113 protein-coding genes, 2 tRNA genes and 2 pseudogenes (1 of these 117 only partly in view) are annotated in these 112,905 nt (G+C 59.3%); 75 read left to right on the top strand and 42 right to left on the bottom strand.

Features of this window, described 5'->3' with window-relative positions:
- From pgsA to QD336_RS15765, 3 genes are all read right to left on the bottom strand, one after another.
- On the bottom strand, positions 1–2 hold a 2-nt sliver of the coding sequence (pgsA, locus tag QD336_RS15775; protein ID WP_059752461.1) for a CDP-diacylglycerol--glycerol-3-phosphate 3-phosphatidyltransferase. It extends 586 nt beyond the left edge of the window; just 2 of its 588 coding nucleotides fall inside the window; only part of the start codon is in view: it crosses the left edge, with 2 bases visible at positions 1–2; its stop codon lies off the left edge, out of view.
- A 103-nt stretch (positions 3–105) separates the two neighbouring features.
- A complete protein-coding gene (gene uvrC / locus QD336_RS15770) occupies positions 106–2,151 on the bottom strand; it encodes an excinuclease ABC subunit UvrC (RefSeq protein ID WP_269344002.1) in 2,046 nt (681 codons plus the stop codon).
- Positions 2,148–2,936, bottom strand: a complete 789-nt coding sequence (locus tag QD336_RS15765) for an SDR family oxidoreductase (protein WP_499171315.1) — start codon at positions 2,934–2,936, stop codon at positions 2,148–2,150. Before QD336_RS15765 ends, uvrC begins: the two co-directional genes overlap by 4 nt.
- A 348-nt stretch (positions 2,937–3,284) precedes the next feature.
- Here QD336_RS15765 and QD336_RS15760 point away from each other — a divergent pair, with 348 nt between their 5' ends.
- Positions 3,285–3,941: an outer membrane protein gene (locus tag QD336_RS15760; protein WP_269343998.1), complete on the top strand. Its 657-nt coding sequence runs from the start codon at positions 3,285–3,287 to the stop codon at positions 3,939–3,941.
- Between the two features lie 114 nt (positions 3,942–4,055).
- On the opposite strand, the pseudogene QD336_RS15755 reads toward QD336_RS15760, so the two are convergent.
- Positions 4,056–4,651 (bottom strand): annotated as a pseudogene (locus QD336_RS15755) (glutathione S-transferase).
- 31 nt (positions 4,652–4,682) lie between these two features.
- The gene (locus tag QD336_RS15750; protein ID WP_499171314.1) at positions 4,683–5,441 is read right to left on the bottom strand and encodes a ribonuclease T2 family protein; all 759 of its coding nucleotides are present in this window, start codon (positions 5,439–5,441) and stop codon (positions 4,683–4,685) included.
- A 198-nt stretch (positions 5,442–5,639) separates the two neighbouring features.
- On the opposite strand from QD336_RS15750, the gene QD336_RS15745 reads away from it, so the two are divergent.
- Positions 5,640–6,587, top strand: a complete 948-nt coding sequence (locus QD336_RS15745; protein ID WP_269343993.1) for a lysylphosphatidylglycerol synthase domain-containing protein — start codon at positions 5,640–5,642, stop codon at positions 6,585–6,587.
- A 4-nt stretch (positions 6,588–6,591) separates the two neighbouring features.
- Here the strand turns inward: QD336_RS15745 and QD336_RS15740 are convergent, their stop codons facing one another.
- Complete coding sequence (locus tag QD336_RS15740) at positions 6,592–7,455, bottom strand: 23S rRNA (adenine(2030)-N(6))-methyltransferase RlmJ (RefSeq protein WP_269343991.1); 864 nt, start codon at positions 7,453–7,455, stop codon at positions 6,592–6,594.
- 41 nt (positions 7,456–7,496) lie between these two features.
- On the opposite strand from QD336_RS15740, the gene QD336_RS15735 reads away from it, so the two are divergent.
- Entirely contained in the window at positions 7,497–9,719 is a 2,223-nt protein-coding gene (locus QD336_RS15735; protein WP_499171313.1) for a molybdopterin-containing oxidoreductase family protein, read from the top strand.
- A gap of 58 nt (positions 9,720–9,777) precedes the next feature.
- Positions 9,778–10,404: an NUDIX domain-containing protein gene (locus QD336_RS15730; protein ID WP_499171312.1), complete on the top strand. Its 627-nt coding sequence runs from the start codon at positions 9,778–9,780 to the stop codon at positions 10,402–10,404.
- A gap of 118 nt (positions 10,405–10,522) precedes the next feature.
- Here the strand turns inward: QD336_RS15730 and QD336_RS15725 are convergent, their stop codons facing one another.
- The 5 genes from QD336_RS15725 to QD336_RS15705 all read right to left on the bottom strand — a co-directional run bounded on the left by QD336_RS15725 (position 10,523) and on the right by QD336_RS15705 (position 14,471).
- On the bottom strand, positions 10,523–11,458 hold the full coding sequence (locus QD336_RS15725; protein WP_269343988.1) for an omptin family outer membrane protease: 936 nt from the start codon (positions 11,456–11,458) through the stop codon (positions 10,523–10,525).
- A 134-nt stretch (positions 11,459–11,592) separates the two neighbouring features.
- Positions 11,593–12,267: a phosphoribosylglycinamide formyltransferase gene (purN, locus tag QD336_RS15720; RefSeq protein WP_499171311.1), complete on the bottom strand. Its 675-nt coding sequence runs from the start codon at positions 12,265–12,267 to the stop codon at positions 11,593–11,595.
- Positions 12,264–13,337, bottom strand: a complete 1,074-nt coding sequence (gene purM, locus QD336_RS15715) for a phosphoribosylformylglycinamidine cyclo-ligase (protein WP_499171310.1) — start codon at positions 13,335–13,337, stop codon at positions 12,264–12,266. The genes purN and purM overlap by 4 nt, the downstream gene beginning before the upstream one ends.
- A 123-nt stretch (positions 13,338–13,460) precedes the next feature.
- Positions 13,461–14,255, bottom strand: a complete 795-nt coding sequence (locus QD336_RS15710) for a class I SAM-dependent DNA methyltransferase (protein ID WP_499171309.1) — start codon at positions 14,253–14,255, stop codon at positions 13,461–13,463.
- A gap of 63 nt (positions 14,256–14,318) precedes the next feature.
- Positions 14,319–14,471: a hypothetical protein gene (locus QD336_RS15705; RefSeq protein WP_499171308.1), complete on the bottom strand. Its 153-nt coding sequence runs from the start codon at positions 14,469–14,471 to the stop codon at positions 14,319–14,321.
- A gap of 57 nt (positions 14,472–14,528) precedes the next feature.
- Here QD336_RS15705 and QD336_RS15700 point away from each other — a divergent pair, with 57 nt between their 5' ends.
- From QD336_RS15700 to ppx, 4 genes are all read left to right on the top strand, one after another.
- Positions 14,529–15,695: an AI-2E family transporter gene (locus tag QD336_RS15700; RefSeq protein ID WP_499171307.1), complete on the top strand. Its 1,167-nt coding sequence runs from the start codon at positions 14,529–14,531 to the stop codon at positions 15,693–15,695.
- The gene (gene hdaA / locus QD336_RS15695; RefSeq protein ID WP_269343977.1) at positions 15,688–16,416 is read left to right on the top strand and encodes a DnaA regulatory inactivator HdaA; all 729 of its coding nucleotides are present in this window, start codon (positions 15,688–15,690) and stop codon (positions 16,414–16,416) included. Before QD336_RS15700 ends, hdaA begins: the two co-directional genes overlap by 8 nt.
- A 101-nt stretch (positions 16,417–16,517) precedes the next feature.
- Positions 16,518–18,716 (top strand): RNA degradosome polyphosphate kinase, encoded by a 2,199-nt coding sequence (locus tag QD336_RS15690; RefSeq protein ID WP_442864918.1) that lies wholly within the window; start codon positions 16,518–16,520, stop codon positions 18,714–18,716.
- Entirely contained in the window at positions 18,713–20,236 is a 1,524-nt protein-coding gene (gene ppx, locus QD336_RS15685) for an exopolyphosphatase (RefSeq protein ID WP_269343975.1), read from the top strand. Before QD336_RS15690 ends, ppx begins: the two co-directional genes overlap by 4 nt.
- A 30-nt stretch (positions 20,237–20,266) precedes the next feature.
- On the opposite strand, the gene QD336_RS15680 is transcribed toward ppx, so the two are convergent.
- The 8 genes from QD336_RS15680 to QD336_RS15645 form a co-directional block, all read right to left on the bottom strand.
- Entirely contained in the window at positions 20,267–20,899 is a 633-nt protein-coding gene (locus QD336_RS15680) for a DapH/DapD/GlmU-related protein (RefSeq protein ID WP_269343974.1), read from the bottom strand.
- Between the two features lie 153 nt (positions 20,900–21,052).
- Positions 21,053–21,400: a hypothetical protein gene (locus QD336_RS15675; RefSeq protein ID WP_499171390.1), complete on the bottom strand. Its 348-nt coding sequence runs from the start codon at positions 21,398–21,400 to the stop codon at positions 21,053–21,055.
- Positions 21,401–21,569: 169 nt separating this feature from the next.
- Positions 21,570–21,917: a YunG family protein gene (locus QD336_RS15670; RefSeq protein WP_499171306.1), complete on the bottom strand. Its 348-nt coding sequence runs from the start codon at positions 21,915–21,917 to the stop codon at positions 21,570–21,572.
- Positions 21,918–22,156: 239 nt separating this feature from the next.
- Positions 22,157–23,515, bottom strand: coding sequence for an esterase-like activity of phytase family protein (locus QD336_RS15665; RefSeq protein WP_499171305.1), 1,359 nt, complete (start codon positions 23,513–23,515; stop codon positions 22,157–22,159).
- A 143-nt stretch (positions 23,516–23,658) separates the two neighbouring features.
- Positions 23,659–24,687: an adenylate/guanylate cyclase domain-containing protein gene (locus tag QD336_RS15660; protein ID WP_269343968.1), complete on the bottom strand. Its 1,029-nt coding sequence runs from the start codon at positions 24,685–24,687 to the stop codon at positions 23,659–23,661.
- Between the two features lie 245 nt (positions 24,688–24,932).
- The gene (locus QD336_RS15655; RefSeq protein WP_499171304.1) at positions 24,933–25,538 is read right to left on the bottom strand and encodes a hypothetical protein; all 606 of its coding nucleotides are present in this window, start codon (positions 25,536–25,538) and stop codon (positions 24,933–24,935) included.
- A gap of 83 nt (positions 25,539–25,621) precedes the next feature.
- Positions 25,622–26,782, bottom strand: a complete 1,161-nt coding sequence (gene rnd / locus QD336_RS15650) for a ribonuclease D (RefSeq protein WP_269343965.1) — start codon at positions 26,780–26,782, stop codon at positions 25,622–25,624.
- 82 nt (positions 26,783–26,864) lie between these two features.
- The gene (locus QD336_RS15645) at positions 26,865–28,136 is read right to left on the bottom strand and encodes an MFS transporter (RefSeq protein ID WP_499171303.1); all 1,272 of its coding nucleotides are present in this window, start codon (positions 28,134–28,136) and stop codon (positions 26,865–26,867) included.
- A 191-nt stretch (positions 28,137–28,327) separates the two neighbouring features.
- Between QD336_RS15645 and aspS the strand changes: the two genes are divergently transcribed.
- From aspS to QD336_RS15630, 3 genes are all read left to right on the top strand, one after another.
- Complete coding sequence (aspS, locus tag QD336_RS15640) at positions 28,328–30,115, top strand: aspartate--tRNA ligase (RefSeq protein WP_499171302.1); 1,788 nt, start codon at positions 28,328–28,330, stop codon at positions 30,113–30,115.
- A gap of 249 nt (positions 30,116–30,364) precedes the next feature.
- Positions 30,365–31,810: a cell envelope integrity protein CreD gene (creD, locus tag QD336_RS15635; RefSeq protein ID WP_499171301.1), complete on the top strand. Its 1,446-nt coding sequence runs from the start codon at positions 30,365–30,367 to the stop codon at positions 31,808–31,810.
- Between the two features lie 245 nt (positions 31,811–32,055).
- Positions 32,056–34,161 carry a methyl-accepting chemotaxis protein gene (locus QD336_RS15630; protein WP_499171300.1) on the top strand — a complete coding sequence of 702 codons (2,106 nt, stop codon included), beginning with the start codon at positions 32,056–32,058 and terminating at the stop codon, positions 34,159–34,161.
- Positions 34,162–34,222: 61 nt separating this feature from the next.
- Here the strand turns inward: QD336_RS15630 and QD336_RS15625 are convergent, their stop codons facing one another.
- Complete coding sequence (locus tag QD336_RS15625) at positions 34,223–35,413, bottom strand: aq_1923 C-terminal domain (RefSeq protein WP_499171299.1); 1,191 nt, start codon at positions 35,411–35,413, stop codon at positions 34,223–34,225.
- A gap of 229 nt (positions 35,414–35,642) precedes the next feature.
- Here QD336_RS15625 and parC point away from each other — a divergent pair, with 229 nt between their 5' ends.
- Positions 35,643–37,895 (top strand): DNA topoisomerase IV subunit A, encoded by a 2,253-nt coding sequence (gene parC / locus QD336_RS15620; RefSeq protein ID WP_499171298.1) that lies wholly within the window; start codon positions 35,643–35,645, stop codon positions 37,893–37,895.
- A gap of 91 nt (positions 37,896–37,986) precedes the next feature.
- Here the strand turns inward: parC and QD336_RS15615 are convergent, their stop codons facing one another.
- The 3 genes from QD336_RS15615 to hemB all read right to left on the bottom strand — a co-directional run bounded on the left by QD336_RS15615 (position 37,987) and on the right by hemB (position 40,491).
- A complete protein-coding gene (locus QD336_RS15615) occupies positions 37,987–38,745 on the bottom strand; it encodes an arginyltransferase (RefSeq protein WP_269343953.1) in 759 nt (252 codons plus the stop codon).
- 176 nt (positions 38,746–38,921) lie between these two features.
- On the bottom strand, positions 38,922–39,380 hold the full coding sequence (locus tag QD336_RS15610; RefSeq protein WP_499171297.1) for an RDD family protein: 459 nt from the start codon (positions 39,378–39,380) through the stop codon (positions 38,922–38,924).
- 97 nt (positions 39,381–39,477) lie between these two features.
- Positions 39,478–40,491 (bottom strand): porphobilinogen synthase, encoded by a 1,014-nt coding sequence (gene hemB / locus QD336_RS15605; protein WP_499171296.1) that lies wholly within the window; start codon positions 40,489–40,491, stop codon positions 39,478–39,480.
- Positions 40,492–40,665: 174 nt separating this feature from the next.
- Here hemB and QD336_RS15600 point away from each other — a divergent pair, with 174 nt between their 5' ends.
- The 12 genes from QD336_RS15600 (at position 40,666) to QD336_RS15545 (ending at position 53,027) form a co-directional block, all read left to right on the top strand.
- Complete coding sequence (locus tag QD336_RS15600) at positions 40,666–41,103, top strand: DUF6163 family protein (protein WP_003502204.1); 438 nt, start codon at positions 40,666–40,668, stop codon at positions 41,101–41,103.
- 234 nt (positions 41,104–41,337) lie between these two features.
- Positions 41,338–41,847 carry a transcriptional regulator LdtR gene (gene ldtR, locus QD336_RS15595; RefSeq protein WP_026363448.1) on the top strand — a complete coding sequence of 170 codons (510 nt, stop codon included), beginning with the start codon at positions 41,338–41,340 and terminating at the stop codon, positions 41,845–41,847.
- A gap of 372 nt (positions 41,848–42,219) precedes the next feature.
- Complete coding sequence (locus QD336_RS15590; RefSeq protein ID WP_269343949.1) at positions 42,220–43,551, top strand: L,D-transpeptidase family protein; 1,332 nt, start codon at positions 42,220–42,222, stop codon at positions 43,549–43,551.
- 192 nt (positions 43,552–43,743) lie between these two features.
- Positions 43,744–45,033 carry a serine hydroxymethyltransferase gene (gene glyA, locus QD336_RS15585; protein ID WP_499171295.1) on the top strand — a complete coding sequence of 430 codons (1,290 nt, stop codon included), beginning with the start codon at positions 43,744–43,746 and terminating at the stop codon, positions 45,031–45,033.
- A gap of 13 nt (positions 45,034–45,046) precedes the next feature.
- Positions 45,047–45,526 carry a transcriptional regulator NrdR gene (nrdR, locus tag QD336_RS15580; RefSeq protein ID WP_003502218.1) on the top strand — a complete coding sequence of 160 codons (480 nt, stop codon included), beginning with the start codon at positions 45,047–45,049 and terminating at the stop codon, positions 45,524–45,526.
- Positions 45,527–45,528: 2 nt separating this feature from the next.
- The gene (ribD, locus tag QD336_RS15575; protein ID WP_499171294.1) at positions 45,529–46,773 is read left to right on the top strand and encodes a bifunctional diaminohydroxyphosphoribosylaminopyrimidine deaminase/5-amino-6-(5-phosphoribosylamino)uracil reductase RibD; all 1,245 of its coding nucleotides are present in this window, start codon (positions 45,529–45,531) and stop codon (positions 46,771–46,773) included.
- Positions 46,773–47,384 carry a riboflavin synthase gene (locus QD336_RS15570; protein WP_499171293.1) on the top strand — a complete coding sequence of 204 codons (612 nt, stop codon included), beginning with the start codon at positions 46,773–46,775 and terminating at the stop codon, positions 47,382–47,384. The genes ribD and QD336_RS15570 overlap by 1 nt, the downstream gene beginning before the upstream one ends.
- A 285-nt stretch (positions 47,385–47,669) precedes the next feature.
- On the top strand, positions 47,670–48,302 hold the full coding sequence (locus tag QD336_RS15565) for a LysE family translocator (RefSeq protein WP_269343942.1): 633 nt from the start codon (positions 47,670–47,672) through the stop codon (positions 48,300–48,302).
- A gap of 175 nt (positions 48,303–48,477) precedes the next feature.
- Positions 48,478–48,924: a 6,7-dimethyl-8-ribityllumazine synthase gene (locus QD336_RS15560; protein ID WP_269343941.1), complete on the top strand. Its 447-nt coding sequence runs from the start codon at positions 48,478–48,480 to the stop codon at positions 48,922–48,924.
- 4 nt (positions 48,925–48,928) lie between these two features.
- Entirely contained in the window at positions 48,929–49,426 is a 498-nt protein-coding gene (nusB, locus tag QD336_RS15555; protein ID WP_010971444.1) for a transcription antitermination factor NusB, read from the top strand.
- Between the two features lie 21 nt (positions 49,427–49,447).
- A complete protein-coding gene (locus tag QD336_RS15550) occupies positions 49,448–50,671 on the top strand; it encodes an MFS transporter (RefSeq protein WP_499171292.1) in 1,224 nt (407 codons plus the stop codon).
- A 217-nt stretch (positions 50,672–50,888) separates the two neighbouring features.
- Positions 50,889–53,027 carry a sodium-translocating pyrophosphatase gene (locus QD336_RS15545; protein WP_269343936.1) on the top strand — a complete coding sequence of 713 codons (2,139 nt, stop codon included), beginning with the start codon at positions 50,889–50,891 and terminating at the stop codon, positions 53,025–53,027.
- 75 nt (positions 53,028–53,102) lie between these two features.
- On the opposite strand, the gene QD336_RS15540 is transcribed toward QD336_RS15545, so the two are convergent.
- Entirely contained in the window at positions 53,103–53,633 is a 531-nt protein-coding gene (locus tag QD336_RS15540; protein WP_269343934.1) for an outer membrane protein assembly factor BamE, read from the bottom strand.
- A gap of 269 nt (positions 53,634–53,902) precedes the next feature.
- On the opposite strand from QD336_RS15540, the gene QD336_RS15535 reads away from it, so the two are divergent.
- The 10 genes from QD336_RS15535 to QD336_RS15490 all read left to right on the top strand — a co-directional run bounded on the left by QD336_RS15535 (position 53,903) and on the right by QD336_RS15490 (position 62,222).
- Positions 53,903–54,442, top strand: a complete 540-nt coding sequence (locus QD336_RS15535) for a ubiquinol-cytochrome C chaperone family protein (protein WP_269343932.1) — start codon at positions 53,903–53,905, stop codon at positions 54,440–54,442.
- Positions 54,443–54,450: 8 nt separating this feature from the next.
- Complete coding sequence (locus QD336_RS15530) at positions 54,451–55,014, top strand: YceD family protein (RefSeq protein WP_269343930.1); 564 nt, start codon at positions 54,451–54,453, stop codon at positions 55,012–55,014.
- Positions 55,015–55,113: 99 nt separating this feature from the next.
- A complete protein-coding gene (gene plsX / locus QD336_RS15525; RefSeq protein ID WP_309590083.1) occupies positions 55,114–56,175 on the top strand; it encodes a phosphate acyltransferase PlsX in 1,062 nt (353 codons plus the stop codon).
- A 4-nt stretch (positions 56,176–56,179) separates the two neighbouring features.
- Positions 56,180–57,151 (top strand): beta-ketoacyl-ACP synthase III, encoded by a 972-nt coding sequence (locus QD336_RS15520; protein ID WP_499171291.1) that lies wholly within the window; start codon positions 56,180–56,182, stop codon positions 57,149–57,151.
- A 244-nt stretch (positions 57,152–57,395) separates the two neighbouring features.
- Complete coding sequence (locus QD336_RS15515) at positions 57,396–57,734, top strand: integration host factor subunit alpha (RefSeq protein WP_003502236.1); 339 nt, start codon at positions 57,396–57,398, stop codon at positions 57,732–57,734.
- A 274-nt stretch (positions 57,735–58,008) separates the two neighbouring features.
- Positions 58,009–58,542: a MerR family transcriptional regulator gene (locus tag QD336_RS15510; protein ID WP_003502237.1), complete on the top strand. Its 534-nt coding sequence runs from the start codon at positions 58,009–58,011 to the stop codon at positions 58,540–58,542.
- Between the two features lie 85 nt (positions 58,543–58,627).
- Positions 58,628–59,356: a nuclease gene (locus tag QD336_RS15505; protein ID WP_269343926.1), complete on the top strand. Its 729-nt coding sequence runs from the start codon at positions 58,628–58,630 to the stop codon at positions 59,354–59,356.
- 134 nt (positions 59,357–59,490) lie between these two features.
- A tRNA-Leu gene (locus QD336_RS15500) sits at positions 59,491–59,576 on the top strand.
- A 520-nt stretch (positions 59,577–60,096) separates the two neighbouring features.
- Positions 60,097–60,918, top strand: coding sequence for a class I SAM-dependent methyltransferase (locus QD336_RS15495; protein WP_499171290.1), 822 nt, complete (start codon positions 60,097–60,099; stop codon positions 60,916–60,918).
- A gap of 80 nt (positions 60,919–60,998) precedes the next feature.
- The gene (locus QD336_RS15490) at positions 60,999–62,222 is read left to right on the top strand and encodes an acyltransferase family protein (protein WP_499171389.1); all 1,224 of its coding nucleotides are present in this window, start codon (positions 60,999–61,001) and stop codon (positions 62,220–62,222) included.
- An 80-nt stretch (positions 62,223–62,302) separates the two neighbouring features.
- On the opposite strand, the pseudogene QD336_RS15485 reads toward QD336_RS15490, so the two are convergent.
- Positions 62,303–62,543: pseudogene (locus tag QD336_RS15485) on the bottom strand (integrase); the annotation flags it as partial.
- Between the two features lie 151 nt (positions 62,544–62,694).
- Between QD336_RS15485 and QD336_RS15480 the strand changes: the two are divergent.
- From QD336_RS15480 to QD336_RS15445, 8 genes are all read left to right on the top strand, one after another.
- Positions 62,695–65,199: a heavy metal translocating P-type ATPase gene (locus QD336_RS15480; protein WP_499171289.1), complete on the top strand. Its 2,505-nt coding sequence runs from the start codon at positions 62,695–62,697 to the stop codon at positions 65,197–65,199.
- A gap of 9 nt (positions 65,200–65,208) precedes the next feature.
- Positions 65,209–66,222, top strand: a complete 1,014-nt coding sequence (locus tag QD336_RS15475) for a 2Fe-2S iron-sulfur cluster-binding protein (protein ID WP_499171288.1) — start codon at positions 65,209–65,211, stop codon at positions 66,220–66,222.
- An 11-nt stretch (positions 66,223–66,233) separates the two neighbouring features.
- A complete protein-coding gene (cueR, locus tag QD336_RS15470) occupies positions 66,234–66,722 on the top strand; it encodes a Cu(I)-responsive transcriptional regulator (protein WP_269343870.1) in 489 nt (162 codons plus the stop codon).
- 64 nt (positions 66,723–66,786) lie between these two features.
- The gene (locus QD336_RS15465; RefSeq protein ID WP_269343868.1) at positions 66,787–67,731 is read left to right on the top strand and encodes an ABC transporter permease; all 945 of its coding nucleotides are present in this window, start codon (positions 66,787–66,789) and stop codon (positions 67,729–67,731) included.
- Positions 67,721–68,626: an ABC transporter permease gene (locus tag QD336_RS15460; protein WP_499171287.1), complete on the top strand. Its 906-nt coding sequence runs from the start codon at positions 67,721–67,723 to the stop codon at positions 68,624–68,626. Before QD336_RS15465 ends, QD336_RS15460 begins: the two co-directional genes overlap by 11 nt.
- Positions 68,627–68,765: 139 nt before the next feature.
- Positions 68,766–69,833: an ABC transporter ATP-binding protein gene (locus tag QD336_RS15455; RefSeq protein ID WP_499171286.1), complete on the top strand. Its 1,068-nt coding sequence runs from the start codon at positions 68,766–68,768 to the stop codon at positions 69,831–69,833.
- 11 nt (positions 69,834–69,844) lie between these two features.
- Positions 69,845–70,855 carry an ABC transporter ATP-binding protein gene (locus tag QD336_RS15450; RefSeq protein WP_269343863.1) on the top strand — a complete coding sequence of 337 codons (1,011 nt, stop codon included), beginning with the start codon at positions 69,845–69,847 and terminating at the stop codon, positions 70,853–70,855.
- A gap of 239 nt (positions 70,856–71,094) precedes the next feature.
- Positions 71,095–72,588 carry an ABC transporter substrate-binding protein gene (locus QD336_RS15445; protein ID WP_499171285.1) on the top strand — a complete coding sequence of 498 codons (1,494 nt, stop codon included), beginning with the start codon at positions 71,095–71,097 and terminating at the stop codon, positions 72,586–72,588.
- Positions 72,589–72,964: 376 nt separating this feature from the next.
- Here the strand turns inward: QD336_RS15445 and QD336_RS15440 are convergent, their stop codons facing one another.
- Together QD336_RS15440 and QD336_RS15435 are read right to left on the bottom strand one after the other, a co-directional pair.
- Positions 72,965–73,219, bottom strand: coding sequence for a heavy-metal-associated domain-containing protein (locus tag QD336_RS15440; protein ID WP_499171284.1), 255 nt, complete (start codon positions 73,217–73,219; stop codon positions 72,965–72,967).
- Positions 73,220–73,326: 107 nt separating this feature from the next.
- A complete protein-coding gene (locus tag QD336_RS15435) occupies positions 73,327–74,784 on the bottom strand; it encodes a TrkH family potassium uptake protein (RefSeq protein ID WP_269343856.1) in 1,458 nt (485 codons plus the stop codon).
- A gap of 80 nt (positions 74,785–74,864) precedes the next feature.
- Here QD336_RS15435 and ilvA point away from each other — a divergent pair, with 80 nt between their 5' ends.
- From ilvA to QD336_RS15420, 3 genes are all read left to right on the top strand, one after another.
- Entirely contained in the window at positions 74,865–76,139 is a 1,275-nt protein-coding gene (ilvA, locus tag QD336_RS15430) for a threonine ammonia-lyase (RefSeq protein WP_269343854.1), read from the top strand.
- Between the two features lie 73 nt (positions 76,140–76,212).
- On the top strand, positions 76,213–76,524 hold the full coding sequence (locus tag QD336_RS15425) for an HlyU family transcriptional regulator (RefSeq protein WP_065654027.1): 312 nt from the start codon (positions 76,213–76,215) through the stop codon (positions 76,522–76,524).
- A gap of 117 nt (positions 76,525–76,641) precedes the next feature.
- Positions 76,642–77,907, top strand: a complete 1,266-nt coding sequence (locus QD336_RS15420) for a GGDEF domain-containing protein (protein ID WP_499171283.1) — start codon at positions 76,642–76,644, stop codon at positions 77,905–77,907.
- A gap of 40 nt (positions 77,908–77,947) precedes the next feature.
- Here QD336_RS15420 and QD336_RS15415 read toward each other — a convergent pair whose 3' ends face one another.
- Positions 77,948–78,565 (bottom strand): FMN-dependent NADH-azoreductase, encoded by a 618-nt coding sequence (locus QD336_RS15415; protein WP_269343849.1) that lies wholly within the window; start codon positions 78,563–78,565, stop codon positions 77,948–77,950.
- 149 nt (positions 78,566–78,714) lie between these two features.
- On the opposite strand from QD336_RS15415, the gene QD336_RS15410 reads away from it, so the two are divergent.
- Both QD336_RS15410 and QD336_RS15405 read left to right on the top strand, forming a co-directional pair.
- Positions 78,715–79,683, top strand: coding sequence for a LysR family transcriptional regulator (locus QD336_RS15410; protein WP_499171282.1), 969 nt, complete (start codon positions 78,715–78,717; stop codon positions 79,681–79,683).
- A 369-nt stretch (positions 79,684–80,052) separates the two neighbouring features.
- Positions 80,053–80,595, top strand: a complete 543-nt coding sequence (locus tag QD336_RS15405) for a DUF2087 domain-containing protein (protein WP_499171281.1) — start codon at positions 80,053–80,055, stop codon at positions 80,593–80,595.
- Positions 80,596–80,713: 118 nt separating this feature from the next.
- Here QD336_RS15405 and QD336_RS15400 read toward each other — a convergent pair whose 3' ends face one another.
- The 3 genes from QD336_RS15400 to QD336_RS15390 all read right to left on the bottom strand — a co-directional run bounded on the left by QD336_RS15400 (position 80,714) and on the right by QD336_RS15390 (position 83,818).
- Positions 80,714–82,702, bottom strand: coding sequence for a bifunctional 2',3'-cyclic-nucleotide 2'-phosphodiesterase/3'-nucleotidase (locus tag QD336_RS15400; protein WP_499171280.1), 1,989 nt, complete (start codon positions 82,700–82,702; stop codon positions 80,714–80,716).
- A gap of 214 nt (positions 82,703–82,916) precedes the next feature.
- Positions 82,917–83,252 (bottom strand): PilZ domain-containing protein, encoded by a 336-nt coding sequence (locus QD336_RS15395; protein ID WP_269343841.1) that lies wholly within the window; start codon positions 83,250–83,252, stop codon positions 82,917–82,919.
- Positions 83,253–83,350: 98 nt separating this feature from the next.
- A complete protein-coding gene (locus QD336_RS15390; protein WP_269343839.1) occupies positions 83,351–83,818 on the bottom strand; it encodes a DUF1203 domain-containing protein in 468 nt (155 codons plus the stop codon).
- 164 nt (positions 83,819–83,982) lie between these two features.
- On the opposite strand from QD336_RS15390, the gene QD336_RS15385 reads away from it, so the two are divergent.
- Entirely contained in the window at positions 83,983–84,867 is an 885-nt protein-coding gene (locus tag QD336_RS15385) for a DUF4344 domain-containing metallopeptidase (RefSeq protein ID WP_499171279.1), read from the top strand.
- Positions 84,868–84,918: 51 nt separating this feature from the next.
- Positions 84,919–85,563, top strand: coding sequence for a dihydrofolate reductase family protein (locus QD336_RS15380; protein ID WP_499171278.1), 645 nt, complete (start codon positions 84,919–84,921; stop codon positions 85,561–85,563).
- A 106-nt stretch (positions 85,564–85,669) separates the two neighbouring features.
- Here QD336_RS15380 and sseA read toward each other — a convergent pair whose 3' ends face one another.
- The 4 genes from sseA to QD336_RS15360 all read right to left on the bottom strand — a co-directional run bounded on the left by sseA (position 85,670) and on the right by QD336_RS15360 (position 90,457).
- On the bottom strand, positions 85,670–87,091 hold the full coding sequence (gene sseA, locus QD336_RS15375) for a 3-mercaptopyruvate sulfurtransferase (RefSeq protein WP_499171277.1): 1,422 nt from the start codon (positions 87,089–87,091) through the stop codon (positions 85,670–85,672).
- A 16-nt stretch (positions 87,092–87,107) separates the two neighbouring features.
- Positions 87,108–87,845: an alanyl-tRNA editing protein gene (locus tag QD336_RS15370; RefSeq protein ID WP_499171276.1), complete on the bottom strand. Its 738-nt coding sequence runs from the start codon at positions 87,843–87,845 to the stop codon at positions 87,108–87,110.
- A gap of 12 nt (positions 87,846–87,857) precedes the next feature.
- Positions 87,858–88,895 carry a cysteine synthase A gene (locus QD336_RS15365; RefSeq protein ID WP_269343832.1) on the bottom strand — a complete coding sequence of 346 codons (1,038 nt, stop codon included), beginning with the start codon at positions 88,893–88,895 and terminating at the stop codon, positions 87,858–87,860.
- A 122-nt stretch (positions 88,896–89,017) separates the two neighbouring features.
- A complete protein-coding gene (locus QD336_RS15360; RefSeq protein WP_499171275.1) occupies positions 89,018–90,457 on the bottom strand; it encodes a cryptochrome/photolyase family protein in 1,440 nt (479 codons plus the stop codon).
- Positions 90,458–90,645: 188 nt separating this feature from the next.
- Here QD336_RS15360 and QD336_RS15355 point away from each other — a divergent pair, with 188 nt between their 5' ends.
- The 3 genes from QD336_RS15355 to QD336_RS15345 all read left to right on the top strand — a co-directional run bounded on the left by QD336_RS15355 (position 90,646) and on the right by QD336_RS15345 (position 92,178).
- Complete coding sequence (locus tag QD336_RS15355) at positions 90,646–90,927, top strand: DUF982 domain-containing protein (protein ID WP_269343829.1); 282 nt, start codon at positions 90,646–90,648, stop codon at positions 90,925–90,927.
- 136 nt (positions 90,928–91,063) lie between these two features.
- Positions 91,064–91,621 (top strand): methylated-DNA--[protein]-cysteine S-methyltransferase, encoded by a 558-nt coding sequence (locus QD336_RS15350; RefSeq protein WP_499171388.1) that lies wholly within the window; start codon positions 91,064–91,066, stop codon positions 91,619–91,621.
- Between the two features lie 113 nt (positions 91,622–91,734).
- Positions 91,735–92,178 carry a TIGR02594 family protein gene (locus tag QD336_RS15345; protein WP_499171274.1) on the top strand — a complete coding sequence of 148 codons (444 nt, stop codon included), beginning with the start codon at positions 91,735–91,737 and terminating at the stop codon, positions 92,176–92,178.
- Between the two features lie 66 nt (positions 92,179–92,244).
- On the opposite strand, the gene QD336_RS15340 is transcribed toward QD336_RS15345, so the two are convergent.
- Positions 92,245–92,484 (bottom strand): hypothetical protein, encoded by a 240-nt coding sequence (locus tag QD336_RS15340; protein WP_499171273.1) that lies wholly within the window; start codon positions 92,482–92,484, stop codon positions 92,245–92,247.
- A 172-nt stretch (positions 92,485–92,656) separates the two neighbouring features.
- On the opposite strand from QD336_RS15340, the gene QD336_RS15335 reads away from it, so the two are divergent.
- Positions 92,657–93,091 (top strand): DUF2934 domain-containing protein, encoded by a 435-nt coding sequence (locus QD336_RS15335; RefSeq protein WP_499171272.1) that lies wholly within the window; start codon positions 92,657–92,659, stop codon positions 93,089–93,091.
- 103 nt (positions 93,092–93,194) lie between these two features.
- Here the strand turns inward: QD336_RS15335 and QD336_RS15330 are convergent.
- Positions 93,195–93,269 (bottom strand) — tRNA-Asn (locus QD336_RS15330).
- A gap of 177 nt (positions 93,270–93,446) precedes the next feature.
- Here QD336_RS15330 and QD336_RS15325 point away from each other — a divergent pair.
- Positions 93,447–93,731 carry a hypothetical protein gene (locus QD336_RS15325; protein WP_269343824.1) on the top strand — a complete coding sequence of 95 codons (285 nt, stop codon included), beginning with the start codon at positions 93,447–93,449 and terminating at the stop codon, positions 93,729–93,731.
- On the opposite strand, the gene QD336_RS15320 is transcribed toward QD336_RS15325, so the two are convergent.
- On the bottom strand, positions 93,728–94,372 hold the full coding sequence (locus tag QD336_RS15320) for an exopolysaccharide biosynthesis protein (RefSeq protein WP_499171271.1): 645 nt from the start codon (positions 94,370–94,372) through the stop codon (positions 93,728–93,730). The two genes, QD336_RS15325 and QD336_RS15320, sit on opposite strands and share 4 nt — an antisense overlap.
- A 512-nt stretch (positions 94,373–94,884) precedes the next feature.
- Between QD336_RS15320 and QD336_RS15315 the strand changes: the two genes are divergently transcribed.
- Together QD336_RS15315 and QD336_RS15310 are read left to right on the top strand one after the other, a co-directional pair.
- Positions 94,885–95,472, top strand: coding sequence for a YqaA family protein (locus tag QD336_RS15315; protein ID WP_269343820.1), 588 nt, complete (start codon positions 94,885–94,887; stop codon positions 95,470–95,472).
- 248 nt (positions 95,473–95,720) lie between these two features.
- The gene (locus QD336_RS15310; protein ID WP_269343819.1) at positions 95,721–96,275 is read left to right on the top strand and encodes a dual specificity protein phosphatase family protein; all 555 of its coding nucleotides are present in this window, start codon (positions 95,721–95,723) and stop codon (positions 96,273–96,275) included.
- Positions 96,276–96,466: 191 nt separating this feature from the next.
- Here QD336_RS15310 and QD336_RS15305 read toward each other — a convergent pair whose 3' ends face one another.
- Together QD336_RS15305 and QD336_RS15300 are read right to left on the bottom strand one after the other, a co-directional pair.
- Complete coding sequence (locus QD336_RS15305; RefSeq protein ID WP_269343817.1) at positions 96,467–96,670, bottom strand: hypothetical protein; 204 nt, start codon at positions 96,668–96,670, stop codon at positions 96,467–96,469.
- Positions 96,671–96,865: 195 nt separating this feature from the next.
- Entirely contained in the window at positions 96,866–97,126 is a 261-nt protein-coding gene (locus tag QD336_RS15300; RefSeq protein WP_020012294.1) for a hypothetical protein, read from the bottom strand.
- A gap of 350 nt (positions 97,127–97,476) precedes the next feature.
- Between QD336_RS15300 and QD336_RS15295 the strand changes: the two genes are divergently transcribed.
- From QD336_RS15295 to QD336_RS15280, 4 genes are all read left to right on the top strand, one after another.
- Complete coding sequence (locus QD336_RS15295; protein WP_499171270.1) at positions 97,477–98,892, top strand: tyrosine-type recombinase/integrase; 1,416 nt, start codon at positions 97,477–97,479, stop codon at positions 98,890–98,892.
- 187 nt (positions 98,893–99,079) lie between these two features.
- A complete protein-coding gene (locus QD336_RS15290; protein WP_499171269.1) occupies positions 99,080–99,295 on the top strand; it encodes a helix-turn-helix transcriptional regulator in 216 nt (71 codons plus the stop codon).
- The gene (locus tag QD336_RS15285; protein ID WP_499171268.1) at positions 99,292–100,143 is read left to right on the top strand and encodes a hypothetical protein; all 852 of its coding nucleotides are present in this window, start codon (positions 99,292–99,294) and stop codon (positions 100,141–100,143) included. The genes QD336_RS15290 and QD336_RS15285 overlap by 4 nt, the downstream gene beginning before the upstream one ends.
- The gene (locus tag QD336_RS15280; RefSeq protein WP_499171267.1) at positions 100,130–100,369 is read left to right on the top strand and encodes a hypothetical protein; all 240 of its coding nucleotides are present in this window, start codon (positions 100,130–100,132) and stop codon (positions 100,367–100,369) included. Before QD336_RS15285 ends, QD336_RS15280 begins: the two co-directional genes overlap by 14 nt.
- A 218-nt stretch (positions 100,370–100,587) precedes the next feature.
- On the opposite strand, the gene QD336_RS15275 is transcribed toward QD336_RS15280, so the two are convergent.
- The gene (locus QD336_RS15275) at positions 100,588–100,959 is read right to left on the bottom strand and encodes a hypothetical protein (protein WP_499171266.1); all 372 of its coding nucleotides are present in this window, start codon (positions 100,957–100,959) and stop codon (positions 100,588–100,590) included.
- A 164-nt stretch (positions 100,960–101,123) separates the two neighbouring features.
- Here QD336_RS15275 and QD336_RS15270 point away from each other — a divergent pair, with 164 nt between their 5' ends.
- The 15 genes from QD336_RS15270 to QD336_RS15200 all read left to right on the top strand — a co-directional run bounded on the left by QD336_RS15270 (position 101,124) and on the right by QD336_RS15200 (position 112,661).
- On the top strand, positions 101,124–102,365 hold the full coding sequence (locus tag QD336_RS15270) for a phage portal protein (RefSeq protein WP_499171265.1): 1,242 nt from the start codon (positions 101,124–101,126) through the stop codon (positions 102,363–102,365).
- Positions 102,355–102,750 carry a hypothetical protein gene (locus QD336_RS15265; protein WP_499171264.1) on the top strand — a complete coding sequence of 132 codons (396 nt, stop codon included), beginning with the start codon at positions 102,355–102,357 and terminating at the stop codon, positions 102,748–102,750. The genes QD336_RS15270 and QD336_RS15265 overlap by 11 nt, the downstream gene beginning before the upstream one ends.
- A 70-nt stretch (positions 102,751–102,820) precedes the next feature.
- Positions 102,821–103,366 carry an HK97 family phage prohead protease gene (locus tag QD336_RS15260; RefSeq protein ID WP_499171263.1) on the top strand — a complete coding sequence of 182 codons (546 nt, stop codon included), beginning with the start codon at positions 102,821–102,823 and terminating at the stop codon, positions 103,364–103,366.
- Between the two features lie 2 nt (positions 103,367–103,368).
- Positions 103,369–104,511, top strand: coding sequence for a phage major capsid protein (locus QD336_RS15255; protein WP_499171262.1), 1,143 nt, complete (start codon positions 103,369–103,371; stop codon positions 104,509–104,511).
- 26 nt (positions 104,512–104,537) lie between these two features.
- Positions 104,538–104,918, top strand: a complete 381-nt coding sequence (locus QD336_RS15250) for a hypothetical protein (RefSeq protein ID WP_499171261.1) — start codon at positions 104,538–104,540, stop codon at positions 104,916–104,918.
- A 355-nt stretch (positions 104,919–105,273) separates the two neighbouring features.
- A complete protein-coding gene (locus QD336_RS15245) occupies positions 105,274–105,762 on the top strand; it encodes a hypothetical protein (protein WP_499171260.1) in 489 nt (162 codons plus the stop codon).
- A gap of 118 nt (positions 105,763–105,880) precedes the next feature.
- Positions 105,881–106,198, top strand: a complete 318-nt coding sequence (locus QD336_RS15240; RefSeq protein WP_499171259.1) for a head-tail connector protein — start codon at positions 105,881–105,883, stop codon at positions 106,196–106,198.
- Positions 106,191–106,610 (top strand): HK97-gp10 family putative phage morphogenesis protein, encoded by a 420-nt coding sequence (locus QD336_RS15235; RefSeq protein WP_499171258.1) that lies wholly within the window; start codon positions 106,191–106,193, stop codon positions 106,608–106,610. Before QD336_RS15240 ends, QD336_RS15235 begins: the two co-directional genes overlap by 8 nt.
- Positions 106,607–107,020, top strand: a complete 414-nt coding sequence (locus QD336_RS15230) for a DUF3168 domain-containing protein (protein WP_499171257.1) — start codon at positions 106,607–106,609, stop codon at positions 107,018–107,020. The genes QD336_RS15235 and QD336_RS15230 overlap by 4 nt, the downstream gene beginning before the upstream one ends.
- Positions 107,017–107,334, top strand: coding sequence for a phage head closure protein (locus tag QD336_RS15225; RefSeq protein WP_499171256.1), 318 nt, complete (start codon positions 107,017–107,019; stop codon positions 107,332–107,334). The genes QD336_RS15230 and QD336_RS15225 overlap by 4 nt, the downstream gene beginning before the upstream one ends.
- Entirely contained in the window at positions 107,331–107,747 is a 417-nt protein-coding gene (locus QD336_RS15220) for a phage terminase small subunit P27 family (protein ID WP_499171255.1), read from the top strand. Before QD336_RS15225 ends, QD336_RS15220 begins: the two co-directional genes overlap by 4 nt.
- Entirely contained in the window at positions 107,731–109,359 is a 1,629-nt protein-coding gene (locus QD336_RS15215) for a terminase large subunit (RefSeq protein ID WP_499171254.1), read from the top strand. The genes QD336_RS15220 and QD336_RS15215 overlap by 17 nt, the downstream gene beginning before the upstream one ends.
- A gap of 11 nt (positions 109,360–109,370) precedes the next feature.
- Complete coding sequence (locus QD336_RS15210; protein WP_499171253.1) at positions 109,371–111,386, top strand: phage tail tape measure protein; 2,016 nt, start codon at positions 109,371–109,373, stop codon at positions 111,384–111,386.
- The gene (locus QD336_RS15205) at positions 111,383–111,751 is read left to right on the top strand and encodes a phage tail assembly chaperone (RefSeq protein WP_499171252.1); all 369 of its coding nucleotides are present in this window, start codon (positions 111,383–111,385) and stop codon (positions 111,749–111,751) included. Before QD336_RS15210 ends, QD336_RS15205 begins: the two co-directional genes overlap by 4 nt.
- Positions 111,752–111,755: 4 nt before the next feature.
- Positions 111,756–112,661: a hypothetical protein gene (locus tag QD336_RS15200; protein WP_499171251.1), complete on the top strand. Its 906-nt coding sequence runs from the start codon at positions 111,756–111,758 to the stop codon at positions 112,659–112,661.
- A 34-nt stretch (positions 112,662–112,695) separates the two neighbouring features.
- Here the strand turns inward: QD336_RS15200 and QD336_RS15195 are convergent.
- Positions 112,696–112,905 (bottom strand): integrase core domain-containing protein (locus QD336_RS15195; RefSeq protein WP_499171250.1); only part of this gene is annotated, 210 nt, incomplete at its 5' end.

Raw genomic sequence — 112,905 nt, 5'->3', positions numbered from 1 at the left:
ATGGGAAACCTGTCAGTCAAAGATCAGCTGCCTTGATGCCGCCGCTAGGGCATAGCGTCAACACGTCATTATGTTTTTTTAGCAGTTCGGTCCCACCGTTCTGCGTCAATCGCTGCCGCTCTCGTGGAAGTGATTGTAGATTTGCCGCGCAACCGTCTCGGAAATGCCGCTGACGGCCATCAGATCGTTGAGGCCGGCGCGGGAAACCGCCTTGGCCGTACCGAAATGCTGCAGCAGGGAGCGTTTGCGTCCCGGCCCGATTCCCGAGATTTCATCGAGCGGATTGCGCACCATTTCTTTCTTACGCCGCGCCCGGTGTGAGCCGATGGCGAAGCGGTGCGCCTCGTCGCGCATGCGCTGGATGAAATAAAGCACGGGATCGCGCGGCGGCAGGGAAAAATCGCTGCGCCCATCCGCAAAAAAGCGCTCGCGACCCGCCTCGCGGTCGACACCTTTCGCCACGCCGATGGCCGTCACACAGTCGCGAATGCCGAGTTCATCGAGGATAGCCCGCACCGCCGTCATCTGGCCCTGGCCGCCATCGATCAGGATCACATCCGGCCAGGCGGGGAAGGGCATGTCGGCCGCTTCTTCCGGTGTCGGCACCCGTTCGCGATCGGGCTTGCCTTCTTCCTTCAAGAGGCGCGAGAAACGACGGGTCATCACCTCGCGCATCATGCCGAAATCGTCGCCGGGGGTGATGTCGGTCGATTTGATGTTGAACTTGCGATACTGGTTCTTCACGAAACCTTCCGGCCCCGCCACCACCATGCCGCCCACGGCATTGGTGCCCATGATGTGCGAGTTATCGTAAATCTCAATCCGGCGCGGCACGGTGGAAAGACCGAAGGTCTCCGCAAAACCCTTCAGCAGCCGCGCCTGAGACGAGGTTTCCGCCAGCTTGCGGCCATGCGCTTCGCGGGCATTGGCAAGCACATGGTCGGTAATGTCTTTCTTCTCGCCGCGCTGCGGCACGCTGATGGTCACCTTGTGCCCGGCCTTTTCACCGAGTGCGGCGGCCAGCAGTTCCTGTTCCTCCACGGTTTCGGAAAGCAGGATTTGCTTCGGCACCGGCTTGTCGTCGTAAAACTGTGCGAGAAACGCATTGAGGATTTCCGAGCCGGGCAGGGAGGGATCGGCTTTCGGGAAATAGGCGCGGTTGCCCCAGTTCTGGCCGGTGCGGAAAAAGAACACCTGAATGCAGGAAATGCCGCCTTCGTGGTGAATGGCGAAGACATCCGCTTCCTCGATGCCGGCGGGATTGATGCCCTGATGGCTCTGGACGTGGGAAAGCGCCGCCAGCCGGTCGCGATAGACCGCGGCGCGCTCGAAATCGAGATCTTCGGCCGCCTCGTTCATCTGCTGCGCAATCGCGGTCTTGACGCTCTGGCTCTTACCGGACAGGAAATCCTTGGCTTCCTTGACGAGTTCCGCATAGCCCTGATCGCTGATCTCATGCGTGCAGGGCCCGGAACAGCGCTTGATCTGGTAGAGCAGACAGGGACGCGTGCGGGTCTCGAACACGCTGTCGGTGCAGGTACGGATCAGGAAGGCGCGCTGCAGCGAATTGATCGTGCGGCCAACGGCACCGGCCGACGCAAAGGGTCCGAAATAGTCGCCCTTGCGCGCCCGGGCGCCGCGATGCTTGAAGATCGCCGGCGCGCGATTGTCGGCGGTGATGAGAATATAGGGAAAGGACTTGTCGTCGCGCAAAAGCACATTAAAGCGCGGCCGCAAGCGCTTGATGAGATTCGCTTCCAGCAGAAGCGCTTCGGTCTCTGTGCGGGTGGTGACGAACTCCATATGGGTGGTGAAACGCACCATCTGGGCAATGCGGTTGGAATGAACACGACCCTGCGCATAGTTGCCGACACGCTTCTTCAGCGAGCGCGCCTTGCCGACATAGAGCACGTCGCCAGCCTCGTTGAACATGCGGTAGACACCCGGCGAATTCGGCAGGTGTTTGACGAATTCGCCGATGAGGTCCATGCCCTTCAGGCCGGATTCATTCTTCCAGCCCGCATTCCAGTCCACGCCGGCAACGTCGCGCGGCGCCTCAGCCGCTTCCGTCGCGGCAAGGCTGGCATCGTCGTCTTCGTCGTCGGTTTCATCGAAGAGAATACCGCCATCAGGCAGCTTCTTTCCGTTCATTCATTTATCTCCGCCACGTCAGGGGTTTCCCAGCCAAGGTGCTGGCCGCCGTCGAGCGCGATCATTTGTCCGGTGACCGACGGCGTGTCGAAAAGAAAGCGAATCGTCCGCCCGAACTCATCCGGTGCGGGACCACGCTTTAATATAAGGCCGTCAATCTGCGCCTGAAAGTCCTCGGGCGCCTGTCTTTCGCTTTTGAAGGTGGGACCCGGCCCGATGGCATTGACCCGCACACGCGGCGCGAAGCTTTGCGCCATCGTTCGGGTGGCGGTCCACAGCGCCGATTTCGAAAGCGTATAGGAGTAAAAACGCGGTGTGAGCGCAAGCACACGCTGGTCGATGATATTGACGATCAGCCCGGATTTGTCCGCAGGCAATTGCTCGACGAAGGCGGCGGCGATGAGGGAAGGGGCGCGCACATGCACCGCGAAATGCGCATCGAAGACCGCCGGATCGGGCGTTTCCGCCGAATCGTCGAGAAAAACCGACGCATTGTTGACGACGACGCCGATCGGCCCGAGTGCGGAGGCGGCCTTTTCGACAAGCGCGATGGTGGGCGCAGATTGTGTCAGGTCTGCCTGAACGGCCGCGGCCTTGCCACCGTTTTGCCTTATTTCGTTAGCGAATTCCTCGGCCTGGGCCATCGATTCATTGGCATGGACGGCAATCGCGAAGCCATGGGCGGCCAGATCGGTGGCGATTGCCCGACCAAGCCGGCGGGCGGCCCCCGTTATCAAGACTGTCTTCGGTATATGTTCTTTCACGGCGGACCTGCATTTGCTCATACACGCCCTATTTGCTGGATATAAATGCAAATCGCAAGCTGTCACTCAGCCCCAAAAGAATTGGGCGATTTTTTATTCGCAATGAAAGTTCGGTTTAATTTGAATATAACTAAGTTTAAAAGCGATCTATTGCTGGTTAGGCTTCTGTTAGGGTTAATAAAACCCTTGTGGCAATTAGGCAACGTCTAATTCTAGTCACGTCTCTGCCCCAAACAATTCACATTTTGGCTCTTTGATCTCCGCATTCTCCCATCAAATTCGGTTTCCAGAGGGGCGATTAACCCGACGAATTATGCCGCGTCTGAAAACGATGTTTTGAGTACAGAGCGGTCCTGAAAGGAGAATAGCATGCGTATTTTCGTAGCAACCCTTATGGCTTCGACCATGGCAGCCGCCGGCTTTTCGGCTGCGCACGCCGCTGACGCCGTAAATGAAGTGCCGCAGGCACCGGTATCCTACGACCAGCCCGCACCGGTCAAGGATTGGTCCGGCGCCTACCTCGGTGGTACGGTCAATTATGACTGGGGCCGTTTCAGCTCCAGCAATGACGGTCGTGACGCCAAGGGCTTCGGTGGCGGCCTCTACGGTGGTTACAACATGCAGAGCGGCCAGATCGTTTACGGTGCTGAAGCAGACGTGAACCTGGGCGACGAGAAGGGCTCCGCCGGTACGGTTGCCGGCAACGCCGTCGAAGGCAAGCAGGGCGTCAACGGCTCGCTGCGTGGCCGCGTCGGTTACGACATGAATCCGTTCCTGCTTTATGGTACGGCCGGTCTTGCTGTCTCCGACAACAAGGTCCGTGACGCGACCTCCAAGGACAGCGCCACCGCCCTCGGTTACACCGTTGGTGCCGGTGTTGAAGCCATGGTGACCGACAACATCACCGCTCGTCTGGAATATCGCTACAGCGACTACCAGAAGAAGGACTACAGCCTTGACTCCGGCGCGTTCTCGCGTGGTTACGACGATCATTCCGTCAAGGCCGGTATCGGCGTCAAGTTCTGATCCTTCGCGGATCGGTTAAAGAAAAGCCGGGGTTTTCGCCCCGGCTTTTTTGTTTTGTGGTATGCGGCCGGAGCGATGCCCGGCGATCAGGCCGGGCATCACTCCGATATATGGTCAGGCGGCGGCCTTCATTTCCGCATAGGCATCGAACGCTTGCTGAAGGTTTCCGGCCAGCCTGCCAGCGCCTCGCGTCCCTCGGCCCACTCACCGGCGAAACGCAGGTCGAGATAACCGATCATCGCGGCAAGGGCGAAATGGCCGCCATTGAGCTTCTTGCCGGTTTTCGGCAGGTTGGCGTTGAGATGGTCGAGACCCTTCACCACCTTTTTCCACTGCTTGTCGATCCACGGCTGGTGGATCTTGTCTTCCGGGCGGAAACGCCGCTCGTAAACGATGGCCAGCAGGCAATCCATGATGCCGTCGCATAGAGCTTCCAGAATTTCCGCTTCGGTGCGCTTGCCGTTCTTCTTTGGGTAGAGCTTGCCGCCCGAAAGACGGTCGAGATAATGCATGATTGTCACGCTGTCATAGACCGAGCCGCCTTCGTCCAGCAGCAGGACCGGGATTTTACCGAGCGGATTATTGTCCATCAGCGTTGCAGGCTCGGCATTGGTGTCGACGCGCACGGAGGTGACATCGATGCCGAGATGACGGGCAGCCATGCGCACCTTGGCGGAATAGGGGGAGGCGGGCGAATAAAGCAGTTCCATGGTCGGGTCCTATGGGGTTGATATGGGGTAATCAGCGTATGGGTATGATCTCGGTCGCGCTGGCGCGGCAACCCTTGCGATCCAGTTCAGGGCAATCGCGAAATGTCAGGTCCCTGTTGAGGCAGATGCGTACTTCCTCAAGGCGCCTGCCATCGCAGCTGATCGAAACACCGCGTTTCGACAGGCCGGGATTGGCATCGGTGAAGGCGGTTTCGATGGCTTCGGCGGAAAGGGTGGTGGCACCGGCACCCGAGGCGATCGTTCCGGGCAGCCTGATCGCCTCGAAGGCGGCCCGTGTCGCCGCGAAATAATCCTTCTGCGACAGGCCGGAGCAGGAACCGTGTTTGCGCCACTGGTGGCCGATCAGGCCCATCGACGGCATGATATCGAACAGGCTGCGACCGATGGCGTCCGGAACCCGGTCCGGCTCGCTGCTTCGACAGAATTCGGGATAGCCGTTCTCGTTCTGTGGCCAGAGCCCGTGCACGACGAAACCGTAACGCCTGTCGCTGCCACATTGCTGGCGATTGCCGGAACCTTCGGAGCTGGCGCAGAAGGCCGGCGACCAGGACAGGGACAGTACGTAAAAATCAAAGCCGGCACCGCGTGGGACTGATCTGCCGCCCTCATCGCGCCGGGCATTGTCCGACGGAGGGCTTCCGGCCGGCGCTGTCGGCGGATACATGGTCCAGTCATTCGAGGGGCGGCTCGGGGCGGGTTTTTCCTGCGCGAACCAAAGCGCTGCAAGCGACAGAAGACCCAAGGCGATGAAACCCGCATAACGTTTCATTCCGTGCACGTTCCCCGGAAAGTGGACCACCTCATATCGCACTTGGGCGACGATCCGGTCTTACATAAATTTGTGAACGAGGCAAACGGGCAAAAAGGTTGAAAGCTTCGCCGCATAACGAATAGAGTCGAACGAATCTTCCGCGAAAGACGGAAACAGGGCTGGGGCGATGTTGGGGGAAATAGGCGGCATGACCGCATGAAATTCAAAAAATACATCTGGCCCGTCGTTGGTTTCGCGACGATCGGTTTTTCCGCCTGGCTGCTTTTTCACGAACTGCGTGGCCTGTCGCTCGATGATCTCTGGGACAGTCTGAAAGCCATTCGCGTGCGGGACTGGCTGTGTTCCGGCCTTGCAACCCTGCTGGCCTACGCCGCGCTTGCCGGTTACGACCGCATCGCGCTGCAACATCTTGGCCGCAAGGTGAACTGGTTCTTCATCACGCTCACCTCTTTCACCACCTATGCGCTGTCCCACAATGTCGGGGCATCCGTATTCTCGGGCGCCGTGGTGCGATACCGGGCCTATACGTCCAAAGGATTGAGTGTGGCGGAAGTGGGCGTCCTTGTCGGCCTCTGCTCCTTCACCTTCCTCATCGGCACCATCATGCTCATCGGTCTGGTACTGTTATATGAGCCTGACATCACCGAACGGTTCACCGGCATCCTGCCCGTTGAAGCCTCGACCACTACCGGCGTTCTGCTGCTCCTCGTCGTCAGCCTTTATGTTCTCGGCAGCCTGCTCAGGCTGAAGCCCCTGAAAATCGGCTCCTTCGTGCTGCCTTACCCCGCGCCGAAACTGGTGGCGCAACAGCTCGTCATTGGCCCGATCGAGCTGATCGGCGCAGCTGGCATCATCTATTTCGCCCTGCCGGAGGCCGGAAATCCCGGTTACATGGTCATTCTCGGCATATTTCTGGTGTCTTTTTCCGCCGCGCTCATCTCGCATGCGCCCGGCGGGCTCGGTGTGCTGGAACTGGTCTTCGTCACCGGCCTGCCGGATATGAACCCCGCGGATGTAATCGCGGCACTCCTGGTCTTCCGCCTGTTCTACCTCATCATCCCCTTCATCATGGCGCTGTTCGTGATCCTGTTTTTCGAACGATCACAGCTTGCAGCGGCGCAGAAAAGGGAAGGGCTGAGATAGCCCTTCAATTCTCTTCCGGCTTGTCCTCGCCACGCAGCCAGAAGGCGCGTTGCGAGGCGAACCTGTCCTGCGCCAGCGCCGTCTTGAGATAGGGCAGCAGCACATGCAGCTCGTCCTTCAGCGTATAGGGCGGGTTGACGATGATGAGGCCGGAGCCGCTCAGGCCATCCAGCCGGTCGCTTCTGACGGAAAGTTCCGCGCACAGCATCTTCGGAATCTCGAAGGATTGCAGCCGCTCGTGGAAATCCTTGATCGGCGCGCCCTTCTTCAACGGATACCACAGGCAATAGGTGCCGGTGGAAAAACGCCGATAGGCCTTGTTCAGGCCATCGGCCAGCCGCTGATATTCGTTTTCCAGCTCGAAGGGCGGATCGACGAGGACGAGGCCGCGCTTTTCCTTGGGCGGCAGATGCGCGCCGAGCGACAGCCAGCCATCCAGTTCGGTGACGCGCACCTGATAGTCGCCCTCGAACAGCCGTGCCAGCGCGCGGCTGTCATCTGGGTGCAGTTCCATGGCCGAAAGCCGGTCCTGCGGGCGAAACAGCATGCGGGCGAGTTTCGGCGAACCGGGATAGAATTTTACACCGCCTTCCGGATTGAGTTCCTTCACGGCGGCAAGATAAGGTTCCAGCAATTCGGCGATGGGCGCGGGCAGATCGTCCTCCATCAGCTTGCCGATGCCGGTCTGCCATTCGCCTGTTTTCTGCGCCTCTTCCGACGTGAGGTCGTAAAGCCCGATGCCGGCATGGGTGTCCAGCACACGAAAGGCCTTGTCTTTGTTCTGGAGATAACGCACGAGGCGGGCGAGAACGGCATGTTTGAGGACATCCGCGAAATTGCCGGCGTGGTAGATGTGGCGGTAGTTCATGGATATGTCTCGCTTGCCGTGTATCGGGATGAATGGTCAGGATGAATATTCTTGATGGACGTCACTTCGGCCTTTTTGCCGCATCGTTGATGCAATATACAAAAGACATGAACGTTGCGACCCCGATTTCCGCTGAAAAAGCCACCGCCAAGGCCGAAGTCCGTATCGGACACACGGTTTGCCCGCATGACTGTCCGAGCGCCTGCGCGCTGGAGGTCGACATCAATGCCGATGGCCGCATCGGCCGTGTGCGCGGCGCCAATGCCAATACATATACCGCCGGCGTGATCTGCGCCAAGGTGGCGCGTTATTCCGAGCGCATCTACCATCCCGGTCGTCTGCTGACGCCGAAGCGCCGCAAGGGCGCAAAAGGTGCCGGTGACTGGCAGGAGATTTCCTGGGAAGCGGCGCTGGACGAGGTGGCCAACGCTTTCGTCAAGGCGGAAGCCCGGCATGGTGCCGAGGCCATCTGGCCCTATTTTTACGCTGGCACGATGGGGCAGGTGCAGCGCGATTCCATCGAGCGGCTGCGCCATGCCAAGAAATATTCCGGCTTCTTTGGCTCGATCTGCACCAACATGGCCTGGACCGGTTATGTGATGGGTACGGGCGCCTTGCGCGGCCCCGATCCGCGCGAGATCGGCAAGGCCGATGTCGTCGTCATCTGGGGCACCAATGCGGTGGCCACCCAGGTCAACGTCATGACTCATGCGGTCAAGGCCCGCAAGGAACGCGGCGCGAAGATCGTCGTTGTCGATATCTACGACAATCCAACCATGAAACAGGCGGATATGCGCCTCGTCGTCCGGCCCGGAACGGATGCCGCACTGGCCTGCGCCGTCATGCATATCGCCTTCCGCGACGGTTACGCCGACCGCGATTACATGGCGCGTTTCGCCGACGATCCGGCGGGGCTCGAAGCGCATCTGAAGTCGAAGACGCCGCAATGGGCATCCGAAATCACCGGTCTTTCGGTGGAGGAGATCGAGGCTTTCGCGCGACTCGTCGGCACGACGAAAAAGACCTTCTTCCGGCTGGGTTACGGTTTTGCCCGTCAGCGCAATGGCGCGGTCGCCATGCATGCGGCGCTTTCCATCGCCACGGTTCTCGGCTCCTGGCAATATGAGGGTGGCGGCGCGTTCCACAATAATGGTGAGATCTTCCGGCTCAACAAGGCGGAGCTGATGGGCACGGCCTATGCTGACCCCGAAGTGCGCCAGCTCGACCAGTCGCAGATCGGCCGCGTGCTGACGGGGGACGCGGAGGCGCTGCGCCATGGCGGCCCGGTGACGGCGCTGCTGATCCAGAACACCAATCCCGTCAATGTCGCGCCCGAACAGCGGCTGGTGAAACAGGGTTTCCTGCGCGACGATCTTTTCGTGGCCGTGCACGAGCAGTTCATGACTGAGACGGCCGATGTGGCCGATATCGTGCTGCCGGCCACCATGTTCCTCGAACATGACGACATTTACCGCGCCGGCGGCCAGAACCATATTCTGCTCGGCCCGAAACTGGTGGAGCCGCCGGAGACGGTGCGCACCAACCTCTTCGTCATCGAGGAACTGGCAAAGCGCCTCGGTATAGACCACATGCCGGGCTTCGGCCTTTCTGCCCGCGAGCATGTCAACCGTATGCTGAAAGTCAGCGGCTGGGGCGATTTCGACAGTTTGGCCGAAGAGAAGTGGATCGACGCGCAGCCGCCTTTCGAGGTGGCGCATTATCTCGAGGGCTTTGGTTATGGCGATGGAAAATTCCGTTTCAGCCCCGACTGGGCAACCGGACCTTCTCCGAACAAGCCGCCGAAGAATATCGGTGTCATGGGGCCTGTCTCCGAGTTTCCGAAATTCCCGGATCAGGTCGACGTCATCGAGGTTGCGGATGCGGACCATCCCTTCCGGCTGGCGACATCACCGGCGCGCAATTTCCTGAACTCCACCTTCGCGGAAACCAAGACTTCCGTGCAGAAAGAAGGCCGTCCGGAGTTGATGGTCTGTCCCGAGGATGCCGCCGATCAGGGTATCGCCGATGGCGACATCGTCCGTATCGGCAATGAACGCGGCGAAGTGCGCCTCCATGCGAAGATCGTGGAGGGGGCAAGGCCCGGCGTGCTGATTGCCGAGGGCCTGTGGCCGAACAAGGCGCATCTGGACGGCGAGGGCATCAATGTTCTGACCGGTGCCGATGCCGTCGCCCCCTATGGCGGCGCGGCGTTTCACGACAACAAGGTGTGGCTCCGCCGAAACGACGAGGCCGGCGAGGCTTGATATTGCACCGCAACACAGGCAGTCTGAAACAATCCCACGACAGGCAAGGACATATCCGGTGACACAGACGCAGGCGAAAAACCTTTCGGCCGACATGGATGCCGGCAGAATCCGGCTGGTGGAAAAGGAAACGGTCTGGAAGGGCTTCGTGCACATGCAGAAGCTCATTTTCGACCAGCGCATGCCGGATGGCAGGACAATGCGCATCGTGCGGGAAGTGCACGACCATGGCGTCGCTGCCGCCATTCTTCTTTATGACGTGAAACGCGACAGCGTGGTGATGGTGCGCCAGTTCCGTCCCGCCGCTTTCGTGAACGGCGATCCGAGCTTCATGATCGAGGTGCCGGCCGGGCTGCTCGATGAGGACGATGCCGCCGATGCCATTCGCCGCGAGGCAATGGAGGAATCCGGTTATGCGGTCGAAAAGGTCGAATATCTCTTCGACATGTATGCCAGCCCCGGCACGCTGACGGAAAAGGTCAGTCTCTTCGTCGCGCGCATCGATCTCGACGTGCAGGCCGGCAGCGGCGGCGGGCTGGAGAGCGAAGGCGAGGATCTGGAGGTTCTGACCTATGGCCTCGACGAGGCCTTCGCCATGATCGCATCAGGCGAAATCACCGATTCCAAGACGATCATTCTGCTGCAATGGGCAATGTTGAACCGTGCGGTTTTGAGAAAACCCTAAACGAAGGATACGTTCTTCAGCTTGGCAACTACGGCAAGCTCCTTGTCATGGGGTGCGAGGACCGTGTTATTGGCCAAGGGGAGCGAAACTCACTCTTCTTTGGTGCTCGGCCCTTTAGTCAAAACCGTCCTTTGACGCCCATTCCCACGAAAATCGACTGCAGGTCACCACCGCCGGCATTTTTCTCTGACGCGAGATTTCCCGCACCTGCGCCGCTGTAATGGGTGTCGCCGCGCCCCAGGCTGGTATAGTCATAGGCGCCGTCGAGATAGATCGAGGCATTCTCGGTCAGGTCATAGGCAATGCCTGCCTTTACCCCGAACATGCCGGCAACATCGAATTTGTCGGTGAAGCGCATGTCGCGCAGGTGATGGTCGTCCGTTGCCTTGCCATAGACCATCGCGCCGCCTTCGACGCCGGCATTCAGCGACCAGTTGCCGAACCTCTGGCCGCCCGTCAGGTTGCCGTAGAAAACCGGGATTTGCTGACGGTAGGTGATGCCTTTGACGTCATCATTGAATCTTACGCTCAGGTCCCTTGGCGAGAAAAGGCTGTAGACGCCCTTGCCGCCATAGGCAGACCATTGCACATCCGTATAACGGAAGCCGACGCCGGCGCTGAGATATTGCTGGGGATCTTCCAGCAACATGCGATTGAGTTCGAGGCTTCCCGAAAAATAATGGTCGAGCCGCGTATCGTCATGCTGGGAGCGATGGCTCCAATTCTCTTTGGAGCTATCTCTGGAAAAAGGCCATATCCAGTCATAATCGGTCATGTAGCCGTCGCCTTCGAAGCCGACGCGGCCTTCCGCCTTGACGCGCCAGCCAGGCGCCAGCTCAAGCCCGAGCGAGCCGCGCAACGCCACGGCGTTTTTGGTTTCCCATTCGAGTTCACTCACCTTGCGTCCGCCCAGATGAACGGTCTCCGTAGCACGGAGATTGAGAACACCCGCATCCAGCGAGGCTGTAACGCCGCCTTGTTCGGCCATGACCGGCAGGCTGGCGCCCATCAGCAGAAGAGCCGAAAGCGGCAGTGAGAATCTCGAAAATGGCATGATCACTCCTGAATGACCGGAGGGCCTGAAATAGGGGCCGTTGCGGGCATTAAGAGTGATTATGGTAAATGATCGGTTTATTTTTCCGAAAAATACCACTTCTGATTTATTTTTGTACTTTAGAAATTTATTTATCAGAAAGCGGAAATCAGGATTGAATACTCTGATTTACTGTCATTGTCCGTGGAGACAGCTTTGCCGCCTTCCATCCGTACCTTGCCTTCCGCCAGCCGCTTCAACGTGAGCGGGTAAAGCTGGTGCTCGACGGTCAGGATGCGCGCTGCAAGCGTATCGGCGGTGTCCCCGGAAAGCACCGGGACGGCACCCTGCGCGATGGTCGGGCCTTCATCCATGCCTTCGGTAACGAAATGCACAGTGCAGCCGGAAATCTTCATGCCGCTGTCGATGGCGCGCTGATGGGTGTGCAAACCGGGAAAGAGCGGCAGCAGGGAAGGGTGGATATTGATGATCCGGCCTTCATAGGGCGCAATGAATTCCCCCGAAATCAACCGCATGTAACCGGCAAGGCAGATGATATCGGGCGCGATCTCGCCAAGTGCGGCCAGAATGGCGCCTTCATGTTCGGCCTTGCTGGCATAGGTTTTACGCTCGAAGACCAGCGTCGGAATGCCGAGAGCGCGGGCCTTTTCCAGCCCGCCCGCAGAGGCCTTGTCCGAAATCACGCAGACGATTTCCGCCGGAAAATCCGTCGCCTGGCAGGCCTTGGCCAGCGACACCATGTTGGAGCCGCTGCCGGAGATGAAAACGACGACGCGCTTGCGGCCGGACGAGAAGGCGGCGCGCATCATAGGCCGAGGGTGCCCTTGTAGATCGTGCCGTGTTCACCCTCTTGCCGCGCAACCATGCGGCCGAGCGGGAAGACGGTTTCGCCTTCCGCCGTCAGAACCTCTGTAACCTTCTGGGCGTTCTCAGCCGAAACAACGACGATCATGCCAACGCCACAATTGAAGGTGCGCAGCATTTCCTTCGCTTCGACGCCACCGGTCTTGGCAAGCCAGGAGAAGACGGCCGGAACCTCGATCGCGGCAAGATCGATTTCGGCGGCGAGGTGCTTCGGCAGAACGCGCGGAATATTCTCCGGGAAACCGCCGCCGGTAATATGCGCCAGCGCCTTCAGCGCGCCGGTCTCGCGGATCGCCTTCAGAAGCGGCTTCACATAGATGCGGGTCGGCGTCAGCAGGGCTTCGCCGAGCTTCTTGCCATTGGCGAAGGGGGCCGGGGCGTCCCAGCCAAGGCCGGAGGTCGATACGATCTTGCGCACCAGCGAAAAGCCGTTGGAGTGAACGCCGGAGGAGGAGAGGCCGAGAATGACGTCGCCTTCGGAAATATCGCCGGCCGGCAGAAGCTGGCCGCGTTCGGCAGCACCCACGGCAAAGCCTGCGAGATCGTAGTCGCCATCGGAATACATGCCGGGCATTTCGGCGGTTTCACCGCCGATCAGTGCACAGCCGGATTCGCGGCAGCCGGCGGCGATGCCGGAAACAATCGCCGCACCCTGATCCGGGTCAAGCTTGCCGGTGGCGAAATAATCGAGGAAGAACAGCGGTTCTGCGCCCTGAACGACGAGATCGTTGACGCACATGGCGACGAGGTCGATGCCGACAGTGTCGTGATAGTCCGCGTCGATGGCGATCTTCAGCTTGGTGCCGACGCCGTCATTGGCAGCCACCAGAACCGGATCGGTGAAACCTGCCGCCTTCAGATCGAACAGGCCGCCGAAGCCGCCAATTTCGCCGTCCGCGCCGGGACGCCGCGTGGAGCGCACCGCCGGTTTGATCTTTTCGACCATCAGGTTGCCGGCGTCGATATCCACACCCGCATCACTATAGGTAAGACCGTTCTTGCCCGACTGGCTCATGGCTCTCGTCTCCGCTGGTTCCTTTGGCGTCGCCATTCGCACGGGACGGGGCCTGATGCAAGGGTTTGAGTGGCAAAAGCTCCGGTTTTTAACGGCTTTGGCGGGGCTTGCCGTATCGGGGGCTCAGGATGACTGCGGCGCGGCGCGACAGACGAGATTAAGCAGGCCGTCATTGGACGTATCGGAACTTTCCTCGATCCGCCGTCCGTTCTCGCCGTAACGGGCAACCACCTCAAGGCCCGCATCCTGCAGCTGGCGGGTCTGGGCGGCAAGGTCGATGAAATAAAACAGGCCGCTCCAGCGGTGCGCCTGATCCGCGAGAATGGCATATTCCGGTGTTTGCCGCGTGGCGGATTGCAGCCGCAGATAATTGATCCAGCTTTGCGGATGCAGCGAATTCACCACCTCACGCGGATGCCAGGAGCGTCGATGCAGCGGCATGCCGCCGGCCCGCTTCCACTGCCGGTTATGAAACGAGAAGATGAAGTACCCGTCTGGTGACAGGATGCTGCGGACGGCACGAATGATGGCAAGCCGGTCCTCATGGTCGAAGGCGCTCAGGATGGCGAGTGCGCCGAGCACGCAATCGAAGCGCTCCGCCCCGAACTGGCCGATCGCCCGCACATCCATGTCAAGAAAGGTGGCCTCGGGAAAATTGCGCCGCGCAAGCGAAAGCATGGGCTGCGAAAGGTCGATGCCGATATATTCGCCCACCAGCGGCAGAAGCGGTTTTGTCGTCCGGCCGGTGCCGACCCCGAGGTCCAGCAGCCGCTTGCCGGCATAGGCATGGCGGAAGTCTTCAAGAATGATGCGTTCGGCGGGGTAAAGCTGCTGGTTGTCATACCATGCGGCCACTTCGGGGTTATCGAAGAGACCCGCATTATATTCCGCGATGCCATTTTCACTGGTGCTCTGCATCGTGCCTCCGGCCACCGGGCATGAAGAGCGCTGCTGGCCCGCCCGGCGATATTTGATCGTTATCTAATATTTGTCGCGGGTCAACCTGCCGTTGCGGCGGGTTGGCTGGAAATGGGCGATTTTACCAGCATGCGGGGTTTGCGCGAAGGACCCGGCGGCCAGTGGGCGCTCTTTGCAGGCATGCAGGGCAACAGCGTCGGCCTTGACCATATGCATCCGCGCATCCTATCTCCATGATGGGCGATGACGGCACGGCGACAGAAGGATGAACGGATGCAACCCCATGTGAGCGGCACGAGCCTGCGCCGGCAGGTGTTTTTCTGGATCGGCGTGCTTGCCGTCTTTGTCCTGTTCCTGATGGTCTTCAGCTCCATTCTCCTGCCTTTCGTGGCGGGCATGGCGCTTGCCTATTTCCTCGATCCGGTGGCCGACTGGCTGGAACGGCGGGGCTTGAGCCGGTTGATGGCGACCGTCGTCATCCTCGTTTCCTTCGTGCTGATCTTTGCACTGTCGCTCATCATCATCATTCCGCTGATCGTCGCCCAGGCATCGGAATTCATCACGCGCATCCCGCAATATGTCTCCTCGTTGCAGCAGCTGATCGCCGGCGCCGATACCAACCTCCTGCCGGACTGGGTGAGCAGCCAGATCGACGCGGTGAAGGAGAATTTCTCCAAGCTTCTGACCGAAGGCGCCGGTTTCATCGGCACGCTTTTGACGCAGATCTGGAATTCCGGAAAATCGCTCGTCGATGTCATGTCGCTTCTGGTGGTCACGCCCGTCGTCGCCTTCTACCTGCTGCTCGACTGGGACCGGATGATCGACAAGGTCGATAGCTGGATCCCGCGCGACTACGTGCACACCGTCCGCCAGATCGCCCGCGACATGGATAAGACGATCGCCGGTTTCGTGCGCGGGCAGGGGTCGCTCTGCATCATTCTCGGGGTTTATTACGCCGTCGGCCTGTCGTTGGTGGGCCTGAATTTCGGCCTGCTGATCGGCCTTTTCTCCGGCCTCATCAGCTTCATTCCCTATATTGGTTCGATGGTCGGCCTCATCCTTGCGGTCGGTGTCGCCATCGTGCAGTTCTGGCCGGACTATATCTATGTCTTCCTGACACTCGTCGTGTTCTTTTCCGGCCAGTTCATCGAAGGCAACATCCTGCAGCCGAAGCTTGTCGGCAAAAGCGTCGGCCTGCATCCGGTGTGGCTGATGTTCGCCCTCTTCGCCTTCGGTGCGCTTTTCGGTTTCGTCGGGCTTCTGGTCGCGGTGCCGGCTGCCGCGGCGGTCGGCGTGCTTGTCCGCTTCGCCTTGTCGCGGTATCTTGAAAGCGATCTCTATCACGGGCACGCCGCCAACCTTCCCTGGGACACAAATCCTGCCCTGGAAGAAGGGGAACGTCCTCCGGCAAGGTTGACTCTCAGAGCTGACGATGACTGACCAAATCAAAACCGACAACGCCCGGTCGAAGGCCGAGCAGCTGCCGCTCGCATTCTCGCACCAGTCCGCTTCCGGCCGGGAGGATCTCCTCGTTTCCGCCTCGCTTTCGGCTGCCGTCAGCCTCATCGACGAATGGCCGAACTGGCGCTCGCCCGTCGTCGTGCTGGCCGGGCCGCCGGGTTCGGGGAAATCGCATCTCGCCAATATCTGGAAAAATATTAGCGACGCCCGCGATATTCACCCGAAGGCCGGTGCGGATGCCGCGCGCGCGGCTGAAACGGGACCGGTTCTTTTCGAGGACGCCGATCGGCGCGGTTTCGACGATACGGAACTTTTCCATGTCATCAACAGCGTGCGCCAGCACGGCACCACGCTCCTGATGACCAGCCGGCAATGGCCGGCCGCATGGCCGGTGACGCTGCCGGATCTGCGTTCGCGCCTCAAGGCCGTGACGGTGGTGGAGACCGGCGAGCCGGACGAGGCGCTGCTGGCGCAGGTGCTGGTGAAACTTTTCGCTGACCGGCAGCTTTATATGGACGACAAACTCATAGGCTACATCGTCAATAGAATGGAGCGTTCGCTCGATACCGCGCAGACGATTGTGGAGCGGATCGATCGGCTGGCGCTCGCGCGCGCAACACGGATAACCCGTCCGCTGGTGGCGGAAGTTCTCAATGCGATGGACACGGTACCCACGGGCAGCGGATTGGACGACGAATAACTGTCACAGTTCCGTCGTCAAACTGTTATACGGGCAAGAAGGACGATCACGCGATGCAACAGGATCACGGGACGGAAACAGCTAAGGGGATGGAAAAGGGCATGGACGCTGTCGCGCAGGAAGATTTCAACAAGGTTCAGCCAGTGAACGAGGGCGAGAACCTCTGGGATAGCCCGGCGCGCTTCATCAACCGCGAATTCTCCTGGTTGCAGTTCAATCGCCGCGTCCTCGAAGAAACGCTGAATACGGATCACCCGCTGCTGGAGCGGCTGCGTTTCCTGTCCATCTCGGCCGCCAACCTCGATGAATTCTTCATGGTCCGCGTCGCCGGCCTCGAAGGCCAGGTACGCCAGAAGATCACCGTCAAGACGCCCGATGGCAAGACCCCGGCCGAACAGCTGGAAGATATCCTGAAGGAAATCGACAATCTGCAGATGGAGCAGCAGGCTTCGCTTGCCGTTCTGCAGCAATATCTTGCCCGGGAAGAAATCTTCATCGTGCGGCCGGCCGCACTTTCGGATGCGGACCGTACCTGGCTGGAAACGGAGTTCGAGGAACGCATGTTCCCGGTGCTGACGCCGCTCTCCATCGACCCGGCACACCCGTTCCCCTTCATTCCCAATCTCGGCTTTTCCATGGGCCTGCAGCTCGACAGCGTCAACGGCCGCGAGCCGATGACGGCGCTCCTGCGCCTGCCGCCGGCGCTTGACCGCTTCGTGCGCCTGCCGGATGAAAAGAACGCCATTCGCTATATCACGCTCGAAGATGTGGTCGGCCTGTTCATTCATCGCCTTTATCCGGGCTATACCGTTCGCGGTTCCGGCACGTTCCGCATCATCCGCGACAGCGATATCGAGGTGGAGGAAGAGGCGGAAGATCTGGTGCGCTTCTTCGAAAGCGCGCTGAAGCGCCGCCGTCGCGGTTCCGTCATCCGTATCGAAACCGACAGCGAAATGCCGCAGTCGCTGCGCCAGTTCGTGGTGCATGAGCTGGGCGTTCCGGACAATCGTGTCGCCGTTCTGCCCGGCCTTCTCGCGCTCAATACCATCTCGGAAATCGTGCGCGCGCCGCGCGACGACCTGAAGTTCGAGCCCTATAACGCCCGTTTCCCCGAGCGCGTGCGCGAACATGCCGGCGATTGCCTCGCCGCCATCCGCGAAAAGGACATGGTGGTCCACCATCCCTATGAGAGCTTCGACGTGGTCGTGCAGTTCCTGCTGCAGGCCGCGCGCGATCCCGACGTGCTCGCCATCAAGCAGACGCTCTATCGTACCTCCAATGACAGCCCGATCGTTCGCGCGCTGATCGATGCGGCCGAAGCCGGTAAATCCGTCACTGCGCTGGTGGAACTGAAGGCGCGTTTCGACGAAGAGGCAAACATCCGCTGGGCGCGCGACCTGGAGCGCGCCGGCGTGCAGGTGGTGTTCGGCTTCATCGAACTGAAGACCCATGCCAAGATGTCGATGGTGGTGCGCCGTGAAGACGGCAAGCTCAGAACCTATTGCCACCTTGGTACCGGCAACTACCACCCGATCACGGCGAAGATTTACACTGACCTGTCCTTCTTCACCTGCAATCCGAAGATCGCCCATGACATGGCGAATATCTTCAACTTCATCACGGGTTACGGCGAGCCGGAAGAGGGCATGAAGCTGGCGGTTTCGCCTTATACGCTGCGCGCCCGCATCGTGAAGCACATCAATGAAGAGATCGAGCACGCCAAGCGCGGTGCGCCGGCGGCGATCTGGATGAAGATGAATTCGCTGGTCGATCCGGAGATCATCGATGCGCTCTACCGCGCCAGCGCTGCGGGTGTGGAAGTCGATCTGGTCGTGCGCGGCATCTGCTGCCTGCGCCCGCAGGTGGCGGGACTGTCGGACAATATCCGCGTCAAATCCATCGTCGGCCGCTTCCTGGAACACAGCCGCATCTTCTGCTTCGGCAATGGTTTCGGGCTGCCTTCGGACAAGGCGCTGGTCTATATCGGCTCGGCCGACATGATGCCGCGCAACCTCGACCGTCGCGTCGAGACGCTTGTTCCGCTCACCAATCCGACCGTGCACGAGCAGGTTCTTTCACAGATTATGCTGGGCAATCTCATTGACAACCAGCAGAGCTACGAGATACTTGCGGACGGAACGTCAAGGCGCATCGAGGTGCGTAAAGGCGAAGAACCGTTCAACGCGCAGCACTATTTCATGACCAATCCCAGCCTTTCCGGACGTGGTGAAGCCCTGAAATCCAGTGCGCCCAAATTGATTGCCGGGTTGATTTCCTCCCGCAAGAAACAGGCTGAATGACTCGATCAGAAGCACAGGGGCGGCTGACCGGCCTTGCCCCCGTTTCCGTCATAGATATTGGTTCGAACTCCGTTCGTCTCGTTGTATATGAAGGCCTTTCCCGCGCGCCCGCGGTGCTGTTCAACGAAAAGGTCCTTTGCGGCCTTGGCAAGGGACTGGCGCTGACGGGCCGCATGCATGAGGAAGGTGTCAGCCGGGCGCTGATGGCGTTGAGGCGCTTCCATGTGCTTTCCGAACAGGCGCAGGCGCAGAAGCTTTATGTGCTGGCGACGGCTGCGGCGCGTGAAGCGGAAAACGGCCCGGATTTCATCCGTGAAGCCGAAGCCATTCTCGGCTGCGAGATCGAGGTGCTGTCCGGCGAAAAGGAAGCACTTTATTCGGCCTATGGCGTGATCAGCGGTTTCCATGATCCCGATGGCATCGCTGGCGACCTCGGCGGCGGTTCGCTCGAGCTCATCGACATCAAGGGCAAGAGCTGCGGCGAGGGCATCACCCTGCCGCTCGGCGGCCTGCGGCTGTCGGAACAATCGGACGGCTCGCTGGAAAAGGCAGCCACCATCGCCAGAAAACACGTCAAATCCTTTGCGAAGCTTCTGGCGGCGGGTGAGGGGCGCACCTTTTATGCGGTCGGCGGCACCTGGCGAAACATCGCCAAACTGCATATGGAGATCACCGGCTATTCGCTGCATATGATGCAGGGATATGAATTGCCGCTGGAGGAAATGCTGAATTTTCTGGAGGAGGTCATCGTCTCCCGGGACAGCAAGGATCCGGCCTGGCAGGCGGTCTCCAAGAACCGCCGTTCGCTGCTGCCCTTCGGCGCCATCGCCATGCGCGAAGTCCTGAAGGTGATGAAACCGGCAAAGATCGCCTTTTCGGCGCAGGGTGTGCGCGAAGGTTATCTTTATTCGCTGCTGACGGAAGAGGAGCGGGATTCCGATCCGCTGCTGGTCGCGGCGGATGAGCTTGCCATTCTGCGCGCCCGCTCGCCAGAACATGCGCGCGAACTGGCGGACTGGAGCGGTCGCACCTTTCCGGTCTTCGGCATTGATGAGACCGAAGAGGAGAGCCGTTACCGGCAGGCGGCCTGCCTTCTGGCCGATATCAGCTGGCGCGCCCATCCGGACTATCGCGGCTTGCAGGCGCTCAACATCATCGCCCATTCGTCCTTCGTGGCGATCACCCATCCCGGCCGCGCCTATATTGCGCTCGCCAATTATTATCGCTTCGAAGGCCTGAACGATAACGGCACCACGGAGCCGCTTGCGGTAATGGCAGGCGAACGTCTGCAGGAACTCGGCAAGCTGCTCGGCGGCCTGCTGCGTGTCGTCTACCTCTTTTCGGCCTCGATGCCGGGCGTCGTCGACCATCTGAAATTCCGCAAATCCGACAATCCGGATCTCGATCTGGAATTCGTCGTGCCGCATGATTATTGCGATTTCGCGGGCGAGCGTCTGGATGGCCGTTTGCAGCAGCTGGCGAAGCTGACGGGCAAGCGACTGGCCTTCGTATTCGAGTGACGAGCGGCGATGCCCGTCTTGCGGCGCTGGCTACGACCAGCGCTCGCAAAAGGCTTCGATATCGCTCGACTGAAAGTCGGCAAGCCGCGCCATGATCGTCTCGAATGGCCAGTCCCACCAGGCGATGGAAGCAAGCTTCGCCGCGATGGATCGCGAAAAGCGCTCGCGAATGATTTTCGCAGGAACACCGCCGACGATGGTGTAGGGCGGCACATCTCTGGTGACCACGGCACCGGCGGCAAGTACCGCGCCGTCTCCAACCGTTACACCCGGCAAGACGATGACCCCGTGACCGATCCAGACATCATGGCCGATGATGGCGCGATCCTGCTTTCGCTGGTCGAAAAAGGCGTCGTCGCGCACCGCATCGGCGGAGTAATATTCCGGGCAGTAGCTGAAACGATGCATGGATGGCCGGTCCATCGGATGGTTCGGCGCACCGATCCTGACTTCCGCGGCGATGGCGCAGAACTTTCCGATTATCGCGTCCCCTACCATGCAGCGGGGACCGAGATAGGAGTAGCTCCCGAGTTCGACATTATGCAGCGAGGTATCAGCCAGAATTTCGCAGCATTCACCGATGCTTGAATCCCTTATGCTCGCTGTCGCATGAATAACGGTCTCTGCGATTTTCGGGCGCTTGATCTGAGCGGTCGAGTCCATTCCAGTCTCCGGATTTCGCGCCTGCTTAACCGGGGATGATGAAGGGTCTGTGACGCGGGATGGTGAAAGCAGTCCGGTCGTGGCCGCCGGCTTTTCTCTCAAGTGCGGATCACGCCGGTTGCTCGCGCAGACGTCTTCTCTTCATGAGGCGCATCACCTGACGGTGACATCGACCGGGGTTTCTTTTTTCTCCCAATAGTGCTCGGTTATGTTCCGAGCGTTGCGAATGATGTGACCGGCGATTTCAGGGTCTCCGCCCTCGAAGGTCTTCGGGTCGGCCCCGCATAGGAGCAGGAAGAGCTGCTGATGCGCGACTGCGGCAAAATAGTCATGGGGCGGTGGCTGCATGTCCGAATCGACGGTCTTGAACGCTTCAGCGACCTCTTTGCTGGCGCGCTCAAGGGCGGCGTGAATGCTCGCCATCATCGCCGCTTCCTTGCGTTCCAATATATCCTGGATCTGCCGCTCTGCCGGTGTCGGTACCGGACAACTCTCACTCATCAAAGACTCTCCTGTCACTGCGTCCATTGCGCCAGCCAGGATTATCGCATTGATTGTGACCGCTTTGCGGAAAGGCAGAAATTGCGGTTGTGGAACGGGGCGGAATAATTGCGCGTCATGCCGGAAGTCGCCGGGTAAACCGCAGGTGCGAAATTCCCGCGTAAACGGTTCAGCCGTGCCCCAATGCCTTTCTGATGCAGGCGCTGAGATAGGCATATTGCAGCGGCGTTATCGTCGCCATGGCCTCCGTGCGGCTGGCAAGCCTGTCCTGATAACCGACCGGAATATCGAACTGGGCGAAGGTGAAGTCCCAGCGAATGCCTTCGACGATATTGTAGAAATGCTCGGCGCCGCTGACAGCGGTTTTGGCGAGTTCACCGCCGAAAATATCCTGCACCACCAGGGCGGTGACGCTGCCTTGTCCCTTGGCGGGGTTTTCGCGCGACCAAAGGCTGCTGGTCTCACCCGACCAGCTTTTCTTCAGGGCGTAATATAGTCTCTCTGCATGGTCCTGCATGAAATGTCTTCTTTTCCGCAAGCATGTTTCGGTTAAAGCATTTCCAGCAAAACTGTGCTCGGTTTTGCGTCCGGAAATGCGCAAAAACAAAGAGTTAGAGCAATGGAGGTGAACCGGTGTTCACCGGAATTGCTCCAGCTCTGGAGAATCGGAACGGAGCGCCATGCAGACATTGTGTCTGCCGGGCGCTCCGTCGGGATCATTCGCCGCTGCCAAAGCGATTGACAGCAGCTTCGGTCTTACTTGGCGTCAAGCAGGTCCTTGACGTCCAGCAGGACGAATTCGTTGTCGTCAGCCTTGTCCAGCGCACGGCCGGCCGAGAAGGGCAGGTTGTTGTCGTTGCCAACGATGATATGCGTGGCATCGACGCGGTCGACATTCTCGATGGTGACGAAAGGCATGTCGTAATAACCGTTGCCGCCGCCCTGACGCTTCTTGTTGTCGGGGTCGGAGATTTTCAGAAGATCGATATAGCCGATCTTGCGCGCGGCCTTGCCGACATTGGCGTCATTGAACTCGATCTTGTAGATGCGCTTCACCTTGGCGGGCACGGCAAAGCAGTTTGCTTCCGGCTTCTTCGGGTCGGCGCAGGCCTTGTCGGCGGTGCCGGCGCCATTGTCACGTTCGATGACCAGCGCCGTGCTGTCGTCCAGCATGTTGAAGTCGCCGATGGCTTCGCCGCCCTGGGCCAGCGGGTAGAGCCAGCTGCGGCCGGTCCATTGCTTCTTGGCGGTGTCGAGTTCGATGATGCGCAGCGCGGTTGCGCCGTCTTCGGTCTTTTCCACCTGGCCATCAGCCATGTAAAGCGGACCTTCCAGAAGGCCGTAGAGCTTGGAACCATCTTTGGAAAGCGCCATGCCTTCGTAACCGCCGGAACGCTTCAGGTTGAAGGCCGGCATCTTCTGTGTCGGGTTGCCGGGCAGGGCAAGCGTGGGATGATCCGGAGACTTCACCTCGATGTCGCCGGCCTTGGTGGCGATGACGTCGGTCAGCTTGCCGTCGCGGGTGAATTTCAGGATGTAGGGGCCGAATTCTTCGCCGACCCAGAAGCCATCGGCAACCGGCTGAATGGACTCAACGTCGAAATCCGCGCCGGTCAGATAACGCTTGGCAGTGCCTTCGAGAACGATGGGGAAGGGCGCCTTCATGTCCGGGTCGGAAAGGAACACGGTTTCAAGCGCATTGACCTTGCCGGCATCCCAGTCGAGTTTCAGGTGGTGAAGCATCAGCATGGCGTCGCTGGAATTGAGCTTGGAACCGAAGCCATTGTCGGAAAGGCTCCAGAAGCTGCCATCGGGCATGGCCTTGATGCCGGAAAAGCCCTGCATCGGCTGGCCGTTGAACGGCATGGAAAGGCCGGTCAGGCGCATGCCGTCCTTGCCGGGCACGGTGCCCAGGCCTTCGGCGCGCTTGCGGTCGGCGGTGGTGAACTTGGCGGAGGTCTTGAGGTGCTCCGGCGCATCGGCGGGCGCCGCGATGATGGTGTTGGCCGGCAGGATGGCGTGGGAGACGAGCTTTGCCGGAAACTCCTGCTCTGCAGCGTGCGATGCGGTGGCAAGCGTAAGAAGCGCGCAGGAGGCGAAAAGAATGTGCTTCATGATGGTGACCCCTCGATACCTGTTGAAGACTGGATTGACGCGATAGGGTCGTCGCATGACAGGCAAGTGATTGCCGTTTGAAGCTTTGATGAAATTTTATGACGGCCATCACCGACAGATGGCCTCTGGGGGCCGAGAGGCCCTTATGCGGCGGAGGCCTGTTGCTGGCTGAGCGTGCAGACGCCAAGCGTCTGGCCACGGCCCTTCACCGCATGTTCGCCGAGATATTCGCTGCGCACGCCCTTCGGGAGCACCAGCTGGTGAGCAAGATCGGCGGAAATCAGCACCGGATGGCCGAGCATCTTGCTCAGCGATTCGAGCCGCGAGGTCGTGTTCACCGTATCGCCGAAATAGGTGATCTTGTGATGGTCGACGCCGATTTCGGCGGTGATGACCGGACCGCCATGGATGGCGAAGCGCAGGCGCGGCACTTCGCCGAAGCGGGAAAGCCAGATGTCGCGCTTGTCCTCGATGGTGGCCTGGATATCGAAGACGCAGCGCACGCAGGCCGCCCGCCGGATCGCCATGTGATAGGGCCAGGTGATGATGGCGGCATCGCCGATATAATCATCGATGACACCGCCGTGTTTCCTCACCGGTGCGGCATAGCTTGCGAAGATTTCTCCAAGAAACTCCTGGGCCTTCAGGTCGCCATGGGTTTCGGCGAAGGAGGTGGAGCCGACGAGATCGATGAAGATGAAGACGCGGTCTTCGCTGACCGGGCGGCGATAGCGCCCGAGAATGAGATCGATGAAGATATCGCGGCCGAGAAGCTCACGCACACGCATGATGAAGACGATGATGCCGCAGACGATCAGGGTAAAGATCAACGTCTGCACCTCGGCATGCACGGCCCGTTTCCAGGTACCGGGGAATATCCCGCTCAGCCACAGGATCGTGCCGCCGAGCCCGAAGCCGCAAAAGACGAGGATGGCGTAGATGATGAGACCGACGGCGATATAGGCAGGCGTCGGCAGGGCGCTGACCTGCCGCGACAGGCCGGGCATGATGTAACCGCGCTCGAAAGCGAGAATCGGCGCGCAGGCGAAGAGCGCATAGGTGGCGCCGATCAACGCGCCGCCGCCATATTCCAGAAAGGCGTAGGCCACGCCGCTGCCGGCCACGGCAACGAAGAGCACCACGTAATCCAGGATGGGCAGCAATTTTCTCATATCGGTTCTGGTCTCGGGAAGGGAAGGCCCGCCGCTCCCTTCGGGCGAAGCATCTGTTCAGGTCATATGCGACATTAATGGGGAAAAAGCGCCGCAAAAAGTGAGCAATCGGTAAGGTTGCATGAAGGATTGGCAAGGCTGTTGCCCCGTTGCCGCAAAACGGGTGCGGATGCGCCGTTGCGGCTGAGATGTTTTGTCGCATTTTTGGGGGCGCGAAACCGCGATCCGCCTTTTCTGGAACCGCCCTAATAGGAGGTTCTGTAATAGACCGTTTCAAGCGGGGATTGCGGCCGGTCCTCTTGCGTGCGGTTCGACCATTTGATCGGGAAGGCGGCAAAGCGCAGCCTGTTGCCGTCGATCCAGGCCCGGTCGAACAGCGTATCGCCCTTGCGGGCGAAGGCGATCGCCGCGCAGGTTCGACCATCGACGTCGAAGGGGATATTTTCCCTCCAGCCAGTCAGGCCGCAGCCGGCGCCTTTCGGGTCGCGATTATAGTGCTCGACGACGTCGCTGTCATTCGGCGTCATGGTGATCGAGGTGACGGTATGGGCAAACTGCAGGCTGTCCTGATCCTTCAGGCCACCGTCCAGCGTGCCTTCGTAGCGCACCTGCACCGTTGGCTGCTGGCAGCCGCTGCGGGCATAAAGCTGCGAGACGGCCTGCATGCGCTCGCCGCGAATGGTGAGGCGCGTGACGATGCCGTGGCGGTCATTCTTGCCGATCTTCAGGCAGTCTGTCGTCCATTCACCTTGAAGGTCGACCTTGCCTTCAGCGGCGTGGGCGGGAAGAGAGGGGAGAATGCCTGCCGCCGCGACAAGTGCGGCGAGCAGCGGAATGCGGGCAGGTTTCATGGAAATACCCTTGGAATCGCGCAACCATCAGCAGAGAGATGGGGCGCGATGCGGGCAAAATTGGGGTGGAAAGCGGCGAGCGGTTACGACTCGCTCGCCGCAACCTCTACGGCCTCGACCTTCTTGCCGGCGAAACGCAGGGCGACTTCGCCATTGATGAGCTTCAGCGCCACATCGCCGAACAGCTCGCGCCGCCAGCCGGTCAGCGCCGCGACAGTTGCGTTCTCGCCCTCGGCGGCGATCTTGTCCAGATCGTCGCTATTGGCGATGACCTTGGCGGCGACGCCGTGCTTGTCTGCCGTCAGCTTCAGGAGAACTTTCAAAAGCTCCACCGCAGCACCGGAGCCTTCCGGTGCATGGCTGTGGCGCGGCGCCTTCGGCATCTCTTCCTTCGGCAGCGCCAGTGCCGCATTCACCGTCTCGACGATGGCGGTGCCGGAGGCGGACCGTTCCCAGCCCTTCGGGATGGTGCGCAGCCGCGACAGCGCCTCGGCATCCTTCGGCTGCTGCTGGGCGATTTCGAAGATGGCGTCGTCCTTCAGCACGCGGGAGCGCGGCACGTTGCGCGACCGCGCCTCACGCTCGCGCCAGGCGGCGACGAATTTGAGGATGGCGAGTTCGGTCGGCTTGCGCAGGCGCGATTTCAACCGCAGCCACGCATCGTCGGGATGCATGTCATAGGTGTCGCGCGATTCCAGAATATCCATCTCTTCGGTCAGCCACAGCGAGCGGCCTTCGCGCTCCAGCTGCGCCTTCAGCGCCAGATAGGCATCGCGCAGATGGGTCACATCGGCCAGCGCGTAATCCAGCTGCTTCTCGGTCAGCGGACGGCGGCTCCAGTCGGTGAAACGCGAGGATTTGTCGATCTGCACATTCTTGATCTTCTGCACCAGCTGGTCGTAGGAGATCGAATCGCCGAAACCGCAGACCATGGCGGCAACCTGCGTGTCGAAGATCGGGTGCGGAATGAGCCCGCCGAGGTGGTAGATGATTTCGATATCCTGCCGTGCGGCGTGGAAAACCTTCACGACGTTTGGATTGGCCATCAGTTCGAACATAGGCGTAAGATCGAGACCCTTGGCCAGCGGATCAACCAGTACTTCGAGCGTCGGGCTCGCCATCTGTACGAGGCACAGCTCCGGCCAGAAGGTCGTTTCCCGCAAAAATTCGGTGTCGATGGTGATGAATTCCGATTTCGCCAGTTCCGTGCAGGCTTCGGCGAGGGCGGCAGTCGTTTCAATCATTGCAAATGGCCACTCGTGAAAATTATCCGTCTTACTTTCCCTTTGCCGGGCGCATGTCAATACAAAGCCCGCTTTTCCGGCCTCAAGGATCGTTTTTCTCGGGCGGATCGGGCTCCGGTCCATCCTTTTTGGGTGGCGGAGCTGTGGCGAGCTTCTGGAAATAGGCTGAGGTGCGCAAAAGTGAGCTGAACCGCCAGTTCCGCTCCTCCACGGGAACGCCCTCGCGCACCTGCAGCCGGTAGATGGTATAGGCGATGAAAACGATCTGGATCGCGGCCGTATAGCTGAACAGCGCCTTCGGGCCGAACTGGTCGATCAGCACGGAGGCGAGAAGAGGTCCGACCGTCGCGCCCACGGACCAGAAGAACAGGAGCCCGGCCGACATCATCGCATGCTCGCCTTCCTTGGCGTGATCGTTGCCATGCGCGGAACTCAGCGAATAGAGCGGCAGGGCGAAGGCGCCGAAGACGAAGACGCCGACGATGTTGCTCCACTCGTCGGTGCCGGCGAAGAAGGCGAGGAACAGGCCGACGATGACAGAGCCGGCGGTGGTGGCGAGAATGATGATGCGGCGGTCATAACGGTCGGAATAGACGCCGAGCGGATATTGCAGCACCACGCCGCCGATGATGCCGGCACTCATGAAGGTGGCGATGGCGGTGACGGACATGCCGATCTGTTCGGCATAGATCGGCCCCATATTGCGAAACGCCGCCATGCTGAGGCCGACGGCCACGCAGCCAACCACGGCAAGCGGTGAGATGCGCCAGACCGCGAAAAGATTGAAGGGAATCTGCTTCGGCGGGGTGGGGTTGGATTTGTCGGCAAGAGAGATCGGCACCAGCGAAAGCGACAGGGCCATGGCGATCAGCGAAAACACCACCGGTCCGCCGATGCCGGCGATGGGAATGATATATTGCGCAAGCGTCACGGAGCCGAGATCGACGAAACGATAGACGGAGAGCGTGCGCGCCCGGTTGGAATTTGTGACCTGCGCATTGATCCAGCTTTCGATCACGGCAAAAAGACAGGCGACCGCAATGCCGATGACGAAACGCATCAGCATCCAGAACACGGGGTGGATGACGAGCGGCATGGCGATGGATGCCGCGGAAGCGACCGCCGCCATGGTGGCGAAGGTGCGGATATGGCCGATCCGGCGCATGAGCTGCGTCACCGAAATGCAGCCGAGCGCGAAGCCGATGCTGTAGGCGGCGCTGATGAGGCCGATGGTGCTGGCTGAAAATCCCTCGGAAAGGCCGCGAAGCGCGATATAGGTTCCCTGCAGGCCGTTGCCGCCGATCAGAATGCCGGCGGTGACGAGAAGCGGGATAAGAGGTCTGATCTGGCTCATTGCGGGCCGACTCGGTTTGGCGGGGTGGATTAGCCCTATCTAAAGCCAAGGCGGGGGAAAGGACAGTCGCAAGGCGACATTGTTGCGCTTTGCCTTGACAAATCAGGCTGGCCATGCGCTTTTCCGGCAAATTTCGACAGTGCCGCCCATCTGGCCTCCAACAGGCCCACGACACGTTCCAGGATAAAAAAATGCATCGTTACCGCAGCCACACCTGTGCCGCTCTCCGCAAGTCCGACGTTGGCGAAACCGTTCGCCTTTCCGGTTGGGTTCATCGCGTGCGAGATCATGGCGGCGTTCTCTTCATCGACCTTCGTGACCATTACGGGATCACCCAGGTGGTTGCCGATCCTGATAGCCCGGCCTTCAAGGTTGCAGAAACCGTGCGCGGCGAATGGGTCATCCGCATCGACGGCCTCGTCAAGGCCCGTTCGGAAGACACCGTCAACAAGGGCATGGCGACCGGCGAGATCGAGCTTTATGCGCAGGAAATCGAGGTTCTGGGCGTTGCCAAGGAACTGCCGCTGCCGGTCTTCGGCGAGCCCGAGTACCCTGAAGACGTTCGCCTGAAGTACCGCTTCCTCGACCTGCGCCGCGAAACGCTGCACAAGAACATCGTTCGCCGCACGCAGATCATCTCCGCCATGCGCACCGGCATGGGCGATATGGGCTTTGCCGAATATACGACGCCTATCCTCACTGCCTCTTCGCCGGAAGGCGCGCGCGACTTCCTCGTGCCCTCGCGTATCCATGAAGGCAAGTTCTTTGCGCTGCCGCAGGCGCCGCAGCAGTACAAGCAGCTTCTGATGGTCGCCGGTTTCGACCGCTACTTCCAGATCGCGCCGTGCTTCCGCGATGAAGACCCGCGTGCCGACCGCCTGCCGGGCGAGTTCTACCAGCTCGACGTCGAAATGAGCTTCGTGACCCAGGAAGATGTCTGGACCACGATGGAGCCGATGATGACGGCCGTGTTCGAGAAGTTCGCCGAAGGCAAGCCGGTCACCAAAGAATGGCCGCGCATTCCCTATGACGAGGCAATCCGCAAATACGGCTCCGACAAGCCCGATCTGCGCAACCCGATCGTCATGGAAGCCGTGACCGAACATTTCGATGGTTCGGGCTTCAAGGTCTTCGCCAACATGATCGCCTCCAACCCCAAGGTTCAGGTCTGGGCGATCCCGGCGAAAACCGGTGGTTCGCGCGCTTTCTGCGACCGGATGAACGCCTGGGCGCAGTCCCAGGGCCAGCCCGGCCTCGGCTACATCTTCTGGAAGGAAGAAGACGGCAAGGTCGGCGGCTCCGGCCCGCTCGCCAAGAACATCGGCGAGGAACGCACCGAGGCGCTGCGCCAGCAGCTCGGCCTCGAGGCGGGTGACGCCTGCTTCTTCGTCGCCGGCGATCCGGCCAAGTTCTACAAGTTCGCCGGTGAGGCGCGCACCCGCGCTGCCGACGAGTTGAACCTGATCGACCGCGACCGTTTCGAGATGTGCTGGATCGTCGATTTCCCCTTCTTCGAATACAACGAGGAAGAAAAGAAGATCGACTTCGCCCACAACCCCTTCTCCATGCCGCAGGGCGGAATGGAAGCGCTGGAAGGGCAGGATCCGCTGTCTATCAAGGCGTTCCAGTATGACGCGGTCTGCAACGGCTTCGAAATCGCCTCCGGCTCGATCCGTAACCAGTCGCCTGAGCTGATGGTCAAGGCCTTCGAAAAGGTTGGCCTGAGCCAGACGGATGTGGAAGAGCGCTTCGGCGGCCTCTACCGTGCGTTCCAGTATGGCGCGCCTCCGCATGGCGGCTGCGCATTCGGTATCGACCGTGTCGTCATGCTGCTGGTTGGCGCCAAGAACCTGCGCGAAATCACGCTGTTCCCGATGAACCAGCAGGCGCAGGACCTTCTGATGAACGCGCCGTCGCCGGCAACGCCGACCCAGCTTCGCGAACTGGCACTGCGTGTGGTTCCGTCCAAGAAGGACTGATCTGGATTTATTCAGGTTTCAAACAAAGGGCTGGCGGCGACGCCGGCCCTTTTTGCAACGAACGCGGCAAAGTCACAATTTTACCGCGCATTAAACCGAATTCCGCGCACAATCAGCCGAAATCCGATCCCAGTATAGGCCCTGCGTTCACCTGGGGGACGCAAGACTATTTGGGGTTTTAAACTTGGGACAGCGCCGGCCGAACTTCGTTCTTGGTTTCGGCGCGATCATATTTAGAAGGATTTCAGAATGGCACATGAAACGGAAAAAGACCTTGTACCGGCGGGAGGGCAGGCGTCTCCGGCCCAGTCACGCGGCAATTTCGCCGTCAGCCTGCGTTCGCCGGGCGCCAAGTTCCTGATGATCGGCTTCATATCCATGGTTCTGCTGGTGCCGCTTCTGCTCGTCTGGGGGCTGACGGAAGAACGTGCCTCACGGGCGGAAGACGTCTCCGGGCGGATTGCCAGCGGCTGGGGCAGCGATCAGGTGGTGAACGGTCCCTATCTCGCCGTACCTTTTGATGTGGAACGCCGCCGGGAGGTGGATGGCCGCAGCATCGTCGACCGCACGACGGAGTGGGCGCTGGTGATGCCGGAAACGCTGCAGGTCACCGCCGACCTGAAGACCGAGGAAAAGCGCCTGTCGATCTACAGCCTGCCGGTCTATAACGGCAATCTTGTCCTGAACGGCCGCTTCGGCCCCGGCATTCTGCAGGATCTCGCTCGTTTCTCTGGCACGCCGCGGCTGGACAGCGCCATTCTGGTTCTTAGCATTCAGGATATTACCGGCATCCGCTCCAGTGCCGGTGTCAGCATAGACGGCGGTCCGGTTCTGCCCTTCGATCCCGGCATGCGGGATATTTCGGCAATGACGACCCGCGCCGGTCAGGACATCGCGATAAGGTCGGATGCCGGGGTGCACAGGTCGATAGGGAAAGGCCTCATCGAAACCGGTTTCGCCTTCAACATCGCATTCTCCCTGAACGGGTCCGGCAGTTTTGCGGTGGCGCCCGCCGGTCAGACGACAGGCTTTTCGGCGAAGGCCGACTGGCCGCATCCCGGTTTCGAGGGACTGTTCCTGCCGGAGGCAAAGACGGTTACCGCCACTGATTTCACGGCCAGCTGGACGATCCCCTATCTCGCAAGGGGCATAGACCGCGTGGTGGAGGGGACGCGCCTGCCGCTGTCCAGCAGCCTGATGACGATCAACCTCGTGGAACCCGTGAAGTTCTATCAGATCATCGCGCGGACGCTGAAATATTCGATCGGCTTCATCTCGCTGGTTTTCCTTGCCGTCTTCATCGTCGAACTCAAGGGCGGTACCGTCGTGCACTGGATACAATATGTGCTGACGGGGCTGGCGCTGATCGTCTTTTACGTGCTGCTGCTGGCACTCTCCGAACATACGGGCTTCACCATCGCCTATGCCACGGCCTCATTGTCGACGGCGGTGCTGATCTCGTTTTACCTCGGGAGCGCAACCAATAGTCGCAGGAACGGTGCGGCCCTGTTCACGGTTCTCGCGGTCGCCTATGGCGTCATGTATCTGGTCCTGAACGAAGACGAATATGCGCTGTTGGCCGGCGCAGTGATCTCCTTCATCGCCATTGCCGCAACCATGTTCGCCACCCGGAGGGTCGACTGGTCGGGAACCGGCGCTTTGCAGGTGCCACGCGCTACCGACAAGGCCGCATAGCCTCCACCCGGTCCCGTTGGATCGGCATGGATCGGCTGGATAAATGGGGCGGGAGAGGGAATGCTCGCCCGTCCCTTATCCAATCCGCACGGCAGCGGCGTTACGGGTGATTTCCCGGATTGTTGCGGCCCGCTGTCGCTTGTGAATTGTCATAAAAACTTAATCAAACTGACAAACCCGGTAGAGGAGTTCTTAAGCCTTGTGCCCCCATTTATCCCTCATGAAATTCTGCAAACGAGGGTTGAATGTTTCCGCTGGTTTCAACGTTCAGGATAGGTCACCGTATCTCGGTGCTGGCGCTGGCTGCGCTGGTCGGTATTGCCGTCATTGCCGGCATGCTGCTTTGGCAAAGGCATATGGAGGCGCGTTATCGCGTCGCCGAAGACAGACTTATCCAGCGGGACGGGGTGCTGATGAGGCTGGTGGATGATCTGCATGAAAGCCGCCTGCACCAGCGGGATTTTCTCCTCTCCAGGGATATGAGTTCCGTGGCGCAGTTCGATCAGACGATCGAGAAGATACGTCAGTCCCTGAGCTTCCTCGAAGGCAGTGCGACGTCCCAGACCCGGACGCGGCTCGAAGCGCTGGCGCAGGGTGCCGTGGCCTATGGCGAACGCATGAAGGCGCTTGTTGCCAAGAACAGGGAGCTTGGCCTCACGCCCGCCGAAGGCCTGGAAGGCGCAATGCGCAATGGCGTGCATTCCATCGAAAAGCTCGTCGACGTCGTCGCCAATGCCGAAATCCGCGCCAGCATGCTGATGATGCGTCGGCACGAAAAGGATTTCATCCTGCGGCGCGACGAAGCCTATGTGGAAAAACATGCCGCCGAGGTAGAGACCTTCAAGGCGCTGGTGAAGCTGGAATACCGGCCGGGTGCGGAACGTCAGCGCATCATGGATGCACTGGAAATATATACGGCGTCCTTCCGTTTTTACGCTGCGGCCGTGCTGGACGAGCAGAAGGCGCGCGAAACCCTCGCTTCCGCCTATAGTGCCCTGCTGCCCATCGTCACGGAGATTTCCACGGCCTATCGGCAGGAGAGGGAGGCAAGCGCGCTCGAAAACCAGGTTGCGGCGGAAACGACGGTTTCGATTGTCGTTGCCCTCATCGCCCTTGCCGTCGTGAGCCTTTTCGCGGGCGTCTATTTCATCGGCCGCTCGATAACCCGGCCGGCAACCGCAATCACCGGCGCGATGCGCCGTCTGGCCGATGGCGAAACCGAATTCGCCGTTCCCGGCCTGCGCCGCAAGGATGAATTCGGTGCCATGGCCCATGCGCTGGAAATCTTCCGGCAGGCGGCCATCGCCAAGATCGAACTGGAAGATCAGGCACTCGCGGCCCGGCAGCAGGCCGAGGCGGAAAAGACCCGCTTCCAGCGCGAGGCGGAGGCCGAAGCGCAGGCGAAGCTGATGCAGGCGACGACCGGGCTTGCGGCGGCGCWGCGCCGCCTTGCGGCTGGCGATCTCTCCTTCGAACTGAACGAGCCTTTCGTACCGGATTTCGAGGCGCTGCGTCACGATCTCAACCTGACGATCCGTCAGCTTGATGCGGCCATGTCCGGCGTCGTACAGTCGACCGTGGCGATTGACGGCGGCAGTCAGGAAATCAGCCAGAGTGCTGCCGATCTCGCACATCGCACCGAGCAACAGGCCGCCTCGCTGGAGGAGACCGCCGCCGCACTCGATGAACTGACGGCGAATATCCGCATTTCGGCGGATCGCACGGTGGAAGCTCGCACGATCGCCCATTCGGCCGATGAGGACGCCAATCGTACGGCTGACCTCGTCGTCGACACGATCACGGCCATGGAAAAGATCGAGCAATCCTCGGGCAGGATCGGCAGCATCATCAGCGTCATTGATGAGATCGCCTTCCAGACCAACCTTCTGGCGCTCAACGCCGGTGTCGAGGCGGCTCGCGCCGGCGAAGCGGGCCGGGGCTTTGCCGTCGTTGCCCAGGAGGTGCGCGAACTGGCGCAGCGCTCCGCAAAGGCGGCGGCCGAAATCAAGATACTCATCCAGACCTCCGGCAGCGAAGTGAAGGAAGGGGCGCGTTTCGTCCGGGAAACCGGCGCGGCCCTGTCGCGCATCGGCGGCTCGGTAAAGACGATCAATGACCACATCGAGGCCATCGCGGCAGCCACGAGGGAGCAGTCGCTCGGGCTTTCCGAAATCAACGCCAGCGTCAACCATCTGGATCAGGGCACACAGCAGAATGCCGCCATGGTCGAGGAAAACAATGCCGCCAGCGCCATGCTGGCCGGCGAGACCACGCGTCTCAAGGAACTGGTGCAGCAGTTCCGGCTGAGCGAAGCCGGCTTACAGGAATACGGCCTGCACGAAGCGGCCTGATCGGCCCGTCGCTGCATCTCGCACAAATAAAAAGCCCCGGCATGACCGGGGCTTTTTGGTTTTATTCGTTTGCCGTTACCGTGAGGCCGAGCATTTTCGGCAGGGTGTTCGGCGCGCCCATGGCGGCACCCATGATCATCGGGAAGGGAACCGGCTTTTCCGGCTCTGCCGTGATCGAGAAGTTCTTCGGATTGTCGATGTAGGCGTTGATTGCCGTCGACACCATGTTCTGCAGCTCCGGCACGTTGAGCGAGGCCATCATGATGGGGGCCATGCCCTTGATGGTCTGGGCGAGCTGATCGCCGGTCATGCCCTGCTGGCTTGCCGCATAGTCGATCGCGCGCTTGGTGATGCTGGCGTCTTCGAAGCTGATTTCGGCATTAACGAAGGACAGCTGCTGCATCAGGCCGAGCATGGCGAGGCTTGCCGCCTGGTCTGCCTGTTCCTTGTTCGGGTTGGCAGCCTGCGCCTTTACCGTCTCCTGCATCGACTTGATGAAGTCGAGCGTGTAGCCGGAGAAACCGAACGACATGTTGAGACGGCCGACGTCATCGAGGTCGATGGCGTATTCCTCGACATCAACGGTACCGGAGGCCACTTCCCAGCTGCCGCTCATGGTCATGTCGCCGGAAAGCGCCTGCAGCTTCAGCTTTTCGATGGCATCCTTGGTCGCCGGATCGGTGACTTCGCTGAGATCAGCCTTGAAGCCGGATGCGTCGAGTTCGAAACCGATCGAGTTCTTGTCGTCGCTGACCGACATCGTCGCGCTGGTTTCCTCAAGCGAGAAAGCCTGCTTGCCGTCGACGGAAACGGAGATCGGGCCGCTATGGGCTTCGTCATAGAACATCAGCGCATCGACCTTGCCCGTGGTGGCATCGGCCGGAATGACAAGGCCGGACATGTAGATGTCGCTCGCCTTGATCTCGATGTTTTCCTGCTTGTAGTCGATATTGTCGAAGCGGGCGTTCTTGATCTTGTAACCGCCGTTGTTTTCCTCGACGCCTTCAAGCGTGATATTGCCGACCGGGATCTTCTTTGCCGGATCTGCGGCCGCGTTGAAGGTCACGCTGTTCAGCGTCACCGTCGAGCCGTTGACGGCGACGGAGCCGGCGGCGATCTCACCGCCCTGCGCTGCGTAAGCTGCATTGATCTTCTTCAGCAGATCCCCGCCATCAAGCGCAAAGGCCGGCGCCGAAAGCGTAAGAAGCGCGGCACTCGCAAAAAGAACCTGCCGGGTGGATTTCAGTCTCATGATGTTTCTTCCCTCAACGTACGGCTGTGCACCGTGTCTCAATGCTAATGGTGATACTTATATTCGCGATTATTCAAAGGTCTATAGGATTTAGATCGATTCCCATGACGGCGGCATTGCGGCATTTGCAACGCGGTTAACAAAAAATCGCATGAAAAGGTTGCTTTCATCCACAGCTGCACCCCCTGAATTTCTTGCCGGTTATCGGCATTTCCGCTAGTCAAGCACCATGGGAAAAGATCTTGTACCTCCGTCCGGCGGAGACGATAATATTCATCCGGTCGATTTGAAGGCGGCGCTTGAAGAGCGCTACCTCGCTTACGCCTTGTCCACGATCATGCATCGTGCACTGCCGGATGTGCGCGACGGCCTGAAGCCGGTTCACCGCCGCATCATTCACGCCATGAGTGAAATGGGTATTCGTCCCAATTCGGCCTTCAAGAAATGCGCGCGTATCGTCGGTGACGTAATCGGTAAGTTCCACCCGCATGGTGACCAGTCGGTCTATGATGCGCTGGTGCGCCTCGCGCAGGATTTCTCGCAGCGTTATCCGATCGTCGACGGGCAGGGCAATTTCGGCAATATCGATGGCGATGGGGCCGCTGCCTATCGTTACACCGAAGCGCGCATGACCGAAGTTGCGGCGTTGCTGCTGGAAGGCATCGGCGAGGATGCGGTGGATTTCCGCGCTACCTATAACGAGGAAGACGAAGAACCCGTCGTCCTGCCGGGCGCTTTCCCCAATCTGCTCGCCAACGGCGCTTCAGGCATCGCCGTCGGCATGGCGACATCGATCCCGCCGCACAACGCCCACGAACTTTGCGACGCGGCGCTTTATCTCATCAAGCATCCCGATGCGACGGTGGAAAAGCTGGTCGAGTTCATTCCCGGCCCCGACCTGCCGACCGGCGGTGTGATCGTCGAAAGCCGCGAGAATATTCTCGATGCCTATAAGACCGGCCGCGGCGGTTTCCGCGTGCGCGCCAAATGGGAAACGGAAGATCTCGGTCGCGGCGGTTACCAGATCGTCATCACCGAAATCCCCTTCCAGGTGCAGAAATCGCGCCTGATCGAAAAGATCGCCGAGTTGCTGATCGCCCGCAAGCTGCCGCTGCTCGAAGATATTCGCGACGAATCCGCCGAGGATGTGCGCATCGTTCTGGTGCCGAAGAGCCGCACCGTCGATGCGACGCTCTTGATGGAATCGCTGTTCCGCCTGTCTGATCTCGAAAGCCGCCTGCCGCTCAACATGAACGTGCTGTCGCTCGGCAAGGTGCCGAAGGTGATGGCGCTGAACGAGGTGCTGACCGAGTGGCTGGCTCACCGCAAGGACGTGCTGGTCCGCCGTTCCCGCCATCGTCTGGCAGCCATCGACCGCAGGCTCGAGATTCTGGGTGGCCTGCTCGTCGCCTATCTCAATCTCGATGAGGTGATCCGCATCATCCGCGAGGAAGACGAGCCGAAACAGGTGATGATGGTCAAGTGGTCGCTCACCGACAATCAGGCCGAAGCCATCCTCAATATGCGGCTGCGCAATCTGCGCAAGCTCGAGGAAATCGAAATCCGCAAGGAGCACGACGATCTCAGCAACGAGAAGGCCGAGATCGAGGCGCTGCTCGCTTCCGATGACAAGCAGTGGCAGACCGTCGCCTGGGAAATTGGCGAGGTCAAAAAGAAATATGCCAAGGCAACCGAGATCGGCCGCCGCCGCACCCAGTTCGCGGATGCGCCGGATGCCGATATCGAAGCCATCCAGCAGGCGATGATCGAGAAGGAACCGGTCACCATCGTCATTTCGCAGAAGGGCTGGATCCGGGCGCTGAAGGGGCACATGTCCGACACCTCGTCGCTCACCTTCAAGGAAGGCGATGGCCCGAAACTCGCTTTCCCGGCGCAGACCACCGACAAGCTCTTGCTGCTGACGACAGGTGGCAAGGCCTATACGCTCGGCGCCGACAAGCTGCCGGGCGGGCGCGGTCATGGCGAGCCGATCCGCATCATGGTCGACATGGAAAACGATCAGGATATTCTGACCGCCTTCGTGCACGATCCATCGCGCAAGCTGCTGCTCGTCTCCACGGCCGGTAACGGCTTCATCGTACCCGAGAGCGAAATGGTCGCGAATACCCGCAAGGGCAAGCAGATCATGAACGTCTCGATGCCGGATGAAGCAAAGCTCGCAGTGCCTGTGACGGGCGACCACGTCGCCGTCGTCGGCGAAAACCGCAAGCTCTTGGCTTTCCCGCTGGCGCAGGTGCCGGAAATGTCGCGCGGCAAGGGGGTGCGCCTGCAACGCTACAAGGATGGCGGCGTCGTCGACGTGAAATGTTTCGCGCTCGCCGAGGGCTTGTCATGGTCAGACACGGCCGGGCGTCTCTTCAACAAGGTGGGTGAAGAACTGCGCGAATGGCTGGCCGACCGCGCGACGGCGGGCCGTACCGTGCCGAAGGGCTTTCCGCGCAGCGGGAAGTTTGGCGGATAATATGTGAATGACGTTCCCGGTGGCAAAGCCGGGGACGTCTTTCCTGCCTTACTTACAAGAGCTCAGCATTCATTGAGGCTTTGACGACAGCTCATTTTTCTTCCGGCACATAAACCTCCCACCCGCGCGGTGTCAGATGCTCCTGCGGATGGTAGCGGGTCTTGTAGCCCATCTTTTCCGAACCATCGACCCAATAGCCGAGATAGACATGCGGCAGGCCGAGTGCGCGGGTGCGGGTGATGTGGTCGATGATCATGAAGGTGCCGAGCGAGCGTTTTTCGAGCTCGGGATTGAAGAAGGAATAGACCATCGACAGGCCGTCGCTCATCACGTCACTGAGCGCCACCGCAAGAAGCTCGCCACGCTTGCTGGAATCGATGCCGGAGCCGGGTTCGCGCACGCGATATTCGATGATGCGGGTGTTCACATGTGTGTCTTCCACCATGATCGCATAATCCAGCGCCGACATGTCGGACATGCCGCCGGACTGGTGGCGGTGGTCGAGATAGCGGCGAAACAGCGCGAATTGTTCGGTGGAGGGTTCGGCTGCATGAACCGTGGCGACGACATCCCTGTTGGCGGCGAGAACACGCCGCATCGATTTCGTCGGCTGGAACTGTTCGGTGAGGATGCGCACGGAAACGCAGGCGCGGCAGTTTTCGCAGGCCGGGCGATAGGCGATGTTCTGCGAGCGCCTGAAACCGCCCTGGGTCAGAAGATCATTCATTTCCGAAGCGCGCGGGCCGACCAGATGGGTGAAGACCTTCCGCTCCATCTGGTTCGGCAGATAGGGGCATGTGGCCGGCGCCGTAAGATAGAATTGAGGAGAGGGCGTCGCCTGCGTGTTCATCGAACCGTGATCGCCTCCTGCGTCTGTTATAAAGCGCGCCGCAATTTCACGGGGCTGGCGGCGGCGCTTCAAGCGACATGCATAATGTCACAGAATGGCAAAATGCCGGAAAACGTCAATGCGAGATGCGGCATTTGCCGGGTTTGCAAGCCACGTTTTCGCAGCTTTCGGCAATATCAGCGCGTTCTGACGATGACGGTGCCAAGCAGGAAGTCGTGAACAAGGCGCGAGCGCTCGGTAAACAGGCCTGCAAGCAGAATCAGCGGCGTCAAAACCGAGTTGATGACCCAGAAAAGCACGATGTGCACGGTCGACAGCAGGAAATCGATTCGCTGCCCATCCATGCGCGCCATCGCAATCCCCATCGCCCGCATGCCGGGGGTGGCCTGTGACGGGCCGCCGAGCGTCATGCCGAAATAGAGCACCGCAACGATGACGAACAGCGCCGGATAGAGGAACCAGCCAAGGCCGAAGGTAATCACGCCGAGAAAAAATACGATGACCGCGGCCGGGATGCACAGAAGCAGAACGATCGCGTAATCGATCAGGAACGCAAAAACCCGCCGGCTCAGGACGCCGCTATAGGCGCGCCAGTCATCCGGTGCGGCATAGGTGGGGTTCTGTTCGAGGCTCATCGGTCGTTTTCTCCTGAAAGGATCTGACAGCTCGGCATGAATGCCGTGTCAGCAAACAATATGGGAAGAAAACGACCGAATACAATAAGCGTTGACCTTAGCCCTTCGCCAGTTTGCGCGCGGCCTCGATGGCGAAATAGGTGAGAATGCCATCGCAACCGGCACGCTTGAAACAGAGAAGCGTTTCCATCATCACGCGCTCACCGTCGATCCAGCCGTTCATGGCCGCAGCCTTGATCTGGGTATATTCACCGGAGACCTGATAGGCGAAAGTCGGCAGTCCGAAATTTTCCTTCAGCCGCCAGCAGATATCGAGATAGGGCAGGCCGGGCTTGACCATCAGCATATCGGCGCCTTCCTCCACGTCGAGTGCTGCGTCGCGGATCGCCTCCATGCCGTTGGCGGGGCTGATGTAATAGCTGTTCTTGTCGCCCTTCAGCAGGCCGGCAGTGGAAATCGCCTCGCGATAGGGGCCGTAATAGCCGGAAGAGAATTTCGTCGCATAGGACATGATGCCGACATTCTGGTGCCCGGCCGCGTCAAGGCCGCGACGGATGGCGCCGATACGGCCGTCCATCATTTCCGACGGAGAGATAATGTCCGAGCCGGCCTCGGCCTGCAGGATTGCAGCCTTGACGACGTGTTCCACCGTCTCGTCATTGACGATCTCGTCACCACGCAGAATGCCGTCATGCCCGTGACTGGTGAAGGGGTCGAGCGCGACATCGGTGATCATGCCGATATTAGGAACGGCTTTTTTGACCGCAATCGTCGCCTGATTGATGAGATTGTTGGCCTCGAGCGCGTTCGAACCGGTTTCGTCGCGCAGCTCCATCTCGATATTCGGAAAGGTCGCGATTGCCGGAATGCCGAGATCGGCGGCTTCCTTTGCCGCTTCCACCAGCCGGTCGACGCTCATGCGGTTGACGCCGGGCATGGCGGGAATGGGCTCGACAATATTGCTGCCCGGCACGATGAAGACCGGCCAGATGAGATCGTCAACGGTCAGGCGATTTTCCTGAACCAGACGGCGTGTCCAATCCGCCTTGCGATTGCGCCGCATGCGGCGATGGCCGGTGATCTCGTCGACCAGGTGCGTTTTGTCCTGCATGTCAGAATGTCCTTCGGTCAAATTTCGAAAGCTGCATAGCATGAAGCGTTGCCCATGCGAATGCGACAATCTTCCCTCATTGACGTACCGCGTGGGCGATCATGCTTTGACAAGGCAGGCGGCTGAATTCAATATGGACTGGTCGCCCGCCCATCGAGACCGTATCTTCCGGCCATGGAACCTGATTCTCAACCTCTGCCGAAGCGTCCGCTTGCCGAAATTCTCTTTCTGGTCTTCATGAGACTGGTCGCGGTTTCCTGTTTCTGGTTCGGCCTGCAATACTGGGCGATGCTGACGGGTTATTCGCTTGGCGGCCATGGGCGCTTCGATATGCTGAACCTGCCCTGGCGCGTGGCGGGCAGCGCACTGGCGGTTATTTTCCCGGTCGCGGCTCTCGGTCTCTGGCTCGGCGCCTCCTGGGGTGCGGTCATGTGGGTCATGGGCGCGGGCGCGCAGATCGCCATGTATAAGGTTTGGCCGCATATCTTCGGCGCCAACACGCTGGTTCCCGTCATGCACGGTCTCGTGGCAACCATTTATATACTATTCCTGGTCGCTTTCTGGCTGGATCAGCGCCAGAATGAAGAACGCGCAAGAATTGATTTACCATAAGAATAAAGCAATTCGGCCTGTTTTCCGGCCTGTTTTCATTGCTAAGTCATTGATTTATAATGGTCTGTATATGGCCATTCCCGCTTCGCCACAAGTTGGGCCCTCCGGGGAAAATGCAGGTAAGCATTTGTTAATCGTAGCTTTTAAGTAGAATTTTATGCGCATTGATTAGGTTCTCACTCAAGGCGGGAGACAAACAAACACACCGCCAAACAAAACAGTGAGGCAGTCATGATCAATAGCAAAGTTAAGCCCCAGGCCGTTGTTGCCGATGCACATGAAGATACCATCCGCTCGCTCTACATGGAGTCGCTGCACCTGGTGGAACGTCTCCACCGCCGCCTCCTCGATGTCATCAAGGATGAGTTCGACCGTCAGGGTCGCGATGACGTCAACGCCGTTCAGGCCCTGCTGCTGTTCAACATCGGCAATTCCGAACTGACGGCTGGCGAGCTTCGTTCGCGTGGTTATTACCTCGGCTCGAACGTCTCCTACAACGTCAAGAAGCTGGTCGACCTCGGTCTCATCAACCACCAGCGCTCGCGTGTCGACCGTCGCTCGGTCCGTATCAGCCTGACGGAAAAGGGCCAGGAAATCGCCGAAACGGTTGCCCGCCTTTATGAGCGCCACGTCGGTTCGATCGAAAAGGTCGGCGGCATCGGCACCGGCGAGTTCTCCGAAATGAACAAGCTGCTGCAGCGCCTCGATCGCTTCTGGAACGACTCGATCGCTTACCGCCTGTAATACCGCGACGGTTTCATTGTTTAAGCCGGGGGCATTTTTTGCTCCCGGCTTGCGGATTCCACACCCTGCCGCCACGCATTTTTGCCTGTCAAGTCCGGCTATCCGCCAGGCCTTCGCCCTGTTTTTCAGGGGAACACAGCTTCGTGAGAAGAGGGCCGTGACACGAATCGGCCATATTGATATGGGACGCGCAAGTCTAAGGAGCCGGCTGTTCCTCCTGTTGTTGCGGCAAGTGCCGATTGTACTGCCAGACACCAGCGCCCTGATCATGCGTATCGGGTAATACCGGCCGGCAGACACGTTGTACGTGTTTGTTAATCATATTGATTTAGGCATTGTTCAGAATGCCGAAGAGAGTGGCTGGTAGGTAGAATGACAAAGAAATCCGTTTCCGATTCCGTATCGCGCCGCGCGCTTCTGCGTTCGGCCGTTTCCGTTGGTGCAGCAGCACTTGCCGCGCCGGCCTTTGCGCAGAACGCGCTCAACGACCTCATGGGCTCTTCGCGCCGCGGCAACTGGGATGACCAGTTCGACGCGAATACCTCGCGTTCAGCCGTGGGCGTTGTTTCCAACAATCCGGTTCTCGGACGGGAAGCCCCTGTCTACATGCAGCAGGCGATCATGCAATATCAGCAGATCGTTCAGAATGGCGGCTGGCCGGAAGTGCCCACTTCCCAGCAGCGTCTGCAGATCGGCGTCTCCGATCCTTCCGTACAGGCGCTGCGTCAGCGACTGATGGTGTCGGGCGACCTGCCGCGCGAAGCCGGTATTTCCAGCGCCTTCGATTCCTATGTCGATGGCGCGCTGAAGCGTTTCCAGGCCCGCCATGGCCTTCCGGCGGACGGCGTCAGCGGCGAATACACCACGAAGGCACTCAATGTTTCGGCGCAGATCCGTCTGGCGCAGCTGCAGACCAACCTCGTGCGCATCCAGTCCATGTCCGGTGATCTCGGCCAGCGTCACTTGATGGTGAATATCCCGGCTGCCGCCATCGAAGCCGTTGAAAATGAACGTGTCGTGCTGCGCAACACCGCCGTTGTCGGCCGCGCCAGCCGCCCGACACACGTCATTAACTCCAAGATTTACGAGGTCATCCTCAACCCTTACTGGACCGCGCCGCGCTCGATCGTCGAAAAGGACATCGTGCCGCTGATGCAGAAGGATCCGACCTATCTGGAGCGCAATAACATCCGCCTCATCGACGGCAAGGGACAGGAAGTCTCGCCGACCGCGGTTGACTGGTTCGCCCCGAAGGCCCCGAACCTGATGTTCCGTCAGGATCCCGGCAAGATCAACGCCATGTCCTCGACGAAGATCAACTTCCACAATCCGAACAACGAATATATGCACGATACGCCGCAGCAGGGCCTGTTCAACAAGCTGATGCGTTTCGAATCCTCCGGCTGCGTGCGCGTGCAGAACGTTCGCGACCTGACGAGCTGGCTGCTGCGCGACACGCCCGGCTGGTCGCGTCAGGAAATGGAACGCGTCATCGCCACCCGGGTTAACACGCCGATCAAGCTGGCGCAGGAAGTTCCTGTCTATTTCGTCTACATCACCGCATGGTCGGCGAAGGACGGCGTGGTTCAGTTCCGCGACGATATCTACGGCAAGGACGGCAATGCCGAACTGGCGCTCAACACCACGAGCGGCATGGAGCAGCCGGCCGGTGCGGTGGACGACGATCTGCTGCCGCGCAACTGATCGGTCTTCCAGAATTTTCGATAAAGAGAGCCGCGCCATCCTGGTGCGGCTTTTTTCTTTGTCGATCATAAAAACAACTGTCGTTTTTTGTCGCAACGTCGCAGTTTGACGGGCAAATCTCGCTGCCCGTATTGCTCTTGTCGGGGCAGGGCGCTAAGACGCCATCGCATTACTGTTTCAGGAGCCTTCACCATGTCGAACACAGATGCTTTCTTCTCCCGTCCGCTTGCCGAAGTCGATCCGGATATTTTCGGCGCGATCGAGAAGGAACTGGGTCGCCAGCGCCACGAGATCGAACTGATCGCCTCGGAAAACATCGTTTCCCGCGCCGTGCTCGAAGCGCAGGGTTCGATCATGACCAACAAATATGCGGAAGGTTATCCGGGCAAGCGTTATTACGGCGGCTGCCAGTTCGTCGATATCGCTGAAGAGCTCGCCATCGAGCGCGCCAAGAAGCTGTTCGGCGTCAACTTCGCCAACGTCCAGCCGAACTCCGGTTCGCAGATGAACCAGGCCGTGTTCCTCGCGCTCCTGCAGCCGGGCGATACCTTCATGGGTCTCGACCTGAACTCGGGCGGCCACCTGACGCATGGTTCGCCGGTCAACATGTCCGGCAAGTGGTTCAATGTCGTGTCCTACGGCGTGCGCGAAGGCGACAACCTTCTCGACATGGACGAAGTGGAGCGCAAGGCCAAGGAACACCGCCCGAAGCTCATTCTCGCCGGCGGCACCGCCTATTCGCGCGTCTGGGACTGGAAGCGTTTCCGCGAGATCGCCGATGAAGTCGGTGCTTATCTCATGGTCGACATGGCACACATCGCCGGTCTCGTTGCCGGTGGCCAGCATCCGTCGCCGTTCCCGCATTGCCACGTCGCAACGACGACCACGCACAAGTCTCTGCGCGGCCCGCGTGGCGGCATGATCCTCACCAATGACGAGGATCTGGCCAAGAAGTTTAACTCGGCCGTATTCCCCGGCCTGCAGGGCGGCCCGCTGATGCATGTCATCGCCGCCAAGGCCGTCGCCTTCGGTGAAGCGTTGCAGCCGGAATTCAAGGATTATGCCGTGCAGGTCGTGAAGAACGCCAAGGCACTGGCCGAAACTCTGATCGAAGGCGGTCTGGATGTCGTCTCCGGCGGTACCGACAACCACCTGATGCTGGTCGACCTTCGCAAGAAGAACGCCACCGGCAAGCGCGCGGAAGCAGCCCTCGGCCGCGCCTACATCACCTGCAACAAGAACGGCATTCCCTTCGACCCGGAAAAGCCTTTCGTCACCTCTGGCGTCCGTCTCGGCACGCCGGCCGGCACGACGCGCGGTTTCAAGGAAGCGGAATTCCGCGAAATCGGCAAGCTGATCGTCGAGGTTCTCGACGGCCTGAAGGTTGCCAATTCGGATGAAGGCAATGCCTCCGTCGAAGCTGCGGTGCGTGAAAAGGTCGTCGGCCTGACCGACCGTTTCCCGATGTACCCGTACATGTAAGGAAAAGAAGACGATGCGCTGCCCATTTTGCGGTTCCGAAGACACACAGGTCAAGGACTCGCGTCCGGCGGAGGACAACACCTCCATCCGTCGGCGGCGCATCTGCCCGGATTGCGGCGGCCGCTTTACGACTTATGAGCGCGTGCAACTGCGCGAGCTGATGGTCATCAAGAAAAGCGGCCGCAAGCTGCCCTTCGACCGGGAAAAGCTGGTGCGTTCCTTCGAGATCGCGCTGCGCAAGCGCCCGGTCGATCGTGACCGGATCGAGCGTGCTGTGTCCGGCATCGCCCGTCGTCTGGAAAGTTCGGGCGAGACCGAAATCCCCTCGGAAGAAATCGGCCTGCAGGTTCTGGAAGCGCTGAAGAGCCTCGATGACGTGGCCTTCGTGCGTTATGCCTCGGTCTATCGCGATTTCAGCCATGCCGAGGATTTCGAGAACGTCATTGCCGAAATCAACGCCAAGATCGCCCGTGATACGGATGGTGGAGCATAGATGTGACGAGCCGTGCCGATGACGAAAGATTCATGGCGCGGGCCATCGAGGTTTCGCTTCGCCACCAGGGCCAGACGCTGACCAACCCCTCGGTCGGCTGCGTGCTCGTCAAAGACGGGAAAATCATCGCCGAAGCCGTGACCGCCATCGGCGGCCGGCCGCATGCCGAACGGCAGGCGCTGGAAATCGCCGGCGAGGCGGCGCGTGGCGCGACCGCCTATGTGACACTTGAACCCTGTTCCCATTGGGGCAAGACCCCGCCCTGCGCCAATGCGCTGGTGGAATACGGCGTCGCCCGTGTCGTGGTGGCAGTGGATGATCCCGATGAGCGCGTTTCGGGCCGCGGTTATTCGATTTTACGCGATGCCGGCATTGTCGTGGAAACCGGCCTGCTGCGTGATGAAGGCAAGAGAGCGCTCGCCGGTTACCTCACACGTCAGATGAAAAAACGCCCGCATGTGATTCTGAAGCTTGCTGTTTCCGCCGATGGCATGATTGGCAGGAAAGGCGAGGGGCAGGTGGCGATCACCGGTCCCGAGGCCCGCCATGCCGTGCATGAACTGCGGGCGCGCTGTGATTGCATCCTTGTGGGTATCGGTACCGCGATCGCGGATGACCCTGAACTGACGGTGCGCATTGCCGGTATGGAGGAGCGCTCGCCGGTGCGCATCGTGCTGGATCGGCAGTTTGAGTTGCCGTTGACGTCTAAGCTGGTGCGAAGTGCGCGTGAAGTTCCGGTGGTGGTTGTCGCTTTACCCCCCTCTGCCCTGCCGGGCATCTCCCCCTCAAGGGGGGAGATCGATGGAGCGTCGGTCCTTCCGGCATCTACCGTCAGAGAGGGTGAACCGGGGTCGCTATTTGAACGAGGGGATAGCCCCTTGCCGATCTCCCCCCTTGAGGGGGAGATGCCCGGCAGGGCAGAGGGGGGTAACCCCGAGTCAAAGCGCCAACGCCTCACCGACGCCGGCGTGCAAATCCTCGAAGCCCCGTCGCTCGAAGACCTCCTTCACATCCTCGCCGAAAGCGGTATGTCGGAACTTCTGGTCGAAGGCGGCGCTCTTGCCGCAAAATCATTCCTTGAAGCCGGGCTGGTGGACCGTATCATGCTGTTCGAAAGCCCGGTCGTGATCGGTGAGGGTGGCATTGAAACGCCGCTCAGCCGTGCCGATATTCCGGGCGATTATGCTCTTGTCAGCGAGACAGCCTACGGGCCGGATCGCTGCTTCGAATATGAAAGGCCGATTTGATGTTTACCGGAATTGTCACCGATGTCGGAACTGTGTCCGAACTGGAAGCGCTGCCGGAGGGTGTCCGCCTGCGGGTGGCCACCAATTACGATCCGAAGACCATCGACATGGGCGCTTCGATCTCGCATGGCGGCGTGTGCCTGACCGTGACAAAGCTGCCTGACGACGGCAGCAATGAGCGCTGGTACGAGGTCGAGGCGTGGGAAGAGGCGCTGCGCCTCACCACGATCGCAGGCTGGCAGAAGGGCACGCATGTCAATCTGGAGCGGGCGCTCAAGATCGGTGACGAGCTCGGTGGCCACATCGTCTCCGGCCATGTCGATGGCAGGGCGGAAATACTGTCGGTCGAATCGGAAGGCGAGGCGGTGCGCGTCCGCCTGCGCGCGCCGGAGCATCTGGCGAAATTCGTCGCCCCCAAGGGTTCCGTGGCGCTCGATGGTACCTCGCTCACCGTCAATGCCGTTGAAGGCACCGATTTCGACGTGCTGCTGATCCGCCACACGCTTGCCGTCACCACCTGGGGTGAACGCCAGCCGGGCGATTTCGTCAATTTCGAGGTTGATACGATGGCGCGTTATGCCGCAAGGCTTGCGGAATTTCCCTCGGCGTAGACCGACAAGGGACACGGCGGGTTATTATGCTCGCCGACGCCCCGTCCACCCGTCATTCCGGCCCCGAGCCGGATCCAGCCAGCCCAAGTCCTTGGGCTGAAAGAGGGCGTGACCGCCGCGCAGATGCGCGTCGACTGGATACCGGCTCAAGGCCGGTATGACGGAACGATCGTGACGAGTACAGCAAACCGCATAATGGTCGCTACCTTGCTTCCGATGAAGCTCAAAATACTATAAGACGTCTCTTCAGCCGTTTTCACCCAAAACGGGGAGGGGAAATACAACATGCCGTCTTTTGAACTGCTGACAGCCTTTTTCATCACCACTGCCCTGTTTGCCTATATTCCCGGCCCGGCCATGCTTTATGCGGCCGCGCAAACCATGGCGCGTGGCCGGTTTGCCGGGTTGATGGCGGTGCTTGGCATCCATGTCGGCTGCTATTTCCACATTTTCGCGGCTGCTGCGGGTCTTTCGGTGCTGTTTCAGGCGGTGCCGTGGCTTTACCTTGCGGTGAAGCTGTGCGGCGCGCTTTATCTGGTCTGGCTCGGTTTTTCGATGCTGCGCAGCAAGATGGAAGGCGAGGCGGTCAATCTGACCATCGAGCCGAAATCGGCCCGTCGCGCTTTCATCGACAGCATCATCGTTGACGTGCTCAATCCGAAGACGGCACTGTTCTTTCTGGCCTTCCTGCCGCAATTCGTCGATCCGGCGGCCGCCTTTCCGGTCTGGCTGCAGTTCCTGATCCTCGGCATCGCCGTCAATTTCATCTTCTCCTCCGCCGATCTCGTCGGCGTGCTTCTGGCGGGCGCCATGGTCGGGCGTCTGAAGCGATCCAGTGCCGTGCAGGCACTCGCCCGCCGCGCCGCCGGAACGGTGCTGATGGGGCTCGGCGTACATCTGGCTTTCCAGAAAAGCTGATTTTTCAGCCGCGCTACACGGACATCAAGCCTTGCAGGATGCCGCGCAAACGGGTCATGCTGCGCGGGTAATGCATGAAAATACTTGCCAAGAACGGCCAGCCGTGGTTTGACCGCCGCAAATGCCGGTATGATCCGGCGTAAAGCTTTTCGGGAAAATCCCCAGGAACCCTCACATGTCCAAACCCCATCTTCTTATCGTGGAAGCACGTTTTTATGACGATATGGCAGATGCCCTTCTCGAAGGCGCGAAGTTCGCGCTCGATGAAGTCGGCGCCACCTATGACGTCATCACCGTTCCCGGCGCGCTGGAAATCCCCGCCGCCATCGCCATGGCGCTCGATGGTGCCGACAATGACGGCACCGAATATGACGGCTTCGTCGCGCTCGGCATGGTCATTCGCGGCGAGACCTATCACTTCGATATCGTCTCCAACGAATCTTCCCGCGCCCTGATGGATCTCGCCGTCAGCGAATCGCTGCCGATCGGCAACGGCATCCTCACCGTCGAAAATGACGAGCAGGCCTGGGCGCGCGTGCGCCGCTCCGACAAGGACAAGGGCGGTTTTGCTGCCCGCGCGGCGCTCACCATGATCGAGCTGAAAAAGAAACTGGGTGGCTGAACGCATGTCGGATGTTGAAAATGGCGGCGAACCGCGCCAGCCTTCGGTAAAGCCCGCCAACCAGCGCGGCGCGGCCCGCCTTGCGGCCGTGCAGGCGCTTTACCAGATGGATGTCGGCGGAACCGGCGTGATGGAAGTCGTCGCCGAATACGAGGCGCATCGTCTCGGCCAGGAAGTTGACGGCGACACCTATCTGAAGGCCGATCCTTCGTGGTTCCGTTCGATCGTCTCGGGTGTGGTACGCGACCAGACGAAGATCGACCCGCTGGTGCGCTCCGCCCTTCTGGAAGACTGGCCGCTGTCGCGTCTCGATGCCACCGTGCGCGCCATCCTGCGTGCCGGCACCTTCGAGATTCTCGAGCGCAAGGACGTGCCGGTTGCCGTCATCGTCACGGAATATGTTGAAATCGCCCGTGCGTTCTTCGAGCACGATGAGCCCAAACTGGTGAATGCGGTGCTTGACCGCATCGCCAAACAGGTGCGCGGCGAGGCAAAACGCTAATAACAGGCAGGTGAGGAAGAGATGAGCGTAGTTTCCGTCCCCGGACTTGAAGTTCAACTGGACGAGGCGAAGCGCAACGTCTTCCTCCTCTCCATGGCGCAGGCGATCATGGGATCGGCCGCGCCCTTAAGCTTTTCGGTCGGCGCGCTCGCGGGTTATCAGCTGCTCGGTGCCGACAAGTCGCTGGCGACCGCGCMGCTCACCGGCTTCAACATTGGCGTGGCGCTCGGCGCCATCTGCGTGGCGGCCGCGTCCCGTTTCCTCGGCCGCAAGGCCGGTTTCATGGTCGGCGCGCTGATGTGCTCCATCGGCGGCGGCGTTGCCGCGGTTGCACTCTTCCGTTCGGATTTCTGGCTGTTTGCCGTTGGCCTGCTGCTGATCGGCATTTCCGGCGGTTTCACGCAGAAAATCCGCTTCGCCGCTGCGGACGCATCGCCATCCTTCTACAAGCCGAAGGCAATCTCGTGGATTCTGGCAGGCGGCATCATCTCCGCCATTGTCGGGCCGCAACTGGCGATTCTCGGGAAGGACCTGCTTGCACCGGTCACCTTCGCTGGCGCATTCATCGCGCTGGTGCCGCTCGGTCTCGTCTCTATCGCCATTCTGGCATTTCTGAAATTGCCGGACCCGAAGGCGGCTTCCACCCATACGGGGGCGGTGAGACCCCTGTCGGAAATCGTTCGCACCCAGCGTTTCGTCACCGGCATGATTTGCGGCATTGGCTCTTATGCTCTGATGACCTTCATGATGACCGGCGCGCCGCTTGCCATGGTGGTCGGCTGCGGTTTCCCGACCGAACTCGCCACGCTCGGCATCCAGTGGCATGTTCTCGCCATGTTCGGCCCAAGCTTCTTCACCGGCATGCTGATTTCCCGATTCGGCGCGGAAAAAATCGTGGCGACGGGCCTCATCGTGTTGATGGCCTGCGCGATTGTCGCCCATATGGGCATAGAACTGTGGAATTTCTGGGCGGCGCTCATCCTTCTTGGTCTCGGCTGGAATTTCGGTTTCATCGGCGCAACCGCCATCATTACTTCCAGCTACCGCCCGCATGAGGCGGACAAGGTACAGGGCTTCCACGATATCGTGCTGTTCGGCACCGTGGCGTTGTCGTCTTTCTCGTCCGGCAAGGTGTTCACGGCCTGGGGCTGGTCGGTGATGAACCTCGTCATCTGGCCGGTTGCGGGACTTTGCCTTGTGCTTGTCCTCTCCCTGCTTCTGACAACGCGCAAAAAAGCCGCCTGAGTCGCGCGCGGCACTCTACCCCTTTCAAGTTTCAGGCAAATTTGTGGGCTTGACGCGAGACCTCGCGCCAACGCAATCTCCGTGCGAGGACATTTTTCCTTGGGAGGGGAACAAATGCCCAATGGGGGATTTCGGACAGGCCGTCCGTCTCCCTCTGCACAAGGTTTCGCCGCGCCGGGGAGGGAGTGAGACCCGGCCTTTTGGGAGGTAAGTGCGCATGACCGTAATACCCATAGTGATTTTATGCGGTGTCCTGTCCGTGGTTTACGCGGTATGGGCAACCAAGAGCGTTCTCGATGCCGATCAGGGCAATGAGCGCATGCGTGAAATAGCAGGTTATATCCGTGAAGGTGCGCAAGCTTATCTCACCCGCCAGTATCTCACCATCGCCATTGTCGGCCTGATCGTCGCCATTCTGGCCTGGTATCTTCTCTCATCCATGGCCGCCATCGGCTTCCTCGTCGGCGCGGTGCTGTCGGGCGTCGCCGGTTTTGTCGGTATGCATGTGTCCGTGCGCGCCAACCTGCGCACTGCGCAGGCCGCCTCGCACAGCCTTTCCGCCGGTCTCGATATCGCCTTCAAGTCGGGCGCCATCACCGGCATGCTGGTGGCGGGCCTCGCGCTGCTCGGCGTCTCGATCTATTATTACATCCTCACCGCAGTGATGGGCCATCCGGCCGGATCGCGTGAGGTGATCGACGCGCTGGTGTCGCTCGGCTTCGGCGCCTCGCTGATTTCCATTTTTGCCCGTCTCGGCGGCGGCATCTTTACCAAGGGCGCCGATGTCGGCGGCGATCTTGTCGGCAAGGTGGAAGCCGGCATTCCTGAGGATGACCCGCGCAACCCCGCTACCATCGCCGACAATGTCGGCGACAACGTTGGCGATTGCGCCGGCATGGCGGCCGATCTGTTCGAGACCTATGCCGTCTCGGTGGTCGCCACCATGGTTCTCGCCGCAATCTTTTTCGCAGGAACACCGGTGCTGGAAAGCGCCATGGTTTATCCGCTGGCGATTTGCGGCGCCTGCATCCTGACCTCGATTGCCGGCACCTTCTTCGTCAAGCTCGGCACCAACAATTCCATCATGGGCGCGCTTTACAAGGGCCTCATCGCCACCGGCGTCTTCTCGGTCGTGGGCCTTGCGGTCGCGACCTATGCGACGATCGGCTGGGGAACGGTGGGCACTGTCGCCGGTGTGGAGATCACCGGCACCAATCTCTTCTTCTGCGGATTGGTTGGCCTCGTCGTCACGGCACTGATCGTCGTCATTACCGAATATTACACCGGCACCAACAAGCGGCCGGTCAATTCCATCGCCCAGGCCTCGGTCACGGGCCATGGCACCAACGTCATCCAGGGCCTTGCGGTCTCGCTGGAATCGACGGCATTGCCGGCCATCGTCATCGTCGGCGGCATTATCGGCACCTACCAGCTCGGCGGCCTGTTCGGCACCGGCATCGCAGTCACCGCCATGCTCGGCCTTGCCGGCATGATCGTGGCATTGGATGCCTTCGGCCCGGTAACGGACAATGCCGGCGGCATCGCCGAAATGGCCGGTCTCGACCCGGATGTGCGCAAGGCGACTGACGCGCTGGACGCCGTCGGCAACACCACCAAGGCGGTCACCAAGGGTTATGCCATCGGTTCGGCAGGCCTCGGCGCGCTGGTGTTGTTTGCCGCCTATTCCAACGACCTGTCCTATTTCGCCGCCAATGGCGATACCTATCCTTACTTCAAGGACATCGGCGAGATATCCTTCAGCCTCGCCAATCCCTACGTCGTGGCCGGTCTGCTGTTCGGCGGCCTGATACCTTACCTCTTCGGCGGCATCGCCATGACGGCGGTTGGCAAGGCCGCAAGCTCCATCGTGGAGGAAGTCCGTCGCCAGTTCCGGGAAAAGCCCGGCATCATGGCCGGAACGGAAAAGCCGGACTATGGCAAGGCGGTCGATCTTTTGACCAAGGCGGCGATCAAGGAAATGGTCATCCCCTCGCTCCTGCCGGTTCTGGCGCCTCTCGTCGTTTATTTCGGCGTTTTGCTGATTTCCGGTTCCAAGGCCTCGGCCTTTGCCGCGCTCGGCGCATCGCTGCTCGGTGTCATCATCAACGGCCTGTTCGTGGCGATTTCCATGACGTCAGGCGGCGGTGCCTGGGATAACGCCAAGAAGAGCTTCGAGGACGGTTTCATCGACAAGGACGGCGTGCGCCATGTCAAGGGTTCGGATGCCCACAAGGCGTCTGTGACGGGTGACACGGTCGGCGATCCCTACAAGGACACCGCCGGTCCCGCCGTCAACCCGGCGATCAAGATCACCAATATCGTGGCGTTGCTGCTGCTGGCGGTTCTTGCCCACTGAGGGCTGACATCCTGACAAATGAAAAGGCCCGGGGAGAGATCCCCGGGCCTTTGAATTTTCCATTCTTCCCTAAGGTCAGGGGTTGTTGCCGTTCTGGCCGAGAATGCTCTTGGCGATATTGGCGCCAGAGGTGCCGCCGGAAAGCAGCTGCTGCAGGAAGGTGAGGTCCTTGCCGCCGGTCGGCGTGGTACGCGAAATCGTGTCGAAGACCTTGCCGTCCTGAAGCGCATAATTGGCCTTGCGCTCGATGACGCCGTCCTTGTTGAAATAGATGGCGAGAATGTTCTGCTCGACCAGCGACGGCTTCATGAAGGCGGCGCGGCGCACGCGCTTCTGCGAGATGTAATAAAATACCTCGTTGCCGAAGGTCGCGGTGGTGGAGGGCGTGCCCATGGTCAGCAGAACCTGCTCGCGGCTGGAACCTTCCGGGATCAGCTGAAGCGACTGCTCGTCCATGACGTAGCCGTTGTGGAACACGTCGGTGGTGCTGCTGCAGGCGGAAAGCAGGCCGGATGCGAGCACGATTGCGATGGCGGTCTTGCTCAGAATTTTGCCGTGACTTGCGGATTTCTGCTTGCTCAACTGCTTTTCCCCGACTGCGATCATGAATGGCACCTTCCGGCATTGCGTGGTGCACAGTGTCTGTGCACATGATTGTGTCAATCCGGGGACGGAAAACCCCGATCACTCCCCAAATTCAATGCTTTCCCGGTCTTTTGGAGCTCCTCCGGTTCTCTTCGACTGTTTCAGCCCAAAGACGAACGTGACCGCGACAGCATTGCAATTCGTGGATGCTTCGGTAAACCAGCTTTGACGATCATGCAACAAGTGCGATGGGCGGTAAGTGAATTCACCCGCCCCGTTCGGAAAAAAAGATGATATTCGGGCTGTTCAGACAAAAAAACAACAATCGCGCCATAGTCGACCGGCAATATTCGACCTTGACGGCCGCTGCCCGCACGCCCGGATTTTATCTTGATCTCGGTGTTCCCGACACCGTCATGGGCCGTTTCGAGATGCTGTCGGTCATCATGATTCTCTATTTCCGCCGTACCAAGTCTTCCGGTGTCAGCGGGCAAGAGATCGCCCAGGAGATCGTCGATGCCTTTTTTCAGGACCTCGACCACTCCATTCGTGAGCTGGGCATAGGCGATCAGGGCGTGCCGAAACGCATGAAGAAATTCGCCGGCATGTTCTATGGGCGGCTCGAATCCTATGCGGCGGCGCTCGATGCATCCGACCGGGTTGCTCTTGCCGCAGCGCTCCGGCGCAATATATATCCGCAGGCAGACGACAAGGCACCCGAGATGGAGGGGCTGGCGGGCTGGATGATGGAAACATCGCAAGCCCTTGCCGCCCAGTCCGAAGAGACGATAGCAACCGGAAGCCTGACGCTGCCCTTGCCTGGACAATGAGGTTCACGATGAACGCGCGACACCCCGCAAATGACGACCTGCCTTTTTCCTATCCCGTAAAGGTAGGCCATATTTCCGCCAATCCCGTCAGGATTGGTCTCGAGGCCAGTGCCGAGGAACTGAAGGCGCTGGCAAAATTCTGGGATGTGGTTTCCGTCGAATATCTGAAGGCGGAGCTGCAGGTCTCCCGCTGGAAGAAGGATGGCGTGAAGGTCAAGGGTGAGGTGCATGCGGCGATAACCCAATCCTGCGTCGTTACGCTGGAGCCGGTCTCGAGCAAGATCGACGAGGCCATCGAGCAGATTTTCGTTCCGGAAGGCTCGAAACTGGCGCGGATGGTCACAAACGAGGAAGGCGAGATCGTGCTCGATCCCGATGGGCCGGACATTCCCGACCAGTTCACCGGTGACAGCATCGATGTTGGTGCCGTGGTTGCCGAATTTGCCGCACTTGCAATCGATCCCTATCCGCGCAAGCCGGATGCGGAATTTCCCGAAGCGGCTGAAAAGGAGCCCGAAGAGGAAAAGCGCCCGTCGCCCTTTGCCGTGCTGAAAGATTGGAAAAAAGACTGAATGGCCCGACCGGGCTGAAATAATTTTATTGTAACAAGGGCCGGAAAAGGTATTTTCGCGCAAAACCGCCTGAGTGGCGGCAAGAAGGATAAGGGACGAGTGATCAGAATTGCAATTGACGTCATGGGTGGCGATTTCGGCCCAGATGTTGCCATACCCGGTGCCGCCAAGGCGCTTGAACGGCACAACGATGTAACTTTTCTGCTCTACGGGCAGAAGAGCAAATGCGACCCCATTCTGGCACAGTATCCCGCCCTTCGGGAAAAGTCGGTCTTTCACGATTGTGAAGTCTCGGTCAGCATGGACGAAAAGCCGAGCCAGGCGTTGCGCCGTGGCCGTTACGTCTCCAGCATGTGGCGCGCCATCGAAGCGGTGAAGCTTGGTGAGGCCGACGTTGTGGTTTCCGCCGGCAATACCGGCGCGCTGATGGCCATGGCGAAATTCTGTTTGCGCACCATGGCGCGGGTGGAGCGCCCGGCGATTGCCGGTATCTGGCCGACGCTGAAGGGCGAAAGCATCGTTCTCGATGTTGGCGCAACGATCGGCGCCGATTCCCAGCAGCTTCTCGATTTTGCCCTGATGGGCGGTGCCATGGCGCGCGCGCTTTTTGATATCGACCGTCCCACCGTCGGCCTGCTCAATGTCGGCGTCGAGGAGGTCAAGGGCCAGGAAGAAGTGCGTGAGGCCGGACGGCTGATCCGCGAGGCAGACCTCGGTACCATCGATTACCGCGGTTTCGTCGAAGGCGACGACATCGGCAAGGGCACGGTGGATGTGGTGGTGACGGAAGGTTTCACCGGCAACATCGCGCTCAAAGCCGCTGAAGGTACGGCGCGCCAGATCACCACGCTTTTGCGTGAGGCGATCTCCCGCAGCTTCTTCGCCAAGATAGGTTACATCCTGGCGAAAAGCGCCTTTGACGTGCTGCGCGAAAAAATGGACCCGCGCAAAGTCAATGGCGGCGTCTTTCTCGGCCTGAACGGCATTGTCATCAAGAGCCACGGCGGTACGGATGCCATCGGTTTTGCCTCCGCTGTCGATGTCGGTTACGACATGGTGCACAACGGCCTGACGGCCAAGATTGAAAATGATCTGAAGATTTACCACGCAAGACGGCTTCCGCCCCCGGCGCCCGAAGCTCTCGTGGCTGACGAGGAATAAGGGAATGATCCGCTCTATAGTCCGTGGTTTCGGGGCAGCGCTTCCGAAGCGTGTCATGACAAACAGTGAAATCGAAGGGGTTGTCGAAACCTCCGATGAATGGATCGTGCAACGCACGGGCATCAAGCAACGCTATATCGCCGGCGAAGGTGAAACCACCGCGTCTCTCGGCGAGGCGGCGGCCCGTGCCGCGCTCGACAATGCCGGTCTCACGCCCGACGATATCGATCTCATCATTCTGGCCACCTCGACCCCGGACAACACCTTTCCGGCAACGGCGGTGAACATCCAGAACCGACTTGGCATGACCCACGGTTTCGCCTTCGATATGCAGGCCGTTTGCTCCGGCTTCGTTTATGCCGTATCGACCGCCGATCTCTATATTCGCGGCGGCATGGCCAAGCGCGTTCTGGTCATCGGGTCCGAAACCTTCTCGCGCATTCTCGACTGGAAGGACCGCACCACCTGCGTTCTTTTCGGCGATGGTGCCGGTGCGCTGGTTCTGGAAGCCGGCGAAGGCGAGGGCACCTCGGCCGATCGCGGTGTCCTGACCGCGCAGCTGCGCTCCGACGGTTCGCACAAGGACAAGCTTTATGTCGACGGTGGACCTTCCACGACGGGTACGGTCGGCCATCTGCGCATGGAAGGCCGGGAAGTGTTCAAACACGCCGTCGGCATGATCACCGACGTAATCGAACAGGCCTTTGAGGCGACGGGCACGACTTCGGATGATCTCGACTGGCTCGTTCCGCATCAGGCCAACAAGCGCATCATTGACGGATCGGCGAAGAAGCTCAACATCGGTCCGGAAAAGGTCGTCATCACCGTCGATAAGCACGGCAATACTTCGGCCGCATCCATTCCGCTGGCACTTGCCGTTGCGGCCGGCGACGGACGCATCAAGAAGGGCGATCTGGTTATGCTGGAGGCCATGGGCGGCGGCTTCACCTGGGGTGCCGTGCTGCTGCGCTGGTAAAGGCGTGATTTCCGCATTTGCCGGGGTGGTGGCGCGAAATAGGTTGTGTTTTTCGCGCTCGTGCCCCGGTCAGATGCGCCCGAACGGCGCGAGCGTGTGTCAAAACCGTATCAGTCGCTCTAAGCCCTTGCACTGATTGCCGAAAGCCTCAAATGAATCTGGAACAATCCCTTGACCGGTCGCCACAAGGGAAATAATCTCGGCGGCTCCTAGAGAAAAATTCAGACACGGTTTGTGGGGAAAAATGGCCGGGAAGACAGTGACACGCGCAGATCTTGCAGAATCTGTGTTTCGTAAAGTCGGGCTGTCCCGCACCGAATCCGCCGAACTGGTCGAGACCATCATCGACGAGATTTGCAACGCGATCACCCGCGGCGAGGTCGTCAAGCTTTCGTCCTTCGCCACTTTTCAGATCCGGGAAAAGAACGAGCGTATCGGCCGCAACCCGAAGACGGGTGAGGAAGTTCCGATTTCGCCGCGCCGTGTCATGACCTTCAAGGCCTCGAATGTGCTGAAACAGCGTATTCTCAAGGCCCATACGGCCCGCAAGGCCAAGCAGAAGGGCCAGAAGGCCGGGGCATAAGCCCGCCCTGAAGCCGCCGCGATACGCGCTTTTTGCCGTATCGCAAGCCTTTTTACCCATTCTTCTTGTGAACATACTTGAATTTCAACGTGCAAGCCGTTGAAATCCGGTCGACTCACATCATAATCAATTTTAGTGATTTGTATCTCGCCGCAATGGCGCCGGCGCGAGGGTCTGATGGACTTTCGTGTGGTGTTTGACCGGTGAGTGAAAAGCGTTCTCGTTCAGTGTCCGGCCGGATGCATGGCGATCCGGTTCGGATGGGAGTGGAAATTTGGACAAAAGCCCCGACGCGTTTCGGACGATCAGTGAAGTGGCGGATGAGCTGAACCTGCCGCAGCATGTGCTGCGTTTCTGGGAAACACGCTTTCCGCAGATCAAGCCGATGAAACGGGGTGGGGGGCGCCGTTATTACCGCCCGGATGATATCGATCTTCTGAAGGGTATCCGTCACCTTCTTTATGACCATGGTTACACCATCAAGGGCGTGCAGAAGCTTCTGAAGGCCAATGGCAACCGTTTCGTGGCGGCAATCGCCTCCGGCGATCTGGCGACCATGGAAGCCATCATGGCGGCGAGCGGTGAAAAGGAAGTCGCCGAACCGCGCGTCATCGATACGGATGGGGACGAGGTCGTCGGCCGTCCGAAGGCCAAGCCGAGCGGCCGTTTTTTCGGCTTCGGTGGCGGCAACAGCGATGCCGAAATATCGGTCGGCAAATCGAGCATCGGCAAGGACGACCAGGCTCTGTTGCAGGAAGCCCTGTTCGACCTGCTGGAATGCAAGCGCCTGCTCGATCAGGTTCGCTGAGGGTTTATCCACAGCTGTTTGGGAATGCCAACCTTTCGGAAACTCCTTTGGCCGATAATGCGGCTCCGTTGAAAGGAGCCCGATCGTGAGCAACCGAAAATCGACAGCACGACGCCGCACGGCGAAGAAATCGAGCGGCGGCAGCGTTTGGCCCTGGGTGCTGATGCTGGGTGTCGTTGCCGGCGGCATTCAGGCCTACGAACATCGCGAAAGCCTTCTGCCGCAGCGGCATGTCGCGAAGGCGACATCGTCGGCTACAAGTTCCCCGAAAGTCGCGACGGCGGCCAAACGCGACACAGTTACGACCGAGAAAGTGGCATCCATTCGCCCCGCAGCGCCGGTTCTGCCCGGCAACGGCCCGGTGCCGCCGCGTCCGATCGCCATGCCCTCCGCCGCGCAGCCAAGCCAGGTCGCCGCCATCCTGCCGGAAACGCGTCCCTCGGTCGAAAAAATCTCGCTTGGCGAAAAAAGCGGCGCCTTTGCCTTCTGCGGCCGCTCCGGCCTCAATAATTGCGTGGCCGATGGCAACACTTTCTGGATGAAGGGCGTGAAGACACAGCTCGCCGGCATCGACGTTCCGCAGATCGACCGGGCGCGCTGCATGGAAGAGCGCCAGCGCGGTTTCGTCGCAAAGGTCAGGCTTCGCGACATGCTGAATGCCGGTGCCTTCGATGTGGCGTCCTCCGGCGATGCGGCCGGGCAAGCCACGGAACGCAAACGGCTTTCACGTTCGGGCGTCTCCTTTGCCGATCAGCTCGTGCGGGAGGGGCTCGCCCATCCGGTCTCGGCAAAAAATCAGTCCTGGTGTGGCTGAGGCCCCGTTGACCGAAACCGCCCGGCCTGTGTAGATGAGGCTCCGTCGCCTTTGGGACTGGCTGTTGGGCCGCACGCCCGGAGGGTGACGATTTTTTGCAATGTCTTGGCCGCAAGGGGGCAAGGCACGGCAATGCGGACGTGGCGAAATCGGTAGACGCAGCAGACTTAAAATCTGCCGACCATTGGTCTTGCGGGTTCAAGTCCCGCCGTCCGCACCATATAAATTTAGAAGGGCACCTATATTTTAAACCGATAGGTGGAATACCCTGTTTTTAATCTACCTTTCCGCTCACTTTTTACCCGTCGAAAAGCGCGCGTTTACTACGGTGATCGAGCGAATATTCGATGCCAATGAAAGCAACCTGTCCCGATGATGAGGTCCTCTTGCAGATTGTCACCGTAGTCCCTGCAACGAGGTGAGGGGTAACGCTGGGTATCGTGCAGTAGACAATCCACTCAGCCTGAGCGGAAAGTTCTAGTGAACCTGTGAATTTCAGCAAAACCGCGCTTCGCGAAACCCGCCCGGACGTGCCACATCCCGATCTGCATGAGTGAGATACATGGAAAGCCCAACCGCAGCTTGGCGGGCGGGAACGCTATTTCAGTTTGACTAATTTGTTGGAAGCTCCCTGTAAGACGTAAGCATTTTCATGTACGCAGCCGGCTCTTGCGGCTTCAAGAGTTGTGCTTCCCCCACCTTCTAACTATTGTCGCGAAAGTTGTCTGAAAGGGACGAAAATGAATAATGAAAGTTGTCCGTGCTGCGGATCGATCGGCACGACGCACTTGTTTCAGAGGCGGCTTGATGTTTCTGGCGACAGCGTTGAAATATGCATATGCTCTGCATGTACGGCGATCACAAACCGTACGAACTTGCTCAAAGAGCAGGTCGATTCTGTCGAGGCGTTGCAAGTCCAGATCAACAGCGCTGATGGATTCTATAGCCAAAAAATCGATGACCTTCGCCTACACCAGAACAGAGAGAATATCTCTTTCTTGAATTATCTGGTGGGGAACATCATTGGAGGAAAATCGATTGTCGATCTCGGTGCTGGTGAGGGGTATTTAGCTGCCGCCGCTTGCTCGTTTTACGAGACGTCGTGGGCGATCGATATCAACGTCGACCTTCTAAACAAAACAGTGCCTCAGTTTGGTCTGGGAGATAAACTGAAGGTTGCCGGGTCGCTTGACGACGTTCCTGGCAACGTGGATGCCGTTTTCATGTGGCACACGTTGGAGCATATCCCCAACGCTTTTGAGCTTGGAAAGGCTGTGACCACGAAGCTGAAAGAAGGTGGCCTTTTCGTCTGGCAGGTTCCCGCATATCGAGATCCATATGTCGTGTATTCACACTATACGTTTTTCAACGACCGGGCAGCTAGGGTATTCACCAAGTCTGTCGGGCTGGAAATCGTTAACGTGTTTCACGATGAGGCGCTTCAGTTTTTGACTGTGGTCAGCAAAAAGCCGGAGACAACCTCTGTCGATGTTGTCGTTGAGGCGACCGTACCCGTGGAAAAACCTTCCTTTTGGAAAAGGTTCCGCGCAAATACACAATAGCCGTTCGCGCGTCAGCGGGGGCGAGAGACTAGAAGGACAATCCTACTGTGCGCGCGAAATATTTGTCATCTGACTAGCTCATACCGCTAGAGGGCCAGAGAGGCATCGCAGCCATAATCGTGGCGGTTCACCATTTCGTTCTGGCGTTTCATCCTTCAATATCTGGAATCATAGCCGACAAGCGCAACGACGGCAGCTTGGTGGGATCGCCTTTTTTCTTTTTCATAAACGGCAACGGAGCAGTTTTTTTCTTCTTCACCCTGTCCGGGTTCGTTTTGAGTTGGGGATACTTCAAAAACCCCGATCCATACCGCTCACTTTGGTCTGGATTAAAGCGCTGGCCGAGGCTCGCTGGACCGGTTGTCGTTGTCTGCCTATTCAGCGCGCTTCTGTTCCGGGCAGACTTGTATTTCTACAAAGACGCGGGGGCCAAGAGCGGCAGCTATTGGATGCAAACGTTTGGGCATTCTTCCTTTAACGAAAGCTATCCCTCATTCCTCACTGCCATCTGGCAGGGACTGACGACTTTTTTCTCAGGGCAGTCTGGAGTAAACCCAAGCCTCTGGACAATGGTCTACGAGTATTATGGCAGCCTTATCGTTTTCGCCGCAGTGCCCGTCCTTTCGAAGTTAGGCAACAACAGGTCAATTACCTTCATCTGTGTGGCATGCCTCGCAACGATTTTCGGTGTTTCAGGATCTGGATTGCCTGCCTTAGCTGGCATGGCGTTCATGCTGCCGTTCATCGTTGGAATGGGAGTATCGTTTGCCATAAGCAGATGGGAGATTCACGGGGTTAATTTGTACTTATCGGCGGGGATTTTAGGGTTCGGTATCTATTTGCTTGGATATTTTGAACCCTCACAGGCCTATGCATGGTCGTCGGCGCTTGCTGCCGCTTCTCCGCAAATCGCGTGGTCTATTATTTACTCTGCTGGCTCCGCCTGCGTGATATTTGCGACCATGACGAATGGTAAAATATATGGCGTTATGAACAATCGGCTGATGTTCGCGCTCGGTCGTCTCAGTTTTTCCTTGTACCTCGTCCACCTTCTTGTATTCGGCTCAGTCTCGAGTTGGCTTTTTCTCCACATATTTACAAATGGAGGGATGCCTCTTTTCGCGACTACAGCGGTACTTTGCGTGTCCATCGCCTTGCCACTTTGCTATTTCGATGAATGGTGGGTGCGGTATCTGAACGCCAAGGTGGACTGGCTACGGCGTGCTTCTGCGAGGTCATCATTTAGCTTATCTCGCATGCCCTCAGCGGCTGAAAATGATGTGGAGCGAAGTCGGCGTTCTTGATGTCTCGGCACTCTGCGCGTGTTCGATCACTTGTGTCCACGTCTGATGCCTGTCGTCGACATCAAGATCTAGAGCGGCGGTGCCTTTTGTGCTGTTGCCGCTTTCGTTGCTAGATTGGGGGAAGGCGCATCTCGAGTTTGCGTTTGTCCTATTTCTGCAACCTGAGTCTTCCCGGTTTCGGCAGGATATGAAGCTCAAGCGGGCTGAACCGTCGCCTCACCTTGCCGCCGCCTTCAATTCGGCTTTGCGGCTTTCAAAAGCATCTTCGACTACATCCTTAAGAAGGTGCAGGCGTTTGACGGCCTTGCGCCTCTGCTTCTCGCACCGGATGTAACCCAGACTTTACCCGGCGTTGGGACACCTGTTCACGGCTGCGTCATTCCTTCTTGAAAGTTATCAAAAAGAACCTATTGACCTTGCCACGATGGGAAGCCCTATCTTTTTCGATATAAAGAAAAGAGGGGTCATACGCATGTCACAAATGGAGATTCGGGCGAGTCATCAGATTGCGATCGACGGCATGACATGCGCCTCCTGTGTGGGTCGCGTGGAGAAGGCGATTGCCAAGGTGCCGGGCGTTTTGAAGGCCTCGGTCAATCTCGCGACTGAACGTGCTGACGTCTCCTTTTCCGGATCGCCTGACCTGCCTGCGGTGATCGCAGCGGTTCGGCATGCGGGTTATGGCGTCGAAGAAAAAACCGTCGAGCTCGATATTGAAGGCATGACCTGCGCTTCCTGCGTCGGGCGCGTCGAAAAAGCGCTGAAGGCGGTTTCCGGTGTTTCCGATGCGAGCGTCAATCTCGCGACCGAGCGTGCCACCATCCGCGTGGCGGGCAATGCCGCCTCTGCCGCCACCTTGTCGGAGGCGATCAAGCGGGCGGGCTACAAGGCGAAGGAAATCGTCGCCGACAAAGCCGGTGATGCGGAGCAGGACAGGCGCGCAGCGGAAATGAGCAGCCTGAAAATCAGCCTCGCCTTGGCCGTTGCCCTGACATTACCGGTCTTCGTGCTGGAAATGGGTTCGCATCTGGTGCCCGCCATCCATGATTTCGTCATGGAAACGGTCGGCATGCAGGAAAGCTGGTATCTGCAATTCGTGCTAACCACGCTGGTCCTGTTCGGGCCGGGCCTGCGCTTCTTCAAAAAGGGTATTCCCGCGCTTATGCGGCTCGCGCCGGACATGAATTCGCTTGTGGTGCTGGGCACCGCAGCCGCCTGGGGATTTTCGGTGGTCGCGACTTTCCTGCCTGAAATCCTGCCGCGCGGCACGGCCAATGTCTATTATGAGGCCGCCGCGGTCATCGTCACGCTGATCCTGCTCGGCCGTTTCCTCGAAGCGCGCGCCAAAGGCCGCACCAGCGAGGCGATAAAGCGGCTTGTGGGCCTGCAGGCCAAGTCGGCCCGTGTGCTGCGCGATGGCGAAACCGTCGATGTACCGTTGCAGGACGTGCGAACGGGCGATGTGATCGTCGTTCGCCCCGGCGAGAAAGTGCCGGTCGACGGTCTGGTCCTCAGCGGCTCTTCTTATGTCGATGAATCGATGATTACGGGTGAACCGGTTCCGGTTACCAAGACGGAGGGTTCCGAGGTCGTCGGCGGCACGGTGAACCGTAACGGCTCCTTCACTTTCCGCGCCACCAAGGTCGGCAGCGATACGCTGATCGCCCAGATCATCCGCATGGTGGAGGAGGCGCAGGCCGACAAGCTGCCCATCCAGGCGCTAGTGGACAAGGTGACCAACTGGTTCGTGCCGGCCGTCATGCTGGCGGCGCTTGTTACCTTCGCCGTCTGGTTCGTCTTTGGGCCCGATCCGGCCTTGACCTTCGCGCTCGTCAACGCGGTTGCGGTTCTCATCATCGCCTGTCCCTGCGCCATGGGCCTTGCCACGCCGACGTCGATCATGGTCGGTACCGGCCGCGCCGCCGAAATGGGCGTGCTGTTCCGGCGCGGCGATGCGCTCCAGACGCTGCGCGACGCCGATGTCATCGCGGTCGATAAGACCGGCACGCTGACGCTCGGCAAGCCGAAGCTGGTGCATTTCAACACGACCCAGGGTTTCGATGCGGATGAGGTGCTGCGCCTTGTCGCCTCGCTCGAGAACCGGTCTGAGCATCCGATTGCCGAGGCGATCGTCGAGGCCGCAAAACATGGTGGCCTGACGCTTGCCGAGGCTGAAGCTTTCGAGGCTACCCCCGGCTTCGGTGTCGCGGCGATAGTCGATAGTCGCCGGGTAGAGGCGGGTGCTGACCGGTTCATGGTGAAACTCGGTTATGATGTCGGGGCCTTCGCCGCCGATGCCGAGCGGATGGGCAGGGAAGGGCAGTCGCCACTTTATGCCGCCGTCGATGGCAGGCTGGCCGCGATCATCGCCGTTGCCGATCCCATCAAGCAGACGACACCGGAGGCGATTGCGGCGCTGCATGCGCTGGGCCTCAAGGTCACGATGATCACGGGTGACAATCGCCGCACGGCGGAAGCCATTGCCCGTCGCCTCGGCATTGACGAGGTGGTGGCTGAAGTGCTGCCCGATGGCAAGGTAGAGGCGGTCAAGAGGCTTGCCGCCGGCGGACGACGGGTCGCCTTTGTCGGCGATGGCATCAATGATGCGCCGGCGCTGGCCGCAGCCGATGTCGGGCTTGCTATCGGCACGGGCACGGATGTTGCGATTGAAAGTGCCGACGTGGTGCTGATGTCCGGCGATCTGCGCGGTGTTGCCAACGCGATTGCCCTCTCCAAGGCGACAATCCGCAATATCGGCCAGAATCTGTTCTGGGCCTTCGCTTACAATGCAGCGCTTGTTCCCGTGGCGGCCGGCATATTGTATCCTGTCAACGGCGTTCTGCTGTCGCCCGTCCTTGCTGCCGGAGCCATGGCGCTTTCCAGCGTCTTCGTATTGACGAATGCGCTGCGTCTGAAAAGCTTCCGTGCGCCGCTGGTGGACAGATCGTCCGACCTGCAGCTCGCAGCGGCCGAATAGGAGGCGGATATGGTGACGCCTGGCAACACAATCTATCTGCCGCAGATCGGCCGCAACATCATGGCGGCTGCCGGTGAGACCGTGCTTCAGGCCGCGCTCGCCGCCGGCATTGCCTATCCGCATGGCTGTCGCATGGGCCGCTGCGGCGCCTGCAAATCACATCTCATCTCCGGTGAGATCGATCTTCTCAAGCATACGCCCTTTTCATTGACCGAAGAGGAAAAGGCGGATGGCCTCACACTTGCCTGCCGCGCCGTGCCGATGAGCGATATGACGATCGGTTGGCTCGACGGCGAGGACGAATTCGCCGATATCCCGACCGGCCGTTTCGAGGGCACCGTCGTGGAAGCGATCGATGCGACCCATGACATCAAGCTCATCCGCATCCGGCTCGAGGATCGGGCGCAGTTCACCTTCAAACCCGGGCAATATGTGCGCCTGCTTTATCCGGACTGTTCACCGCGCGATTATTCGATCGCGAGCAGGGTGGATGAGGAACTGATTGAATTTCACATCCGGCATGTTCCCGGCGGCATGACGAGCGGCCGCATCTTCTCGCTCGCCAAAGCGGGTGATCCCGTTACGATCGTGGGGCCTTTCGGCTCTTCGTTCCTGCGGGAAAAACATTGCGGACCGATCCTCGGCATTGCCGGCGGCTCCGGGCTTGCCCCCGTGAAGGCCGTGGTCGAAGCGGCGCTCGCAACGGGCCGTGAACGCCCGGTTCACGTTTATTTCGGCGCCCGCGCCGAGCGTGACCTTTATATGCTCGACCGTTTCGAGGACCTCGCCACCCGGCACGGCAATCTGAGCTTCGTCCCGGTTCTTTCGAATGAAGACCATACGAATATCCGTCGCGGTTATGTCGGTACGGCGGTGGCGGATGATTTCGACGATCTCGATGGCTGGAAAGCCTATATTGCCGGCCCGCCGGCCATGATCGAGGCAACGGTGCCGCAGCTTCTGGCGCGCGGCATGCGTACGGCCGACATTCATGCTGATGTATTTTTCACCCCGGAAAGATAGGAGCAGGATCGATGAACATTGGCACAGCCGCCACCGCCTCCGGTGTTTCAGCAAAGATGATCAGGCACTACGAGACGATCGGCCTGATCAAATCGGCAAGCCGCACGGATTCCGGCTACAGGGTCTATACGGCCAATGATCTGGAAACGCTGCGTTTCATCCGGCGTGGACGCGATCTCGGTTTTTCCATCGAAAAGATCAGGCAGCTCATGACCCTGTGGCGCGATCCGGGCGGCGCCTCCTGTGATGTCAAACGCATCGTCATGGAACATGTCATCGACCTGGAAGCAAAGATGGATACGCTCCGGGAGATGGCCGACACGCTTCGGAACCTCGCCACCTATTGCCCGGACAATGGCGAGCCGGAGTGCCCGATCATTCATGACCTCGCCCACGCGGAAGATCTTGATTTTTCGACGGTTGCCGTCGTGCCCAAGCGGACAGGCATGCTGAAGGGGACGTCCGGTCCGGCGATGGATTTACAGCGTCCCGCGAAATAGGTCCCGGTTCCCTTTTGGGGGCGAATGCAGTGCAAATGCCAATCATGATGAAGGAGAGCAGGCCATGTGGATACAGATAATACAGCGCTTCTTTATTCTGTGCCTGATGCTGGCCATCGTTTCCGTCATCGCGTTTCTGTTGCCTTATATGGCGGGCGGTGACCCGGCACGCACGATCCTGTTTTCGCGTATGCGCGATACCGCGCTCGATCCGCATGCGGTGGAGGCGTTGAGGGTCAGTCTCGGGCTCGACCGGCCGCTTTACGTGCAATATTTCACATGGTTGTGGAATGCGCTGCACGGTGATCTCGGGTTTTCCTTCACCAGCAGCCAGCCGGTGGCCAACGAGCTTTTGCGTTCTCTCGGCGTATCGGTGACGCTTGCGCTGACGGCGTTGGCCATCGCGGTCGCCGTGGCGCTGCCGCTCGGCACGCTGGCGGCCATGCGTCCGGGCGGGCGGCTCGACAATTTCGCGACGCTGATGATCCAGACCTTCGTCGCAACGCCGGAATATTGGTTTGCGCCCATGTCGGCGCTGGTCTTTGCGCTTTATCTCGGCTGGTTGCCCTCGGCCGGCTGGGACAGCTGGCGCTCGCTGGTGCTTCCGGCGCTGACGCTGACATTGCGGCCGCTCGCCTATTTCACGCAGGTCACGCGCGCCGCCATGGCCGAGGTTCTGCGCGCGCCCTATATCACGGCGGCACGCAGCCGCGGCCTTGGCATGCATGGCACGGTCATGCGCCACGGCATCCGCAACGGCTCGCTGCCGGTCGTCACCTTCTTTGCCCTGTGGCTTGCAGGCCTGCTTGGCGGATCGGTGGTGGTGGAAGTGATCTTCGCCATTCCCGGCATGGGCCGGCTTCTCTACGACGCCGTGATCAATCGCGACATCCCGATGCTGCAGGGCGGTTTCATCTGCATCGTGGCCCTGTCCATTCTGGTCAATACCCTGGCCGACAGCTTTTATGTTCTGATCAATCCAGCCATGCGAGGTCAACATGACCACTAGTCTTTTCCCGAGCGCGCCTGCCGCCGCCATGCCGATGACCTTGCCCACGCGCCCCTCGACACTCTCCCGCTTCACGGATTTCATCCGCCGGCGGCACTGGACCTTCTATGCGGGATCGGCAATCTTTCTCGCCATCATCCTGCTCCTGGTGATCGCGCCGTGGATTTCGCCCTATAATCCTGCCCAGCAGAACCTTCGCCTCAGGCTGAATGCGCCGAGCGCCACCTATTGGCTCGGAACGGATCATCTCGGTCGCGATGTGCTGAGCCGGCTTTTGATCGGCGGCCGTTTCACCGTCACGATCGCCGCCATCACCGTCATTCTGTCGGTTGTTATCGGAACCTTCATCGGCATCATCAGCGGCCGCAGCCGCGGTATCCTCGATGAGGTGCTGATGCGCGTGGTCGACCTGCTTATCGCCATACCTGACGTGGTGATCGCGATTTTCCTCGTCGCCATCTTCGGCCCCGGATATGGAACGCTGATCGCGTCGCTGACCATTGTCGGCTGGACACCCTTTGCGCGGCTGGCGCGCGGATTGACGCTGTCGATCAATTCCCGCGAATATATCCGCGCGGCGGAAGTGCTCGGCTGCAAGCGGGGCTTCATCATCTTCCGGCACATCATTCCCAACACCATCTGGCCGATCGCGGCCGTGGCGTTCCTGCGCTTCGGCCACAAGCTGATCACGGTGGGCGGCCTGTCATTCCTGGGGCTCGGCGTACAGCCGCCGGCCGCCGACTGGGCGCTGATGCTCTCCGATGCACAGGCCTATGCCGAGCGCATGCCGGTTCTCGTCATCGCACCGGGTCTTGCGATCTTCCTGTCGGCGCTCAGCGTGACCTGGATCGGCCATGGCCTCAATCTGGAAACGAAGAAAACGAACAGCCATTGACGCCTGCAAACAGGCGAAGGCAGATTTGACGATTGTCAAACATAGATGAGGCCGCAGGACCGGAAGGAGAGTAATATCGTCTGAAGCCGCATGAAAATACGCAAATGCCTCCGATTCAATAAAAATAAGGGGAACTCTTATGAATATCGAAGGACAAACGCTTGCCAACACGGCCATGTCCCCCGAATGCGCACCGCTTCTGGAGATCGAGGACCTGCACGTTTCGGTGCCGGCGCAAAATGGCCGCAAGTTTGTTATTTCGGGCCTGACGCTTTCCGTCAATGCCGGGGAAGTCGTCGCTCTCGTTGGCGAATCCGGATCGGGAAAGAGCATGACGGCTCTGTCGCTGATGCGGCTTCTACCGCAGGGCGCGGAAATCAATTCCGGCCGTATTTCCTTTGCCGGACGCGACATTCTCGCTCTTTCATCCTCCGAACTCGATGCGCTGCGCGGCGCCGATATCAGCATGCTGTTCCAACAGCCGCAGGCCATGCTGGACCCGACCAGCCGGGTGAGGACGCAGGTGGCCGAGCCACTCTGGATCCACCGCAAGATGAGCCGCAGCGCGGCGCTGAACCGGGTCGTCGGCCTCCTTTCCGATGTCGGCATTCCGGATCCCTCGGCGCGGGCGCAATGTTTCGCGCACGAGCTTTCCGGCGGCATGGCGCAACGTGTGATGATTGCCGCGGCACTGTCGGGCAATCCGCAGCTCCTGATCGCCGATGAGCCAACGACGGCGCTCGATGTCACCGTGCAGGCACAAATCCTGCGCCTGCTGGATGATGAACGCCGCAAGCGCCGTCTGGCCACGCTGCTCATCACCCACGATCTCTCGGTTGTCGCCGCCTTTGCGGACCGGATCGCGGTCATGTATGCCGGCCGCATTGTCGAGGAGGGGCCGACACAGGCGATCCTCAAGGCGCCTCAACACCCCTATACCAAGGCGCTGATCAGCTGCTCGCTGCTGACGACCGACAGCGAGGGACAGTTGCTGACGATCCCCGGTTCGGGCGCACAGGCCCATGACATGTCCTGCGGCTGCCGTTTTCATCCGCGTTGCGCGCTTGCCAAGTCCGAGGGCATGGGAAGCCGCTGCATGGCGACGGAGCCGGCCTTGAACGCCTTGCCTGAAGGGCGCAAGGCGCGGTGCTGGGCAGTCGGCGATGACCATGCCGATCACGACCATGCCGGCCATGCGGTTTGTTGAAGGAGGCGATGATGTTATCCAAAGTCATGACACAGATGCCGCCCTCGGCGGAAAACAGCAGCCGGCCCTATGTGGTCGCGAAGAACCTCTGCAAATATTATCCCATATCGGGCCTCGGTCACCGTGTGGTGAAATCCGTCGATGATGTTTCCCTGACGATCGGCGAGGGGGAGGTGCTGGGTCTGGTCGGTGAATCCGGCTGCGGCAAAAGTACGGTTGCCGGATTGATCACGCGCCTGACGCACGCGACGCGGGGTGAGGTCAGCATCGGCGATCACGACATATTGCACATGCAGGGCGAAGCGCTCCGGCGCATGCGCCGGGTCGTGCAGCTGGTGTTTCAGGATCCCTATTCGGCACTCGATCCGCGCATGCGCATCGGCCAGAGCATGGAGGCGCCGCTCGCCCAGCACGGCATCGGCACCCGCGAGGAACGCACGGCGCGGGTTTTCCGCATGCTGGAGGAGGTCGGTCTCGACGGTTCCTTTTATGACCGGTATCCGAGCCAGTGTTCCGGCGGCCAGCTGCAGCGCGTCGTCATCGGTCGCGCGCTTCTCCTCAATCCGAGCTTCCTCGTCTGTGACGAACCGACATCGGCGCTTGATGCCTCGATGCGCACGCAGATCCTGAACCTTCTGATGGACATGAAGCGCCGTCACGGCCTGACGGTGCTGATGATTTCCCATGACCTGCGCGTCGTGCGTTATCTCTGTGATCGCATCGCGGTGATGTATCTCGGGCGCGTTGTTGAAATCGCCGATCGTGAAGAGCTTTTCCGGGCGCCGAAGCACCCCTATACCAAGGCTCTCATCGCCTCGTCGATGCTTGACGAGACCGGCTTATATGCGCCGGAAATGCTTCTCGACGGCGACCTGCCGAGCCCGCTCAATCCTCCGGGCGGCTGCAAGTTTCACACTCGCTGCAAATATGCGACCGCGATCTGCGGTGAGGTGGAGCCGGTTCTGGAAGGCGTTGCAGGCGAGCATTTCGCACGCTGCCACCGCTGGCGGGAATTGGGCTGAGGGGTGGCGCAGTTACAGTTTTCTGTTGCGGTAAAAACAGATGAATTGTGTGTTTGTGGATTAATATCGGAATAAAATTCCGAGTATGAAAACATAAAATAAAGAATATCCAGATGGATAATCGAAAGATATCCATTGGGTATTCTTTTTGTCTGTTGAGTAATCGCAAATATTGAATGGAAATTCGTGAAATATGTGAATTGAGAGCGTTATCATCAAAAATAAAAGGGGAATATTCTATGATGAAGCACGCACTTTTGGCGACCTGCGCCATCGTCGTCTCGTTTGGAACGCATGCGGCAAACGCCGGAACAATCACCTATGACGATTATACGGGCGTCAAGACCGGCTGGCAAATGGCCTCCGACGACGCCTATCTCGGTTCGCGCGCGGGCTGTTTCGAAAGCCTGGTCCGCGTCGGCTATGACACGAAACTGGAGCCGGGTCTTGCCGAATCCTGGGCGCAGACCGGACCCAAGGTTTGGGAATTCAAGCTGCGCAAGGGCGTGAAGTTCCAGAACGGCGAGCCGCTCAATGCCGCAGCCGCAGTCAATGCGCTCACCAATCTCTTGAAGGCGCCGGTTCCGGCCCGTGCCTTTTCGCCCAAGCTCATCGCTGCCGTCGATGCCGGCGGTGAGGATATCGTGAAGATCACGACCATCGAGCCGTCGGTGTTGCTGCCGGCGCAGATGGCAAGTCCGGCGACCTCGATCCTCGCGCCGGCCGCCTACAAGGATGGCAAGGTCGATCCGATCGGAACCTGCACCGGGCCGTTCAAGATCACCAAGGTCGATGCTAACCAATATATGGAGCTGACCGCGAACCATGACTATTGGGCCGGCATGCCGAAGCTCTCGGGCGGTCGTGTGAACTTCATTCCGGATGCGGATACGCGCGCCACCCAGATAAGAAGCGGTGAAGTGCAGATTTCGCGCGTGATCCCACCCTGGGCGGTAAAGACCATAGAAGCCACGAAGGGTGTCAAGGTTGCGCCGATCACCGTGCCCCGGATTACGGAGATGCTGCTCAATAATTCGAAGCCGCCGTTCAAGGATATCAAGGTTCGGCAGGCGATCCGGGCTGCCATCGACACCGCCGGTATTGCCGACAGCATCTATGAAGGCGCGGTAAAGCCCGCAACGATGCCTTTCGCACCGGGAGAGCCGTGGGCGCCGAAAGACGTCACACCCGCTTATGACGTGGAGAAGGCAAAGGCCCTGCTGAAAGAGGCGGGAGTTGCTCCCGGCAGCCTGAAGCTGACGCTTCTGGCCTACACTGAAAGAACCGAACTCAAGGACGTTGCCGCCGTTATCCAGGCCCAATTGCAGGAAATCGGCATCAAGGTTGATGTTCGCGTTGCCGACTACACCGCGATCGAGCCCGATCTCCTGTCCGGCAATTTTGACATGGTCCTTCTGTCACGCGGTTATGCCACGGATGTTGCGGAACCGATCGGTTTCCTCAATGCCGACTATACCTGCACAGGCGGCTACAACATCTCGCATTATTGCAGTGAGGAAACGGACAAGCTGATCAAATCGGCCTATGCGGTGGCTGAGCCGACCAAGCGTTATGCCATCTATGCCGAGGCGGCGAAGAGAGTCTACGACGAAGCCGTCACCGTCTACCTCATCCATGAAACCGCTTTCGATGCCTATTCGGAGAAGGTCGTAAACTTCAAGCCACATCCGATCAACTACTTCATCATGACCAAGGATCTGGCGACGAAATAAGCCGATCTGACGGTCCTGACGAAACATGGCCTGGCTCGCAAGAGCCGGGCCATTTTGCTGATATGATGCGGTCGCGCAGCAGCCGGATGCCGGATCAGGGCCATTACCGTCCGGGCTAAATTTCTCGACAATGTGCATGATATTGATTTGGAATGACGAGCTACGCCAAACACTCCGCCGTCATCCTCGGGAACAAACGCGAGGATGACGGCAAGAGACGTGAATCTTTCGCCACCGGCTTTGGGAGAGATATCTGTTCGGAGGTCTGAAAGGACGAATTCGATGTCGTCCAACGGCTGTCACGCAGGTTCAGCGTGAAGCGGAGCAGGCAGGCGAGCCGGCGGCGGCAGGATAAAACGCCGCCGGTATCTTTCGTTCAGGCGCGCGCTTCCGGCGTATAACCAGCAGCGGTGATGATTTCGGCAATACGGGCTGCATCGGAGACACCGCCGACCACGACTGTGCGGCTTGCGGGATCCGCATGCACGGCAGCACCGGGAACGGTCTTTTCGATCGCGCCCTTGATGACCCCGGCGCAGTGACCGCAGGTCATGTCTTCAACGTGGAAAGAAAGGCCTGCATTATCAGGTGCGGTGGTGGTTTCGGCATGATGCTGGTGAGCGGTGCACATAGGCGGTTCTCCATGGTTTGGAATTCTAACAGGACGGAGCCTGGACTATTCCAACGTGGGAAGGTCAAGCGCTTTATTCGCGCCAGCGCAACATGTGCATCGCCGGATCAGCTGCGCCAGAAAATCGGCATCAGCAGCACGAGAACCGTCAGGATTTCCAGACGTCCGAGCAGCATCAGGACCGACAGGAGATAGAGCGCCGGTTCGCTGATGGTGGAGAAATTGCCGGCCGGGCCGATAATCGGGCCGATGCCGGGGCCGACATTGGCAAGTGAGGTCGCCACGGCCGAGGTGGCGGTGAGGAAATCATAGCCCATCAGGCTCATGGCAAGGCTGCCGGCGATCCACAATGCGATGAAGCAGCTGATGAAGAGAAAGATGGTGCGGATGGTTTCCGGATCGACCACCTGCTGGCCGTAGCGCACGGAATAGACGGCGTTCGGATAGATCAGCTTCTTGAGGCCGGCTCGTGCCACGTTGAAGATGATGAGGAAACGATAGGCCTTGATGCCGCCCGCCGTTGACCCGGAGCAGCCGCCCATGAAGGTCGCGAAAAAGGCGACGACAACGACGAAGGGACCCCAGAGCGTATAGTCATCGCTGGCAAAACCGCCGGTCGAGAGGATTGAGGTCATGTTGAAGAAGGAGTGGCTGAGCGCATCATCCAGCGGCACGCCGTTCCTGAAATGATGATAGACGCCGACCGCAATCGAGATCGCGCAGAGATAGCCGAGGAAGACGGCGATCTGCGGATCGCGCAGCGTCTCCAGCCGGCGGCGCACGGCAAGCAGGATCATGACCGAGAAGGGCAGGCTGCCGAAGATCAGGAAGATGGTGGCGATCCATAGCAGCGCCGTATTGTCGAAATAGGCGAAAGACGCGTCATGGGTGGAAAAACCGCCGGTCGCTACCGTCGACATGGCATGGTTCAGCGCATCGAAATGTGACATGCCGGCAAAATCGAAGGCCACCGTGCATGCGATGGTCATGACGATATAGATCGCCACGAAAGCCCGGGTGAAGCTTGCCAGCCGCGCGAAGGGCCGGTCGTTGCCGGTATCGGAGGATTCCATGCGGAAGAAGGTCATGCCGCCGACGCGCAGGAGCGGCAGGATGAAAAGGCCGAGCGCGACGATACCGATGCCGCCGAGCCAGCAGAGCAGCGACCGCCACAGAAGAATGCCCTGTGGCGCGTTGTCGAGACCGGATATGGCGGTCGATCCGGTGGTGGTGATGGCCGATACGGATTCGAAGAGCGCCTGGCCGGGCGTCAGGTTGAGTTCGGACAGGTAAAACGGCACCGCGCCGACGATGGAAAACACCAGCCAGAGCAGGTTGACGAGCAGGAAGCCAAATCGCTTGTTGAAGGAGGCGATCGGCCCGCGGGTGGCCAGCGCACAGGCGAGCGCGAAGCCGCCGCACATGAAGCCGGAAAGCGCAAACACCATCCAGTCGTCATTGCCGTAATAAAGATCGGTCAGCGCGGGCAGGAACATGGCCGTCGCGAGGTAGAGTCCGAAGATGGACGCCACATAGATGACCGAGCGCAGAAGGTTGCTGTTCAAGAAATGAAACCCAGAGTTCGTAGCCGCGCTGAAATGAGTCTTTGTCTCGGACGCCTTCCTATGGCATAGCGGGTGCCATTATGAATTTCAATGGATTGACAATCGTGGACAAGCAGCTTGTGGAAGCAGCGCGGCGGGAAGTGCGGGAGATATTTCCGGAAACGCCGCTGCAGTTGAATGAACATCTCAGCCGTCGATATGGTGCTTCGATTTGGCTGAAGCGTGAGGATCTTTCCCCGGTTCGTTCCTACAAGATTAGAGGCGCATTCAACTTTCTCCGCAAGGCGGTCGCCAAGGCCGGCAAGGACAAGATTTTCGTCTGTGCCTCCGCCGGCAACCATGCCCAGGGCTTTGCTTTTGCCTGCCGTCATTTCGGCGTCCACGGCGTCGTTTTCATGCCGGTGACGACACCGCAGCAGAAGATCGAAAAGACCCGCATCTTCGGCGGTGAATTCATCAAGATCCGTCTGGTAGGCGATATATTCGACCAGTGTTACGCCGCGGCGCGTCAGCATGTGCAGGACAATGACGGCTATATGGTGCCGCCCTTTGACCATGAGGATATCATCGAGGGGCAGGCGACTGTTGCCGCCGAGATCATGGATCAGCTTCCGGAAGGCACGAAACCGGATATCGTCGTCATGCCCGTTGGCGGCGGCGGTCTTTCGGCCGGCCTGTCGGGCTTTCTGGCCGGCACGGTGAAGAAGGAAAACTTCGTGTTCTGCGAGCCGGAAGGTGCGCCGAGCCTGAAGAAGAGCCTTGAACGCGGTGAACCGGTGACGCTGAACAAGGTCGACAATTTCGTCGACGGTGCGGCGGTTGCCCGCATCGGCGACCTGAACTTCAAGGCGCTGAAGGACTTCCCGGCCGAGCAGGTCGTGCTCATCCCGGAAAATGCCATCTGCGTGACGATCATCGAGATGCTGAACCTCGAAGGCGTGGTGCTGGAGCCGGCGGGTGCGCTGGCGATCACCGCGCTTGAAAAGCTTGGCCGCGAAAGGCTGGAAGGCAAGACGGTCATCGCCGTTGTTTCAGGCGGCAATTTCGATTTCGAGCGCCTGCCGGATGTGAAGGAACGCGCCATGCGTTACACCGGCGTGAAGAAATATTTCATCCTGCGCCTGCCGCAGCGTCCCGGCGCACTGCGCGATTTCCTCAACCTGCTCGGCCCGGACGACGATATCGCCCGTTTCGAATATCTGAAGAAATCGGCCCGCAACTTCGGCTCGATCCTGATCGGCATCGAAACGAGCGCCAAGGAAAATTTCGGCGGGCTGCTGGAACGCTTCGAGGCGGCCGGTCTCGGTTATGAGGACATTACCGAAAACGACATCCTGTCGAACCTGATCATCTGATCTGGACAGGGCGACAGGGAAGGGCGGGCAACACCGCCCTTCGCATGTTAGGTGAATTGAGGGAGTGAAAGCCATGGCATCGTTTTTTTCCAAAATCCTCTCGGCCTTCGGCTCCGGCCAGCCATCTTCCGACGCACCGCAGAAGGTGGCGCAGGCCGAGCCGCATGCGCATGGCGACTATCTGATCTATGCGACGCCCATCAAGGAAGGCGGCCAGTTCCGCCTGGCGGGGCGTATCGAAAAGAAGGCCGGTGACGAAGTGCTGGTGCATGAATTCGTACGCGCCGACGTCTTCACCAGCATGGACGATGCGGTGGAGTTCACGATCCGCAAGGCGAAACTCATCATCGATCAGAACGGCGCATCGCTTTTCCCAGGAAAATGATGACGTTTTCTTGCCCCGGACATTAAGATTCCGTTGTTTGCTTCGGCCTATCGTTCCTGAAGGGCATGGAGTCGCGCCAATCAACCCGCGCGACATGGATCGATAGGGCATGTGCCGATGCAATGGGCAAATCTGGCCCTCTTTCTGACAGAGGCCATCGTCTATTTTTCGGTAATGACGGCATTCCTGCATTACCGCCATATTCTCGGCATCGGTGTTTTCCTCACCGCGCTGGGCGTCATGCATTTCCTGGAGACCTACCTGGCGGCCGTCTTTTACGTCGAGCTGCCCTTTGGCGTAGCCTCGCCCGGCTCGTCGATCCTGTTTGCCGGCAAGCTGATGATGATCCTCATGCTCTATATGCGGGAGGATGCGGCGGTGGTGCGCCAGCCGATCTACGGCCTGTTCCTCGGCAATATATTGACCGTCATCATGGCGCAGATCGTCCATTTTCACCAGACGGTGGCGATCGTTCCCGGACAAACGGTCAATACCGGCTTTCTCGATGAAATGGGCGTGCTGATGGTCTGGGGAACCAGCCTGCTTTATATCGACGCCATCGCCATCATCCTGTTTTACGAGAAGCTCGGGCGTTATCTGCAGCGCCATATCGTGCTGCGCTTTGCCATCTGCGGCGTCGTCATCCTGAGCTTCGATCAGGCGGGTTTTTACGGTGCGCTGCGGCTTCTCTACAATGCGCCGGTCGATGTGTTTTATGATGGCTGGAAGGCGAAGATGGTGGCGGTTGGCATCTATTCGCTGCTCTTTGCCGCCTATCTCTGGCTGACATCAGCCAAGGGCCGCTTTCTGACACGCCGCAGCGTCGCCGATGTCTTCAACGATCTCACTTTCAGGGAACGCTACGAGGAGCTTTTGTCCCGCTCGGGCCGCGATATGCTGACCGGCGTATCGGACCGCGCCCGAATGGAACTCGATGCGCCCTCCGTCGTCGTGGAATGTCTGGAGAAAAAGCGACCGGTCAGCGTGCTGATCGTCGATATCGATCATTTCAAGACCGTCAACGACACGTTCGGCCACCTGCAGGGCGATGAGATCTTGCGGGAATTCGCCGCCGTGCTGAAGCGCGCCGTGCAGCCGCTGGGACATCTATACCGTTTTGGTGGCGAGGAATTCGTGGCCCTCCTGCCGGCGATGACGCATGAAACGGCGCTCGCATTTTCGGCGAGCCTCCGGGCGGCGGTTCTTGCGGACCTGCAACGGCCGGACGGTTCGCCGCTGACCGTCAGCATCGGTGTCGCGACGGCCTTCGAGGATGGGCAGCTTTTCCGAGCGCTTTTGTCGGAGGCCGATGCGCGGCTCTATGCGGCAAAAAATAACGGCCGGGACCAGGTCCACGGCCGTTACGGAATGTGGGTCGACTGATACCGGCAAACATGCCGGTATCACCGCTATTCAGCGTACCTCAGGCGGCCTGCGCCAGTTCTTCAACCTTGGCTTCGGCGGCGGCGACAGCCTTTTCGACGGCTTCCGGGCCAAAGGCCAGACCTTCGACATAGATGACTTCCACATCCGTCATGCCCAGGAAACCGAGAACGGTCTTGAGGTAGGGGACGGCGTGGTTCATCGAAACGGCCGGGCCTTCGGAATAAACGCCGGCGGCGGCAAGCACGATGTAGACCTTCTTGCCGGTGGCGAGGCCAACCGGGCCGGTTTCGGTGTATTTGAAGGTCTGGCCGGCGCGGGCGACGTTGTCGATCCACGACTTCAGGCCGGAATAGATGTTGAAGTTGATGAGGCCGGTGCCGATGACGACCGTGTCGGCAGCCAGAAGTTCCGTAACCAGCTTGTCGGAATAATCGGCGGCAACCGCTTCTTCGGCGGTGCGCTGGTCAGGCGCCTTACGGATCGCTGCGGTCTTGACGGTGTCGAGATGCGGGATCGGATCAGCGGCGAGATCGCGGTGGACGAGGGTGTTGGAAGCCGACTTGGCCTTCAGCTTGCTGGCGAGTTCACCGGCAAACTTGTTGGAGACCGATTCGTCGCCACGCGGGCTGGAGGTGATGAGAAGAATGTTGGACATGGTCTTTCCTTGCATATGCGATGAATTGACGGGCGCCTTGGGAGGGCGGGAGAGCACGATGCCCTTCCTTTGCCCCCTATATGAAAAATTACTGCCATCAAGAAAACTGTGATAATGTGGAAGTCATCTATCGAAGAATTGGATGGGACATGGACGCGAACCCGACGCTCGACCAGTTGCAGGTATTTTTGACGGTTGCCGAGACCGGCAGTTTCTCCGCCGCGTCGCGGGCGCTCAACCGCGCCCAGTCGGTGGTCAGCTACACCATCGCCAATCTCGAGGCGCAGCTTGAAGTGACGCTGTTCGAGCGCAATGGCGTGCGCCAGCCGAAGCTGACGGATGAGGGCCGCGCGATGCTGGAGGATGCACGGCGCATCGTTGCTGGCCTGCAGGAGATGCGCGCCCGTGCCAAGGGGCTGAAGCAGGGGCTGGAGGCGGAGCTTTCCGTCGCCATCAGCACCATGGTGCCGGCGGAGGCCGTGGTGGCAGTGCTGCGGGATTTTCGCCAGCAATTCCCCACCGTCACGCTCAGCCTCAATGTCGGTGAGCTTGGCATGGTCATGGAAATGGTGCTCTCCCGCAAGGCGGGCATCGGCATCGGCGGGGCGGTGCTGCGCCAGGATGATGAACTCGTCATGGAAAAGGTCGGCCATTCCTTCATGTTGCCGGTCGCTGCTGCCGATCACCCGCTGGCGCAGATCGAGCGACCGCTGGTGCTCGCGGATGTGCGCGAGGAGGTTCAGCTTGTCGTCACCGATGCCTCGGGCCTGACCAAGGGCCGGGATTTCAATGTCCTTTCCTACAAGACATGGCGGGTCAGCGATATCGCCACCAAATACCAGCTCATCAAGGGCGGCCTTGGCTGGGGCGGTCTGCCCGCCTCGATCGTGCACAATGATCTTGCCAATGGCAGCCTGAAGGCGCTTGAACTCGAAGCCTATGAGCAGGGCGAATATCCGCTCTTCACGCTGCGACGGGTCGATACCCCTGCGGGTCCCGCCGGCCAGTGGCTTTCCGAAGCATTCCAGCAGCGCCTGTCTGCTTGCCCGAAACATAAGGATTTCAACGGGATGCTGGAAGCGAACAGGCAGAGGGCCGTTGCTGTCGCCGCAGAGTGACATTGGCCGCGAGCATTGCGATTTATAGTGCGCGAGCGGCAGCCCCGTGTTTCTTCTTCCCGCCGAGGAGAAGTCCGCGGTAGCGGGATGCGGGGGCGAGGGTAGAGATAAACCGAGAGCTTGCCCCCTCATCCGACCCTTCGGGCCACGTCTGCAAGTGGCGACCTCGATACCAAGCCATAGCGGACGCCGATTGACGCTGGCGACTGGCCTGCCTATACGTAAATCACGGTCAGCAGTTCACCGAGGCATCGCCGTCCCGCAAGGGAAGCTAAACCTGCATTTGAAAGATTGACAGCACTTATCCCGTGCCCTGTCGGAAGCCGGCGATCAGCGACACCATTCGGAATGGCACGTTGAGGGTAAGTCATGCCACGTTCGATCCTTTCCATGGAGGTCGCCGACCTCTCGAGTTTTGCCAAATCGCTGCGCGAACAGATCGGCAGGCTGGACCGCCAGCCGAGCCATGTGGAGATGCTCAATCTTCTGAGCCGGGCCGCAGGGTTCCGGAATTTCCAGCACCTGCGCGCTTCCCGCATTCCGTCCACTGAAAATGCCCTGCCGTTGCGGCAAACAGCGCCGGCTGCCAATGAGGGCAGGGTGCTGAAGACCGGACGGCTTTTCGATGCGTCCGGCCGGCTGGCGCAATGGCCCGCCCGCCGCTCGCAGCAGGAACTATGCCTATGGTATCTGTGGGCGAAAATTCCCGCTGGCCGCAGCTTTTCCGAACGCGAATTCAGCAGCTTTCTGTATGGCCTGCACTCGTTCCGGGATGCCGCGATGCTGAGGCGCGACATGGTCGGCCTGAGGCTCATTCGTCGTAACCGCGATGGTAGCGATTATCGGCGTATCGAGCAGAAGCCGCCGTCGGAACTGACGCTGCTGCTGCGCACACTCAGTGGGCGTGACTGAGGGGCAGCCCCCGGTATTGCCGATAGTCTCCATCAAAACTCGGCGTCATCCTTGGGACAAGCTCAAGGATGACGGCAGAGCTTCAACCCTGCCGCCAACAGCCGAAAGGCCGTAGCCCTCAAAGAACCAGACGGAACTTCGCGAAACCTTCCGCGCCGTCGCCGGCATCTTCGATTTTCGCGCCCTTGATCTCCGCCGCATAATGACGACCCTTGGGGCCGGTTTCGAAGATCGCGGTGGTGTTGGCCACCGGTGCGAAGGACCAGTTGGCATCCGCCGACGGGTTGATGGTGCCCTGGTCGATGATATAGCGCACGATCACGTCGCGGTTTGTATCGGGGGCCACGAAGATCACCTTGTCGGCGGCGATATCGGGGAACTTGCCACCGCCGCCGGCGCGGTAATTATTGGTGGCGACCACGAATTTCTGCTCGGGATCGATCGGCTTGCCGTTGAACTGGAGGTTCACGATACGGTTGCTGTCCGGGTTGACCGCCTTGCCGTCCTTGTCGAATTTCGCCGGTTTGGAAATATCGATCTGGTAGGTGACGCCATCGATGACATCGAAATTGTAGGACGGGAAATCCGCATTGATCAGCGGTACGTCCTTTGCACCGGCTTCGACCGTGTTGAACATGCCGGCCGACATTTCCAGCCAGTTCTTCACCTGCGCACCGTTGATCAGCACCGCCTGCACCGTATTCGGGTAGAGATAAAGGTCGGCGACGTTCTTGATGGCGATGTCACCGGCGGGGACATCGGTGTAATAGTCCGCGCCGCCGCGGCCGCCGGACTTGAAGGGTGCCGCTGCCGAAAGCACCGGCAGGTCCTTGTATTGCCCTTCCTTCAGCATGTCCTTGATGTACCAGGTCTGGGCGTTGGAGACGATCTGCACGGACGGATCGTCGGCCACCAGCGCGAAATAGGAATAGAGCGGGGCCGAGGTCTTGCCGACGGGACGGCGCACATAGGCAAGCGCTGCCTCGTGATCGGCCTTGGCGGCCACGAGAATCTCCGCCTTGTCGGTGAAATCGGCGACGATCTTGCGGTTTTCATCGCGGTGATAGATCGGCCGGGCTTCGGAAGTGAAGTCGACGATCTTCCAGCTCTTGCCGTCCTTTTCGAGCAGCAGGTCGATGAGGCCCATATGCGAACCCCAAAAACCGGCCATCACCGCCGGTTTGCCCAGCAGCGTGCCCTTCACCGCATCCACGCCCTCGATGCCGTCCCAGGTCTTCGGCCCGGGGAAGACGAGATGCTGGTGGCCGGTGAAAATGGCGTCGATGCCTTCCACGCCCGCCAGATAGAGCGAGGCATTTTCCATGCGCTCCGTCTGGCCCTTGCCGTCAATGCCGGAATGGGAAAGGGCGATGACGATATCGGCGCCTTCTTCCTTCATGACCGGCACCCAGGCCTTCGCCGCCTCGACGATGTCGCGCGTCTGGGCCTTGCCCTCGAGGTTCTTGGAATCCCACATCATGATCTGCGGAGGCACGAAACCGATGATGCCGACCTTGACCGGGCTGGTCACGCCGCCGCCGTCGCGGATCTGCTTCTCGATAATGACGTAGGGCTTGAAGAACAGCTCGTCGTTTTTCGGATCGGAAGCGAGCTGGCCCTTGGTGAGGTTGGCGCAAACATAGGGGAAACCGGCGCCCGCCAGCGTATTCGACATATAGTCGAGGCCGTAATTGAATTCGTGGTTGCCAAGCGTGCCGCAATCATAACCCAGCACATTCATGGCGTTGATGACGGGATGCTTGTCGCCGGCCTTCATGCCGCGCTCATAGGCGATATAGTCGCCGAGCGGGTTGCCCTGCAGGAAGTCGCCATTATCCACCAGCATCGAGTTTCCGGCTTCCGCACGGATGGTATCGATGACCGAGGCGGTGCGCGAAAGCCCCATCGTGTCGTTCGGCTTGTCGGCGTAATAATCATAGGGAAAGACGTGAACGTGGATGTCCGTCGTTTCCATGATGCGCAGATGCGCCTGATTGGCGGCCGCGCGCGCGGCAAAGGGGTGCAGCAGCACCAGTGCCGAGGAGGCCGCGATGCCGCCGAGAAGCGAACGGCGGGTGATGGGGTGGAGAGCGAGAAGCGACGACATGGGAACTCCTTCGGATGAAGCCTGCTCTGTCATGGGAAACGACAAGGTAGAAGCAATCGCCGAGGAGTCCATCATCAAAATGACAAGCCGGTGACGGATGGGCCAGTTTTCAACCGTTTGATAAATTTTTTGTCATTGAAGCGCGGCGCGCATGCCGGCTCTTCAGGAATGCGCGTCATTTGTGCTGCGCATTCCGGTCTTCGGGATCGAGGGCTCAGCGGGCGAGCGTCGGTTTCACTTCCTCGTGGAAGAAGCGGAAATAGGAGGAAAGCTGCGCCAGCGTGTTGGTGGAAAGCTTCAGCTGCAGGCCGAGGCGGTTCTGGTGCTGCCACTGCACCACACCCTCGATGAAGCCCAGATCGTCGCTCTGCACCTTGACCCGGCTGCCCTTGGCGGCGGCAAAAGGCCCGTCCAGTTCAAGCGCCATTCCGGTGGCAGAAAGATCAACCACACGGCCTCGGGTGGACTGGCTGAAATAATGCACCGTCGCGAAGATCCTCGTCTTGCTGCGGGGCGCGCTGCGGGTCGCCATATTGAGATTGTTTGTCATCTTGCTGCTCAAATCAATTGTTTCCGATACCATGCATCATGCTGCGGAAAGCTTGAGAGCCATTTAGTTCTTCAGTTAAAATTGCAGGTAATTGCCGATTATGCTGTATCGATACGGCACTGATAGCAATTGTTGCGGGCCGAGCGCACATGCACATAAGCAACATCCGCGCGTGCCAGAAGATGCCGCGCACGTGACACGATCTCACCCGTCGCCGTCACCGCGCCGGTGCCGTAGACGATGCGGTCGTCGGCCCCATATCCGCGCACGATGTAATCCGGGCTCTCCAGCATTGGCGGAACGAGTTCCGTCTGCGGGTAACGTTCGCAGGGCTCGGCGTGAAGGAACACCGGCCCCGTTTCCGCATAGGGCTGAAGCGAGGGAAAGGGCCGGTAGGCGAGAATCAGCATCGCTTCGCCTTCATCAATCTGGGACAGGCAGTGGCGACAGGGCATGCCGCCCGGTGAAACGGCCTTTTCCGGCGCGTTGCCATAGGCGTCGGCGCTGCCCGCCCGGAAGGCCTCTGCTTCCTTAGCCGGCATTGCAGTGAAGACGAGATCGGTCATGGCGGGGCCTCTTCAGGTTGGGATCGGCGTTGCTTCTTTGCAGCTATGATCCCGAAATGGAGCACTATCCACCCGATTCTTGACAGGTGATGCAACCACCCCATTGCGTGACTCGTTAGCTTCGGGAATCAGTGACGCTCCTCGTTCCCGGAAGGTCTGATTTTATGTTCCGTCGTTTTCTGGCCGCCGTTCCGCTGGCTTTCGTTTCGTTGACGGCTCCGATCGAGGCGGGCGCGCAGGTCGCCCCCGGTCTCGATGGCCTGTCCGACGATCAGCTGCAGCAGGCGGTCAATTTCGTCATCGGCAATGCGATCTTCTCGCTCTATCATGAGGGCGCGCGCATGCTGATCTCGGATTTCGGAACGGCGGAGACGGCAAGTGTCCAGGCCCCGGCCGATCAGCTGGCGGGTACACTCATCCTCCAGGCCAATGAGGAATGGCTCGACACCGCGCTCGTCAACGCCACCGACAGCTGGTACCTGGCGCGCGAGGCGGAGACCTTGCCGGAGCATGAAGCCCCCGTCTTTTCCGCGCTGGTGCCGGACAGGAGCCGCGACCGCAACATGGCCTGCCTGATGGTTGGCCGCGACAAGGATGGTTATGGCGATCTGGCCGCGATGATGGGGCTTCCCAATACCGAATTCGACAGATGCGCCGCCGCCTATCCGGGTGTTGCCTCTGCCTGGGAAAATTTCCTCGCGCCTCACCGCAGCCTGACACCTTCCAGATTTGCCGTCAGCTACGTGCCGCCGCGCGACCCGGAACTTGAGCCCTATGCCATCATGGTCAAGGAATCGAAGGTTCTGGATCTCATCAGCCGCAGTTTCGGCGGTTATGGCCTGAAGGGTGATGTGAAGCTGACGGCCAAGTCCTGCGGCCGTCCGGATGTCTACTGGTCGGCGGAAAAGCGCGAAATTACCTATTGCTACGAGCTTGGCAAATTCCAGGCGGAGCTGATTGCCGATCATCTCCTCAACAGTGTCACGGAAGACAAGGGAGCAGCCGGCGGGCAAATTCCTACGGCCGTCAATCTGGAACGCGAAATCTGAGGCTGGTTGCCGGGCGCTGGCAATCTGGCCTCCTTGATGGAGGAGAATGCCATGCCGAAGGTCGTCGTTCGCAATTTCGCCATTTCGCTTGACGGATATGGTGCAGGACCGGACCAGAGCCTGCAGAACCCGTTGGGCGTGAAGGGCGAAGAGCTGCACCAATGGGCCTTCAAGACCCGCACCTTCCACCGCATGTTCGGCAAGGAGGGTGGTTCGACCGGGACGGATGAGAATTTTTCCGAAAAGAGCTTCGAAAATATCGGCGCCTGGGTTTTAGGGCGCAACATGTTCGGCCCGGTGCGCGGCGTCTGGCCGGATGAAAACTGGAAGGGCTGGTGGGGCGAGGAGCCTCCCTACCACGTTCCGGTTTTTGTCCTGACCCACCATGCCCGCCCTTCCTTCACCATGAAGGGCGGCACCGTTTTCCATTTCGTGACCGATGGCATCGAAGCCGCGCTTGATCAGGCGCTCACGGCAGCGAATGGCAAGGATGTCCGCATCGGCGGCGGCGTTTCCACCATCCGGCAATATATGGTGGCGGGAATGATCGATGAGTTGCATCTGGCCCTTGCGCCGGTGTTTCTGGGCAAGGGTGAGCCGCTTTTCGAAGGGCTGGATCTACCTGAGTTGGGTTACCGCTGTACGGGAACGGTGGCGGGCGAGGGGGCTACGCATCTGATTATCCAGAAGGCGTGAATGCTGGTCTCTCGCTCCCTCATTCTGTGACAGGCACAGGAATGAGGGAGTGGGGCGTGGATACGCCCATAATAGGGGACGGGACAGACATGCCCGACCAGCCCCCTCAATTCCGCAGTGAAATCTCCAGAAGCTCGGTATCGGCAAGCGGCTCCACCCAGGCCTCATAGGTGCCGACGGGCGAGAAGCCCATCATCTGGTAAAGCTGCAAGGCGCGCGGATGATCGAGCGTGTTCGTCGTCACCGTCACCCGTTGCGGATTGTCCTGCCAGGCGGCGTAAAGCGCCTGCAGAAGGAACCATTTGCCAACGCCTGCGCCGATCGCCTCTTCGAGCAGCCCGAAATAGGAAAGCTCGGTCACGTCGTCGCTCGCTTTGTGCAGTTCGAAGAAACCGGCAGGCGCGCCGTTCATGTAGAGAACCGTGACGCTGTTTTTCGGATCACGCAGGATGGCGGAAAGCTCGGCATCGCTCATGCGCATGCGCTTTTGCCAATGCCAGCGCTTGCCCACCCGCCAGTAGAGGTAGCGGTAGAAATGCAGGGGAATATTGTTGACCCGCATCAGCGCCGTCTGGAGGTTGACCGGGATCGGCAGGCTGACCTTCGGCGGCGCGGTCATTTCCAGCTGCGTCACATGCGCCTTCAGGGGCCCATGGGAAATGACCGGCAGGGGATCGGCAGCGCCGGTGACGACGGGCGTATCTTCAAGTCCGCCCCACTCCGACCAGGAGCCGTCATAGAGCGAATTGTCCCGATGGCCGAGCGATTCCAGCGCAAGCGTGATGACGGCGGCGGTGACGCCCGAGCCGCAGCTCGTCACCACGGGCTTGGAAAGATCGATGCCGGCATCGGTGACCATCTTGCGGATGGCGGTCAGGTCCTTGAAGTGGCCGTTTTCGGAAAAGGCCGTCGCAGGCAGGCTGCGCGCGCCGGGCATATGGCCGGAGCGCATGCCGGCACGCGGCTCGGCCTCGTCACCGGTAAAGCGCCCGGCACCGCGGGCGTCGGCGATCTGCTTTTCGCCGCCATCGACGATGGCGCGCATGGCACTGAGCGAAGTCACACGCTTATCGTTGAAATCCGGCGTGAAGGTCGCGGGTTCGATCTCCGGCGTGCCGGTTTCCAGCGGCCGGCCTTCACGTTTCCAGCCGTCGAGGCCGCCATCCAGCACATAGGCCTTGCGCACGCCCATCACCCGCAACATCCACCACACGCGCGGCGCGGAAAAGAAACCGGGGCCGTCATAGACGACGATCGTATCGGTATCGCTGAGGCCGAGCTTGCCGGCCTCTTCCGCGAAGAATTCCGGCGAGGGCAGGGAATGCGGCAGGCCGGTCGTGTGATCGGCGATCCTGTCCTGATCGAAGAACACGGCACCGGGCACGTGGCCGGCGGCATATTCTTCCGCGCCATTGCGCTTGTGCGCCGGCAGATACCAGGACGCATCAACGACACGAAACCCGGCCGTGCCGAGCTGCTTTTCCACCCAGTCCGCCGAAACGACGAAACGGCTCTTATCCGTGCTCACGATGTTTCTCCCGATTTCAGGCAACAGCTTCAGGCGCGCCGAAACGAATGCGGAACCGCCTGTTCTCCTTGCCCTTCTTTTCTATCTTGGCAATGTGAATATCGCCCACTTCCTGCGTTTCGGAAACATGGGTACCGCCGCAGGGCTGGCTGTCGATGCTGGAATTTTCGCCGATGCAGACGAGGCTGACGCGGCCAAGGCCCACCGGCGGGCGCACGTTCTTGGATTTGACGATGCCCGGATTGGCAGACAACTCCTCGTCGGTGATCCATTGCAGGAAGACCGGATGGTTGGCCTTCACCAGCTCCATCAGCTTTGCCGTCACATCGTCCTTGTCGATGGTCTCCGACATGTCGAAATCGACACGCGACTCATCCTCGCCGACGGCCGCACCCGTGATCGGCCACTGGCAGACGACGGAGAGCAGATGGCAGGCCGTGTGCATGCGCATCAGCCTGTAGCGGCGTGGCCAGTCCACATGCAGGGTCAGCTTCTCGCCGATATCAGGGGAGGGCTGGCCTTCTAGCGGCACATGGATGATGACGCTCTTGTCGGCGCCGTTTTTGGTGATGCCAAGTTCGATGCGGGAGCCGTCGGCGCGCTCGAGAAAGCCGCTATCGCCCGGCTGGCCGCCGGAGGTGGCGTAAAAGCAGGTCTGGTCCAGTTCGATGCCGCCATCCTCATGCACCGCCGTGACGATCGCTTCTGCGGTTGAAAGATAAAAATCGTCACGGAACAGGGCATTCACAGGCATTTCGGCATGTCCTCAAACGGTTTCGTACGGAACCGGAATCTCGCTCTTGGCCGCCAGCCACTGCGGAACGGGAAGCCCCTTGGAACGCAGGAAATCCGGATTGAAGAGCTTCGACTGATAACGATTACCGTAGTCGCACAGTATCGTCACGATTGTATGCCCCGGACCAAGCTCGCGGGCAAGGCGGATTGCGCCGGCAATGTTGATGCCGGAAGAACCGCCGAGGCACAGGCCTTCTTTCGTAACGAGGTCGAACAGGATCGGCAGGGCTTCCGCATCCGCGATGCGATAGGAGAAATCCGGTGCGAAACCTTCCAGATTGGCGGTGATGCGGCCCTGGCCGATGCCTTCCGTAATGGAGGAACCCTCGGATTTCAGGACGCCATGCTTGTAAAATTCGTAAAGGGCGGCACCTTCGGGATCGGCAAGGCCGATCTTGATGTCGGGATTGAAATCACGCAGGCCGTCGGCCACACCGGCCAGCGTTCCGCCGGAACCGACCGCGCAGATGAAGCCATCCACCTTGCCGTCCGTCTGGTCCCAGATTTCGGGCGCGGTGGTTTCGATATGGGCCTGACGGTTGGCGATATTATCGAACTGGTTCGCCCAGACCGCGCCATTCTCGTCGGTTGCGGCAAGCTGTTTCGCGAGCCGTCCGGAAACCTTCACGTAGTTGTTCGGATTGGAATAGGGCGCTGCCGGAACCTCGACCAGCTTTGCGCCGAGAAGCTTCAGCGCGTCCTTCTTTTCCTGGCTCTGGGTCTCGGGAATGACGATCACCGTCTTGTAACCGAGCGCATTGGCGACCAGTGACAGGCCGATACCGGTATTGCCGGCAGTCCCTTCCACGATAGTGCCACCGGGGCGCAACTGCCCGCGCCGCTCGGCATCGCGGATGATGTAGAGCGCGGCGCGATCCTTCACCGATTGACCGGGGTTGAGGAACTCCGCCTTGCCGAGGATTTCACACCCCGTCGCTTCAGAGGCAGCCTTCAGACGGATGAGCGGCGTATTGCCGATAGCACTGAGCGCAGAGGAATGAATGGTCATGATCGAGCCTTCTTGTCTGAGCGGAAATTAGGTGCCGTTATGTCCCGTTACAACCGCCTCAAGGCAAGAAATTATCTTCCCGGCTTTGGCTTAGCCACGCAAAATTTTGCCGATACCCAATTTTATGCGGTCTTCTTCACTTCGGCATAGGCGGCAAGCGCTCTTTCCCGTGCCCTGGCATGGTCGACAATCGGTCTGGGATAGGTTTTCCCAAGCTCGATGCCCGCCTTGTCCAGCAGCTCTTTCGGGGCCTGAAACGGCTTGTGAATGAATTTCCGGTCGAGTTTCTCAAGCTCCGGCACAAAGCGGCGCACATAGTCGCCATCCCCGTCGAATTTCTCGCCCTGAAGGATGGGATTGAAGATGCGAAAGAATGGCGAGGCATCCGCGCCCGAACCCGCCACCCATTGCCAGTTGGCGGCGTTGGAGGCGGCATCCGCATCCACGAGCGTATCGCGGAACCATTTCTCGCCCTTCCGCCAGTCGATCAGCAAATGTTTGATGAGGAAGGACGCGACGATCATGCGGACCCGGTTGTGCATGGTGCCATGTTGCCACAATTGCCGCATGCCGGCATCCACGATGGGATATCCTGTCATGCCGCGTGTCCAGGCCTTTAAGGATTTCTCATCGTCTCGCCAGGGGAAAGCGTCGAAACTGTCGTTCCAGTTCTTTTCGTCCAGTTCGGGGAAATGAAACAGCAGATGGTAGCAGAATTCCCGCCAGACGAGTTCCTTGCGGAAACGGCTGATATCATGGGAGGCGATATGCCGCGAAAGCCCCTTCGTCGCGTGCCAGACGGCGGCGGGCGATATTTCGCCTGAGGCCAGATGCGGCGAAAGCAGCGAAGTCGCAGGTTTTGCCGGAAAATCGCGGCCTTCTTCATAACCTTTCAGGGCACCATCGATGAAATCATCGAGTTTTTCCAACGCGCCGTTTTCGCCGGGCACCCAGATTTCACTGAAATCCTTGGCCCAGTCCGGCCTGGTGGGCAGCAGCTTCCAGTCGGAGAGTTTTTCGGATTTCGGCCATGTCTTCGGCGCCTTCAGGCTTTTCGGCGCATCCACCGGCGCACGTGGCTCATCGCCACCCTCCAGCGCCCGCCAGAAGGGCGTATAGACGCGGTAAGGCCCGCCTGATTTCGTCTGCAGTCGGGATGGCTCATGCAGCAGCTGGCCGGAGAAGCTGCGAACCGTCAGGCCGTCTTCCCGCAGCGTCTGTTTCAGCACCCTGTCGGTGGCGATACCGGCTGGATCGTAACGGCGGTTCCAGAACAGGGCGTCAGCCCCGGTTTCAGATATCAGCTGGCGCAGCGTCTTCTCGGTATCGCCACTGAGAAAGAGAAGACGACTGCCGATTTTTTCCAGCGCGGCGGCAAGCGAAGCGAGAGAATGATGAAGCCACCATTGCTGCGCGCCGCCCAGCGGCCCGGAGAATTGTTCGCGGATATAGACCGGGATCACGGGACCGTTGTGATCCATCGCGGCAAGCAGGGCGAGATTGTCCGAAAGGCGCAGGTCCTTGCGGAACCAGACAATGGCGGGGGAGGCTGATGTTGGCATGAAAGGACCCGGTTCACTTCGGCTTGAACGAGTGTTGAACCGCTTTGTTCCGCAAATCAGCTAGAATGGAAAGAAGGGGGACATGGTTTATCGAGGGTTATTTTTTCGCCCTTGAAACCGAAAGCGAAGGGAACCAACTGGAGGAGCCGGCGTTTGTCGCGGGTTAATAGAGCATGGAAGTGCAATCAATGTTGCTGAATGATGTTAAGTGGGAAAAGTCCGTTACCATATCCCTTGAAAACGGCGCTCCCCGGATTTTCAACGGCGTTTATGAAGCCTTCGATTTTCTCCAGCATGAATGGCCCGAACGCGGCGGCAAGGCGCATGAACAGGCGCTGCGCCTGTGCCGCGCCTCGCTGATGGGCGACGTGGCGGGGGAAATCGCCCGCACCGCCTTCGTCGCGGCCAGCCGGCAGGCGCAATGCCTGATGGAGGACAAGGCGGAAGCGCACAATAAAATCGTATCCTGAGCGGATTTTCAGGACAGATGCAAAAAGGGCCACCCGCGAAGACCGGGTGGCCTTGTTTTTTAAGGGGTCAGGAAACGGGTTGTTTCGGACGCAGGATATGGCATCGTGTCTGCCCGAAAGCGGATGAATGAATGTGATGACCAACCATTACGGCTATATTGTTTTTCCGACAGCGCTCGGCCATTGCGGTCTTGCATGGGGAGGTCGCGGAATCGCCCGTCTGCAATTGCCCGGTGCTGATGCCGGCGAGACCGAAAGGCTTATCCTGAAACGTCTGCCGTCATCCACGATCGCGGTGCCGGAAACACGCACGCGTGAGGTGATCTCGATGGTTACCCGTTATTTCAGCGGTGAGCCGATCGATTTTGCCGCCGTCGAACTCGATCTGGCCGGGCAGGAACGCTTCTTCCTCGATGTTTATGCGGTTGCGCGGCAGATCGGCTGGGGCAGCACCACGACCTATGGCGGCATTGTAAAGACGCTCGGCCTCGGCATGGAAAAGGCCCGCGATGTCGGCCAGGCCATGGCGAAAAATCCGGTGCCGCTGATCATTCCCTGTCACCGTGTTCTGGCCGCCGGCGGCAGGCTGGGTGGCTTTTCCGCACCGGGCGGAACCACCACAAAATTGCGCATGCTGGATCTCGAAAATGCCGGGCGCAGCCGCGCCGATGAAGCGCAGGGCAGCCTGTTTTGAAGCAGTGACAGATCAGCGCGCATGAATAGGCGTCTGATTTCTGCCCATTTCTCGTCAAATTGTCGCTAAATTGTCACAATACACGGACGCCCTCTAACATAAGGGCGAGACGTTTGAGAGTATCCGCGTTAATTCTATCCGCTGCCTTGTCTTTTACAGTCCTGGCGCCAGCCTCGGCCGGCATGCTGAACCAGGCCGAGAAATACACCGGGCTGCATGAATCGAAGAACAACAAGAGCCTGAAGACCATTCTTGGGGCAAATCCCCGCAGCACGCCGTGGTGCGGTCTTTTCCTGCATGCCGTCGCCAGCAAGGCCGGCCGGCAGTCTCCCAAATCCTATGGGTTTGCGAAATCCTGGACGTCTTTCGGTTACGCCGTTCCAGTCAACCAGGCCAAACCCGGCGATGTCGTCGTTATTCGCAATGGTCGCGGTTATCATGCCGGCATTCTGAAGAGCATGAGCGGCAAGACGGCCCAAATCCTCGGCGGCAACCAGTCCGGCCGGGTGCAGGTGTCCAATTTCAATCGCAGGACCATTGTTTCCGTCCGCCGCTGAAGACCGGACAGACCACCATCTTCCCTATAAAGGCGGGCTATGGCCCGCCTTATGCGTTTAAAGGGCCTATGGTTGCTCCCGGACGCCGGGTGTGGCCTCGCGCTGGTCGTCGTCCTCAAGATCGGTGGCGACGATGAAGGCATCCTCATGCTGCCGCGCCGCCTGCCGGCGTGCCCGCAGGCTCATGGATTCGTCCGGATAAATCTCGCCCTCTTTCGATTTGAGTTCGCTGTCGGTTTCGAAATGCGCCACGTCCGCATCGCGAATGTCGAGGCGCTGTTTATCCTTATGCTTCGGGGCGTCCATGGATGATCCTCCTGCGGGGTTTCGTGCCGGGCAAACGATCAGCCGGCGGGGACGGTTCCCTTTTTTGAGAAAATGCCTGGTCGCGACGGAGCAGCGCGGAACAATCTCTAGCTTTTTCTGTTTTTTCAATGGCACAATCAAAACCGGCGCAACGAAAGAGGGAGGCCCCGTTATGAACCATGATCGCGAAGCCGCAATTCGTGAAAAAGCGCGCGCAATATGGGAAAGGGAAGGAAGGCCGGAGGGGCACCACGAAAGGCACTGGATGGAGGCGGAACGGGAGATTTCCGCCAACGCGGAACCCGCCGGAACCACCGGCAGAAACGGGGCGAAAAAACCTGCGGTGAAGAAGGCTCCAGCGAGCAAGGCCCCATCAAGCAAGGCGGCGGCGAGCAAGACGGCAGTGACCAAGGCCCCGGTGAAGAAGGACACATCAAAAAAAACCAAGTCGCCAGCGGTAAAATCGCTTGAGAAAGAGCAGAAGGCTGCGAGCAAGGAAAAAGTGGACGATCTGACTGAGAGTCTTGAAGAAAGTTTCCCCGCCAGCGATCCGCCGGCACTTACCGGCACCACGAAAGCGACGAAGCGTGTGGTCAAGAAGACCTGACGTTCCTACGGCCCGGTAACACAGGGCCGGGACGAAAACGCCACGAACCGGATCGGGCGAGTGCAGCTGCACTTCGCTCTTCACGAGATGTTTTTGAGAAAAATGGCTCCCCGGGCCGGATTCGAACCGGCGACCTGTCGATTAACAGTCGAATGCTCTACCGCTGAGCTACCAGGGAACGTGCGCTGCTTGGCGCGGTGTGAGCGGGGTAATACAAATGCTTTTCCGATTTGCCAAGCGGTTTTTTAAAAAAAAAACGCATTCCTCTTGTTTTATCCCTCCGAAGTCCCGATTTTCCGGGCTTATCGACGGTGAAAAAATTATCCACAGGCCAGATGCAAAAGGGCAGGATGGAATGAAATTCGGTATGGACCACAGAACGCATCGCCTCAATGTCGGAAAATGGAGCGTTGCAATGCCGCGTTCGCGCGTCGGCAGGATCGCGACGGGCTCTGCGCTGGTGGTGGGCGGAACGCTGGGGTTCCTGCCGGTTCTCGGTTTCTGGATGATTCCGCTCGGTCTTGTGGTGCTGTCCCACGATCTGCCGGCGGTTCGCCGCCAGCGGCGTCGGCTGGCGGTCTGGTGGGCATCGCGGCAGAACCGCCGCGACACCCGCAATGGCGGCCGCCGGCAGCCTTAACCGCCGATGGAGCTGCTGATGCCCTGGCCGGCCCAGAAGGCGGCATAGGCGAGGGCGGCGAAATAGATCGCTGTGAGGCCGAGAAACAGGTAACCGCCTAGCACGGTGAGGCCGTCCCTCTGGATCATGCCGGCCGATAAAAGCAGGATGGCGACGCCGGGCAGGGTGTTGGAGAAGGGAATGAAGCCGAGCGGCATCATCAGCAACACGCCCGCCGTCATCAGGGCAAGCCCGTTTATCCTGTTGGCGATGATGCCCGTCGTCAGCGCGGGGATGCGCGGACGGATGAAGCCATCGAGCTTGGAGACGATGGCGACGCCTTTTTGAAGTGCGGGAACGAGCTTTGCCGTTTCCATCTGCCGGTCGAGGATCTTTGCGGGCAGCCAGGGCAGGCGGTTGAGGGTGATCGCCAGGCTGACAAGGATGATCGCGGCGCCGAAAACGGTGCTGACGCCGGGAATGGATACCGGAATGAGAAAGGGTAGAGAGGCGATCGCGCAGATGAGCAAGAGGCCCTGTTCGCCGATTGCTTCCATCAACTCGCGCAACGTGATCGTCTGGCCCTGCAGCTTTCCTATCAGCTTCTCAAGCGTCGTGCTGAGCTTCTCAGACGTATCAGTGAATGCGAATTCGTTCGTCATGCTGCTTCCCGGACGTTGTTTAACTCCCGGGGGTGATATCATTCATCCGGCCACATGCCTATCTCCGATGGAAAATCGGCATCGTCACGGCAGCCGTTCATTGGCTTCCGCTAATGGGAAACCCAGTTGCTGTAAGCGCCCGCAAGAAGCACAATCAGCAGTATGACAAGTATGACCGGATTGATCGACGTAATGAAGTTTACATATTCCATGATAACTTCCTCCTCTTTCCTCCACGTCTCATTCTACAGCAAAAAGGCGAGTTCATCTACCACAGGGTGAAATTTCGCATCGCAGCAACCATCTATCGCCGGGGGTTGGAATCGCTTGCCTTTCCTGCTTTTTGCAATGCAGAATAAATTATCCGCCCTTTGCCATCCTCTTGCCTTGTCTCTCATCCTCTTTTCGCAGCTGTCCGCCCGCCGCCATCGGAAAAATGCAATATAGCCTCGCTGAAAGGCTTCATCTTCCGCCCGCCCTCACTCCGCAATGCTCTTCCCCGGGGATATGAAATGCTGAAAAACCTCTATGCCTGGACGATGGCGCTGGCCGCCCGCAAAACCGCCGTCTGGTGGCTTGCGATCGTCGCCTTCGTGGAAAGCTCCGTCTTCGTCGTGCCTGCGGATGTGCTGTTCCTGCCCATGGTGCTGGCCAAGCCGAAAAAGGCGATGTTTTATGCACTGGTGGCAACCGTCGCCTCGGTTCTCGGTGGCATTGCCGGCTGGTTTCTCGGCCATTACGCCTTTGAGAGCGTCGCGCGGCCCATTCTCGAATTTTACGGCAAGCTCGACAGTTTCGAGCATCTCAAGAGTTCGGTGAATTACGAAACCATCATTCTCCTGCTGGTGACATCGGGGCTCGCGCATCTGCCGCCGATCAAGGTCGTCACGATTCTTTCCGGCGCGGCCAATATCAGCCTCGGCCTGTTCATTCTTTCGGCCGTCGTCACACGCGGCGCCCGCTTTTTCATCCTCGCAGGACTGCTGCAGAAATACGGGGAATCGGTGCGCCATTTCATCGAAAAACGCCTCGGCGTCATAACGGCGGCAGCGGCAGGCGCCCTCATTGCGGTCTATGCGGTCTACGTTTTCGTGCGTTGACGGGAATAGGACGGCGAAAAATCTGTGCGGTTTTCACCTGAGGTCCCGCCGGACTTTATCGATGTGAATCAGGATGATTTCGGATCCGCCGGGGCCGAAATCACCTTAAGCCGGGCGCGATTTTTCTACTCTTACAATACTGTCGCATAACTTTCAGCTTACTGTCAGAATCCGTCTGTATCGGTTCTCTCGTTCAATCAGAGGGCCGTCTTATTATGAGAAGATTTTGGAAGTGCTCCTTTTGGGGCATGGGCATTGCTGTGCTTGCCACAGGCGGTTATCTCTACGGCATTCAGCTCCTGGGCAATTTTCATGAGGTGGTTGCGGGGCAACTTTATCGCTCCAACCAGCCGAGTACCGAGGAACTTGTCCGCTATACCAAGGATTACGGTATCAGGACCGTCATCAATCTGCGCGGCGCCAACGAATCCAAGGCCTGGTATCAGGGAGAGGTCGAAACCTCGCGTCAGCTTGGACTGAATCACATAGATTTCGGCATGTCGGCCAGCCAGGAACTCGACATGAACAGGGTCAACGAGCTGGTCGCGATCATGCGTGACGCGCCGAAACCCATCCTTATCCATTGCAAGGCCGGCGCAGACAGGACAGGCCTCGCCACTGCGCTCTATCTCAGCCGCGTTGCGGGGCTCGACGAAGAACAGGCGGAAAGCCAGCTTTCCTTCCGCTTCGGCCATATCGGCATCCCTTATCTGTCGGAAACCTACGCCATGGACCGGACCTGGGAAAACGCGGAAAAACTCCCCATCATCGACGACGTCGCCATTGCATCCAACGAGTACTGAAAGCGGCTTCCGGCACGCTGCCTGCATGATGATCTGAACGGACTTTGCGTTCCGTCCTGATGATGCATGTCATAGGGGCTGGCGCAAAGCCGCGAATTGCGGCTGGCTGGCTGAACACGCACCGGCACTACGCCATTCCTCACGCTCCACAAGCTGCGCCAAAAACGGCTTGTGGAGTGCAAGCCTTCGGTTCAATCGCGCCCGATATCCGGCGTCCATCCGCGCGTATATCCCTTTCCCATGATGGCAACCGCAAGGGAAAGCTGTTCCTGCAAATGCTCGATTTCGCCGAGAAGAGCTTCGACAGCAGCCTTCGCATCGCCGTCATGACACTGGATGATATATCCCGCTATGTCGTCAGGCCGCATCGGGGTGATTTTTTCAGCGTTGGACATATTGGATGACCTCTCTTTTGTTCACTAAATGTTCTAATTTTAGCGAAGAGTCAACAAGGCAAATATGCGCGGTCTTTCGACAGTCGGCGGCTTTGGAATTGAGATTTTTCAGGAATTAAACCGGAGAATGCTCAGGAGAATGGCCGCAGCGCGGGATACCTGCCCAAAATCCCTGCGGTGCCGCGAAATCAAACGTCAATGAACTGACGGGTCCTCGCCATCCAGGAAACTGCGAATCCCGTCTTTCTCGCAGGTGGCCAGAAATTCTTCCCAGGCGTCCTTGTCTGTCGCGAAAGGTTCATCCCAGGTGGTGACATCGTCGTGCTCGCTGATAACCTCGAGCGTCCAATCCTGCTGGGTGCCGGCCGGCCGGTAGATATCAACGAGGACCGTGATACCCTCATCTTCAAACTCGCCCGAGAATTCCGAGTGTTCTATTTTCGGTTTTTTAGCCATCCCGGCACACCTCATTCTCAGGCTTTGATAAACGCACACCCGAACCGGGTCTGTTAAATTCGCGCATGGCGCCGCTTACAAGAGAGCTGAAACAAATATAGCCAGCTCTGGGGGAACTGGCTATCTATCTGATTTAATGGTCGGAGCGGCGGGATTCGAACCCACGACCCCTTGACCCCCAGAAGCGTGCCGACCCTATCACAGGGTAACACACGATAACAAGCCCCATACGGAACGTATTGCGAAAAAAGGCTTTTCGGGAATATGTTAGCACTTGATCGCAACATGACGTAACGCCCCCTAACACCCAGATTGTGTTACCCCGCGTTACCCCGAAGGGCATTTGATCCATGGCGAAACGCATCGCAAAAACCCTCACAATCTTGGCCGTAAAGGGCGCTCAGGGTAACGGGGTAACAAGACAAGAGATCCCCGATGCCGCGTTGCCTGGCCTGTATCTGGTCGTGCAACCGGCTGGGGCGAAGAGCTGGGCACTGCGCTATCGCCAGAACGGAAAGCCCGCAAAGCTGACACTCGGCCCCGTCATTATCGAGCGTGAGAAGCCGCTTGAGGAAGATCCGGCAATCGGTTCGGCGATGACGCTGCCAGAGGCGAGGGCGGTCGCAAGGCGGGAGCTTCGAGCGCTGACCGAAGGTCAAAACCTGACCCGTCGGAAGACCGAGGCCGCAGCTCAGGCGGTGGCGCGAGTGGATGACAAGGAATTCCTAGTCGAGGCTATGGCAGCAAAGTTCGTGCACGGCACCGTCAAACCGAAGAACCGCTCTTGGCAGGAAACCCGCCGGCAATTTCGCGCTGAAATCGGATATCTGAACCGAGAAGGCATTGATGAGGATTTGGAAGCATACCTCATCTCTAGGAATCGCAAAGGGGCGAAGAAGCCGCCTGAGGCATGGCTAGGGCGCGACGTCCGCGATATCACGAAATCCGATGTGGTGCGGCTCCTTGATGGTCTCGTGGAGCGAGGCAGCCCGGTCACCGCCAATCGAGTATTCGTGACCTTAAGCACGTTTTTCAACTGGATGGTCGGCCGCGATGTTGTGAAGGCCAACCCGATGACGGGTCTGAAGAAATTCACAGTCGAAAGCAGCCGTGACCGCGTACTAACCGACGACGAACTTAGAATATTCTGGCAGGCCACCAAGCAGCATGGGTATCCGTTCGGTCCGATGTGGCGGCTTCTTCTCCTGACAGCTCAGCGTCGCCAGGAGGTGTCCGGCTTGACGTGGCGGGAACTCAATCTGAAGTTAAATGATCAACACTGGCTGTTGCCGAAAGAGCGATCCAAAAACGGCCGGGAGAACTTCGTTCCACTTGGCGGCAAAGCGCTTCGGGAGATCCAGTCCATCGAGCGGGTGAGGGGATGCGATTTCCTGTTCACAACCACGGCGACAACGGCGGTCTCTGGCTTCTCTAGGTCGAAGGCGCGGCTCGATGCGACGATGCTGGAAATCATGAAGAAAGAGGCAGTGGAGCGAGGCGATGATCCGAAGAAGGTAAAGCTTCAACAGTGGGGCCTGCACGATCTCCGAAGAACTGCAGCTTCGGGGATGGCGCGTCTCGGCACTCCGATACACATCACTGAAGCAATTCTGAACCATTCCGGTGGCACGATCTCGGGTGTCGCAGCCGTCTACATTCGGCACGATTTTCGCGAAGAGAAGCGCGCGGCGTTGACCGCTTGGGAGGCTTTTGTGATGTCTCTCGTCGGTGAGGTGGAGTCCAACGTTGTGCCGTTGAGGGCATAACAAAAAACGATTGTTCATAATCGTTCGATAAATTGTTCTTAATACTCTTCGTATTTTAAATCAGATTAGTATTCTTGATCAATAGTATAACCTTCACAATACGTAGCGTATTGAAAAGTTTAATGTTGCCGATACAGGTTTTGTGTAATTAATCGTTGGCCCTGTCAGTTTTTTGAAAGGGCCAGCGATGACTGAAACACCACAAACTCCTCAGAAGAAATTCATCACCGCGAATGACGTCTGTGCACGATACGGCCGCGTCACGACGATGACTCTACACAGATGGCTGACCAATCCGGATAATGATTTTCCTCGTCCTATCAGGATTGGCAAGCTTAGGTTCTGGGAGATCGCAGCGCTCGACGCTTATGACGCGGCAAAAATTGCGGAGACCGCGCAATGAATATCCGAAATGAAAAAGCTGGCCGGGGCGGCAACCCCAACCAGCTCAATATCAAACATCACGATACGAAAACGATAGCCCGAGACCGCCGTGAAATCAACGGAAAACGCGACTATGCGTCGGAGAAATATCGGCTGCTAAAGCTCCACGCTGGCATCCGTTACAACGACCTTGGGCGCCTCGTATCGTACCGTCGCCGTCACGGCTTGGAGCTTGGTACGGAGGCTGCGTGGGCGGCGGTTCTGGCGAATTTGACGGAATGCTTCGGCGTATCGGCCGACGCTTGTTCCATCAATTCGCTCGCACGACGCCTAGGGTTGCCACCAATTGATCCCGATGTTGCGGCAGCCGCCTGCCGTTCTGCTGACGGAATAATAATGGCCGCTTTTGTTGCCGGAAAGCTTTTGCAGGTTTTGAGCTGCGAACGTACAGCCGCAGTGATTCGATCGCTCGAAGCGATTGACGAACCTGCGGATGCGCGGAAGCGCCGTCTGAACCGCGCGAGACAACAAAAACGCCGGGCTGTCACGCGACATAAGGTAATCACGGCGCGTGACACACGGCGCAGGACGGCTTCGCCGGCTCTTCGAGCATTGACCTCTTCGAGTTCAATCCGCCTACCGTTTCGGCAAGAGCCGCAGCCTTCCTTCTTCCCTATCGGGGAAGGGACTGTCATGGACGCACCACGCCAGGCAAGCGAGATCAACGATCGAGCCTTTGCGCCGCAGGCGCGCCTTGCCGGTTCAAGACCGCCGATCTGCGAACCTTTCGACCTTTCTCAACCCTCAAACCCGGAGCCGTCGCAAGCCAAGCCCTCACTTTCAGGAGAACAAAATGACCACCTTTAGACCATTGGTTATCCGAGTTACCGAACGCGACTGGGCACTCGAAGGCAAACGGACAATATTTGAAACCGTAAAAAACGGTCGAGTGATCGCCACTTACGTGCCGGATTTCGCCTCAGAACGGGAGCCGCTGATCCGCTATTTCAAAGAGTCCGGGCACCACGTCGAGATCGAAACGTTGGGCCAAATCGAGAGGCCTCGCCATCTGCGGGAAAGGGGCGACCGATGAAACCGCCACTGACCGCAGCACGTTTCGACAAGCTTTCGGAGAGCCAATCTCGCGTCCCTGAAAATCCTTCACGAGTTATTTGGACACTGTCAGGCATCGGCAGAAGGATCGGGTGCGGCCCGGATTTTGTCCGGGACAATCTCGCAAAACAGCAAGGCTCACCAGTCAAACAAATTGGGTCAAGATACTATGCATTCGAGTCTGATCTACTCGCCTTTCTACGGTTTAAAGACAGAGATGGCTAAGCTGAGGAAGCTGATGCAGACCGCCAACCAAGTGGCCCACGGTTTGTAAAACATTTCAATTTCGGCAAAGCACTGTCGTCGTAGCAGCGCTTTGCCATCTGTGCTTAGATAGTGCCGAAAATGGACGCTGGACCAGTTCCATGCATCGTTTTCGTCCGCTTCGCTGTTAGGTCGGTGTGGAACCGGCACGCCCCACTTTCGAGCTCTCTTCAACGCGGCCGCAGTTTCTAACTCATTGAGGGACGCTTCTGTTAGATCAACATCATTGCGGTAACCCCAGTACAGATCTTCGGCTTCTTTGCTGCCGCGACGGTATTTTGTCTCCTTCAGCTTCGCACGGTACATGTCATCCAAATGCTCGAGTTCATGCCGAAGCTGGATAATCCGGTATCTGTCATCTCTCCATTTTATGAGTGATCCTAGCGCGCCCATTTCTTACCTATTGCCCCCCTGAAATCCCTGCTCAAACCATTACGCGATTCCTGCGGTAATGCGCCATAAACTGGTGCATGAAGATATGGCCGTTTTCCAGACCCGAAAAAATTGAGACCCGCGACGCTAACGTGGCGGACGTGGACGGCGTGTTGTCAGCGCTATGGTCCGGCGCGTCTAGCGGGGCAGTCGGCATTTCCGGCGCCGCAGCTCTTCGGGTTCCGGCGGTGGCGAACGCGGTTCGTGTCATTTCCGAAGCAGCGGCCACACTCGATGTCCGTATTATGGAGCGCGATGAAAACGGCGTCGAGACCGAGGACAAATCGCACCCCGTCGGGCTGCTGTTGCGCGCCGACGTGAACGCATGGACATCCGGTTTCGAACTCATCCGCGACCTCACCGCCGGCGCGCTGACCAACGACGCGGGCGGTCTGGCTTACGTCAACCGCGTCGGCGATGAAGTCCGCGAGATTATCCGCTACCAGCCTTCGGCGATCACGGTCCAGTACGACCCACAGACCGGCGAACCGACATACCGTGTCAACGGCAACGTGGTACCGGCACGCAACATCGTCCACCTTCGCGGCCCTTTCGACAAGTCCCCGCTGACACTGGCAGCCGAAGCCATCGGCGCAGCAAAGGTCATGGAAGCCCACGCGGGCAACCTGTTCAAGAACGGCGCGAAGCCCGGCGGTATCATTGAAAGCCCGAAATCGCTCGGCGACGAGGGCGTCAAAAAGATGATCAAGGCTTGGCGTCTTGCACATGACGGCGCGTCCAATACCGGGAAGACCGGCATTTTGTGGGATGGTGCAAGCTTTAAACAAATGATGCTGAACTCGGTCGACGCTCAGTTTATCGAGCTCCGCCGCTTCCAAATTCTTGAAATCTGCCGCGCCTTCCGCATCCCGCCGTCGATGCTCTACGAGCTTGAGCGCGCCACATGGTCGAACAGCGAACAGATGGGCCGCGAGTTCCTGACGTACACGCTCGAGCCATGGCTCCGGGCGCTTGAAGCGGCACTGGCTCGCGCCCTGTTGTCACGCGCTGACCGCACGCGCTTCCGCATCCTTCTCGACCGCGACGATCTCACCCGGGCCGATCTGACCGCCCGCGCCACTGCGATTTCGAGCCTCATCAGCGCCAAGGTTCTCAATCCGAACGAGGCGCGCAGCTGGCTTGATCTTGGGCCCTATGAGGGCGGTGACGCCTTCGCAAACCCTCACATAAATCCAAACGCTCCAGGCGTTGGCCATAACGGTGGCCCTAAGCTTGAAGACGAAAAGCCGGTAGAGGAGCCGACAACCGATGACGCTTGAGGCAATCCTCTCGAACCTTGTGGATCAGGATAAGGGGCGCTGGTTGGAACTGGTCGACCCTTGGGAAGGCAAGCCCATTGGCGTCCGTCTGTTGATCGCCGGTCCGGACAGCCAAACACAACACAAAGCACGCGTTGCGATGATGGATGACTTGGCTTCAGGCGCTGATGCCGACGGAAAAGTTTCATTCGAGTTTCGTGAAAAGGCCCGCCTGGCTTGCTTGGCGCGCTGCGTTCAGAACTGGGACGTGGCGGGTGATTTCGGCCTTGCTGCGAGGTTCGGACATGCCGCCATGCTGAAGCTTTTGGCCGTGGCATGGATTGAGCAGCAGACTGATGCTTTCGCTGGCGATCGTGCTCACTTCCGGAGCCCGGCCGCCGAATGATCGAAGCACTGCACGCAATCCTCATCGCCATTCTTTTTTTCGGAATTTTCTTTCTTCTCGGAGGCCGCCGGTGATTGACCATCTCGATCTTAATATTCGCTTCGACGCGTCCGGCGATGAGGGGCAGTTCACCGGCCATGCCGTGATCTTCGATGAGCGCAACGCTCACAATGAAACCGTTCAGCGCGGTGCATTCAAGCGGTCTCTTGCCGAGCATAAAGCCGCTGGCACGCGTCCACTCATGCTCTGGAGCCACAATCCTTCCGAGATAATCGGCGTTTGGACCTCCATCACGGAGGACGCCACCGGCCTAGCCGTATCGGGAAAGATCGTTACCAGCACGACGCGCGGCCGAGAGGCATACGATCTCCTGAAGGCCGGCGCCCTGAACGGTCTGTCAATTGGTTTCCGATCTCGCGGGGACAAGCGCGCAGCCAATGGTGTCCGCGTACTTACCGATATCGATCTCGCCGAAATTTCAATCGTGGGCATGCCGTCAGCTGGACGCGCCCGGATCACCTCTGTTCGTAGCAACGGCCGCTCATCCGGGAGCGCAGCGGCCTTCATCGATGCATGCCGGAAGGCGAAATGCGCTCTCGTCAAGAAAGGGAAATGACCATGCAGCATTTTAATCCTCCACTCGAAACCCGCGCGGAAAATGACGATCCCCTGGCACTTGCCACGCAGGCTGTCGAGGAACTGCGCGCGGGCTTCGAAGAGTACCGCACCGGCTCCGAAACCACGATCACAGAATTGCGTGCGCAGGTGACGGATCTGGAAACGCGCATGAACCGTCCCGGTGGCGGTGGCGACCAGCGCAACGAAGAACCCACCATCGAGCGCCGCGCCTTCACCAACTTCCTGCGCATGGGCAGAGAGGCCATGGAGGCCGAAGAGGTCCGCGCCCTGATCGTCGGTGACGACACCAAGGGCGGTTATCTCGCTCCCCCCGAGTTTCAGGCTGAAGTCATCAAGGGCATTGTCGAAATCTCCCCGATCCGGCAAGCCGTGCGCGTCGGCTCGACCGGGGCCGGTTCCGTCATCCTGCCGAAGATGACCGGGCGGCCTACCGCCAACTGGGTCGGCGAGGATGAAGAGCGCGACGAAACGACCATGACCTATGGTCAGCTTGAAATCCCGATCCACGAACTGGCCTGCTTCATCGACGTGTCACAGAAGCTGCTGGAAGACTCGGCCATCAACGTTGAGAGCGAAGTCGCCAGCGAGCTTTCGCAGGAATTCGCGCTCAAGGAAAACGCGGCCTTCTCCAATGGCAACGGTGCCAAGAAGCCGCTCGGCATCCAGCAGGTTCCGAACATCGCGGAGATCGTCAACGGTCACGCCGCCAACATCAACGCCGATCAACTGATTGGCCTGATGTACGCGCTGCCCGCACCCTACCGGAACAATGGCTCCTGGCTGATGAACGGGACCACGCTCGGCAAGGTCCGCACCCTCAAGGATGGGCAGGGTAATTATCTGTGGCAGCCGTCATATCAGGCGGGCCAGCCTTCGACGCTGCTGGGCCGTCCGGTTATCGAAGATCCGACGATGCCCGATATCGCCAACGGCGCATTCCCGATCATCTACGGCGATTTCTCGAAAGCGTACCGCGTCTATGACCGCGTCGGCATGTCGATCCTTCGCGATCCGTACACCCAGGCCACGAAGGGAATGGTCCGGTTCCATGCGCGCCGCCGCGTCGGTGGCGGCCCGGTTCTCACCGAAGCGCTGCGCAAACTGAAGATGGCCACGGCTTAACAGCCGGAAAGAGAAAGGAATTTCAAATGCGTGATTTGGTTCACAATATTGGTGTTGTCCAGAGCATTGCTCCGGCCGACATCGCCGCCAGCACCAACGGTTCGTCCGTTGACCTGTTGGGCTTCGACAGCGTGGCGTTCGTCGCTACCACGGGCGCACGTACCGCTTCCGGCGCGTTCACCCTGGCGCTGGAGGAGAGCGACGACAACGCCACTTTCACCGCCGTCGACGCTGATCATATTCAGGCGCCAGTGTCGGGAAACCTTGCAGCCAACAGCACGGCCACGGTCGGTTACCGTGGCTTCAAGCGCTATGTGCGTCCGGTTCTGACCAAGGGCTCCGGCACATCCATCTTCGTAAGCGTCGTCGCCATCAAGGGCAATGCCGCAGACAAGCCGGTTGCCTGACCATGCCAGTCCGCGCGCCACGAATATGCAAGTGCGGCAAGGCCGTTCCTTCGGGAGTGACCTGCCCATGCGTGGCGCGCGATAGCCGAGAGCGCAAGGCTCGGTTCGATCAGAAGAGACCTGCAGCGCGTGAGCGTGGTTACGACGGCGAGTGGCGAAAAGCTGCCAAGGCGTTTCTCGCTCAACCCGGTAACGATCTCTGTTCATGTGGCGCACCTGCAGTCTTGGTTCGCCACGCCATTTCCATCAAGCGCCGTCCAGATCTTCGGATGGTGAAGTCGAATTGGCGGCCAGGCTGCCAGCGATGCAACGCCCTTGACGCCGCGGAAGAGCGGCGCACCGAAAGGAACAGAACATGACCATCTACGCAAGCGCTGGTGCCAAGTTTTATATCGGCGCCGTTAAGGAACAGAAGAGCACCGATTTCGTATTGGCCGACTTCAGCGCCGCCAACGCACCCGAATGGAAAGAAATCCGTGAGGTCGAAGCCCTCGGCTCCGTCGGTGATACCAGCGAGGCCGTCAGCTTCACCGCTATTGGTGATAGCCGCACCCGCACCCTTAAGGGACCGCGCAGCGCTGGTAGCATGGAGGTTGTCTGCGGCATCGATCCCGCGGATGCGGGGCAGCAGGCAGTAGTTGCCGCAGAGAAGACGCCATATGACCACGAGTTCCGCCTCGTACTCAACGACGCACCTCCAGGCGGCACACCATCAGAGCGTCTGTTCATTGCAAAGATCATGTCTCAGAGCGAGCAATTCGATCAGGCAAACTCTGTGATGAAGCTGAACATTAGCTTGGGCGTGAACTCGAACATTGTCCGCGTGGATGCCGACGACGCCTGATGCAGCAACCCGGGGGTGGTCTTCAACTTTCCACCCTCTTTGGGGACCGGCGGCGGGTCTCTCGTGCGAAAATTTTTCGAAATAGCTCTAGTTTTTTAAAACCGAAAAGGTGGCCGTCATGATCGTCAGTTTGACCGAGCTGAAACAGCAGCTGAACCTGACGCCGGATTTCGGAACGGACGATGACGGGCTGCTGGAACGCAAGATTTCAGCCGCGCAAAATCATGTCGAACGCCTGCTCGGCTTCCAGATTGAGGAGACCTATGGCGGCACGGATCAAGACGAAATTCCGCCGGCGCTGGTTGAGGCTGTCTGTCAACTGGCGGCGCATTGGTTCGAAAACCGGGAAGCAACCCTTGTCGGTGTGAACGGCCAGGAGCTGCCCTTCGGCGTCTGGCAGATCGTCAACGAATACAGGGAGTATTCCTTTGGCTGACGATGGTGGAATCGGTCGCATCAAACAGCGACTCGCAATGATCCCGAAGAATGTGCGCGCCGCCATGGTGCCGGAGCTGGTAAAGTCGGGTAACGATTTGGCCGTGACTGCTCGTATCCTTGCGCCTCGCGACACCGGCGCGCTTCAGGATTCGATTGCCGTCACTCCAGGCGGAGCGAACACGCCGCCCTATAGTTCGCCCGGTGGCCGCGTCACTGTTCCAGAACTGGCCGTGGCGGTGACCGCTGGAAACAAGGACGTTCGTTACGCTCATTTGGTCGAACACGGCACTCAGGAGGCGGCAGCGCAGCCATTCTTCTGGCCTGCCTTCCGGTTGCTCCGGAAGAAGATCACCGGCCGCATCAAACGCGCTGCTTCGAAGGCGGTGAAGAGGAATTGGGGTGGCCAATGAGCGCGGAGCTAGCCCTACAAAAAGCCTTGCGCGCTCGACTGTCTTCATCCGGTGACGTTGTCGCGCTGGTGCCAGCCTCATCTATCCTTGACCGTAACGAGAGGCCAAACCCGCGCCCCTCGATCGTCATCGGGGAAGGCCAGTCCGTTGATGAAGGTGAAAGCATCGCTCGCACACTGTCCCGGGTGTACATGGACTTGCATATCTGGGTGCAAGAGCCATCCACGGAGGTATCCAAGCACATAGTCGGCGCAGTCCGGAAAGCAATCAACGCTGCCAATTTGCAGCTTGATCCCGGCTTTCATTGCGCCGATTGCCGGGTGCGCGGTTCCCGTTTCCTACGCGATCCGGACGGCGAAACGTCACACGCTGTTCTGACGGTCGATGCACTTGTGCAGGAGGTATTATGAGATCGGGAAAGCTTGATCGCTCCATCACAATCCAGAGCTTCGCCAACACGGTGAACGATTATGGCACACCGGTAGCGACATGGACCGACGTAGGGACCATTCGCGCGCAGCTGATCCAAAGCAGCACCGAGGAATTTCTGACAGGTGGCGCCAGCGATGAGACCGTCGTCATCTTTCGAACACGCTTCCTCCCAGGCGTCACAGGCGCGTCGCGTGTCCTTTATCAGGGTCGTGAATTCAATATCCGGGAGGTGAAGGAGATCGGCCGCCGTGTCGGTCTGGAGCTGCGCTGTGAACGGACGGTGACGACATGAGCACGCGCGGCCGGAAGGCTGATCTCAAAGCCATCGACGGGGGGCTTAGCGGCGTTCCCAAACCGCCCGCAACGCTTCCCCCGGACATGGTCGCAGAATGGACCGTCATCGCCACCGACATGGTGCAACGGAAGATCCTGACCGCTCCCGCACTCGGTGTGCTGGAGACGTACATAGTCGCACGCTGGATGGTGCAGGAGTGCCAGAAGTCACTTCAGGAACACAGTCCGACGGTGAAAACCGCTCATGGCATGCTGAAGCCAAACCCGGCCGCCGGCATGCTTTCCAGGGCAATGGAGACCGTCGCCCGATTGTCTGCGGAACTCGGCCTGACACCCGCCGCCCGCTCGAAGCAAGGCTTCACGCGGAAAGATAAGCCGAAGGGGGGCGCACCCGATGGCCTTGAAATTTAAGGCAACCCGTCCTGAGTGGGTTTTCGATGGCAGCGATATTGAAGACACGTTCGGCTACGGTGAGCGCGCCGTGGACTTCCTGCGCCGTCTGAAGCACCCGAAAAGCGAGAGCGGTGATTTCGAGCTGCCTCTGTTCTGGGAACGCATTGTCAGGCGCGTTTATGGCCCGTGCTACCCGAACAAGCGTCGTCAGGTGAAGACGGTATTCATCCTCCTGCCGCGTGGTGCCCGCAAGACCACGATGGGCGCAGGCCTCGCATTGCTGCACACGGTGGGATGGGAGCGCGTTCCCGGTGGTCAGGCCATGGTCGCCGCCTCTGCCGAGGAAGACGCGCGTATCGCTTACGATGAGGCCGTCGGCATTGTTGATGAAACCGAATGGTTACAGCCAGCAATGAAGCCGACTGAGTCGCTCTTCTATCTCGAGCATATCAAGAGCAAGGCGACATTCCGCGCATTGGCGTCGGGAGGCCGCGGCAAACTCGGCAAGACACCAAATTTCGTCCTGGCTGACGAACTCATCAACTGGGAAGGCGAGAACGCCCGGCGCAACTGGTCTGCCATCAGAACGGGTCTCAACAAGGTTGCCAACACTCTCTTGGTGGTCATCACACAATCCGGCAGAGGCCAAGAAAATTTGGCGTATGAGCTGCTCACCTATGCCCGCAAAGTGCAGTCTGGTGCCGTAGAGGATCCAAGCTTCCTGCCGGTCTTGTTCGAAAGCAGCCCTGACGATGACTGGGAGGATGAAGACCTGTGGCACATGGTCAACCCGGGCCTCGCTGATGGGTATCCCGATATCGACGGCTTGCGCACCATGGCCCGGGAAGCAAAGGAGAGGCCATCGGACCGCGATAACTTCCGCCAGTTCCATCTGAACTGCTGGCTGGATTATAGCGCGTCTCCGTTTGTCTCAATGCCAGTCTACGACGAGGGCAAGGGCCACGTCGACCTAGACCGTTTCGAGAGCGAACAAACCCCGTGTTATCTGGGCGTCGACCTATCCAGCACCAGCGACTTGACCGCCGTCGTCGCCGCTTGGGGCGACCGCGAGAGCGGTTATGCCGTGCATCCGTGGTTCTTTCTCCCGAAAGACAACATCATGCGCAAGGCGGGGCAAGATGGCGTCAACTACATGGTCTGGGAGGAGCAGGGCCACATCACCCTGACAGACGGCAACGTGGTGGATTATCACGCGGTAGAAGCGGCGATTGAAGAGCTATGCGCTCGGTTTAACGTCAGGGAAATCTCATTCGATCCCTATAACGCCCGTAACTCGCTGAACAATCTCCAAGACAAAGGTTTGCCCGTGGTCGAGTTCCGCCAGGGCTGGGTGTCGATGTCTCCCGCTGTTGATGAACTGGAGCGCTCTATTCTTGCGCGCCGCTTCCAGCACGGCGGCCATCCTATTCTCCGCTGGCATTTCGATAACATCGCCGTCCGCACCGACACGGCAGGCAACCGCACTTTCCACAAGGGCAAGAGCAAAGACCGCATCGACGGCGCTGTAGCAACCGCCATGGCCGTGGCTCGCTGCGCTGCCGGTGAGAGCGGCATTTCATCTTACGAGACGGCCGATATGGATGATCTCGAAAACTGGGCCTACGCCTAAAGGAGACTGTCATGGACGACGAAGAAAGATTGGTCATCCTGCTAGAGGCACGAATAAAAGACCTCGAACGCAACATGGCCAAAGCCTCCGGAACGACTGAACGCGAGTTCCGCAGAATGTCGCAGTCGTCCAAAAAGGCGACGTCCCAAATGGAAGCCGACGCGAAGCGCTCCACCTCACGCATCAGTCAGGCGATGGCCACGGTCGGCACTTCTATTGGCGGTGTCGGCCGTGCGTTTGCCGGCGGATTAATCGGCACTGTCATCGGTGCAGGCATCAGCGGCACCATTCAGAAGCTTGGTGAGGTAGCGCGGGGCGTTGCGGAAATCGGTGATCAGGCGAAGATCGCAGGTGTCAACGTCAAAGCCTTTCAGGAATTGAAGTTCGTTGCTGAACAGAATCGCGTTGGCGTCGACGCTCTACAGGACGGATTGAAAGAGTTGTCCTTGCGGGCCGACGAATTCATCGTATCTCTCGGCAAGTCCGGCTCAGGTGCTGAGGCCTTTCAGCGTCTCGGCTACAGCGTCGATGACCTCAAGGAAAAGCTGAAGGATCCATCAGCACTCTTCGCCGAGATCATCGGTCGCCTCGGGCAGCTCGACAAAGCCGCACAGATCCGTATCAGTGACGAGATTTTCGGCGGCACCGGTGGCGAGCAATTCGTCCAACTGATCGGCCAGGGGGAGCGGGGAATTCGCGATACCATCAAGGCCGCGAATGACCTCGGCATCGTCATGGATGAACAGCTTATCGAGCGTGCGGCCGAGGTTGATCGTCGGTTTCAGATGATCAGCCAAACGGTCGGCTCCACCTTGAAAAGCGCCATCGTCTCCGCCGCTGACTCGCTCTCGGAGTTCATCGATGGTTTCCGTGACTACCAGAAGCAAATGAGCTCCACGCTCGAAAGCACGCAGCGCGATCTGGGAATGAAGCGGCTTGATTTGGAAAACAGCATTCTAGAGGCGCAGAACAATGGTGCCCTCGGTGAGCGCAATCGAAACAAGGCGATCGGCCAATACCGCCTCGAGATGCAAAAGCTGGCCGAAGAAGAAGCTAAGGTCGTGAAGGTTCTCGGCGACCGCATCCAGCCGATGAACCGGAGCGGTGAAAAGACATGGACGCCGCCTGCGTATACTCCTCCGTCCGCATCGAAATCGAAAACGCGCGACCCCTCGGTCGCACAGGCGGAGCGGGAGAAGAAAGCAGTTCAGGAATTGATCGCGGAGCTCGAAGAAGAGCTGCGTATCGTTGGCCTGTCCGACGCCGCCAAGCGAGCCTCTGCCGCCTCCAGGCAGGCAGGAGCGGCCGCCACAGATGCAGAGCGGGAAAAGATCATTCAACTCACTGAAGCGATCGCCACGAAAGAGGAAGCACAACGGAAGTCAGACGAAGCCACGCTCTATTATCGCGACCTGACAAAAGCGGGACTCGATGATCTGTTCGGCGCAATCGAAAGCGGGAAATCTTTCTGGGAGGCGATGGGCGACGTTGCCGTAAACTCGCTGAAACGCATCGCTGATACCTTGCTTGACGATGTTTTAGACGCGCTGTTTCAGGTGAACGGTGCGGCGAGTGGAAGCGGTGGCGGTGGTCTGTTCAGCTTCCTCGGCGGCCTGTTTGGCGGTGGTGACTCGCAATGGGCGGGTATCAAATCCGGCTCAATCACAGGCGGCCTCTTCGCTGACGGAGGCGCATTCCCCAATGGCATCAACGGGTACTCAAACCAGATCGTCAGCAAGCCCACCATGTTCGCGTTCGCGGATGGTGCCGGCCTAATGGGCGAAGCCGGGCCGGAGGCGATCATGCCGCTTCGACGCGACTCAAGCGGACGGCTGGGCGTCTCGGTGAATGATACGGCTGCTTCGCGATCTTCCACCAATGGTGGGACTTCAGAAGTTCTCGTAAGCCTATCTCCTGAGCTCGTCGGCCAGATTCTCCAGCAAGCGCAGGGCAACGCCGTCAAGATCGTCCAGAAGAGCAATCAGAACAAGTCGGAGAAATTCATCAACGGTGGTAACCCTCAATGAGCAGCAACCTCCGTGACCTTCTGTGCGCCGAACTGAAGCGCCAGCTCGAAGCGAGGTCACCGGTTGCGCCTCGCATTCCCGCCGGCGGCGATCTGCTTTGGCGCTGGTTCATGGATCTACATCGATCGCGGACACTTCATGCCGCCGGACCGAACCCCATCGCTTACGCCGAAATCGTCGCTTATGCCGCGCTCATGCGCTGGCCTATCGAACCGCGTCATGTCATGATTCTTCGGGCAATGGATCAGACCTATCTTGAGGCCAGTATGAAGCCCCAAGCCGCGGCGCCGAAGGGCGTGAAAACCTTGCCACCAATCTCCTCCGCGCCGGTGACGGCAGGGCTGGTCGACGCGATGTTCGGGTGATGCAATGGTTTATCTGTCGCACTATGTCGATGCCAGAAATTCTCGTCTGCGAGACAAGCACAAGCCTCGACAGATAATTAAAGGCGAGCGCCGAAATCACGTCATTTCGAAGATCATGGATATCTTGGACGATTTCCGCTTCAGCGCGTGGGAGCATGAAGGCTCAACGCGTGCTGGCCTGCGTTCCGCCCTCTGCATTGCGGGCCACGATTGGACAGCATCCGACATTGAGTCTGCCGGGCTGATTACGGCGGCCTTCCAGAAGCTGGCGAAGGGTGCGCGACCTTCCTGGGCAGAGGGTCAGCCGGAATATACGGCTCCTATCGAGGCGTGCAACTGGTGCAAAGAGACGCTCGCTCAGTTTCAGATAGACAGGTGTGAGCGATTTTGCGGAGTCACATGTGCCACCGCCGCACTAAAGTATCGGGAATACGCCACGCACTTTAACAAGGACACAATGGGCCGCGCGGCCTATCGCATCTTACAGCAGGCGAAGACAAAGCCGAGGGAATGCTCTCAGTGCGGGGCAGCCTATCATGCCATCCGCAATGGATCGGACCAGCGGTTCTGCTCGTACAAGTGCCGTGATGCTTCGATGACGACGCTCCCAGTCAAGCCCTGCATGACCTGTGGTACGGACTTCAAGCCTCATGACAGGATAAGCGCATTCTGCTCGCCAGGCTGTTCGGCAACCTATCGTTTTCAGTCCGCGCGCATCGAGAAGGAATGCGCGTGCTGTGGTGAAGGGTTCGTGGCAAAGATTTCCACCGCCATGTATTGCTCCAACGCGTGCAAGAAGCGGGCCTTCAAAGCGCGGCGGGCGAATCCTCCTGAGAAGCGTGGCCTGATCCAGGCAACCCCATCAGAGTCGCCAGTCATATTGCTTTTATTGCCGCTGACCGCCGGGTAATCCCCCCGCTTTCAACGGGGCTCCGCGGTAGAATTCACGCGGCCATTTTCAGTTTCTGAGCGGGCGTGATGCCGCCGATGCCCATATTGGGACGTTCGTTGTTGTAGGTCCATAGCCACTGCGTGGCAAATTCCTGTGCCTCCTCAATGCTTTCGATGATGTGCTGGTCGAGCCATTCATGTCGGACGGTCCGGTTATAGCGTTCGACATAAGCATTCTGCTGCGGCTTGCCCGGCTGGATGTG

It is taken from the genome of Rhizobium sp. BR 250 (genome assembly GCF_047445855.1).
In the GTDB taxonomy this organism is placed as follows: domain Bacteria; phylum Pseudomonadota; class Alphaproteobacteria; order Rhizobiales; family Rhizobiaceae; genus Agrobacterium; species Agrobacterium tumefaciens_I.
Note: the sequence above shows the minus strand (reverse complement) of the source record. Positions and strands in the feature narration are given on the sequence as shown.

Bases quoted from the DNA above. Each gene is read 5' to 3' on its own strand.
- QD336_RS15355 (WP_269343829.1), top strand. From the start codon at position 90,646: ATGTTGCTGAATGATGTTAAGTGGGAAAAGTCCGTTACCATATCCCTT.
- purM (WP_499171310.1), bottom strand. From the start codon at position 13,337: ATGAGCCAGTCGGGCAAGAACGGTCTTACCTATAGTGATGCGGGTGTG.
- QD336_RS15395 (WP_269343841.1), bottom strand. From the start codon at position 83,252: ATGACAAACAATCTCAATATGGCGACCCGCAGCGCGCCCCGCAGCAAG.
- QD336_RS15210 (WP_499171253.1), top strand. From the start codon at position 109,371: ATGGACGACGAAGAAAGATTGGTCATCCTGCTAGAGGCACGAATAAAA.
- QD336_RS15615 (WP_269343953.1), bottom strand. From the start codon at position 38,745: ATGAACACGCAGGCGACGCCCTCTCCTCAATTCTATCTTACGGCGCCG.
- QD336_RS15295 (WP_499171270.1), top strand. From the start codon at position 97,477: ATGGCGAAACGCATCGCAAAAACCCTCACAATCTTGGCCGTAAAGGGC.
- QD336_RS15340 (WP_499171273.1), bottom strand. From the start codon at position 92,484: ATGGACGCCCCGAAGCATAAGGATAAACAGCGCCTCGACATTCGCGAT.
- QD336_RS15310 (WP_269343819.1), top strand. From the start codon at position 95,721: ATGGGCATTGCTGTGCTTGCCACAGGCGGTTATCTCTACGGCATTCAG.
- QD336_RS15350 (WP_499171388.1), top strand. From the start codon at position 91,064: ATGACCAACCATTACGGCTATATTGTTTTTCCGACAGCGCTCGGCCAT.
- QD336_RS15450 (WP_269343863.1), top strand. From the start codon at position 69,845: ATGTTATCCAAAGTCATGACACAGATGCCGCCCTCGGCGGAAAACAGC.
- QD336_RS15465 (WP_269343868.1), top strand. From the start codon at position 66,787: ATGTGGATACAGATAATACAGCGCTTCTTTATTCTGTGCCTGATGCTG.
- QD336_RS15370 (WP_499171276.1), bottom strand. From the start codon at position 87,845: ATGCCTGTGAATGCCCTGTTCCGTGACGATTTTTATCTTTCAACCGCA.
- QD336_RS15565 (WP_269343942.1), top strand. From the start codon at position 47,670: ATGCCGTCTTTTGAACTGCTGACAGCCTTTTTCATCACCACTGCCCTG.
- QD336_RS15600 (WP_003502204.1), top strand. From the start codon at position 40,666: ATGGAACCTGATTCTCAACCTCTGCCGAAGCGTCCGCTTGCCGAAATT.
- QD336_RS15545 (WP_269343936.1), top strand. From the start codon at position 50,889: ATGACCGTAATACCCATAGTGATTTTATGCGGTGTCCTGTCCGTGGTT.
- QD336_RS15220 (WP_499171255.1), top strand. From the start codon at position 107,331: ATGAGCACGCGCGGCCGGAAGGCTGATCTCAAAGCCATCGACGGGGGG.
- QD336_RS15305 (WP_269343817.1), bottom strand. From the start codon at position 96,670: ATGTCCAACGCTGAAAAAATCACCCCGATGCGGCCTGACGACATAGCG.
- QD336_RS15735 (WP_499171313.1), top strand. From the start codon at position 7,497: ATGAATATTCTTGATGGACGTCACTTCGGCCTTTTTGCCGCATCGTTG.
- QD336_RS15710 (WP_499171309.1), bottom strand. From the start codon at position 14,255: ATGCAGAGCACCAGTGAAAATGGCATCGCGGAATATAATGCGGGTCTC.
- QD336_RS15670 (WP_499171306.1), bottom strand. From the start codon at position 21,917: ATGCAGGACCATGCAGAGAGACTATATTACGCCCTGAAGAAAAGCTGG.
- cueR (WP_269343870.1), top strand. From the start codon at position 66,234: ATGAACATTGGCACAGCCGCCACCGCCTCCGGTGTTTCAGCAAAGATG.
- QD336_RS15530 (WP_269343930.1), top strand. From the start codon at position 54,451: ATGAACGCGCGACACCCCGCAAATGACGACCTGCCTTTTTCCTATCCC.
- hdaA (WP_269343977.1), top strand. From the start codon at position 15,688: ATGACTGACCAAATCAAAACCGACAACGCCCGGTCGAAGGCCGAGCAG.
- QD336_RS15230 (WP_499171257.1), top strand. From the start codon at position 106,607: ATGAGCGCGGAGCTAGCCCTACAAAAAGCCTTGCGCGCTCGACTGTCT.
- ppx (WP_269343975.1), top strand. From the start codon at position 18,713: ATGACTCGATCAGAAGCACAGGGGCGGCTGACCGGCCTTGCCCCCGTT.
- QD336_RS15380 (WP_499171278.1), top strand. From the start codon at position 84,919: ATGCCGAAGGTCGTCGTTCGCAATTTCGCCATTTCGCTTGACGGATAT.
- QD336_RS15690 (WP_442864918.1), top strand. From the start codon at position 16,518: ATGGACGCTGTCGCGCAGGAAGATTTCAACAAGGTTCAGCCAGTGAAC.
- QD336_RS15675 (WP_499171390.1), bottom strand. From the start codon at position 21,400: ATGAGTGAGAGTTGTCCGGTACCGACACCGGCAGAGCGGCAGATCCAG.
- QD336_RS15290 (WP_499171269.1), top strand. From the start codon at position 99,080: ATGACTGAAACACCACAAACTCCTCAGAAGAAATTCATCACCGCGAAT.
- QD336_RS15535 (WP_269343932.1), top strand. From the start codon at position 53,903: ATGATATTCGGGCTGTTCAGACAAAAAAACAACAATCGCGCCATAGTC.
- QD336_RS15495 (WP_499171290.1), top strand. From the start codon at position 60,097: ATGAATAATGAAAGTTGTCCGTGCTGCGGATCGATCGGCACGACGCAC.
- QD336_RS15660 (WP_269343968.1), bottom strand. From the start codon at position 24,687: ATGAGAAAATTGCTGCCCATCCTGGATTACGTGGTGCTCTTCGTTGCC.
- hemB (WP_499171296.1), bottom strand. From the start codon at position 40,491: ATGCAGGACAAAACGCACCTGGTCGACGAGATCACCGGCCATCGCCGC.
- QD336_RS15520 (WP_499171291.1), top strand. From the start codon at position 56,180: ATGATCCGCTCTATAGTCCGTGGTTTCGGGGCAGCGCTTCCGAAGCGT.
- QD336_RS15700 (WP_499171307.1), top strand. From the start codon at position 14,529: ATGCAACCCCATGTGAGCGGCACGAGCCTGCGCCGGCAGGTGTTTTTC.
- QD336_RS15475 (WP_499171288.1), top strand. From the start codon at position 65,209: ATGGTGACGCCTGGCAACACAATCTATCTGCCGCAGATCGGCCGCAAC.
- QD336_RS15215 (WP_499171254.1), top strand. From the start codon at position 107,731: ATGGCCTTGAAATTTAAGGCAACCCGTCCTGAGTGGGTTTTCGATGGC.
- nrdR (WP_003502218.1), top strand. From the start codon at position 45,047: ATGCGCTGCCCATTTTGCGGTTCCGAAGACACACAGGTCAAGGACTCG.
- QD336_RS15335 (WP_499171272.1), top strand. From the start codon at position 92,657: ATGAACCATGATCGCGAAGCCGCAATTCGTGAAAAAGCGCGCGCAATA.
- QD336_RS15425 (WP_065654027.1), top strand. From the start codon at position 76,213: ATGGCATCGTTTTTTTCCAAAATCCTCTCGGCCTTCGGCTCCGGCCAG.
- QD336_RS15725 (WP_269343988.1), bottom strand. From the start codon at position 11,458: ATGCCATTTTCGAGATTCTCACTGCCGCTTTCGGCTCTTCTGCTGATG.
- QD336_RS15625 (WP_499171299.1), bottom strand. From the start codon at position 35,413: ATGAGACTGAAATCCACCCGGCAGGTTCTTTTTGCGAGTGCCGCGCTT.
- QD336_RS15365 (WP_269343832.1), bottom strand. From the start codon at position 88,895: ATGACCATTCATTCCTCTGCGCTCAGTGCTATCGGCAATACGCCGCTC.
- QD336_RS15750 (WP_499171314.1), bottom strand. From the start codon at position 5,441: ATGAAACGTTATGCGGGTTTCATCGCCTTGGGTCTTCTGTCGCTTGCA.
- QD336_RS15515 (WP_003502236.1), top strand. From the start codon at position 57,396: ATGGCCGGGAAGACAGTGACACGCGCAGATCTTGCAGAATCTGTGTTT.
- QD336_RS15325 (WP_269343824.1), top strand. From the start codon at position 93,447: ATGAAATTCGGTATGGACCACAGAACGCATCGCCTCAATGTCGGAAAA.
- QD336_RS15400 (WP_499171280.1), bottom strand. From the start codon at position 82,702: ATGTCGTCGCTTCTCGCTCTCCACCCCATCACCCGCCGTTCGCTTCTC.
- QD336_RS15740 (WP_269343991.1), bottom strand. From the start codon at position 7,455: ATGAACTACCGCCACATCTACCACGCCGGCAATTTCGCGGATGTCCTC.
- QD336_RS15610 (WP_499171297.1), bottom strand. From the start codon at position 39,380: ATGAGCCTCGAACAGAACCCCACCTATGCCGCACCGGATGACTGGCGC.
- QD336_RS15480 (WP_499171289.1), top strand. From the start codon at position 62,695: ATGTCACAAATGGAGATTCGGGCGAGTCATCAGATTGCGATCGACGGC.
- QD336_RS15255 (WP_499171262.1), top strand. From the start codon at position 103,369: ATGCAGCATTTTAATCCTCCACTCGAAACCCGCGCGGAAAATGACGAT.
- QD336_RS15590 (WP_269343949.1), top strand. From the start codon at position 42,220: ATGACAAAGAAATCCGTTTCCGATTCCGTATCGCGCCGCGCGCTTCTG.
- purN (WP_499171311.1), bottom strand. From the start codon at position 12,267: ATGATGCGCGCCGCCTTCTCGTCCGGCCGCAAGCGCGTCGTCGTTTTC.
- QD336_RS15460 (WP_499171287.1), top strand. From the start codon at position 67,721: ATGACCACTAGTCTTTTCCCGAGCGCGCCTGCCGCCGCCATGCCGATG.
- QD336_RS15645 (WP_499171303.1), bottom strand. From the start codon at position 28,136: ATGAGCCAGATCAGACCTCTTATCCCGCTTCTCGTCACCGCCGGCATT.
- QD336_RS15415 (WP_269343849.1), bottom strand. From the start codon at position 78,565: ATGTCCAACATTCTTCTCATCACCTCCAGCCCGCGTGGCGACGAATCG.
- QD336_RS15445 (WP_499171285.1), top strand. From the start codon at position 71,095: ATGATGAAGCACGCACTTTTGGCGACCTGCGCCATCGTCGTCTCGTTT.
- QD336_RS15405 (WP_499171281.1), top strand. From the start codon at position 80,053: ATGCCACGTTCGATCCTTTCCATGGAGGTCGCCGACCTCTCGAGTTTT.
- QD336_RS15300 (WP_020012294.1), bottom strand. From the start codon at position 97,126: ATGGCTAAAAAACCGAAAATAGAACACTCGGAATTCTCGGGCGAGTTT.
- QD336_RS15270 (WP_499171265.1), top strand. From the start codon at position 101,124: ATGAAGATATGGCCGTTTTCCAGACCCGAAAAAATTGAGACCCGCGAC.
- QD336_RS15440 (WP_499171284.1), bottom strand. From the start codon at position 73,219: ATGTGCACCGCTCACCAGCATCATGCCGAAACCACCACCGCACCTGAT.
- QD336_RS15245 (WP_499171260.1), top strand. From the start codon at position 105,274: ATGACCATCTACGCAAGCGCTGGTGCCAAGTTTTATATCGGCGCCGTT.
- rnd (WP_269343965.1), bottom strand. From the start codon at position 26,782: ATGATTGAAACGACTGCCGCCCTCGCCGAAGCCTGCACGGAACTGGCG.
- QD336_RS15570 (WP_499171293.1), top strand. From the start codon at position 46,773: ATGTTTACCGGAATTGTCACCGATGTCGGAACTGTGTCCGAACTGGAA.
- QD336_RS15745 (WP_269343993.1), top strand. From the start codon at position 5,640: ATGAAATTCAAAAAATACATCTGGCCCGTCGTTGGTTTCGCGACGATC.
- parC (WP_499171298.1), top strand. From the start codon at position 35,643: ATGGGAAAAGATCTTGTACCTCCGTCCGGCGGAGACGATAATATTCAT.
- QD336_RS15200 (WP_499171251.1), top strand. From the start codon at position 111,756: ATGGTTTATCTGTCGCACTATGTCGATGCCAGAAATTCTCGTCTGCGA.
- uvrC (WP_269344002.1), bottom strand. From the start codon at position 2,151: ATGAACGGAAAGAAGCTGCCTGATGGCGGTATTCTCTTCGATGAAACC.
- QD336_RS15315 (WP_269343820.1), top strand. From the start codon at position 94,885: ATGCTGAAAAACCTCTATGCCTGGACGATGGCGCTGGCCGCCCGCAAA.
- QD336_RS15205 (WP_499171252.1), top strand. From the start codon at position 111,383: ATGAGCAGCAACCTCCGTGACCTTCTGTGCGCCGAACTGAAGCGCCAG.
- glyA (WP_499171295.1), top strand. From the start codon at position 43,744: ATGTCGAACACAGATGCTTTCTTCTCCCGTCCGCTTGCCGAAGTCGAT.
- QD336_RS15420 (WP_499171283.1), top strand. From the start codon at position 76,642: ATGCAATGGGCAAATCTGGCCCTCTTTCTGACAGAGGCCATCGTCTAT.
- QD336_RS15280 (WP_499171267.1), top strand. From the start codon at position 100,130: ATGACCACCTTTAGACCATTGGTTATCCGAGTTACCGAACGCGACTGG.
- QD336_RS15655 (WP_499171304.1), bottom strand. From the start codon at position 25,538: ATGAAACCTGCCCGCATTCCGCTGCTCGCCGCACTTGTCGCGGCGGCA.
- QD336_RS15560 (WP_269343941.1), top strand. From the start codon at position 48,478: ATGTCCAAACCCCATCTTCTTATCGTGGAAGCACGTTTTTATGACGAT.
- QD336_RS15385 (WP_499171279.1), top strand. From the start codon at position 83,983: ATGTTCCGTCGTTTTCTGGCCGCCGTTCCGCTGGCTTTCGTTTCGTTG.
- QD336_RS15285 (WP_499171268.1), top strand. From the start codon at position 99,292: ATGAATATCCGAAATGAAAAAGCTGGCCGGGGCGGCAACCCCAACCAG.
- QD336_RS15455 (WP_499171286.1), top strand. From the start codon at position 68,766: ATGAATATCGAAGGACAAACGCTTGCCAACACGGCCATGTCCCCCGAA.
- QD336_RS15275 (WP_499171266.1), bottom strand. From the start codon at position 100,959: ATGTACCGTGCGAAGCTGAAGGAGACAAAATACCGTCGCGGCAGCAAA.
- QD336_RS15765 (WP_499171315.1), bottom strand. From the start codon at position 2,936: ATGAGCAAATGCAGGTCCGCCGTGAAAGAACATATACCGAAGACAGTC.
- aspS (WP_499171302.1), top strand. From the start codon at position 28,328: ATGCATCGTTACCGCAGCCACACCTGTGCCGCTCTCCGCAAGTCCGAC.
- QD336_RS15225 (WP_499171256.1), top strand. From the start codon at position 107,017: ATGAGATCGGGAAAGCTTGATCGCTCCATCACAATCCAGAGCTTCGCC.
- QD336_RS15540 (WP_269343934.1), bottom strand. From the start codon at position 53,633: ATGATCGCAGTCGGGGAAAAGCAGTTGAGCAAGCAGAAATCCGCAAGT.
- QD336_RS15265 (WP_499171264.1), top strand. From the start codon at position 102,355: ATGACGCTTGAGGCAATCCTCTCGAACCTTGTGGATCAGGATAAGGGG.
- nusB (WP_010971444.1), top strand. From the start codon at position 48,929: ATGTCGGATGTTGAAAATGGCGGCGAACCGCGCCAGCCTTCGGTAAAG.
- QD336_RS15410 (WP_499171282.1), top strand. From the start codon at position 78,715: ATGGACGCGAACCCGACGCTCGACCAGTTGCAGGTATTTTTGACGGTT.
- QD336_RS15680 (WP_269343974.1), bottom strand. From the start codon at position 20,899: ATGGACTCGACCGCTCAGATCAAGCGCCCGAAAATCGCAGAGACCGTT.
- QD336_RS15390 (WP_269343839.1), bottom strand. From the start codon at position 83,818: ATGACCGATCTCGTCTTCACTGCAATGCCGGCTAAGGAAGCAGAGGCC.
- QD336_RS15360 (WP_499171275.1), bottom strand. From the start codon at position 90,457: ATGCCAACATCAGCCTCCCCCGCCATTGTCTGGTTCCGCAAGGACCTG.
- QD336_RS15240 (WP_499171259.1), top strand. From the start codon at position 105,881: ATGATCGTCAGTTTGACCGAGCTGAAACAGCAGCTGAACCTGACGCCG.
- QD336_RS15705 (WP_499171308.1), bottom strand. From the start codon at position 14,471: ATGCATATGGTCAAGGCCGACGCTGTTGCCCTGCATGCCTGCAAAGAG.
- QD336_RS15320 (WP_499171271.1), bottom strand. From the start codon at position 94,372: ATGACGAACGAATTCGCATTCACTGATACGTCTGAGAAGCTCAGCACG.
- QD336_RS15250 (WP_499171261.1), top strand. From the start codon at position 104,538: ATGCGTGATTTGGTTCACAATATTGGTGTTGTCCAGAGCATTGCTCCG.
- QD336_RS15665 (WP_499171305.1), bottom strand. From the start codon at position 23,515: ATGAAGCACATTCTTTTCGCCTCCTGCGCGCTTCTTACGCTTGCCACC.
- ilvA (WP_269343854.1), top strand. From the start codon at position 74,865: ATGAATTTCAATGGATTGACAATCGTGGACAAGCAGCTTGTGGAAGCA.
- QD336_RS15760 (WP_269343998.1), top strand. From the start codon at position 3,285: ATGCGTATTTTCGTAGCAACCCTTATGGCTTCGACCATGGCAGCCGCC.
- creD (WP_499171301.1), top strand. From the start codon at position 30,365: ATGGCACATGAAACGGAAAAAGACCTTGTACCGGCGGGAGGGCAGGCG.